The organism is Bradyrhizobium sp. USDA3010 (assembly GCF_056429065.1).
This window is the reverse complement of sequence record NZ_JBWJZD010000015.1, coordinates 54,988-170,330: the sequence shown is the minus strand read 5'-3', so window position 1 is coordinate 170,330 and position 115,343 is coordinate 54,988. Positions and strand designations below refer to the sequence as shown.

The 115,343-nt window shown below is 65.1% G+C and carries 93 protein-coding genes and 1 pseudogene (1 of these 94 running past the window's edge); 56 read left to right on the top strand and 38 right to left on the bottom strand.

The annotated features are described in order from the left end of the window. From AC066Y_RS23210 to AC066Y_RS23180, 7 genes are all read left to right on the top strand, one after another. Window positions 1-263, top strand: partial view of an ABC transporter ATP-binding protein gene (locus AC066Y_RS23210; protein WP_478275891.1) — the end only. Its footprint begins 469 nt before the window's first position; 263 of the gene's 732 nt are visible here — the last part of the coding sequence; its start codon lies beyond the left edge, outside the window; it ends in the stop codon at window positions 261-263. Further along, window positions 253-972 (top strand): ABC transporter ATP-binding protein, encoded by a 720-nt coding sequence (locus AC066Y_RS23205; RefSeq protein ID WP_478275890.1) that lies wholly within the window; start codon window positions 253-255, stop codon window positions 970-972. Before AC066Y_RS23210 ends, AC066Y_RS23205 begins: the two co-directional genes overlap by 11 nt. 110 nt (window positions 973-1,082) lie before the next feature. Beyond that, window positions 1,083-2,432: an amidase gene (locus AC066Y_RS23200; protein WP_478275889.1), complete on the top strand. Its 1,350-nt coding sequence runs from the start codon at window positions 1,083-1,085 to the stop codon at window positions 2,430-2,432. Beyond that, window positions 2,425-3,111: a DUF2848 domain-containing protein gene (locus AC066Y_RS23195; protein ID WP_478275888.1), complete on the top strand. Its 687-nt coding sequence runs from the start codon at window positions 2,425-2,427 to the stop codon at window positions 3,109-3,111. The genes AC066Y_RS23200 and AC066Y_RS23195 overlap by 8 nt, the downstream gene beginning before the upstream one ends. A gap of 251 nt (window positions 3,112-3,362) precedes the next feature. After that, window positions 3,363-4,106, top strand: a complete 744-nt coding sequence (locus tag AC066Y_RS23190) for a 2OG-Fe(II) oxygenase (protein WP_478275887.1) — start codon at window positions 3,363-3,365, stop codon at window positions 4,104-4,106. Between the two features lie 12 nt (window positions 4,107-4,118). Beyond that, a complete protein-coding gene (alkB, locus tag AC066Y_RS23185) occupies window positions 4,119-4,772 on the top strand; it encodes a DNA oxidative demethylase AlkB (RefSeq protein ID WP_478275886.1) in 654 nt (217 codons plus the stop codon). 43 nt (window positions 4,773-4,815) lie between these two features. Continuing rightward, window positions 4,816-6,030 carry an MFS transporter gene (locus AC066Y_RS23180; RefSeq protein WP_478275885.1) on the top strand — a complete coding sequence of 405 codons (1,215 nt, stop codon included), beginning with the start codon at window positions 4,816-4,818 and terminating at the stop codon, window positions 6,028-6,030. Between the two features lie 96 nt (window positions 6,031-6,126). Here the strand turns inward: AC066Y_RS23180 and AC066Y_RS23175 are convergent, their stop codons facing one another. From AC066Y_RS23175 to hpaH, 6 genes are all read right to left on the bottom strand, one after another. Next, window positions 6,127-7,755, bottom strand: coding sequence for a thiamine pyrophosphate-dependent enzyme (locus AC066Y_RS23175; protein WP_478275884.1), 1,629 nt, complete (start codon window positions 7,753-7,755; stop codon window positions 6,127-6,129). A gap of 24 nt (window positions 7,756-7,779) precedes the next feature. Next, complete coding sequence (locus tag AC066Y_RS23170; RefSeq protein ID WP_478275883.1) at window positions 7,780-8,652, bottom strand: fumarylacetoacetate hydrolase family protein; 873 nt, start codon at window positions 8,650-8,652, stop codon at window positions 7,780-7,782. Between the two features lie 162 nt (window positions 8,653-8,814). Then, a complete protein-coding gene (hpaD, locus tag AC066Y_RS23165; RefSeq protein ID WP_478275882.1) occupies window positions 8,815-9,798 on the bottom strand; it encodes a 3,4-dihydroxyphenylacetate 2,3-dioxygenase in 984 nt (327 codons plus the stop codon). A gap of 100 nt (window positions 9,799-9,898) precedes the next feature. Further along, complete coding sequence (gene hpaE, locus AC066Y_RS23160) at window positions 9,899-11,443, bottom strand: 5-carboxymethyl-2-hydroxymuconate semialdehyde dehydrogenase (protein ID WP_478275881.1); 1,545 nt, start codon at window positions 11,441-11,443, stop codon at window positions 9,899-9,901. Beyond that, window positions 11,436-11,834 carry a 5-carboxymethyl-2-hydroxymuconate isomerase gene (locus AC066Y_RS23155; protein ID WP_478275880.1) on the bottom strand — a complete coding sequence of 133 codons (399 nt, stop codon included), beginning with the start codon at window positions 11,832-11,834 and terminating at the stop codon, window positions 11,436-11,438. The genes hpaE and AC066Y_RS23155 overlap by 8 nt, the downstream gene beginning before the upstream one ends. 21 nt (window positions 11,835-11,855) lie before the next feature. Further along, entirely contained in the window at window positions 11,856-12,662 is an 807-nt protein-coding gene (gene hpaH / locus AC066Y_RS23150) for a 2-oxo-hept-4-ene-1,7-dioate hydratase (RefSeq protein WP_478275879.1), read from the bottom strand. Between the two features lie 110 nt (window positions 12,663-12,772). Between hpaH and hpaR the strand changes: the two genes are divergently transcribed. After that, window positions 12,773-13,306: a homoprotocatechuate degradation operon regulator HpaR gene (gene hpaR, locus AC066Y_RS23145; protein ID WP_478275878.1), complete on the top strand. Its 534-nt coding sequence runs from the start codon at window positions 12,773-12,775 to the stop codon at window positions 13,304-13,306. A gap of 15 nt (window positions 13,307-13,321) precedes the next feature. Here hpaR and AC066Y_RS23140 read toward each other — a convergent pair whose 3' ends face one another. Further along, complete coding sequence (locus AC066Y_RS23140) at window positions 13,322-14,317, bottom strand: GntR family transcriptional regulator (protein WP_478275877.1); 996 nt, start codon at window positions 14,315-14,317, stop codon at window positions 13,322-13,324. Window positions 14,318-14,605: 288 nt separating this feature from the next. Here AC066Y_RS23140 and AC066Y_RS23135 point away from each other — a divergent pair, with 288 nt between their 5' ends. From AC066Y_RS23135 to AC066Y_RS23085, 11 genes are all read left to right on the top strand, one after another. Then, window positions 14,606-15,751 carry an ABC transporter substrate-binding protein gene (locus tag AC066Y_RS23135; protein ID WP_478275876.1) on the top strand — a complete coding sequence of 382 codons (1,146 nt, stop codon included), beginning with the start codon at window positions 14,606-14,608 and terminating at the stop codon, window positions 15,749-15,751. Between the two features lie 72 nt (window positions 15,752-15,823). Then, window positions 15,824-16,699, top strand: a complete 876-nt coding sequence (locus tag AC066Y_RS23130; RefSeq protein ID WP_029082157.1) for a branched-chain amino acid ABC transporter permease — start codon at window positions 15,824-15,826, stop codon at window positions 16,697-16,699. Beyond that, a complete protein-coding gene (locus tag AC066Y_RS23125; RefSeq protein WP_478275875.1) occupies window positions 16,696-18,468 on the top strand; it encodes a branched-chain amino acid ABC transporter ATP-binding protein/permease in 1,773 nt (590 codons plus the stop codon). The genes AC066Y_RS23130 and AC066Y_RS23125 overlap by 4 nt, the downstream gene beginning before the upstream one ends. Beyond that, the gene (locus AC066Y_RS23120) at window positions 18,468-19,196 is read left to right on the top strand and encodes an ABC transporter ATP-binding protein (protein ID WP_478275874.1); all 729 of its coding nucleotides are present in this window, start codon (window positions 18,468-18,470) and stop codon (window positions 19,194-19,196) included. The genes AC066Y_RS23125 and AC066Y_RS23120 overlap by 1 nt, the downstream gene beginning before the upstream one ends. Before the next feature lie 36 nt (window positions 19,197-19,232). Further along, window positions 19,233-20,318, top strand: a complete 1,086-nt coding sequence (locus AC066Y_RS23115; RefSeq protein ID WP_456757789.1) for a malate/lactate/ureidoglycolate dehydrogenase — start codon at window positions 19,233-19,235, stop codon at window positions 20,316-20,318. Window positions 20,319-20,357: 39 nt separating this feature from the next. Further along, complete coding sequence (locus AC066Y_RS23110) at window positions 20,358-21,134, top strand: HpcH/HpaI aldolase family protein (protein ID WP_092125098.1); 777 nt, start codon at window positions 20,358-20,360, stop codon at window positions 21,132-21,134. Between the two features lie 202 nt (window positions 21,135-21,336). Continuing rightward, window positions 21,337-22,860 carry a UxaA family hydrolase gene (locus AC066Y_RS23105; protein WP_342710480.1) on the top strand — a complete coding sequence of 508 codons (1,524 nt, stop codon included), beginning with the start codon at window positions 21,337-21,339 and terminating at the stop codon, window positions 22,858-22,860. Window positions 22,861-23,197: 337 nt separating this feature from the next. Next, window positions 23,198-23,701: a GDSL-type esterase/lipase family protein gene (locus AC066Y_RS23100; protein WP_478275873.1), complete on the top strand. Its 504-nt coding sequence runs from the start codon at window positions 23,198-23,200 to the stop codon at window positions 23,699-23,701. 224 nt (window positions 23,702-23,925) lie between these two features. Beyond that, a complete protein-coding gene (locus tag AC066Y_RS23095; RefSeq protein ID WP_478275872.1) occupies window positions 23,926-27,192 on the top strand; it encodes a transglutaminase family protein in 3,267 nt (1,088 codons plus the stop codon). Window positions 27,193-27,212: 20 nt separating this feature from the next. Next, a complete protein-coding gene (locus tag AC066Y_RS23090; RefSeq protein WP_478275871.1) occupies window positions 27,213-29,744 on the top strand; it encodes a circularly permuted type 2 ATP-grasp protein in 2,532 nt (843 codons plus the stop codon). After that, window positions 29,741-30,619 carry a transglutaminase family protein gene (locus tag AC066Y_RS23085; protein ID WP_478275870.1) on the top strand — a complete coding sequence of 293 codons (879 nt, stop codon included), beginning with the start codon at window positions 29,741-29,743 and terminating at the stop codon, window positions 30,617-30,619. Before AC066Y_RS23090 ends, AC066Y_RS23085 begins: the two co-directional genes overlap by 4 nt. Window positions 30,620-30,664: 45 nt before the next feature. Here the strand turns inward: AC066Y_RS23085 and AC066Y_RS23080 are convergent, their stop codons facing one another. Both AC066Y_RS23080 and AC066Y_RS23075 read right to left on the bottom strand, forming a co-directional pair. Next, window positions 30,665-32,167: a sensor domain-containing diguanylate cyclase gene (locus AC066Y_RS23080; RefSeq protein WP_478275869.1), complete on the bottom strand. Its 1,503-nt coding sequence runs from the start codon at window positions 32,165-32,167 to the stop codon at window positions 30,665-30,667. 171 nt (window positions 32,168-32,338) lie between these two features. After that, on the bottom strand, window positions 32,339-34,045 hold the full coding sequence (locus AC066Y_RS23075) for a methyl-accepting chemotaxis protein (RefSeq protein ID WP_478275868.1): 1,707 nt from the start codon (window positions 34,043-34,045) through the stop codon (window positions 32,339-32,341). Window positions 34,046-34,392: 347 nt separating this feature from the next. Here AC066Y_RS23075 and AC066Y_RS23070 point away from each other — a divergent pair, with 347 nt between their 5' ends. The 4 genes from AC066Y_RS23070 (at window position 34,393) to AC066Y_RS23055 (ending at window position 40,871) form a co-directional block, all read left to right on the top strand. Beyond that, window positions 34,393-35,775, top strand: coding sequence for an ethanolamine ammonia-lyase subunit EutB (locus AC066Y_RS23070; RefSeq protein ID WP_478275867.1), 1,383 nt, complete (start codon window positions 34,393-34,395; stop codon window positions 35,773-35,775). Window positions 35,776-35,903: 128 nt separating this feature from the next. Next, a complete protein-coding gene (locus AC066Y_RS23065; protein WP_478275866.1) occupies window positions 35,904-37,490 on the top strand; it encodes a B12-binding domain-containing radical SAM protein in 1,587 nt (528 codons plus the stop codon). Between the two features lie 4 nt (window positions 37,491-37,494). Further along, entirely contained in the window at window positions 37,495-38,289 is a 795-nt protein-coding gene (eutC, locus tag AC066Y_RS23060; protein ID WP_478275865.1) for an ethanolamine ammonia-lyase subunit EutC, read from the top strand. A gap of 197 nt (window positions 38,290-38,486) precedes the next feature. Next, a complete protein-coding gene (locus tag AC066Y_RS23055; RefSeq protein WP_478275864.1) occupies window positions 38,487-40,871 on the top strand; it encodes an efflux RND transporter permease subunit in 2,385 nt (794 codons plus the stop codon). A gap of 93 nt (window positions 40,872-40,964) precedes the next feature. Here AC066Y_RS23055 and AC066Y_RS23050 read toward each other — a convergent pair whose 3' ends face one another. Further along, entirely contained in the window at window positions 40,965-41,465 is a 501-nt protein-coding gene (locus AC066Y_RS23050; protein WP_478275863.1) for a hypothetical protein, read from the bottom strand. A gap of 406 nt (window positions 41,466-41,871) precedes the next feature. On the opposite strand from AC066Y_RS23050, the gene AC066Y_RS23045 reads away from it, so the two are divergent. The 10 genes from AC066Y_RS23045 to AC066Y_RS23000 all read left to right on the top strand — a co-directional run bounded on the left by AC066Y_RS23045 (window position 41,872) and on the right by AC066Y_RS23000 (window position 52,500). After that, a complete protein-coding gene (locus AC066Y_RS23045) occupies window positions 41,872-42,108 on the top strand; it encodes a hypothetical protein (RefSeq protein WP_097670565.1) in 237 nt (78 codons plus the stop codon). Between the two features lie 196 nt (window positions 42,109-42,304). Next, window positions 42,305-43,183: a squalene synthase HpnC gene (gene hpnC / locus AC066Y_RS23040; protein WP_478275862.1), complete on the top strand. Its 879-nt coding sequence runs from the start codon at window positions 42,305-42,307 to the stop codon at window positions 43,181-43,183. Continuing rightward, window positions 43,180-44,016, top strand: a complete 837-nt coding sequence (gene hpnD / locus AC066Y_RS23035; protein WP_478275861.1) for a presqualene diphosphate synthase HpnD — start codon at window positions 43,180-43,182, stop codon at window positions 44,014-44,016. The genes hpnC and hpnD overlap by 4 nt, the downstream gene beginning before the upstream one ends. After that, window positions 44,016-45,266 (top strand): hydroxysqualene dehydroxylase HpnE, encoded by a 1,251-nt coding sequence (gene hpnE / locus AC066Y_RS23030; protein WP_478275860.1) that lies wholly within the window; start codon window positions 44,016-44,018, stop codon window positions 45,264-45,266. Before hpnD ends, hpnE begins: the two co-directional genes overlap by 1 nt. Window positions 45,267-45,332: 66 nt before the next feature. After that, a complete protein-coding gene (gene shc, locus AC066Y_RS23025) occupies window positions 45,333-47,294 on the top strand; it encodes a squalene--hopene cyclase (protein ID WP_478275859.1) in 1,962 nt (653 codons plus the stop codon). Beyond that, window positions 47,291-48,046 carry a phosphorylase gene (locus AC066Y_RS23020; protein WP_409334636.1) on the top strand — a complete coding sequence of 252 codons (756 nt, stop codon included), beginning with the start codon at window positions 47,291-47,293 and terminating at the stop codon, window positions 48,044-48,046. Before shc ends, AC066Y_RS23020 begins: the two co-directional genes overlap by 4 nt. A gap of 372 nt (window positions 48,047-48,418) precedes the next feature. After that, window positions 48,419-49,063: a TetR/AcrR family transcriptional regulator gene (locus tag AC066Y_RS23015; protein WP_478275858.1), complete on the top strand. Its 645-nt coding sequence runs from the start codon at window positions 48,419-48,421 to the stop codon at window positions 49,061-49,063. Beyond that, window positions 49,060-50,748, top strand: coding sequence for an acyl-CoA dehydrogenase family protein (locus tag AC066Y_RS23010; RefSeq protein WP_478275857.1), 1,689 nt, complete (start codon window positions 49,060-49,062; stop codon window positions 50,746-50,748). The genes AC066Y_RS23015 and AC066Y_RS23010 overlap by 4 nt, the downstream gene beginning before the upstream one ends. Before the next feature lie 13 nt (window positions 50,749-50,761). After that, a complete protein-coding gene (locus AC066Y_RS23005; protein WP_478275856.1) occupies window positions 50,762-51,604 on the top strand; it encodes a class II aldolase/adducin family protein in 843 nt (280 codons plus the stop codon). Further along, window positions 51,601-52,500 carry a Rossmann-like and DUF2520 domain-containing protein gene (locus tag AC066Y_RS23000; RefSeq protein ID WP_478275855.1) on the top strand — a complete coding sequence of 300 codons (900 nt, stop codon included), beginning with the start codon at window positions 51,601-51,603 and terminating at the stop codon, window positions 52,498-52,500. The genes AC066Y_RS23005 and AC066Y_RS23000 overlap by 4 nt, the downstream gene beginning before the upstream one ends. Before the next feature lie 66 nt (window positions 52,501-52,566). On the opposite strand, the gene hpnH is transcribed toward AC066Y_RS23000, so the two are convergent. Both hpnH and ispH read right to left on the bottom strand, forming a co-directional pair. Further along, a complete protein-coding gene (gene hpnH, locus AC066Y_RS22995) occupies window positions 52,567-53,727 on the bottom strand; it encodes an adenosyl-hopene transferase HpnH (protein ID WP_478275854.1) in 1,161 nt (386 codons plus the stop codon). Between the two features lie 45 nt (window positions 53,728-53,772). Then, on the bottom strand, window positions 53,773-54,699 hold the full coding sequence (gene ispH, locus AC066Y_RS22990; RefSeq protein ID WP_092125121.1) for a 4-hydroxy-3-methylbut-2-enyl diphosphate reductase: 927 nt from the start codon (window positions 54,697-54,699) through the stop codon (window positions 53,773-53,775). Between the two features lie 453 nt (window positions 54,700-55,152). Between ispH and hpnN the strand changes: the two genes are divergently transcribed. Next, a complete protein-coding gene (hpnN, locus tag AC066Y_RS22985; protein WP_478275853.1) occupies window positions 55,153-57,768 on the top strand; it encodes a hopanoid transporter HpnN in 2,616 nt (871 codons plus the stop codon). Window positions 57,769-57,879: 111 nt separating this feature from the next. On the opposite strand, the gene AC066Y_RS22980 is transcribed toward hpnN, so the two are convergent. After that, complete coding sequence (locus AC066Y_RS22980) at window positions 57,880-58,536, bottom strand: DUF2147 domain-containing protein (RefSeq protein ID WP_478275852.1); 657 nt, start codon at window positions 58,534-58,536, stop codon at window positions 57,880-57,882. Between the two features lie 102 nt (window positions 58,537-58,638). On the opposite strand from AC066Y_RS22980, the gene hpnO reads away from it, so the two are divergent. Continuing rightward, the gene (hpnO, locus tag AC066Y_RS22975) at window positions 58,639-60,030 is read left to right on the top strand and encodes an aminobacteriohopanetriol synthase HpnO (protein ID WP_478275851.1); all 1,392 of its coding nucleotides are present in this window, start codon (window positions 58,639-58,641) and stop codon (window positions 60,028-60,030) included. Between the two features lie 212 nt (window positions 60,031-60,242). On the opposite strand, the gene AC066Y_RS22970 is transcribed toward hpnO, so the two are convergent. From AC066Y_RS22970 to AC066Y_RS22925, 10 genes are all read right to left on the bottom strand, one after another. After that, a complete protein-coding gene (locus AC066Y_RS22970) occupies window positions 60,243-61,007 on the bottom strand; it encodes an anti-sigma factor family protein (RefSeq protein WP_092125125.1) in 765 nt (254 codons plus the stop codon). Then, window positions 61,004-61,561 (bottom strand): sigma-70 family RNA polymerase sigma factor, encoded by a 558-nt coding sequence (locus AC066Y_RS22965; protein WP_173641736.1) that lies wholly within the window; start codon window positions 61,559-61,561, stop codon window positions 61,004-61,006. Before AC066Y_RS22965 ends, AC066Y_RS22970 begins: the two co-directional genes overlap by 4 nt. Window positions 61,562-61,655: 94 nt before the next feature. After that, entirely contained in the window at window positions 61,656-61,979 is a 324-nt protein-coding gene (locus AC066Y_RS22960; protein WP_176532575.1) for a cupredoxin domain-containing protein, read from the bottom strand. A gap of 12 nt (window positions 61,980-61,991) precedes the next feature. Further along, window positions 61,992-62,945 (bottom strand): metallophosphoesterase family protein, encoded by a 954-nt coding sequence (locus AC066Y_RS22955; RefSeq protein ID WP_478275850.1) that lies wholly within the window; start codon window positions 62,943-62,945, stop codon window positions 61,992-61,994. 565 nt (window positions 62,946-63,510) lie between these two features. After that, window positions 63,511-63,777 carry a hypothetical protein gene (locus AC066Y_RS22950; protein ID WP_478275849.1) on the bottom strand — a complete coding sequence of 89 codons (267 nt, stop codon included), beginning with the start codon at window positions 63,775-63,777 and terminating at the stop codon, window positions 63,511-63,513. Window positions 63,778-63,864: 87 nt separating this feature from the next. After that, window positions 63,865-64,767: an alpha/beta fold hydrolase gene (locus AC066Y_RS22945; protein WP_478275848.1), complete on the bottom strand. Its 903-nt coding sequence runs from the start codon at window positions 64,765-64,767 to the stop codon at window positions 63,865-63,867. A 7-nt stretch (window positions 64,768-64,774) separates the two neighbouring features. Further along, entirely contained in the window at window positions 64,775-66,394 is a 1,620-nt protein-coding gene (locus AC066Y_RS22940; RefSeq protein WP_478275847.1) for a GMC family oxidoreductase, read from the bottom strand. Between the two features lie 99 nt (window positions 66,395-66,493). After that, entirely contained in the window at window positions 66,494-67,801 is a 1,308-nt protein-coding gene (locus tag AC066Y_RS22935) for an MFS transporter (protein WP_478275846.1), read from the bottom strand. Window positions 67,802-68,026: 225 nt separating this feature from the next. Beyond that, window positions 68,027-68,476, bottom strand: a complete 450-nt coding sequence (locus AC066Y_RS22930) for a MaoC family dehydratase (protein ID WP_478275845.1) — start codon at window positions 68,474-68,476, stop codon at window positions 68,027-68,029. Window positions 68,477-68,487: 11 nt separating this feature from the next. Then, on the bottom strand, window positions 68,488-68,979 hold the full coding sequence (locus AC066Y_RS22925; RefSeq protein WP_478275844.1) for a MaoC family dehydratase: 492 nt from the start codon (window positions 68,977-68,979) through the stop codon (window positions 68,488-68,490). Between the two features lie 168 nt (window positions 68,980-69,147). Between AC066Y_RS22925 and AC066Y_RS22920 the strand changes: the two genes are divergently transcribed. From AC066Y_RS22920 to AC066Y_RS22910, 3 genes are all read left to right on the top strand, one after another. Then, the gene (locus AC066Y_RS22920) at window positions 69,148-69,918 is read left to right on the top strand and encodes an IclR family transcriptional regulator domain-containing protein (protein WP_456757755.1); all 771 of its coding nucleotides are present in this window, start codon (window positions 69,148-69,150) and stop codon (window positions 69,916-69,918) included. A gap of 118 nt (window positions 69,919-70,036) precedes the next feature. Next, entirely contained in the window at window positions 70,037-71,374 is a 1,338-nt protein-coding gene (locus tag AC066Y_RS22915; protein WP_478275843.1) for an amidohydrolase, read from the top strand. 105 nt (window positions 71,375-71,479) lie between these two features. Further along, entirely contained in the window at window positions 71,480-72,106 is a 627-nt protein-coding gene (locus AC066Y_RS22910) for a pyridoxamine 5'-phosphate oxidase family protein (protein WP_478275842.1), read from the top strand. Between the two features lie 111 nt (window positions 72,107-72,217). Here AC066Y_RS22910 and AC066Y_RS22905 read toward each other — a convergent pair whose 3' ends face one another. Then, the gene (locus AC066Y_RS22905) at window positions 72,218-72,643 is read right to left on the bottom strand and encodes a hypothetical protein (RefSeq protein ID WP_478275841.1); all 426 of its coding nucleotides are present in this window, start codon (window positions 72,641-72,643) and stop codon (window positions 72,218-72,220) included. Between the two features lie 278 nt (window positions 72,644-72,921). Here AC066Y_RS22905 and AC066Y_RS22900 point away from each other — a divergent pair, with 278 nt between their 5' ends. Then, on the top strand, window positions 72,922-74,094 hold the full coding sequence (locus AC066Y_RS22900) for a M20 aminoacylase family protein (protein WP_478275840.1): 1,173 nt from the start codon (window positions 72,922-72,924) through the stop codon (window positions 74,092-74,094). 299 nt (window positions 74,095-74,393) lie between these two features. Here AC066Y_RS22900 and dapD read toward each other — a convergent pair whose 3' ends face one another. Together dapD and AC066Y_RS22890 are read right to left on the bottom strand one after the other, a co-directional pair. Further along, a complete protein-coding gene (gene dapD, locus AC066Y_RS22895; RefSeq protein ID WP_478275839.1) occupies window positions 74,394-75,365 on the bottom strand; it encodes a 2,3,4,5-tetrahydropyridine-2,6-dicarboxylate N-succinyltransferase in 972 nt (323 codons plus the stop codon). Between the two features lie 213 nt (window positions 75,366-75,578). Further along, window positions 75,579-76,760, bottom strand: coding sequence for a cytochrome P450 (locus AC066Y_RS22890; protein WP_478275838.1), 1,182 nt, complete (start codon window positions 76,758-76,760; stop codon window positions 75,579-75,581). 137 nt (window positions 76,761-76,897) lie between these two features. Between AC066Y_RS22890 and AC066Y_RS22885 the strand changes: the two genes are divergently transcribed. Continuing rightward, window positions 76,898-77,806: a LysR family transcriptional regulator gene (locus tag AC066Y_RS22885; protein ID WP_478275837.1), complete on the top strand. Its 909-nt coding sequence runs from the start codon at window positions 76,898-76,900 to the stop codon at window positions 77,804-77,806. A gap of 87 nt (window positions 77,807-77,893) precedes the next feature. On the opposite strand, the gene AC066Y_RS22880 is transcribed toward AC066Y_RS22885, so the two are convergent. Both AC066Y_RS22880 and AC066Y_RS22875 read right to left on the bottom strand, forming a co-directional pair. Then, a complete protein-coding gene (locus tag AC066Y_RS22880) occupies window positions 77,894-79,516 on the bottom strand; it encodes an inorganic phosphate transporter (RefSeq protein WP_478275836.1) in 1,623 nt (540 codons plus the stop codon). Window positions 79,517-80,110: 594 nt separating this feature from the next. Then, entirely contained in the window at window positions 80,111-81,544 is a 1,434-nt protein-coding gene (locus tag AC066Y_RS22875; protein ID WP_478275835.1) for a UdgX family uracil-DNA binding protein, read from the bottom strand. A gap of 255 nt (window positions 81,545-81,799) precedes the next feature. On the opposite strand from AC066Y_RS22875, the gene AC066Y_RS22870 reads away from it, so the two are divergent. The 5 genes and pseudogenes from AC066Y_RS22870 to AC066Y_RS22850 all read left to right on the top strand — a co-directional run bounded on the left by AC066Y_RS22870 (window position 81,800) and on the right by AC066Y_RS22850 (window position 88,682). Continuing rightward, window positions 81,800-82,594, top strand: coding sequence for an ImuA family protein (locus AC066Y_RS22870; RefSeq protein ID WP_478275834.1), 795 nt, complete (start codon window positions 81,800-81,802; stop codon window positions 82,592-82,594). Next, entirely contained in the window at window positions 82,485-84,266 is a 1,782-nt protein-coding gene (locus AC066Y_RS22865) for a Y-family DNA polymerase (RefSeq protein WP_478275833.1), read from the top strand. Before AC066Y_RS22870 ends, AC066Y_RS22865 begins: the two co-directional genes overlap by 110 nt. A 70-nt stretch (window positions 84,267-84,336) precedes the next feature. Then, the gene (locus AC066Y_RS22860) at window positions 84,337-87,822 is read left to right on the top strand and encodes an error-prone DNA polymerase (protein WP_478275900.1); all 3,486 of its coding nucleotides are present in this window, start codon (window positions 84,337-84,339) and stop codon (window positions 87,820-87,822) included. An 82-nt stretch (window positions 87,823-87,904) separates the two neighbouring features. Beyond that, a pseudogene (locus AC066Y_RS22855) lies at window positions 87,905-88,440 on the top strand (REP-associated tyrosine transposase). A 68-nt stretch (window positions 88,441-88,508) separates the two neighbouring features. Continuing rightward, window positions 88,509-88,682, top strand: coding sequence for a heme-binding protein (locus AC066Y_RS22850; protein ID WP_478275832.1), 174 nt, complete (start codon window positions 88,509-88,511; stop codon window positions 88,680-88,682). 639 nt (window positions 88,683-89,321) lie between these two features. Here the strand turns inward: AC066Y_RS22850 and AC066Y_RS22845 are convergent. Continuing rightward, window positions 89,322-89,609 (bottom strand): hypothetical protein, encoded by a 288-nt coding sequence (locus AC066Y_RS22845; protein ID WP_050626238.1) that lies wholly within the window; start codon window positions 89,607-89,609, stop codon window positions 89,322-89,324. 199 nt (window positions 89,610-89,808) lie between these two features. Between AC066Y_RS22845 and AC066Y_RS22840 the strand changes: the two genes are divergently transcribed. From AC066Y_RS22840 to AC066Y_RS22830, 3 genes are all read left to right on the top strand, one after another. After that, window positions 89,809-91,230, top strand: a complete 1,422-nt coding sequence (locus AC066Y_RS22840; RefSeq protein WP_478275831.1) for a CoA transferase — start codon at window positions 89,809-89,811, stop codon at window positions 91,228-91,230. A 151-nt stretch (window positions 91,231-91,381) separates the two neighbouring features. Then, the gene (locus AC066Y_RS22835) at window positions 91,382-92,629 is read left to right on the top strand and encodes an efflux RND transporter periplasmic adaptor subunit (protein ID WP_478275830.1); all 1,248 of its coding nucleotides are present in this window, start codon (window positions 91,382-91,384) and stop codon (window positions 92,627-92,629) included. An 88-nt stretch (window positions 92,630-92,717) separates the two neighbouring features. After that, window positions 92,718-95,846: an efflux RND transporter permease subunit gene (locus AC066Y_RS22830; RefSeq protein WP_478275829.1), complete on the top strand. Its 3,129-nt coding sequence runs from the start codon at window positions 92,718-92,720 to the stop codon at window positions 95,844-95,846. A 59-nt stretch (window positions 95,847-95,905) separates the two neighbouring features. Here the strand turns inward: AC066Y_RS22830 and AC066Y_RS22825 are convergent, their stop codons facing one another. Continuing rightward, a complete protein-coding gene (locus AC066Y_RS22825; RefSeq protein WP_478275828.1) occupies window positions 95,906-96,874 on the bottom strand; it encodes an amidohydrolase family protein in 969 nt (322 codons plus the stop codon). 138 nt (window positions 96,875-97,012) lie between these two features. Then, window positions 97,013-98,431 carry a TolC family outer membrane protein gene (locus AC066Y_RS22820; protein WP_478275827.1) on the bottom strand — a complete coding sequence of 473 codons (1,419 nt, stop codon included), beginning with the start codon at window positions 98,429-98,431 and terminating at the stop codon, window positions 97,013-97,015. Between the two features lie 241 nt (window positions 98,432-98,672). On the opposite strand from AC066Y_RS22820, the gene AC066Y_RS22815 reads away from it, so the two are divergent. Then, the gene (locus AC066Y_RS22815) at window positions 98,673-100,535 is read left to right on the top strand and encodes an acetyl-CoA hydrolase/transferase C-terminal domain-containing protein (RefSeq protein WP_478275826.1); all 1,863 of its coding nucleotides are present in this window, start codon (window positions 98,673-98,675) and stop codon (window positions 100,533-100,535) included. Here AC066Y_RS22815 and AC066Y_RS22810 read toward each other — a convergent pair. Both AC066Y_RS22810 and AC066Y_RS22805 read right to left on the bottom strand, forming a co-directional pair. Further along, on the bottom strand, window positions 100,532-101,311 hold the full coding sequence (locus AC066Y_RS22810) for an enoyl-CoA hydratase (protein WP_478275825.1): 780 nt from the start codon (window positions 101,309-101,311) through the stop codon (window positions 100,532-100,534). The genes AC066Y_RS22815 and AC066Y_RS22810 overlap by 4 nt on opposite strands. 130 nt (window positions 101,312-101,441) lie before the next feature. Continuing rightward, entirely contained in the window at window positions 101,442-102,125 is a 684-nt protein-coding gene (locus AC066Y_RS22805; protein WP_478275824.1) for a hypothetical protein, read from the bottom strand. A 327-nt stretch (window positions 102,126-102,452) separates the two neighbouring features. On the opposite strand from AC066Y_RS22805, the gene AC066Y_RS22800 reads away from it, so the two are divergent. Further along, entirely contained in the window at window positions 102,453-102,998 is a 546-nt protein-coding gene (locus tag AC066Y_RS22800) for a sigma-70 family RNA polymerase sigma factor (protein WP_212311080.1), read from the top strand. A 2-nt stretch (window positions 102,999-103,000) separates the two neighbouring features. Next, complete coding sequence (locus AC066Y_RS22795; protein WP_478275823.1) at window positions 103,001-103,639, top strand: NrsF family protein; 639 nt, start codon at window positions 103,001-103,003, stop codon at window positions 103,637-103,639. On the opposite strand, the gene AC066Y_RS22790 is transcribed toward AC066Y_RS22795, so the two are convergent. Both AC066Y_RS22790 and AC066Y_RS22785 read right to left on the bottom strand, forming a co-directional pair. Beyond that, window positions 103,636-104,742 carry a DUF2336 domain-containing protein gene (locus AC066Y_RS22790; protein WP_092125155.1) on the bottom strand — a complete coding sequence of 369 codons (1,107 nt, stop codon included), beginning with the start codon at window positions 104,740-104,742 and terminating at the stop codon, window positions 103,636-103,638. The genes AC066Y_RS22795 and AC066Y_RS22790 overlap by 4 nt on opposite strands. A 61-nt stretch (window positions 104,743-104,803) precedes the next feature. Beyond that, on the bottom strand, window positions 104,804-105,952 hold the full coding sequence (locus tag AC066Y_RS22785; RefSeq protein WP_478275822.1) for a GGDEF domain-containing protein: 1,149 nt from the start codon (window positions 105,950-105,952) through the stop codon (window positions 104,804-104,806). A 417-nt stretch (window positions 105,953-106,369) separates the two neighbouring features. Here AC066Y_RS22785 and AC066Y_RS22780 point away from each other — a divergent pair, with 417 nt between their 5' ends. From AC066Y_RS22780 to AC066Y_RS22765, 4 genes are all read left to right on the top strand, one after another. Beyond that, the gene (locus tag AC066Y_RS22780; protein ID WP_050403323.1) at window positions 106,370-106,939 is read left to right on the top strand and encodes a sigma-70 family RNA polymerase sigma factor; all 570 of its coding nucleotides are present in this window, start codon (window positions 106,370-106,372) and stop codon (window positions 106,937-106,939) included. Beyond that, window positions 106,939-107,685, top strand: a complete 747-nt coding sequence (locus tag AC066Y_RS22775; RefSeq protein WP_478275899.1) for a hypothetical protein — start codon at window positions 106,939-106,941, stop codon at window positions 107,683-107,685. The genes AC066Y_RS22780 and AC066Y_RS22775 overlap by 1 nt, the downstream gene beginning before the upstream one ends. Before the next feature lie 37 nt (window positions 107,686-107,722). Further along, on the top strand, window positions 107,723-109,387 hold the full coding sequence (locus AC066Y_RS22770) for a S8 family serine peptidase (RefSeq protein ID WP_478275821.1): 1,665 nt from the start codon (window positions 107,723-107,725) through the stop codon (window positions 109,385-109,387). 529 nt (window positions 109,388-109,916) lie between these two features. Next, window positions 109,917-110,414 carry a TIGR03809 family protein gene (locus AC066Y_RS22765; RefSeq protein ID WP_478275820.1) on the top strand — a complete coding sequence of 166 codons (498 nt, stop codon included), beginning with the start codon at window positions 109,917-109,919 and terminating at the stop codon, window positions 110,412-110,414. A gap of 8 nt (window positions 110,415-110,422) precedes the next feature. Here the strand turns inward: AC066Y_RS22765 and AC066Y_RS22760 are convergent, their stop codons facing one another. After that, the gene (locus AC066Y_RS22760; RefSeq protein WP_478275819.1) at window positions 110,423-111,784 is read right to left on the bottom strand and encodes a TIGR03808 family TAT-translocated repetitive protein; all 1,362 of its coding nucleotides are present in this window, start codon (window positions 111,782-111,784) and stop codon (window positions 110,423-110,425) included. Between the two features lie 346 nt (window positions 111,785-112,130). On the opposite strand from AC066Y_RS22760, the gene AC066Y_RS22755 reads away from it, so the two are divergent. Then, on the top strand, window positions 112,131-113,459 hold the full coding sequence (locus AC066Y_RS22755) for an adenylate/guanylate cyclase domain-containing protein (RefSeq protein ID WP_478275818.1): 1,329 nt from the start codon (window positions 112,131-112,133) through the stop codon (window positions 113,457-113,459). A 142-nt stretch (window positions 113,460-113,601) separates the two neighbouring features. Here the strand turns inward: AC066Y_RS22755 and AC066Y_RS22750 are convergent, their stop codons facing one another. Further along, window positions 113,602-114,249: a pyroglutamyl-peptidase I gene (locus AC066Y_RS22750; RefSeq protein ID WP_478275817.1), complete on the bottom strand. Its 648-nt coding sequence runs from the start codon at window positions 114,247-114,249 to the stop codon at window positions 113,602-113,604. After that, entirely contained in the window at window positions 114,246-115,238 is a 993-nt protein-coding gene (meaB, locus tag AC066Y_RS22745) for a methylmalonyl Co-A mutase-associated GTPase MeaB (protein WP_478275816.1), read from the bottom strand. Before meaB ends, AC066Y_RS22750 begins: the two co-directional genes overlap by 4 nt. Between the last annotated feature and the right edge of the window lie 105 nt (window positions 115,239-115,343).

Below are 115,343 nucleotides of genomic sequence, written 5' to 3'. Positions count from 1 at the left end.
GGCCGCGGCTGTTGCTGCTCGACGAGCTCGCCGCCGGTCTCAATCCGGCGGAGCTCGACTGGATCGCCGGCCGCATCAAGGCGCTGGCCGCGACCGGCATGGCGATCATCGTGGTGGAGCATCTGATGGGTTTCATCGAGCAGGTCACCGACCGCGTCATCGTGCTCAATGCGGGCAAGGAAATCTTCGAAGGCACGCTCGCGACCGCGGTGCGCGAGCCGCAGGTGATCGAGGTGTTCCTGGGAGGCGAGCATGCCCACTGATGCAGCGTCGCTTCTGGACGCCAGCGGCGTCGATGCCGGCTACGGCACCATGCAGGTGTTGTGGGGCGTCGATCTCGACGTCCGCCCCGGCGAGACCGTGTTGCTGCTCGGCGCCAATGGCGCGGGCAAGACCACCTTCCTGAAGTCGCTGGTCGGCCTGATCGAAGCCCGCAGCGGCCACATCAAGCTCGGCGGCGAAGACATCACCCAGATGCGATCTTCGGATCGCATGAAGCGCGGCATGACCTACATGTCGGAGCTCGCGGTATTCCCCGATCTGTCGATCGAGGAGAACATCCGCGTCGGCGCGCAGGCGCTCGGCCATGCCAATCCGGGCGCACGGGTCGACGAACTGTACGGCCTGTTTCCGGTGCTGCGCGACAAGCGCCGCGATCCGGCCTCCAGCCTGTCCGGCGGCCAGCGCAAGATGCTCGGCATTGCCAAGGCGCTATCGGCCGAGCCGAAGCTGCTGGTCATGGACGAGCCTTCAGCCGGGCTGTCGCCGCTGTTCGTCAAGGAGGTGCTGCGCGCCTTGTCGAGCCTGCAGGGCCGCGGCTTGGCGCTCTTGATCGCCGAGCAAAATATCGGTTTCCTGGAGATTGCCACCCGCGTATTCGTGCTGGAAGGCGGGCGGATCCGCTTCTCCGGCACGGTTGCCGAGATGAGCGGCAATGAAGAGCTGCACCGGGCCTATTTCGGGCTGAAGTGATGCCGGCGCACCGGTCTGGAAATCGGCGCCGGTTCGCGCGACAATCAGCTGCAAGATCTTTTGAATTGCCGGCCAGCAAGCCGTGAAGTGCAAGCCGTAAAGTGAAAGCCATGCCCAAAAATCCGACACTCGCCTCCCTTGCCGCCGACCTCGCCGGCGGCGCGACCTCCGCCCGCAAGCTCGTCGAGCAATGCATCGCCAGGATCGCCGATCCGTCAGGCGAGGGCCAGCGCACCTTCATCCATGTCGACCGCGACGCCGCGCTGGAAGCCGCCGACGCGATGGACCGGCTGCGCAAGGCTAACGCCGCGCCGTCGCCCTTCGCCGGCATCCCGGTCTCGATCAAGGACCTGTTCGACATCAAGGGGCAGGTGACGCGCGCAGGCTCCCGGGCGCTGGAGGATTCCGCGCCGGCGGATGCCGATGCGCCCGCCGTGGCGCGGCTCAAGCGCGCCGGCTTCATCGTGATCGGCCGCACCAACATGACCGAGTTCGCCTATTCCGGCATCGGCATCAATCCGCATTACGGCACGCCGAAGAGCGCCTGGAACCGGAGCGTCGGCCATGTGCCCGGCGGCTCGTCCTCGGGCGCAGCGGTCTCGATCGCCGACGGCATGGCGTTCGGCGCGCTCGGCACCGACACCGGCGGCTCTTGCCGGATTCCGGCCGCCTTCAACGGCATCGTCGGCTACAAGCCCACGCAGCGCCGGATTCCGCTCGATGGCGGCGTGCCGCTGTCGTTCACGCTCGACAGCTACGGCCCGCTGGCGAATTCAGTCGCCTGCTGCGCCGTGCTCGACGCCGTGCTGGCCGACGAGCCGGTGACGCCGGTCACCCCACGGCCGGTGAAGGGCATGCGGCTCGCGGTGCCGACCACGGTCGTGCTCGATGACCTCGACGATGCCGTCGCAAAGACCTTCGAGCGCGCGCTGGCGTCGCTGTCGCGCGCGGGCGCCTTGATCGAGCGGATCGAGGTGCCGGAATTGCTCGATGTCGGCGTGATGAACACCAAGGGCGGGTTTTCCGCGGCCGAGAGCTATGCCTGGCACCGCTTCCTGCTGGCCAGCAAGGGCGACATCTACGATCCCCGCGTCGCGGTGCGGATCCAGCGCGGCGAGGGTTTTCTTGCCGCCGACTATATCGACATTATCAACGCGCGGCGGTCGTTCATCGCCCGGACCGAGGCGCGCATCGCGCCCTATGACGCAATGGTGCTGCCGACCACGGCCAACCTGCCGCCGACCATTGCGAGCCTCGCCGATGACAAGGCATTCGCCACGGAGAATTTGCGCGCGCTGCGCAATCCCTCGCTGATCAACGTGCTCGACGGCTGCGCCATCTCGCTGCCCGCGCATCGCGAGGGCGAGGCGCCGGTCGGCCTGATGCTCGCCGCCGCGGGCGGTTCGGATCGCCGTATCTTCGAGCTTGCCGCCGGAATGGAGACCGTCATCCGTGTTTGATCTCACCTTCAATGTCGATGACAAGGGCGTCGCGACGCCACTCGCGCTCGAAATCAAACAGGCCGTGATCGCCGGCTGGACCGGCCGCGATCCGGTGGCGCGCGACAAGCATATCGCCGAGCTCGAAGCGCTCGGCATCGCGCGGCCCGCGACGACGCCGATCTATTACCGCTGCTCGGCGCGCCGGCTCACCTTCGCCGACACGATCGAGGTCTGCGGCGAGGACTCCAGCGGCGAGGTCGAGTTCGTGCTGATCGGCTGGCAGGGCCGCACCTTCGTCGGCTGCGGCTCCGATCATACCGACCGCAAGGTCGAGAGCTACAGCGTCACGGTGTCGAAGCAGATGTGCGACAAGCCTGTCGCCTCCGAGCTGTGGGAACTCGAGGACGTCATCGATCATTGGGACCAGCTCATCCTGCGGTCCTGGGCCACAATCGGCGGCCAGCGCGTGCTCTACCAGGAAGGCACGCTCGATCACATGCTGCCGGTGAAGGACCTGATCGCCCGCGGCTTCGACCAGGGCGCGCTGCCCGATGGCTGCGCGATGTTCGGCGGCACCTTCGCGGCCAAGGGCGGCATCCGCCCTGCCAGCCGCTTCGAGTTCGAGCTGGATGATCCGGTGCTGAAGCGGAAGATCAGCCACGGCTACGACGTGATCACGCTGCCGGTCAGGGGCTGATTTCCTTCCGCGCGTGATGCTGTCGAAAGCTAGTCGGCACTTTCTCCGCACGTCGTCCCTGCGAAAGCAAGGGACCCATACGCCGCTACTTTCGTAAGGGCACGCGGCCAGACGGCCTTCTTACAACCAGCACCTGTGGTTATGGGTCCCTGCTTTCGCAGGGACGACGCCGTTATTGTGGCGGCGTTCTCGACATATCTGGATCGGAAATCGGGTGGCGCCAGCCGCGCTCAAGGGCCAGATTCCGCCTCATGACAGCAACAGCCAAAACCATCACTCGCCCAGCCACCGACATCCCCGCCCGCGTTGATGCGCTCGACTGGGACCAGATCACGACCGACCTCGACGGGCAGGGCTGCGCCGTCCTTGGCGGCCTGCTGAAGCCAGCGGAATGCGACGCCATCGCCGCGCTCTATCCCGATGACAGCCGGTTCCGCAGCCGGGTCGTGATGGGCCGCCACGGCTTCGGCCGCGGCGAGTACAAGTATTTCTCCTATCCGCTGCCGGACCTGATCGCGGAGCTGCGGCCGGCGCTGTATGCACGGCTGACCGCGACCGCCAATCGCTGGAACGAGACGATGGGGATCGAGATCAGCTATCCGCCGTCGCACGCCGCGTTCCTGAAACGCTGCCATGATGCCGGGCAGACGCGGCCGACGCCGCTGCTGCTGCAATATGGCGAGGACGACTATAATTGCCTGCACCAGGATCTCTATGGCGAGCACGTGTTCCCGATCCAGGTCGCGATCCTGCTGTCGCAGCCGGGGCGCGATTTCACCGGCGGCGAGTTCGTGCTGACCGAGCAGCGGCCGCGGATGCAGTCGCGGCCCGAGGTGGTGCCGCTGACCAAGGGCGATGCGGTGGCCTTTGCCGTACACCATCGTCCGGTGCAGGGGACGCGCGGGCCTTATCGTGTCAATCTGCGCCATGGTGTCAGCCGGATCAGGTCCGGCCATCGCCACACCGTTGGCGTGATCTTCCACGATGCAAAGTGAGTGTGCAGAGGCGTGGCTGCTGATCTGTTCGAGACGATTGGTGATACCCGGCCGCCGCGCGAGACGATCGCCGACGGCGCGGTGCTGTTGCGCGGCTTCGTCCGGCCGTTCGAGGCCGAACTGATCCCGGCGTTGCGCATTATCGTCAAGCAGGCGCCGTTCCGGCATCTGATCACGCCGGGCGGCCACCGGATGTCAGTCGCGATGACCAATTGCGGCAGCGTCGGCTGGGTCTCCGATCCCAGCGGCTATCGTTATGATCCAATCGATCCTGACTCGGGACAGCCCTGGCCTGAAATGCCGGAGGTGTTGCGCAGGCTCGCCGCCGGCGCCGCCGCCGAGGCCGGCTTCAACGGCTTCGCGCCAGAGGCCTGCCTGATCAATCGCTATGTCCCCGGCGCAAAATTGTCGCTGCATCAGGACAAGGACGAGCTCGACTACGGCGCACCGATCGTTTCGATCTCGCTTGGGCTGCCGGCGATCTTTCTGTTCGGCGGCCTGAAGCGCAGCGATACGCCGCGCCGCTATCGGCTCGAACACGGCGACGTTGCGGTGTGGGGCGGACCGTCACGGCTATTTTATCACGGCGTCGCGGCGCTCGCTGATGGTGAGCACAGCGTGCTCGGCCGCCAGCGCATCAATCTGACCTTCCGCAAGGTGCGTTGATGCCCCCCTCCCGCAAATGAGGGAGGTGGTCTAAACTCGGATCATGACCACCAAGGCCGATCACGCGGTCAACCGCACCGGCGTCTATCTCGCCGTGCTGCAGCTCGTGTTCACGCTGGGCTGGACCACCTACCTGATCTATCTGCCCAAGCTGTGCGCCGATGTCGGCATCGCGCCGTCGACCGTCATCCTGATCCTGATGATGGACCAAGGCATTTTCACCGTCACCGACACCGCGATGGGCATGGCCGCCGACAGGATTGCAAGCCTGGTCGGCCGGCTCGGCGTGTTCGTCGGCGTTCTCGCCGCGATCTCCTGCGCCGCCTTCGTCGCGCTGCCCTATGTGGCCGGCATCGGACCGGGCGCGAAATTCTGGCTGATCGTGTTGATCGTGATCTGGTCGGTCACATCGTCTGCCTTGCGCGCGCCGCCACTGACGCTGCTCGGCAAGTATCGCGCGCAACCCTCGGTCCCGTTCCTCGCCGCGCTGGCGATGCTGGGCTACGGCATTGCCGGTGCGGTCTCGCCCTATCTCGGGGTCGTGCTGCGCGATCATGACGCGCGGCTGCCATTCGTGCTGTCTGGCGTCGTGCTGCTGCTGACTGCGCTCGCGTTCTCAGGGATCGAGCGCCGCATCGCCGAGGAGGTGCAGCCCGAGCGGCTTGCGGCACCGGCCAAGCGGCTCGGGGCGGTGCCGATGTTCCTGATCGGATCGATGGTGTTGCTCTCGCTCGGCTATCAACTGCACTTCAACATCAACAGCGTCCCGTTCTATTTGCGTTTTGCCAGGCCGGACAATCTGCAATGGCTGATGCCGGTGTTCTGGATCGGCTTCAACATCGCGATGTTTCCGGCGAGCATTGTCGTCAAGCATCGCGGCGGGCTGATCGTGATGGGTGCGGCGGGATTGCTCGGCGCATTCGCCATCGTGGCCGCGGAGATTGCGGGCAGCCTCAACGTCCTGATCGTGGCGCAATTCATGGCGGGGGCAGCCTGGGGCTGCATGCTGATGAGCGCGGTGTCCGCAGCGCTTGCGATCGGGGAGACCGGCGCCGAAGGCAAGGTCACGGGCCTCGTGTTCTCGGCGCTGGCGCTCGCGACCTTTGCGCGGATGGCGGCGGTCGCGGGCGGCCTGCAGAAGATACCGGACTATGCGCCGCTGGTGCATTGGGCGCCGGTCGCCTGCTGGTCGGTCGCCGGCGCCGGCCTGCTCGTGATCGCCGCGTCGCGGCTGCAACGCGGCGTGAAGAACAGCTAGAGCTTTGGTTCTGACTGAATCAGAACCAAAGCTCTAGATTCTTGTTTTGACGCGGTTTCTTCACGCGAACCGGTGTCCACTTCGCTCGAAAACGCTCTAGTTGTTCCTCGCCGGATGGATGAACGCCCAGGGCGAGACTTCCGAATCCGTCGGCACTTCCACCGAGATCACGTAAGGCCCGCCATCGGCCAGCGCCTTCTCCAGCACGGGGCGGAAATGATCGGGCGAGGTGACGCGCGCGGCACCGACGCCGAAGGACTCCGCGAGCTTGACGAAATCGGGGTTGACCAAATCGGAGGCAACGACGCGGCCGTCGAAGCGCTCGCGCTGGTCGCGGCGGACATTGCCATAGGCATTGTTGTTGAACACCAGGGTCACCACGCCGATCTTGAACTGCACGGCAGTGGCGAGCTCCTGCACGCCGAACATGAAGCCGCCGTCGCCGGTGATCGCGACCACCGGTCTGTTGGGGTTGGCGACCTTGGCGCCGAGCGCGGTCGGGAAGCCCGAGCCGAGCGTGCCCTGATAGCCCGAAGTGACGAAAGTGCGCGGTTCGTAGATCGGAAAGCCGTACCAGGAGGCGAAGCCGACCTGCGACAGTTCGTCGGTGACGATGGCGTTCGCCGGCAACACCTCGCGCAGGATCTTCAGATAGGCCATCTGTGGCTGGATGCGCTGGATCTCCTGCTCGGCGGCGGCGGTCGCCTCGCGGATCGCGGCGCGGCGGCCCGTGATCTTGCTGTAGCCGGCCTTGCGCACGGCCGCGATGAGGTCGGCGGTGCCGGCCTTGGCGTCCGCGATCACGCCGGCGTCGGCCGGCCAGCGGCGCAGCTCGACCGGGTCGATGTCGATCCGCACGCATTTCAGTCCGGCCGGCTGATAAGGCCAGCGCGACATCGTCGGCAGCTCCATGCGGGTGCCGATGCCGATCATCAGGTCGGTCTTTGGCCACAGCTTGTAGGCCGCGGCCATGGTGAGCCCGAGTTCATGCGCGTTGGAGACGATGCCGCGGCCGCTGCGGAATGCGACCACCGGCGCGTCGATCATCTCGGCCAGTTCGAGGATCTCCTCGCGGGCCTCGATGGCGCCGCTGCCGACGAAGATCATCGGCGCCTTGCTGCCGGCGATTAGATCGGCGGCGGCCTTGATGCGGTCCGGATCGGGCTGCGGCGCCGGCAACGGGTCGAACGGCTTGACGGGGGTAACCTGGGTGCCCTGGGTGAACACATCCCACGGCATCTCAAGCGACGCGGGACCGCGGCGGCCCGACAGCATCTCCTGGAATGCACGCGACACCATCGCGGGCGCGTTGTCGGGATATTCGATTCGGTCGGCCCATTTCACGAAGGTGCGCAGCGTCGCAAGCTGGTCCGGCATCTCGTGCAGATGGCCACGGCCCTTGCCGAGAAATTGCGTCGGCACCTGACCGGTCAGGCACAGCACCGGCTCGTTGCAGCCGAATGCGGTGAGCAGCGCCGCCGAAGCGTTGAGCACGCCGGGACCGGGCACCACGCTGAACACGCCGGGCTTGCCAGAGGAGCGGGCATAGCCGAACGCCATATAGCCGCAGGCCTGCTCATGCCGGGCGCCGATCACCTTGAGCTGCGCCTGGTGGAAGGCATCGAACAGGCCGTAGATCTGCGCGCCGGGCAGGCCGAACACGGTGTCGACGCCGTGGGCGACGAGGCCGTTGACGATCGCTTCGCCGCCGGATGTTGAGGTCATGGCACTGTCCACTTGCTTGTGAGGTTAGGTGGCTTCGTCGACGACGCCGTTGCGCAAGATACCGACGCCTTCGGCCTCGACTTCGACGTCATCGCAGGGCTTCAGATAGCGCGGCGGATCGAACCGCGCACCTGCGCCGGTCGGCGTCCCCGTGACGATGATGTCGCCGGGAACCAGCGTCGTGAAGGTCGAGATGTAGTTGATGAGGTAGCGGAAGCCGAAGATCAAGCGCGAGGTGCGGTCGTCCTGCCTGACTTCGCCATTGACCCGCGTGATCAGCCGGATGTCGGCGATCTGCGCCTCGTCGGTGTAAGGCACGATCCACGGGCCGAGACTGCCGGTGGAATCGAAGTTCTTACCCTGGGTGACGTTGAACTTGGCGTGGCGCACCCAGTCACGGATAGTGCCTTCGTTGCAGAGCGTGATCGCGGCGATGTGATCGAGTGCGGCGCTCTCGGCAATGTGCCGGCCGGCCTTGCCGATCACCAGCACCAGCTCGCCTTCATAGTCGAGCTGCGGCGAGATGCGCGGCCGCACGACGGGCGTGTTGTGGCCGACGAAGGAACGCGGCACCCGCAGGAACATGCTGGGATATTTCGGCGCGTCCGAGCCGTCCTTGTACTCGGCATTGCGGTCGGGATAGTTGACGCCGATGCAGATGATCTTGTCCGGCGCCGGGATCGGCGGCTGCCAGGTCACTGCGTCCAGCGCGTGGTCGGGCCCGCGCTTGGCGGCGTCCTCCACGAGCCCGTTCAGTGCGCCGGCAGCGATCGCCTCACGCAGCGTCGGATAGTCCCTGGCGAAGCGCGACGAGAGGTCGACGATGCCGGTGTCGGTAACGGCGCCATATTGCGTGGTGCCGTTGACGGAATAGGTGGCGAGGCGAGGGGCTGACATTAGCAATCCATTCATTGGTGTCGTCCCGGCGAAGGCCGGGACCCATACGCCGCGGCCACCGGAATGGGTACGCGGCTAGACATTCATTCGGCAACCCTATTCGGTGGTTATGGGTCCCGGCCTTCGCCGGGACGACGAGGATGGTGTTCGTTGCATGCGTGCTTAGTCTGCAACCAGCACGTCGGCGACGAAGCGGGGCTCGCGCACCGTCTGGCCGGCGAAGGTCGAGCCTTCCTCGAACCAGGACCGCGGCGCCGGTGCGCCCCACAGCGTCTGGCGCCGCGGATCGCGCAGCGACCAGCGCAGCGGCTCGTGGTCGTGATCGCCGGTGAAATAGTCGCTGGTGTAGAGCTCGATGCGGTGGCCGTCGGGATCGCGGATGTAGAGGAAGAAGGCGTTGGAGATGCCGTGCCGGCCCGGGCCGCGCTCGATGTTCGCGAGGAAGCCGGAGGAGGCCATCACGTCGCAGAGATGCACGATGTTCATCGCGGTCGGCACCCAATAGGCGATGTGGTGCAGGCGCGGGCCACGGCCGTTGGTGATGGCGAAGTCGTGGACATTGCCCTTGCGGTGCATCCAGGCGGCTGCGATGCGGCCGTTGTCGCCGTCCTCTTCGGCATATTCGGTGAGGCGGAAACCGAGCCGGGCGTAGAAATCGACGGTGTCCTGCACTTCGGCGGCGAACACGTTGAAATGGTCGAGCCGCTGCGGATGGCAGCCCTTGTAGAGATCGTAGCGCCGCAGCAGATGCGGACGCTTCTCCATCGTGGCGTAGAGCTCGATCTGGAACCCGAACGGATCGGTGAATTGCAGCGTGCGGCCCTGGAACGGCTGGTCGACGAAGGCGTAGGTAATGCCGTTCTCGGAGCAGAAGGACGCCGCCTTGTCGAGGTCGCCGTCGTTGCCGACCTTGAAGCCGAGGCGGTTACAGGCAGCCTTCGCTGCCTTGCGCAGCACCACCGAGTGATGCTGGTGCTCCTCGCTGGCGCGCAGATAGACCGATTTGTCGTCGCGGTCCTCGATATGGAGGCCGACGGTCTTTTCGTAGAAGGTGGCGCTCTTCTCCAAATCCGTGACGTCGAGCACGGCATGGCTGCAGCGGATGATGTTGAACGGCGGATCGAAGACGTGGGTCGGAACGGGCATCGCGGTTTCCTCAATTTGGCTCGTCATTCCGGGATGGTCCGAAGGACCAGACCCGGAATCTCGAGGTTCCGGGTTCGCTGCGCGCCCCGGAACGACGGGTTCAGATTCCCAGTTTCTGAATCTTGTGCGTCCCGCGCGCGAGCGAGACGTGCTTGGTTTCCATGTAGAAGTCGAACGAGTAGTCGCCGCCGTCGCGGCCGATGCCGGAGGCTTTCATGCCGCCGAACGGGGTCGGCAGGTGGCGGACGTTTTCCGAGTTGAGCCAGATCATGCCGGCTTCGAGCGCGTCCGCGACGCGCAGCGCGCGGCCGACGTCGCCGGTCCAGACATAGCCGGCAAGGCCGTACTGCACGCCGTTGGCGATCTCGATGGCGTCAGCCTCGTCACGGAACGGGATCGCGGTCAGGAACGGACCGAACACCTCCTGCTGGGCCACGCGCATTGTCGCGTTGGCGCCGGTGACGAGGGTTGGTTGCACATAGTGCCCGCCCCCCGGACCGTCATGCGGCTTGCCGCCGACCGCAATCGTCGCGCCGTCCTGCCTGGCGACGTCGAAGTAGCTGCAGACCTTTGCGAAGTGCCGTTCGTGGATCAGCGGCCCGATCTCGGTCGCCGGATCGAGGGGGTGACCGACCTTGAGTGCCTTCACGCGCGCGGCGAGCTTTGCAATGAAGGCGTCGGCGATGCTCTCCTGGACCAGGAGGCGGCTCGACGAGGTGCAGCGCTCGCCGTTGAGCGAGTAGATCATGAACACGACGGCATCGAGCGCACGGTCGAGATCGGCATCGTCGAACACGATCACCGGATTCTTGCCGCCGAGCTCGAAATGCACCCGCTTCAGGGTCGGCGCACCCTGCGCCATGATCGCGGATCCCGTCGTACTCTCGCCGACGAAGCCGATCGCCTTGATCGCGGGGTGCTCGGTCAGCGCCTTGCCGGCGTCCTCGCCGAAACCATGCACGGTGTTGAACACGCCGTCGGGCAGACCGGCCTGCTTGGCCAGCTTGACCAGGAGGTCGGCGGTCACCGGCGACCATTCCGCCGGCTTGTGCACGACCGTGCAACCCGCGGCCAGCGCCGGCGCGATCTTCCAGGTCGAGAGCATGAACGGCGTGTTCCACGGCGTGATCACGCCGACCGGGCCGATCGGCACGCGGGTCGAGATGTTCCAGTGCTCGTCCGAGGGCGTGTTGAGGCCATCGCGGGCTTCGCCGCATTTGTCGGCGAAGAAGCGGAAATTCTCCGCGGCACGGATCGCGGCCTTGGCCATGAAGCGGTGCGCCTGGCCGGTGTCGATGCATTCGAGCACGGCGATGTCGTCGGCGCGCTCCTCGATCGCGTCCGCCACGCGATGCAGCAGCTTGCGCCGCTGCGCCGCCGGCATGTCGCGCCAGGCCTTGAAGGCTTTCGACGCGGCGGTTGCGGCACGGTTGATATCCTCGGCGTTGCCGCGCGCGACCGTCGCCAGCACGGTGCCGTCGATCGGCGATTTCGTCTCGAAGGTCTGGCCGGAGGCTGCCGGCACGACCTTGCCGTCGATCACATGGCCGATGCCTTCGGCTTTTAATTTCGCAAGCAACGGACTGGCGCGATCGCGATTGGCCTGGAACACGTCGGCGGTGGATGTCGGGGTGGCTTTATCCATTGACCGTCTCCACCTTCAGTGCGTCGTGGACGTTGTTGCGTTTCCAGCTCGTTTCCTTGTCGCTGATCTGCATGTCGAACGACAGAGCGAACTTGCTGTTGGCGAATACCGGATCGAGGTGGGCCGACAGCGCCTCGAAGATGTGCTCGCCGGCCTTCTTGCGCGCGGCGAGGTCGCGGCCTTCGCCGAGACGGAGCACCATGTCGAGGAAGCCGTAATTCTTGCGGCCGTCGGCGATCGCGTAGTGCTCGCATCTGATGGCGCGCACGCGGATGCCGCCGAGCGGGAAGATACCGGTCTCGACCGCGGCTTTGCGGACCAGTTCGACGGTCGCGCCCATGTCGACGAGGCCGTCGAGATTGGCGGAGTATTCAATCGTGAAATGCGGCATGCAGCTCTCCTGCTGAGTGCGTCAGGCGAAGTAGCAGCTCACGGAACCGTAAGGTCCGTAGTCGGCCTGGATGGTGTCGCCCTTGCGGGTCTCGGTCGGGCGGATGAAGGAGCCTGCAAGCACGATCTGTCCGGCCTCCAGCGCCAGCCCGTTCGGGGCGATCTTGTTGGCGAGCCATGCCACCGCGATCGCCGGATGATTCAACACGCCGGCGGCCAGACCGGTTTCCTCGAGCTGGCCGTTTCGGAAGCAGAGCGCGCCGATCCAGCGCAGATCGGCTTCGAGCGGGCGGATCGGGCGGCCGCCGAGCACAATACCGGCATTGGCGGCGTTGTCGGCGATGGTGTCGAAGATCTTGCGCGTCGCCTTGGTCTCGGGGTCGACGCGCTCGACCCTGGTATCCAGGATCTCCAGCGCCGGCACCACGAAGTCGGTGGCGTTGAGCACGTCGAACAGCGTGCAATTCGGCCCCGCCAGGCGATGCTTCATCACGAAGGCCAGCTCGGCCTCGACGCGGGTTGCGATGAAGCGGTCGGTCGGCACCAGGCCGCCATCGGCAAAGAACATGTCGTCGAGCAGGATGCCTGAATCCGGCTCGTCGATATTGAGCGCGCTCTGCATCGCCTTCGAGGTCAGGCCGATCTTGTGGCCCTTGACGACGCGCCCCTGCGCCACCTTCATCTCGACCCAGGCCTTCTGAATCGCGTAGGCGTCTTCGAGGGTAATGCGGGGGTATTCCAGCGAGAGCTGGCGGATTTGCTTGCGGGTCTTTTCCGCATTGTCGAGCCGTTCGGCGGCAGCGCGGATATCGTCCTTGGAGAGGGCCATGCGTGATACACAAAAGTGGATGCCGGGAGATGATTAACATGTTAAGTGAATTCCCGCAAACTGAATCAGGACATGCTGCAGCGCAAAATTTTGTTGCGGTGGATTAGGCGATGGCGCGCAAGAAATTAGATGAGATCCGGCCAGGGCAGGGCGACGACGCATCGTCGCGGCGGACCCCAATGCGCGAGTTCTCTCGCTCGCTGCCGATGTCGCTGCTCCGTGCGCGCGAGGCGGTGATGCGGCAGTTCCGTCCGTCGCTTCGCAATCACGGGCTGACCGAGCAGCAGTGGCGGATTTTGCGCGCGCTCACCGCGGTCGATGAGATCGAGGTCACCGAGCTCGCCCGCGTGGCGTTTCTGCTCGGCCCGAGCCTGTCGCGAATCCTGCGTGATCTCGAGGCGCGCGCGTTGATCGAGCGCAAGGCGGCGGAGAACGACGGGCGGCGCGCGGTGGTCTCGATCTCCGCCAAGGGGTTGAAGCTGATCGAGGCGGTGGCGCCGACGTCGGAGGCGATCTACGCCGAGATCACGCGGCGATATGGCGCGCGCAAGCTTGCCGAGTTGCACGAAATGCTGGGCGCGCTGGAGGCAAGCCTCGCCGGAATGGGCTCGGCCGATGACGCCGAAGTCGAGGCCGACGAGTAATCGCGGCGATGCCGCTCACGCCATGTAGGGCACGCGCGAGATCACGTTGATGGCGCGGAATTCGGCAATCCAGCCGGCGACCTTGGAGTGCGACCATTCGATATGGCGGCGCAAGGTCGCGGCGGCTGTGTCGCCGTCGCGGGCGCGCAAGGCTTCGATGATCACCAGATGCTCGTCCATGAAGGAATCGATCTGCGGCGCGGTCAGGGCGACCTGGATGTGCTTGCCGATCACGAAAGCGCAGTGGGTGCGCTTGAGCGCTTCGACCATCTCGCGATTGATGCCGTAACCCAGGCAACGGATATGGAGGTCGCCCTCGATCTCGTCGAGTTCGCCGACGCCGACGCGGCTGCGGAATTGGATGCCCTCGCGCAGCCGCTCCGCCATCCGGTCAAGCAGTGCGGTCGGAATCCTCGCCGTAGCGGATTTGAGGAGCAGCGGCTCGAGGGTTGCGCGCACCTCGAAGATGTCGCGCAGGCGATCCTCGTCCAGCGGCACCACATACCAATGCGCCTTCGCGCCTTTCTCCAGGATTCCGATCGCCTGCGCACGTAGCAGCAAATTGCGCGCAACCGTGCGCCCGACCCGGAAGTGCCGCGCCAATGCGAGTTCGCTGACGCGGAAGCGTCCGAACAGCGACCGGTAGATGATCTCGCGTTCGAGCTTGTAGTAGAGCGTATCCCAGGCGTCGCTGCGCACCGCCTCGACGGGGCCGTCGGTCAGCCCAAACATCTCCGGCGTGATCGGGACGCGCCGCGGGTCGACCTTGCGCTTGCCGGCGATGACGCCGCGGCCATCGAAGCGGCGCACCAGGCCGATGTGCTCGAGCTGTTCGAAGGCCTGCCGTACCGGCGAGCGGCTGGAGCCGAACAAGGTCGCGATCGCCGATTCGGAGAGAACCGTGCCGGGTGGCACGTCGCCAGTCCGGATGTGCTTCGCCAATGCGCTCTTAATCAGCGCATAGGCCGGCTGTTTTCGTCTGGTCTGCGATTTCGCTCTTGGAATCGACATCGATGACTGCCCGCCGGTCACACTATCATGTGATCCCGTCATGGTCGCTGGTAGCAGGCATTTACACACCGTTGCCAGCGACTTTTGACTATTGCGTGCAATGTGCAATCATGTTTAGCTATGTCAAACGCCAGATTGATGGCCGCCGTTGCGCGTCTTGTGCGCTGCAAGCGACGCTCACGTTTGTTCGTCGTGCCGATTGATGGCTGCGGATAGGGCAATCGATCGACGCGTCAGCTCGTTTCAATGCAGCCGATATGCAAGTCGGCGCACCAAAGGGAGGATTGAATGAAACTGACGAGACGTGAGTTTTCCGCCGGCTTGGCGGCAGGTCTCGCTGCTCCCACGCTGCTGCGCAGCGCCTGGGCACAGGGAGCGACCATCAAGATCGGCATGTGCGTGCCGGTGACCGGACCGGCGGCTGAGCAGGGCCTGTGGGCCCAGAACGGCGCCAAGCTGGCGCTGGCCGCGGTCAACAAGGCCGGCGGCGTGCTCGGCAAGCAGGTCGAGCTCGTCATCGAGGACGACCAGACCACCAATCCGGGCATCGTGCTGGCGTTCTCCAAGCTTGCCGCGCAATCCGACATCGTTGCCTTCCTCGGCTCGATCCGCTCGACCCAGGTGCAGGCGATGGCGCCCGATGTGATCAAGGTCGGCAAGCCGGTGATGATCGGCGGCACCAATCCCGATCTCACCCATTCCGGCAATCCATGGCTGTTCCGCTTCCGCCCGAACGACAATTATTCCGGCCGCGTGATCGCCGATTTCGGCGTCACCACGCTCGGCAAGAAGAAATGGGCGATCGTCCATTCCACCGACGCCTTCGGCACCGCCGGCGGCAAGGCGCTCACCGAGGCGCTGACCAAGCTCGGCGCGCCGCCGGTGCTTGACCAGGGCTACGCCAACCAGAGCCAGGACTTTACCCCGGTCGTGCTGGCCGTGAAGCAGTCCGGCGCCGACGTGCTCGGCACCTACTTCACCTTCGAGAACGATCTCGGCATCTTTGCCCGGCAGTTGCGCCAGCTCGGCGTCAACATCCCCTGGGTCGGCTCACCCTCGGTGGTCGCGGTCTCCTCGACCAAGCTCGCCGGTCCCGCGCTGTTCGGCACCTACGGCGTCGCCGACTTCGCCGAAGACTCGAGCGATACCGCGAAGGCGTTCGGCAAGTCCTATCGCGATGCCTACAAGACCGCGCCCGACAACCAGAGCGCCTGGCCGTACGACGCGATCACCATCCTGTCGGCGGCGATCAACAAGGCCGGCTCGACCGATCCGAACAAGATCCGCGACGCCATCCTGGCGACGCAGAAATTCGCCGGCGCCGAAGGCGAGTATAATTTCGACAAGAACGGCGACGGTCTGCACGGCTACAACGTCGTGAAGAACGACAAGGGCAAGATCGTCTACGACAAGCACATCGACTTCAACGATTGATCGCGGCTCGGCCTCGCCGGAGGAACCGGCGAGGCCGATCTTCTGCGCACACTGTTCTGATCGAGCGCTGTCATGGATCTGGTTTTACAACTGCTGTTCACCGGCATCGGCATCGGCGCGGTCTACGCGCTGGTCGCGCTCGGTTTCGTACTGATCTTCCGCGCCACCAACGTGGTGAACTTCGCGCAAGGCGAGTTCTCGATGGTGGCCGCCTATCTGATGGTGGTGTTCTCGGTCGATCTCGGCTGGCCTTACTGGCTGTCGTTCCTGATCGCGCTCGCCGGCATGGCGCTGTTCGGCGTCATCTTCAATCTCGGCGTCTATTATCCGCTGCGCCACCGCACCTATCTGCCTGTCATCATCGCCACCATCGGCGCCTCGATCCTGCTGTCGAACTCGGTGCTTGCGATCTACGGCCCGCAACCGCAGGTGCTGCAGGGCTGGTTCGATACGCCCGGCATCCAGCTCGGCCCGGTCTATCTCGACAGCCAGTATCTGTTGATCATCGGCGTCACGATCCTCCTGGTGCTGTTCAATTTCTGGTTCTTCGAGAAGACGCTGCTCGGCAAGAAGCTGCAGGCGACCTCGCAGGACAAGGAGATGGCCTCGCTGCTCGGTATCTCCGTCTCCACCATGATCATGATCACCTTCATCTATTCGGCCGTGCTCGGCGGTCTCGCCGGCATCCTGGTGGCGCCCGTGCTGTTCGTCTCGATCCAGATGGGCTCGACCATCGCGCTGAAGGCGTTTGCCGCGACCATCATCGGCGGCTTCGGCGATGTCGCCGGCGCCATCGTCGGCGGTCTGGCGCTCGGCGTCATCGAAACGTTCGGTGCCGCCTACATCTCGGTGCCGTACAAGGACGGCTTTGCCTTCCTGGTGCTGATCGCTTTCCTGGTGTTCCGGCCGCAGGGCATCTTCGGCGAACGTGTCGCGGAGAAAGCATGAGCGCCAGCGACAACATGATTCCGGCGCCGGCCGTGCGCTCGAAGCCGCTGATCATCCGCCATCTGCCGTATTTCATCGGCGCGGCCGCGCTGGTCGCGCTCGCCGCCGGCATGCAGTTCGACGGCTACATCCTCAACATCCTGCTGCAGGCGACGACCTTCTCGATCGCGGTGTTCGGGCTTTCGGTCGTGCTCGGCCTGTGCGGCCAGATCAACCTGGCGCAGGCCGCATTCTTCGGCTTCGGCGCCTATGCGGTCGGCCTCGGCACCGCCGACCTGCATCTGAACTTCTGGCTTTGCCTGGTCGGCGCCTGCGCGATCACGCTGGTCGCCGGCGCGTTCCTCGGCATGTCGACGCTGAGGCTCGGCGGGCACTACCTTGCGATGGTGACGATCTCGTTCCAGCAGATCGTGACGCTGGTGATGATCAACGCCATCGGGGTGACTCACGGGCCGGACGGCGTCGCCAACATTCGCCGGCCCGAGCTGTTCCAGTCCTCGCAAAGCTATCTCGCTTTCTGCGTCGCGATGCTTGCGATCGTCGGCTATCTGGTCTGGCATTTGCCTGACACCAAGCTGGGCCGCGCCATGCGCGCGGTGCGCGACAACGAGCTCGCGGCCGGCGTCAACGGCATCGACGTGTTCCGCACCAAGATCTACGCCTTCGCGGTGTGCGCGGTGCTCGGCGGCCTCGCGGGCGGCCTGTTTGCCGGCGGCTTTGCCTATGTCAGCCCGGACCAGTTCTCGTTCGCGGAATCGATCGTATTCCTGACCATGTCGCTGCTCGGCGGCGTGGCCTCACCGATCGGCTCGGCGATCGGCACCGGGCTCTTGATCCTGATCCCGGAATGGCTGCGCTTCCTGAAGAGCGTGCCGGGCCTCTACCTGGCAATCTACGGCCTGTCGGTGATCCTGATCATCCGCTTCATGCCGGACGGCATCTGGGGCTTCGTGTCCGACGCATTCACACGCTGGCGCGCGCACACCAAGGCGCCGCCGGTTGCCGGAGCGCTCCAGCTCAAGCCCGCGACCACAGGCGGCGACATCGTGCTCGAAGTCACCGGGCTCTCGAAGCACTTCGGCGGCCTCAAGGCGGTCGATGGCGTCGACATCGCGGTGAAGCGCGGCGGCGTGCATGCGCTGATCGGACCCAACGGCTCCGGCAAGACCACGACGCTGAACGTGCTGTCCGGTCTCTACAAGGCAACCGCCGGCAGGATCGTGCTCGACGGCACCGACATCACCAGCATGGCGCCACATCAGCGCACCGCGGCGGGGCTTGGACGCACCTTCCAGAACATCCGCCTGTTTCGCTCGATGACGGCGCTGGAGAATGTCGAGATCGGCGCCGAGCGGCCCGGCAACACCATGATCGGGAAGGGCGACGACGCACTGACCGAGCGCGCGATGGAGGCTTTGACCTTCGTCGGTCTCGGCAACCGCGCCAACGAATTGATATCGAGCTTCTCCTACGGCCATCAGCGGCTGATCGAGATCGCGCGGGCGCTGGCCTCGAACCCGACGCTGCTGCTGCTCGACGAACCGGCCGCCGGCCTCAACTCGACCGAGAAGCTCGAGCTGCATGAGCTGCTGAAGCGCATCGCAGCGCAAGGCCTCACCATCCTGATCATCGATCACGACATGACGCTGGTCTCGGAGGCAGCCCAGCACATCACCGTGCTCAACTTCGGACGCCGCATCGCCGACGGCGAGTCCATGGCGGTGCTGCGTCATCCCGACGTCGTCTCCGCCTATCTCGGGAGCGAATGATGCCGCTGCTCGAAATCCGCAATCTCGTGGTCCGCTACGGCGAGATCGAGGCGCTGCGCGGTGTCACCATCGCCGTGGAGCAGGGCCAGGTGGTCACGCTGCTGGGCGCCAACGGCGCCGGCAAGTCGACCACGCTGCGCGCGATCTCAGGCCTCGCCAAGCCTGCCTCCGGCGACATCCTGTTCGACGGTCACTCGATCGCAGGCCTCGGGCCGGAAGCGATCGTGCGGCTCGGCATTTCGCATGTGCCGGAAGGCCGCCGCGTATTTCCGGGTCTCACCGTGAAAGAGAACATCATGCTCGGCGCGTCGAACCGGAAGGTGTCGGCGTCGCAGATCTCGCGCGAGGCCGACGCGATGTTCGACCTGTTCCCGGACATCCGCGCCTTCTCCAACGCGCTCGGCTGGACGCTGTCCGGCGGCCAGCTGCAGATGGTCGCGGTGGCGCGCGGCCTGATGGCCAAGCCGCGGCTGTTGCTGCTGGATGAGCCCTCGCTCGGGCTGGCGCCTGTCATCGTGCAGGCGGTATTCCGCATCATTTCGCAGATCAGGAAGGACACCACGGTCTTGCTCGTCGAGCAAAATGCGCGCATGGGACTTTCAGTCGCCGATCACGGCTTCGTCCTCGAAACCGGGCGGATCGTGCTGGGCGGCAAGCCCGACGAATTGTGGGGCAACGAAGCCATCGCCGCGGCCTATCTCGGCGGCCACGCCAAAACCAACGCCTGACAACGCACTGTGCTTCATCGAGCGAGCTAGTCTTTCATGGTCACCATCAAGGTCGATAATCTCATCAACTTCGTGTCCGAGGTGTTTTCCCATTCGGAGTCTTCTCCGGAAGAGGCGAAGCGCATCGCGACCTATTTGACGACCGCGAATCTGACAGGCCATGACAGCCACGGCGTGATCCGCGTGCCGGTCTATGTCAGGTGGAAGAAGATGGGCTCGATCGTGCCGAACCAGACCCCCGAGGTCGTGGTCGACACGGCCTCGCTCGCGGTGGTCGACGGCAAGTTCGGCTATGGCCAGACTGTCACGCCTGTCGCGGTCAGGCTTGGCATCGAGAAGTGCAAGAAGGCAGGGCTTGCCGCCGTCGCGCTGCGCAACTCCGGCCATCTCGGCCGCGTCGGCGACTGGGCCGAGATGGCTGCCGCCGAAGGCCTCGTCTCGATCCATTTCGTGACTGCCGCAGGCTCGCTGCTGGTCGCGCCTTACGGCGGTGTCGAGAAGCGCCTGTCGACCGCGCCGTATTGCGTCGGCATTCCGCGGCAGGGCCAGGATCCGATCGTGCTTGATTTCGCGACCTCCGTCGTCGCCGAGGGCAAGTGCCTGGTGGCAAGCCGTGGCGGCAAGAAGCTGCCGCCGGGCGCGCTGGTCGATGCCGACGGCACGCTGAGCGAGGATCCGCATGTGCTGTATGGCCCGTACACGCCGGACGGACCGCGCGACCATACCAAGGGAACCGGCGCGATCCGTGCTTTCGGCGACCACAAGGGCTCGGGCCTCGCCTTCATTTGCGAACTGCTCGGCGGCGCGCTGACCGGCACCGGCGCGACGTCGTCGGACCGGCGCTTCGCTAACGGCATGATGGCGTTCTACATCGATCCCAAGGTGATCGACACCAGCAATTTCTTCGACGGCGAAATCACCCGCTACACCGATTTCATCCGCGCCACCAAGCCGATCGCGGGCACGGAGTCCGTGCTGGTTCCGGGCGATCCCGAGCGGAAAACCCGAGCCGATCGCACCAGGAATGGCATCCCCTTGCCTGACGACACCTGGGCGGCGATAGTGAATACCGCGCGCGAAGTCGGCGTCAGCGAAGTTTCGATCCAGCGGGCGACCAGCTGAGGCTCGTCCCCCAATAAACCGCAAAGGGAAACGCGATCAATGGCAAACAAGGTCAAGCAAGTCTGGGCGTCGGGCAAGGCGGTGGTGAACGCGTGGCTCGCGATCCCCTCCGGGTTCTCGGCCGAAGTGATCGCGCAATGCGGCTTCGACAGCGTCACCGTCGACATGCAGCATGGCGTGCAGGATTATCAGTCGATGGTGCAGTGCTTCCAGTCGATGCATGCCCATCCGGTCACGCCGATGGTTCGCGTGCCGTGGAATGAGCCGGGCATCATCGGCAAGGTGCTCGACGGCGGCGCCTATGGCGTGATCTGCCCGATGGTCAACACGCCGCAGGAAGCCAAGAACCTGGTTTCCTACGCCAAGTATCCGCCGAAGGGCGTGCGCTCCAACGGCCCGATCCGCGCCGGCATGTACGGCTCGGCCGGCACCTATCAGCAGACTGCCAACGACGAGATCGTGCTGCTGCCGATGATGGAGACCAAGACCGCGGTCGAGAACATGGAAGCGATCCTCGATGTCGAGGGCATCGACGGCGTCTATATCGGACCGTCCGATCTCGGCTTCTCCTACGGCCTGGTGCCGAAGCTCGATCGCGACGAGCCCGAGATCCTCAAGATCTACGAGAAGATCATCAAGGAGTGCGGCAAGCGCGGCCTCAACCCGGGCATCCACTGCTCCGGCGCCGAGGGCGCGGTGCGCGCGATCAACATGGGCTTCAAGCTCGTTACGCTGTCGAACGAGGTCGGCTTGATGCAGGTCTATGCCAGGATGCAGGTCAACCAGACCCGCGAGAAGTCCGGCGGCAAGGCGTAAGGACTGTCCGCAATGTTAGCTCTGCTCCCTCGCCCCGCTCTTGCGGGCAGAGGGTTGGGGTGAGGGGCCTCCATCCGGCGAGCACTTTGTTTGCGATTGCGCGTGTGCCTTGCCCCTCACCCGAATTCTCGCTGTGCGAGAATTCGACCTTTCCCCGTAAAGGACGGGGAGAGGTGAAGATAAGGACAAAGGAGAAACTCCCATGGCCTCGGCACAAGTGATCCGTCTGCACGCCGACGACAGCGTCCTGATCGCGCGCGCGAGCCTGCCGCCGGGGCTCGAGGTCACCGAAGGCGTCACCACGGTCGATCGCATTCCGGCCGGCCACAAGGTTGCGATCAAGCCGATCGCGACAGGTGAGCCGATCCGGCGCTACGGCCAGATCATCGGCTTCGCGACCCAGCCGATTGCGCCTGGCCAGCACGTGCATACGCAGAACTGCGGCATGGGCGATTTCGCCAAGGACTATGCCTATGGCGTCGACGTCAAGCCGGTGCCGAATTTCGATCTGCCGGCGACCTTCGAGGGCATCCGCCGCGCCGACGGCCGCGTCGCGACCCGCAATTATATCGGCATCCTCACCTCGGTGAATTGCAGCGCCCACGTTGCTGGAATCGTCGCCGACATGTTCAAGAAGAATCCGTTCACCGGCGACAACCCGCTCGCCGATTTCCCGAATGTCGACGGCGTCGTCGCGCTGACCCACAAGACCGGCTGCGGCATGACCCAGGACGAGCCTTTGGCACTGCTTCGCCGCACGCTCGGCGGCTACGCGCGCCATGTCAATTTCTCCAACGTCATCGTGCTCGGCCTCGGCTGTGAGGTGAACCAGATCGGCGGCCTGATGGCCGAGCAGAAGCTCGCCGGCCGTCTGCGCGCGATGGACATCCAGGAGGTCGGCGGCACGCGCAAGACCGTGGAAGCCGGCGTGGCCTTCGTGAAGGAAGCGCTCACTGACGCCAACAAGGTCAAGCGCGAGGCGGTGCCGGCAAGCGAGCTCACCGTGGCGCTGCAATGCGGCGGCTCTGATGGCTACTCAGGCGTGTCGGCCAATCCGGCGCTCGGGGCCGCGAGCGATCTGCTGGTCCGCCACGGCGGCACGGTGATCCTCTCGGAGACGCCGGAGACCTACGGCGCCGAGCATCTCTTGACCCGTCGCGCCGTCAGCCGCGAGGTCGGCGAGAAGCTGGTCGGCCTGATGCGCTGGTGGGAGGAATACACCCAGCGTGAAGGCGCCGAGATGAACGCCAATCCGAGCCCCGGCAACAAGGCCGGCGGTCTCACCACGATCCTAGAGAAGTCGCTCGGCGCAATGGCCAAGGCCGGCAGCACCAATCTCGTCGACGTCCTGCATTATGCCGAGCCCGTCACCAAGAAGGGCTTTGTGTTCATGGACACGCCCGGCTACGACCCGGTTGCAGCCACGGGGCAGGTCGCCGGCGGCGCCAACCTCGTCTGCTTCACCACCGGCCGCGGCAGCGTGTTCGGCTGCAAGCCCGCACCCTCGATCAAGCTCGCGACCAATACGCCGATGTACAAGCGGATGGAAGACGACATGGACGTCAATTGCGGCACCATCCTCGACGGCGAGGAGAGCGTGCAGGAATGCGGCCAGCGCATCTTCGACCTGATCCTCAAGACCGCCTCGGGCCAGCCGACCAAGAGCGAGAGCTTTGATTTCGGTGGTGCGGAGTTCGCGCCGTGGGTCTTGGGCGCAACGATGTAGCATCGCGTAGCCCGGATGAAGCGCAGCGAAATCCGGGACGCTCTCACCGTGGATAGAGATCCCGGATTGCGCTTCGCTTCATCCGGGCTACAGGTTTAGGAGCTACAATCCGGGCCGTATCCTCTGTCGTCCCGGCCTGGTGCGCAATTGCGCACGGGGCCGGGACCCATACCGCTTGATCTATCGATTGGGGGCGGTGGCAGACACCGTCCGCATCACCACGGCCGGTGGTTATGGGTCCCTGCTTTCGCAGGGACGACAAGGAAGTGCGTTGGCGAATGAAGCTTCCCGGATTACGCTTCGCTCCATCCGGGCTACGGACTGAATGGGGGGCAAGATGCGCGCGAGTCGACCGGGAATCATTGGATGCCTCGCGTTCCTGGCAGCCTTGGGTCTTGGCGTCGGTTCGGCTGACGCCGCGACCATCGTGGCGCTTGGCGCGAGCAACACCTACGGCAAGGGCGTGGCGCGCAACCAGGCCTATCCCGCGCAGCTTGAAGCAATCTTGCGGGCGAAGGGATTGAACGTCCGTGTGGTGAACGCCGGCATCAATGGCGACACCACCGAAGGGATGCTGCAACGCCTGGACCGCGCCGTCCCGAACGGGACCCGTGCGGTGATTCTACAGCCGGGCGGCAATGACCGGCGCAAGGGCAGCCCGGACCGGACCGCGGATATCCAAAGTCGACTGAGCGCCCGTGGCATCGCGGTGATCATGCTTCCTAACGGGATACTGGGCGGGCTCCCGCATCAGCCCGATGGCCAGCATTTGACTCCCGAGGGCTATCATATGCTTGCCGAGCAGCTTGCGTCGCAGGTATCCGGCGCGATCGGCCGCTAGCTATCGCGTAGCCCGGATGAAGCGCAGCGCAATCCGGGACTCTTGCTGCGGATGAAGACCCCGGATTTCGCGGAGCCTGTCATCGGGCGCGCATTCGCGCGACCCGTTGGCTCCATCAAGGCTACGGCTGCGCCCTTGCCTTGGGCAGTCGCTGCCCGTTGTTAGTGCTTGATGTCGACCGGAACCAGTGTTCTGCTCAAAAAAGCTGCTGGAGTCCTCGGTCCGTGTCGATCTTCGTCGCACTGCATCACGTCACGCACTACAAATACGACCGGCCGATCGATCTCGGGCCCCAGACCATTCGGCTCCGGCCCGCGCCGCATACCCGCACGCCGATCCTGAGCTACTCGCTCAAGGTCACGCCATCAAACCACTTCGTGAACTGGCAGCAGGACCCGCAGGGTAACTGGCTGGCGCGCTACGTGTTTCCGGAGAAGGCGACCGAGCTCAAGGTCGAGGTCGACTTCACCGCGCAGATGACAGTGGTCAATCCGTTCGACTTCTTCGTCGAGCCCTATGCCGGCAGCTTTCCGTTCGAATACCCCGGCGATCTCAAGACCGAGCTCGCGCCTTATCTTGAGACCGAGGTGCCGGGGCCGTTGCTCGCGGCTTATTTGAAGGACATTCCGCACAAGGCCGACTCGACCGTCAATTTCCTGGTCGAGCTGAACGCGCAGCTGCAGAAGAAGATCGGCTACGTGATCCGCATGGAGGCCGGCATCCAGACGCCGGAGGAGACGCTGGCCGCCGGCTCCGGCTCCTGCCGCGACTCGGCGTGGCTCTTGATCCAGGCGCTGCGCCATCTCGGGCTCGCCGCGCGCTTCGTCTCCGGATATCTCATCCAGCTGCGGCCCGACATCGATCCGCTCGAGGGGCCGCGCGAGGTCGAGAGCGATTTCACCGACTTGCACGCCTGGGCCGAGGTCTATCTGCCGGGTGCGGGCTGGATCGGGTTCGACGTCACCTCCGGCATGCTGACGGGCGAGGGACATATCCCGGTCTGCGCCACGCCACACTACCGCTCGGCCGCGCCGGTGACCGGCACCGCGGGCTTTGCCAATGTCGAGTTCGGCTTCGAGATGAGCGTCAAGCGGATCCGCGAGGCGCCGCGGATCACCAAACCGTTTTCGGATGAATCCTGGGCGCGGCTCGACCGGCTCGGCGAGCAGGTCGATGCCGATCTGCAGAAGGACGATGTGCGGCTGACCATGGGCGGCGAGCCGACCTTCGTCTCGGTCGACGATCTGGAATCGCCGGAGTGGAACGTCGCCGCGGTCGGTCCGACCAAGCGCGCGCTCGCCGACGAGTTGATCCGCAAGCTGCGCACGCGGTTCGCGCCCGGCGGCCTGCTGCATTACGGCCAGGGCAAATGGTATCCCGGCGAGAGCCTGCCGCGCTGGGCGTTCGGCCTCTACTGGCGCAAGGACGGCAAGCCGATCTGGAAGGATGCCGGCCTGATCGCTTCAGTCGAAAATCCGCGCAAGGCTGAGATCGCCGATGCGGAGCGCCTCGCAATCGGCATCGCCGCGCGGCTCGGCCTGAAGGCTGACTACGTCATGCCGGCCTTTGAGGACACTGCGTTCTGGCTCGAGCGCGAGGCTGGTTTGCCGGCCAATGTCAGCCCTGCGAATTCCAAATTGACCGATCCGGAAGAGCGCGCGCGGATGGCGCGGGTGTTCGACGAGGGGCTGACGACGCCGAAGGGTTACGTGCTGCCGATCCAGCGCTGGAGCCCGCTGGGCGATCGCGTGCCGGCGCGCTGGCGCAGCGAGCGCTGGAAGATCCGGCGCAGCCATCTGTTCCTCTTTCCGGGCGATTCCCCGCTGGGCTTGCGGCTTCCGATCGCTTCGCTCGAACACGTCCCGCCCGAGGATTTTCCCTATGTCATCGAGCAGGATCCGATGGCGCCGCGCGATGCGCTGGGGGAGATCGATCCGGAGCTGACGCGGGCGCTCAAGGACATTGAAGAGCCGCTGCCGGTGCGTACCGCGATGTCGATCGAGGTGCGCGATGGCGTGCTGTGCGCCTTCATGCCGCCGGTGGAGAAGGTCGACGACTATCTCGAGCTGATCGCCGCGATCGAAGCCGCCGCCGAACAGCTGCAGCTGCAAGTCCATGTCGAAGGCTACGCGCCGCCGTTCGATCCGCGGATCGAGGTGATCAAGGTGACGCCGGACCCCGGCGTGATCGAGATCAACGTGCAGCCGGCACAAAGCTGGCGCGAAGCCGTCGACATCACCCTCGGTCTCTATGAGGACTCCGCGAAGACGCGGCTCGGGGCCAACCGCTTCCTGATTGATGGCCGCCACACCGGCACCGGCGGCGGCAACCACATCGTGGTCGGCGGCAGCAAGCCGGAGGATTCGCCGTTCCTGCGCCGGCCCGATCTGCTGAAGAGCCTCGTGCTGTACTGGCAGCGGCATCCGTCGCTGTCCTATCTGTTCTCCGGCATGTTCATCGGCCCGACCAGCCAGGCGCCGCGCATCGACGAGGCCCGGCATGATGGACTCTATGAGCTCGAGATCGCGCTGTCGCACGTGCCGCCGCCGGGGATGGACGCGCCGCTGTGGCTGGTCGATCGCCTGTTCCGGCACATCCTGGTCGACATCACCGGCAACACCCATCGGGCCGAGATCTGCATCGACAAGCTCTATTCGCCCGATGGCCCGACCGGCCGACTCGGCCTGGTCGAATTCCGCGCGCTCGAAATGCCGCCCGACCCGCGGATGTCGCTGGCGCAGCAGCTCTTGATCCGGGCGCTGATCGCAAAGCTGTGGCGCGAGCCGCAGCAGGGCAAGTTCGTGCGCTGGGGCACCGCGCTGCATGACCGCTTCATGCTGCCGCATTTCCTCTGGGAGGATTTTGTGGGCGTGCTCGCCGAACTCAAGCAATCCGGTTATGACGTCGAGCCGGATTGGTATCAGGCCCAGCTCGAATTCCGCTTCCCCGCCTTCGGGCGGGTCCACCATGGTGGCGTCGGCCTCGAGCTGCGGCAGGCGCTCGAGCCTTGGCACGTGCTGGGCGAGGAGGGCACCGCTGGCGGCACCGTGCGCTACGTCGATTCCTCGGTCGAGCGGTTGCAGGTGAAGGCGACGGGTTTCGTGGAGGGCCGCCACGTCATCACCTGCAATGGCAGGCGGATGCCGATGACCGAGACCGGCCGCGCCGGCGAGGCGGTCGCGGGTGTGCGCTTCAAGGCCTGGCAGCCGGCTTCCGGCCTGCATCCGACCATCCCCGTGCACGCGCCGCTGACGTTTGACCTGATCGATACCTGGAACGGCCGCTCGCTCGGCGGCTGCGTCTACCACGTCGCTCATCCCGGCGGCCGCAACTACGAGACCAAGCCGGTCAATTCCTACGAGGCCGAGGCGCGGCGGCTGGCGCGCTTCCAGGAGCACGGTCATACCCCCGGCAGGATAGAACCACCACCGGAGGAACGCACAATTGAGTTTCCCTTGACCCTCGACTTGCGGACGCCGCTCCTGCAGTAATTGGGTGCAGGGGAAGTGCAATGTCAGTGTCGGGTGGTCAAGGCAGCAGTCAGGAGAGCAGGGCCCGTCCCGGTCAGCGCCGGATGGCGCAGTGGACCCGCGACTATGTCCGGCTGCCCGGCATTCCCGATGAATATATTGCCGAGAACGGCGCGCCGCGGCCGGTCTGGGCGCGCTTCTTCGACGCCTTTGCCGGGCTGTCGCCCGCCGATATCGAGCGCCGCTTCGCCTCCGCCGATCGCCATCTGCGCGAGGCCGGCGTTACCTATCGCGCGCCCGGAGATACCTCGGACCGGATCTGGCCGCTCAGCCACCTGCCGCTGATCATCGACGCAGCCGACTGGCGCCAGCTCGCCGCGGGCGTCGCGCAGCGCGCGCAGCTTTTGGAAATGGTGCTGGCCGATCTCTACGGCGAGGGCCGTCTCGTTGCTGACGGTGCCATCCCCGCGGCGGCAATCGCTGGTAGCAGCGAGTATCTGCGCGCGGTCAGCGGCATCAAGCCGCCGGGCGGCCGCTATCTGCATCTCTACGCTGCCGACATCGGCCGTGGGCCTGACGGCCGCTGGTGGGTGCTCGGCGATCGCACGCAGGCGCCGTCGGGCGCAGGCTATGCGCTCGAAAACCGTCTGGTGCTGTCGCGCGCCTTCTCCAACCTCTACAAGTCGATGAATGTCGAGCGTGTTGCGCCGTTCTTCGAAGCGTTCCGCGATTCGCTGCGCGCCAGCGCCGACCGCGACGAGCCGCGGATCGGCCTGCTGACGCCAGGGGCGTTCAGCGAGACCTATTTCGAGCATGCCACGCTCGCGCGCTATCTCGGCTTCCTGCTGGTCGAAGGCGACGACCTCGCGGTCTCCGGCGACCGCATCCACATCCGCACCGTTGCCGGATTGAAGCGGCTCGACGTGCTGCTGCGCCGGGTCGATTCCAACATGCTCGATCCGCTCGAGCTCGACGCCTCCTCCTATCTCGGCGTGCCCGGGCTCGTCGAGGTGCTGCGCAAGAGCGGCGTCGTGGTTGCCAACATGCCGGGCTCGGGCGTGATGGAGGCGAGGGCGCTGCTTGGCTTCCTGCCCAGCCTGTGCCGGCGTCTGCTCTCTGAAGACCTGATGATGCCGCACATCGCGACCTGGTGGTGCGGCCAGAAGTCCGCTCGCGAGCAAGTGCTGTCGCGGCTCGACGAATTCGCGATCGAAGGCGCTTATGGCCGCGGCGTTGCGGATTTTCCAGGCCACGGGCCGGTGCTCCCGGGCGAACTGTCGGCCGCAGACCGCGACCGCCTGAAGGATGCGATCAGCCATCGCGGCATCGACTATGTCGGACAGGAGCTGGTGCGGCTGTCGACCACGCCGGTATGGGAGAACGGCCGCATTGCGCCGCGTCCGTTCGTGCTGCGGGTGTTCGCGGCGGCGACGCCGAACGGCTGGACCGTGCTGCCCGGCGGCTTCTGCCGGATTGCCGATCGGGCGGATGCGCGCGCGGTGTCGATGGGCGATGGGGCGGTGTCCGCCGACGTCTGGGTGGTCTCCGACAAGGCGGTTGCGACCTCGACCCTGCTGCCGGCGGTCGACACCGTCCGCATCCGTCGCATCGCCGGCGTGCTGCCGAGCCGCGCCGCGGACAATCTGTTCTGGCTCGGCCGCTATCTCGAGCGCGCCGAGGCCACCATTCGCTTGATCCGCGCGCTGTGCACGCCGCTGCGCGATCCGGCGCGGGCGAATGCGACCGGCTCGACGCCGGCGATGCATTCGGCCGAGCGCATCCAGCGCATGCTGGTTGCCTGGGGTGCGGCCTCGCAGACCGCGCGCGCCAATCCCGCCAAGGTCGCCCTCGAAGCGCTGCAGAACGAGGAGAAGTTCGGCTCGGCGCTGTCGCTGGTGCGATCGGCGCAGCGCACCGCGACCTCGCTGCGCGAGCGGTTGTCGCCGGACGCCTGGCAGGTCATCACCGAGATGGCGGATCGGCTCGCGATCGAGGTTCACGACGATGACGGCGTCGTCAGCGCCGCCGAGCTGACCTTGCAGGAGCTCGCAAGCTTCGCAGGCCTCGCGCAGGAGAACATGAACCGCGCGGCCGGCTGGCGCTTCCTCGAGATGGGCCGCCGTGCCGAGCGCGCCATCAACACCACACGCTTTGCCCGTCAGTTCGCCTATGACGAAGCCGGTGACGAAGACCTCGACGTTCTGCTCACGCTGGTCGACTGCCAGATCACCTACCGCTCGCGCTATCTGGTGCAGCCGCTGCTGACGCCGGTGCGCGATCTTGCCGTGCTCGATCCCTACAACCCGCGCTCGGTCGCATTTCAGGTCGCGGCGCTGAACGAGCATATCGCCGCGCTGCCGAGCCTGAAGGAGCATGGCCTGATCGAGCGGCCGCAGCGGCTCGCGGTTGCGGTCGAGGCGATGTTGACGACGGCCGAAGCCGGCAGCCTCGACGTCAAGACGCTGTTTGCGCTGGAGCAGGATCTGCTCAACCTCGCCGACTCGGTCGGGCTGCATTATTTCCCGCACGGACCGAACGCCAGCCGGCCGGAGAAGCTCACGGGGCTGGCGTGATCTACGACATCCGTCACGTCACGACCTACAGCTACGAGACCCAGGTCAGCTTCGCGCGCTGCTCGCTGCGGCTGGAGCCGATCACCGGCGACGGGCAGGAGCTGGTTTCCCATTCGGTCGAGATTCGTCCGAAGCCTGCGGAGCGCACCGCGCGGCGCGACTTCTTCGGCACGCTGACCGAAAGCGTCCTGATCGAGTCCGCGCATCGCAGCCTTCGCATCGATTCCCGCTCGCGGGTCTCGGTGGCGCGGCAGTCGCCGCTCCGTGACGCAGCGAGCCCGTCCTGGGAGTGCGTGCGCGACAACGCGTTCGAGGCATTGAGCCTCGATGCGGGCTCGCCGGTCGGCTACGTCTTCGCCAGCGCGCTGGTGCCGGTGCTGCGGCCGGTGACGGCCTACGCTTCGGCGAGCTTTTCGCCCGGCGGCGGCATCCTTGCCGGTGCGGCCGACCTGATGCGTCGCATCCGCGGCGACTTCAAATACGATCCGAAGGCGACCGTGATCTCGACGCCGCTTCGCGACGTGTTCGAGAAACGCCACGGCGTCTGCCAGGATTTTGCCCATGTGATGATCGCAGGCCTGCGCGGCCTCGGTCTGCCGGCGGCCTATGTCAGCGGCTATCTGCGCACCATTCCGCCGCCGGGCCAGCCGCGGCTGCAGGGCGCGGACGCAACCCACGCCTGGGTGTCGGTCTGGTGCGGCAGCGAGCTCGGCTGGGTCGGGTTCGATCCGACCAACGATCTCATGGTCGCCAACGACCACATCATTCTCGCCATCGGCCGCGACTTCGCCGACGTCTCGCCGGTCGACGGCGTCATCGTCGGCGCGCGCAAGCAGAAGCTCAGCGTCGCCGTCGACGTGTTGCCGGTGGAGTGAGTCGAGGGGGCAGGCGCGCGTTCGGCCGCGCCGCCGCGGTCTCGATCAGGCGACCTGCCGCTTGCCCGATTTGTCCCACCCGATCGGGCTGATGATGACGCGGTCGCGGCCTTCATGCTTGGCTTGATAGAGCGCGAGGTCCGCGGCCTTGAGCAGATCGCGCGATGTGCGCTCGTGATCCGGGACGAGGCAGGACAGTCCGATGCTGACGGTAGGCAACTCATGCTCGGATTCGCGCGCAGCGGTCAGCTTCGCGCGAATCTGCTCGGCAACCTCCAATGCACCGGCTTTGCCAATGCCGGGCAGCAGCACCGAAAACTCCTCGCCTCCATAGCGCGCGCCGAGATCGGTTGCGCGCTTGGTGCTGGTTGCGATGCACCGTCCCACGGTGGCGAGCACGGCGTCGCCGGCCTGATGGCCGTAGGTGTCGTTGAAGGCCTTGAAATGATCGACGTCGATCATCAGAAGCGACACCGGCGCCTTTGCGCGCATGCCACGCCGCCATTCCACGTCAAGCGTATCGTCGAGGCGGCGGCGGTTGGCGAGGCCCGTCAGCGCATCGGTGTTCGCGAGGTGCGCGAGCCGGCCTTCCGCGACGGCCCGCCGTTTGAGAGCGGCCAGCAGGTAGAACATCAGGACGATCGAGAAGCCGCAGAGCGCCGCCACCACGCTTCCGATCAGCCAGAGCTGCTGCCACCAGTCGGCATAGATGCCGTCGAGCGCGAGGCCCTCGGCGATCAGTAGGGGATGGTGTCCGACCGCCTGAAAGACATAGAGCCGGTTGACATGATCGACGAGCGATTTCGTCATGTAGAAGCCGGATTGCCGTGCCGGGAACTGCCTGAAGACCTGTGAGTCCCTGATGCTCTGCCCGATCTTGCCGATATCGAACGGTGCTCGCATCAGCATGACGCCATCGGTGTTGAACAGTGCCATGCTGTCGTCGAGGCCGAAGCTCAGCTTGCGAAACAGATTGTGGAAATAGCTTAGCCGCATGCTGCCCGCGACGACGCCGGCAAAGGACCCGTCGTCATTGCTGATGCGGCGGCTCAGGCTGATCAGATATTCGCCGTCTGAAGTCACCCAGGGAGCGCTGATGAACAGTCCGCTGTCGGCTCGCGCCTGATGCACCCGGAAGAAGTCCCGATCGGCGAAGTTTGCGGTCCGCGGCGTCAATGTCCGGGAATCGAGCGTGACGTCTCCCGCCGTATTCAGCACGAGGATCGAGCCGAGATCCTTGGCGGTGGCGGCACGGTCGAACAGCACGACCTGGCGAAGCTCCGGGCTGATCTTGCCGAGCTCCGGCAGCGTGACGCCGTCGGCGACCGCCTGCAGCGACAGGTCATAGAGCTCGATGTTGCGGTCGATCTCGCTGGCGATGGAGGCGACGAGGTTGGTCGCGCCTTGCTTCGCATGCTGATAGTCCTTGCCCGCCATCTCCCAGAGAACGGACGCGCAGATCGCCGAAAAGCACAGGACGAGACCGATCCCGAGCGCAAGCAGCCGTTTGGTCGGCACCGCCCTCGGCTTTGGCAACAGTCCGTTCATTGCTCGCTTCCACTTCCCCGCGCCCCCGCGCTCTGTCCGTTTCTATAGGGGCATCAAATTGAGAAAGGCGACCGCAAGCACCGGCAATTTGCGCCCGCGCGTTGCGATCGTCTTAACCATTCCAGGTTGGTCGGAACCTGGCGCAGGGCCCAGACGGATCGCCTGATCCGTTCAGGTTCCGGTGCGTCGCAGGTCCTCGGCGGCATCGCTGCGCAAGTTGCGGAAGAACTGCTCGACCTCGCGCGACAGCGTCTCGGCGGTTGCGGTCAGATCGTTCGATGCCGCGAGCACCGATTCCGCCGCCTTGCTGGTCTGTTCCATGTCGTCGCGGAGCGAGCCGACATTCGTCACCAGGGTTTCGTTGCCCTGGGCGGCCATCTGCGCATTGGCGGAGATTTCGCGCGTGGCTGCGTCCTGCTGGCCGATCGCGCTGGCGATGTTGGCGGTGACGTTGCTGATCTCACGCACCGCCTGGCCGATCTCGCGCACGGCGGCCACCGAGTTGCGGGTCGAGGCCTGGATCAGGCCGACATTCTCACTGATCTCTGCGGTTGCCTTGGCGGTCTGCCCGGCCAGCGCCTTGACCTCGTGCGCAACGACCGCGAAGCCGCGGCCGGCGTCACCGGCGCGGGCGGCTTCGATGGTGGCGTTGAGCGCGAGCAGGTTGGTCTGCTCGGCGATTGCCTGGATCAGGCTCAGCACACCGTCGATGCGCTGCGTGGTGGCGGCAAGGCTCTCGATCTCGGTGATCGACCGGTCGGTGCGCGCACCTGCCTGATCGACCGCCCCCGACGACTGCTTGACCTGGCGGCCGATCTCCTCGACCGAGGCGGAGAGCTCTTCGGCGGCGCTTGCCACCGCAGACACGTTGCTCGCGGCCTGTTCGGTCGCGCCTGCCGCCGCAACCGTCCGGCCGCTGGCGTCCGCCGCGACGGTCGCGATGGTCTGCGCGGTTTGACGCATCGTCGCAGCGTTGTCGTGCACCGCGCGGAGCACCTCACCGATCGTGCCCCGGAACGTCTCGACGAAGCTTTCGATATGCCGGCCGCGGGCATCGCGAGCCTCGGAGTCCTGCACGACTTGCGCGTTCAGGCTGCGATTGCGGTCCATCGCCTCCTGGAAGACCTTGATGGCGCGCGCGAGTGCGCCGATTTCATCGCTGCGCCCGACGTGCGGCACGTCGACATGGTCGGCGCCCTCGGCGACGTGCTTGATGGTCGTGGTGATCTGCGACAGTGGCCGCGCCACCGAGCGGGCGATGATCAGCACGCCGAGCACCACCACGATCAGGGCCGCCGCGCCGAGCCCGGTCAGCAGCAGCGCCAACTCGCGGTTGGTGTCGGTCTGCTGTGCCAGCTTCTTGCTGCGCTCGGCGTAGACCTTGGACAGCGCCTCGAGATCCTTGTTCAGCGCGGTGCGCACGTCGCGGTTGGCGTCGTTGTCGCCCCACTCGCGCCCGGCAGCGGCGCCGGTTTCGATGCCGCGGCGGACCAGCTCTTTGCGGAATTCGATGAATTGCTCGATGCGCTTCTTGAACACCGCGAACTGCGCGGCGTCGTCGGCCTGCACCAGGGTCTCCCAGTTCCTCACCACGCCGAGGATGCGGTCGTTGAACGCCAGCAGCCCGTCGCCGTATTTCTTCACCGCCGTAGGTTCGGTCGACATGTAGATGCCGCGGGATTCCATCACCACCGCGTAAACCAGCGAGTTGACCCGCTCGACATTGAGCGCGGCGCGGCTTGCGAGGTCGACGGCCGTGGTCAGCTCGGCATTGCGCCGCGCGTTGTAGTCGGACAGGACGGTGATGGCTGCGGTCAGCGCCGCAATCAGCGCAAACGTCGAGTACAGCCTGGCAGCAAGCGAGAATCGGGATGCCATTGGAGGTCGGGATGTGGAGATGGGGGATGTGACGGGGGACGGCATTGCGGGCACTCCAAGAGGCCGGGGAGTACCTTCGGCCAATTAAAGCTTATGCAAAATCTTCATGGATAATTTCTTAACGCGTGCGTTCTGCGCCGCCGCAACCGTTAAAATCTCTAAATAATACCAATGTCTTATGAGATGCTCCGAGGCGACCGGGTGGCGGCGCCTTGCCGCCGTGTTGAATGACGGGCTGCCATCATCATCATTCGTCAACATCCCCCGGCGCACCGGGCGAAGCTGATGGCACGACTTTCGCAAAGAGGTGCTAGGTTACGCCGTCCCCAGCCTCGACGCGAATCCCCATGCTCTATCGTCACACCATCGACGCCACCAATTATGCATTCGACGATCTGCGCATCCTGCTTGCCAAGGCCTCGCCGCTGCGGTCCGGCGACCGCTTGGCCGGCATCGCGGCAGACAGCGCCGCGGAGATGATCGCCGCGCGGCTCGCGCTTGCCAACGTTCCGCTCAAGCAATTCCTCGATGAGCCCGTCATCCCCTATGAGGACGACGAAGTCACCCGCCTGATCCTCGACAGCCACGACGTTGCTGGCTTCCTGCCGGTGTCGTCGCTCACCGTCGGCGGCTTCCGCGACTGGCTGCTGTCGGATGCCGCCACTGGAGACGCGATCAACCGGATCTCGCGCGGCATCACGCCGGAGATGGTGGCGGCGGTGTCGAAGCTGATGCGCAACCAGGATCTGATCCTGGTCGCGAAGAAATGCGAGGTGACAACCCGCTTCCGCAACACCATCGGCTTGCGCGGGCGAATGAGCACGCGGCTGCAGCCGAACCATCCGTTCGACGATGCCAAGGGCATCACCGCCTCGATCCTCGACGGGCTGCTGCTCGGATCGGGCGACGCCTGCATCGGCATCAATCCGGCGAGCGACGATCCGAACGTCATCGGCACCCTGCTGCGGCTGCTGGACGACGTCATCACCCGGCTCGGGATTCCGACGCAGGGCTGCGTGCTGACCCATGTCACGACCACGCTCGGCCTGATCGGGCAGGGGCTGCCGGTCGATCTCGTGTTCCAGTCGATCGCTGGCACCGAGGCGGCCAACCGCAGTTTCGGCGTCGACCTCTCGTTGCTCCGGGAGGCACGGGAAGCCGGGCTGTCGCTCCGCCGCGGCACGGTCGGCGACAACGTCATGTATTTCGAGACCGGGCAGGGCTCGGCACTGTCGGCCAACGGCCATCACCAGGTCGACCAGCAGACCTGCGAGGCGCGGGCCTATGCGGTCGCGCGGGCGTTCGATCCGCTGCTGGTCAACAGCGTGGTCGGCTTCATCGGTCCCGAATACCTCTATGACGGCAAGGAAATCATCCGCGCCGGGCTCGAGGACCATTTTTGCGGCAAGCTGCTCGGCCTCCCGCTCGGGATCGACGTCTGCTACACCAACCACGCCGAGGCCGATCAGGACGACATGGACAATCTCCTGACGCTGCTTGCGGCCGCCGGCGTGAACTTCATCATGGGCGTGCCGGGCGCCGATGACGTGATGCTGAACTATCAGTCGACATCGTTTCACGATGCGCTCTACGTCCGCGACCTGTTCGGCCTGAAGCGGGCGCCCGAATTCGACGACTGGCTGGCGCGCGTCGGCCTTGCCGGGCAGGATTTCCGCCTCGTTGCCGATGCGGGGCAGCTGCCCGACCTCGCCGCCAGGCTGTTGACCTGACGGGATAGCGAAATTCTGCAGAGCAACTATCTCACCGTTGTGACGTTGGTAAGCGCCACAATGTTGAAGAATTTCTGGCCCAGCGTTCCACGCTATGGTTAGATTTGCGGGTGCTTCGGGGTCGATTGATGAGAGCTGAGGGCATAAAGACAGCACGGCGTATCCTCTGCGTCTTTCCGCGCTATACGTCGTCCTTTGGGACCTTCGAGCACTCCTATCCTCTGACCGACGGCGTCAAGGCGTTCATGCCGCCGCAGGGCCTGCTGTTGATCGCCGCATACCTCCCCGAGAACTGGCCGGTCCGCTTCGTCGACGAGAATCTGCGCCCGGCCACAGCGGAGGATTTCGAGTGGGCGGAAGCCGTGTTCGTCAGCGGTATGCACATCCAGCGCCAGCAGATGAACGATATCTGCCGCCGCGCGCATGACCACGACCTGGTGGTCGCGATCGGCGGCCCATCGGTCAGTGCCTGTCCGGACTACTATCCCTTATTCGACTACCTTCATGTCGGCGAGCTCGGCGATGCGACCAATGAGCTGATCAAGCGTCTGGAGCAGGACACCAGGCGTCCGGACGAGCAGGTGGTGCTGAAGACCATCGACCGCTTGCCGATGACGGATTTCCCGCTGCCGGCCTATGAGCTCGCCGAAACCAAGAAGTACTTCCTCGGCAGCATCCAGTTCTCGTCGGGCTGCCCCTATCAGTGCGAGTTCTGCGACATCCCCGGGCTCTATGGCCGCAATCCGCGGCTGAAGTCGCCGCAGCAGATCATCGCCGAGCTCGACAAGCTGCGCGCCTGCGGCGCAACCGACACCGTCTATTTCGTCGACGACAACTTCATCGGCAACCGCAAGGCCGCGAGCGAGCTGCTGCCGCATCTGATCGAGTGGCAGAAGCGGACCGGGTATGTCACGCGGCTCGCCTGCGAGGCGACGCTCAATATCGCCAAGCGGCCCGAGATCCTGGAGAAGATGCGCGAGGCCTTCTTCGTGACGATCTTCGTCGGCATCGAGACGCCCGATCCCGACGCATTGAAGGCCATGCACAAGGATCAGAACATGATGGTTCCGATCCTGGAGGGCGTGCGCACCATCAACTCCTTCGGCATGGAGGTCGTCTCCGGCATCATCATGGGGCTCGATACCGACAAGCCCCAGACCGCTGACGCGCTGCTCTCCTTCGTCGAGGAGTCCCGGATTCCGCTCCTCACCATCAACCTGCTGCAGGCGCTGCCGAAGACGCCGCTGTGGGATCGGCTCGAAAAGGCAGGAAGGCTGGTCCATGACGACGGCCGCGACTCCAATGTCGAGTTCCTGCTGCCCTACGAGGACGTGGTGAGTTCCTGGCGCAAATGCATGGAGATCGCCTACCAGCCCGAGAAGCTGTTCGAGCGCTATTTGCACCAATGCAACTACACCTATGCCAACCGCATCAAGGTGCCGGTCAGCCCGGAGATGAAGAGCTGGGCCAACATCCGGCGCGGCCTGATTATGCTTCGCAACATCTTCTGGAAGGTCGGCGTGCTCGGCGACTACAAGCGCGTGTTCTGGAAGTTTGCGCTCGGCCGGCTCAAGCGCGGCGACATCGAGGGGCTGATCTCGGCGACGCTGGTTGCGCATCATCTGATCACGTTTGCGCGCGCAGCCTCCAGCGGCCGGCAGAACGCCTCGAACTACTCGATCCGGCTGCGCGAGGCTTCCGTTCCCGCCGAATGACAGCATGACCACACCGCCGGCGCCATCGCCCCCGTCGCTTTCCGATCTGCGCGACCTCACGCCGGCGCGCATCGGTCTCGGCCGGTTCGGGGCCAGCCTGCCGACCGATGCGCTGCTCTCGTTCACGCTCGACCACGCGCGCGCCCGCGACGCCGTTCACGCGGCCTTCGATGTCAGCGGCATTACAGCCGGTCTTGCCGGCCTTGGCATCACGCCGCGCGAGGTGTCGAGCCAGGCGCCCGGCCGGCGCGACTATCTGCGCCGGCCCGATCTCGGACGCATGCTGGATTCCGCATCGCGACGGTCGCTGGAAGGGGGCGGCATCACCGCATGCTCCTGCGCGATCGTGATCGGCGACGGCCTGTCGCCGACAGCGGTCAATGTGCACGCCGTCGAATTGATCCGGCACCTCGTGCCGCGGCTTGCGGCCGATGGGATCGACACCGGTGCGGTGATCGTCGCGTCAGGCGCGCGCGTCGCCCTCGGTGACGAGATCGGCGCCGTCATCGGCGCGCGCATGCTGGTGATGCTGATCGGCGAGCGGCCCGGCCTTTCCGCGCCCGACAGCCTTGGTGCCTATCTCACCTTCGCGCCGCGGATCGGCCTCACCGATGCCGACCGCAACTGCGTCTCCAACATCCACCGTGCCGGGCTGAGTTATGCGGAAGCCGCATTCAGGATCTCGTGGCTTGTGCGCGAGGGGCTGGCACGCCAGATCACCGGGGTCGCGTTGAAAGATGAAAGCGGCGGTGGATCGTCACAGAATGCGCTTCCGGGGTGTGACAAATCAGATACTTAATAGTGGGGATCAACGGTTCCCCGCCGATTTGGTTCTACCCTCGCGCTTGCGAGCAAAGGTGCAGACAGGTAAAACACGCGCCGGTCAATATTCGCGTGTTTTCAAGGACTAGCGCCGATAAGTCGCGCTCACCCGCCTCATTCGCGCCCCTCGACCCAAGCTAGACAGATTGAGCCGTTTTCAGAACTGGACAGGGCATGCTCGAAAAGAACTCCGAAAGTCAGGTCCACGTCGAGAAGGTCGAAGAGCCGCGGTCGGGCCCCAGCATCGCGTTCGGGATCGAGCGTCTCGGCCTGATCCCGATGCGGGCGCCGATCCTGTCCTGCATCGTGCTCGTCCTGTTGTTGATCGGCGCGGTGTTCGGCGTGCATCGGATCAAGATCGACGACTCGCTGTCGCAGCTGTTCCGTTCCGAATCCAAGGACTACAAGCAATATGAGGCGGTGACCAAGCGCTTCCCGGCGACCGAGTTCGACGTCCTCGTCGTGGTCGAAGGCAAGACGCTGCTCGAACGCGACAATCTCGGCAAGCTCCGTGACATGGTCACAGACCTGCAGCTCGTCGAGGGCGTGCGCGGCCTGGTGTCGCTGTTCTCGGCGCGCCAGGCGCCAGAGCCCGGCAAGCTGCCGGCGGCGCTGTTCCCCAATGAACTCCCCGAGGGCGCGGCCTACAACAAGTTCGTCGAGACCGTCAAAAGCAACGAGATCATCCGCGGCAAGCTGTTGTCGGAGGACGGCACGCTCGCGCTGGTCGTGCTGTCGCTCGAGCCGGAGGTGGTCGGCAGCAACAAGCTCAGCAAGGTGGTCGGCGACATCAGGAAGATCATGGCCGACGATCTCGGCGGCAGCGGGCTCAATGCCCAGCTGTCCGGCGTGCCGGTCATGCAGCTCGAGATCCGCAATGCGGTCGAGCGCGACGGCCTGACCTACAACATCCTCGGCATCCTCGCCGGCTGCGTCATCGCCATCATCTTCTTCCGCAAGATATCCTTCATGGTGGCGGCGGCGTTCCCGCCGATGATCGCGATCCTGCTCGCGCTCGGCGGCCTCGGCTGGGCCAATTTCAATCTCAACATGTTCCTCAACGTGATGACGCCGCTCATCATGGTGATCAGCTTCTCCGACTCCATGCAGCTGACATTCGCGGCGCGCGACCGGCTGATCGCGGGCCAGGACAAGTTCACCGCATTCAAGAACGCGGTGCTGGTGGTCGGCCCGGCCTGCGTGCTGACGCACGGCACGGCGGGGATTTCCTTCATCGCGCTGCAATTCTCGGATTCCGACCTGATCCGCAAGTTCGGCGAGGCCGGGCTTGCGGCGACCATCATCGCGCTGGTCGCGGTGCTGTCACTGGTGCCGGTGTTCGGCATCCTGCTGGTACGCAACGAGAAGGTCTTCGCGGTCAAGTTCCAGAGCGCTGACGCCGGCGTGCAGGCGCTGCGCAATTTCTGCTACTGGATCGCGGTGCGGATGGTCGGCCGTCCCGGGCTGTTCAGCCTGCTCGCGCTGATCGTCGTCGGCGGCCTCGGCATCATCTACGCCAATCTCGAGCCGCGCTACCGGCTCGCCGACCAGGTGCCGGACAAGCGGCAGGCGGTGGAGGCGTCGAGCCGGCTCGACGCCAAGCTGACCGGCGCCAATCCGGTCGATGTGCTGATCGAATTCCCCAAAGGCCAATCGCTCTACTCGCCGGAGACGCTGAAGACGATCGCCGACGTTCATGCGATGGTCGAGGACAGCGCCGGCGTCGGCAACGTCTGGTCGCTGGAAACCCTGCGGCGCTGGCTCGCCGAGAAGGCCGGCAGCAACGATGTCGCGACTCTGAAGGAATATGTCAGCGTGATTCCCGAGCATCTCGTGCGCCGCTTCATCTCGAAGGATCAGGATGCGGTCGTGGTGTCGGGCCGCGTCCCGGATCTCGATTCGAGCCAGCTGCTTCCGGTGGTGAACAAGCTCGATCATTCGCTCGACAAGGTGCGCGCCGAGCATCCCGGCTATGAGATCGCGGTCACCGGCCTGTCGGTGATTGCCGCGCGCAACAGCGCCAACATGATCGAGAAGCTCAACCGCGGCCTCACCGTCGAGTTCGCGCTGGTCGCGATCTTCATCGGGCTCGCATTCCGTTCGGTCGTGGTGATGTTCTCCTGCATCCTGCCCGGCATCTTCCCGGTGGTGCTGTCAGGCACGGTGCTGTGGCTGCTCGGGGAGGGGCTGCAATTCGCCAGCGTCGTGGCGTTGACCGTGTCGTTCGGCCTCGGCCTCAGCGCCACCATCCACTTCCTCAATCGGTTGCGGCTCGAGACCAAGCCCGGTGTCACGCCGGAGCTTGCGGTGGAGCGGGCCACCGTGCTGGTCGGCCCCGCGCTGATCCTGACCACGGTGGTGCTGGCCTGCGGCCTCGTCGTCACCGTGTTCTCCGACCTGCCGTCGCTGCGGCTGTTCGGCTGGCTCAGCGCGTTCTCGATGGTCGCAGCCCTGGTCGCGGACCTCTTCATCCTGCGGCCGACCTCGATGTTCCTGATCAACCTGTCGCAGAAGCTCCGCGGCAAGGGCGGGCAACCGGCGCCGATCGAAAAGGCCTGATTGACGGGCAACAAAGACCCGCAACAAAAAAGCTCGGTTCCGAAGCGCTCGGAACCGGGCTTTTTTGTTTGCCTGCCAAATCGGCCGAAGGGGTCAGGTCTTCGTCATCGTGATCGTGACGCCGCGGATCTCGCCCTTGGAGTCGATCTGCACGACCTGCTTGGAGCCGTTGGTTTGCAGGTTCAGGTTGGCGGCAAAGCCGGACGCCTCGACGAACACGTCGATCCGCCCGCCGCCTGCGGTGCCCTGCAAATTGCCGAAGATGTTGCGGCTCGCCTCGCTCCAGTTGCCGGAGATCCGGTCGCCCTGGCTGGTGACGTCGCTGGAGAGGTCGAACTTGTAGCTGTCGCTGGCACAATGCAGCGACTGCTTCAGATTCATGCCCGACGGCGCGACCTTGTAGTCCGCCTTGCAACGAATCCGTTCGGTCGTGCCGTTGGACAACGCCACCGTGCCCGATCCGGTCCACGAGCCGGCAAAACCGGCAAACGGACCGCTGGCCTGGGCATGGACTGCGGAGACAGACAGCATCAATGCGGCGCCGACGCCCACAGCTCTGAGGGCCTGACCAAGGCTGGAACCAAACAGTTTCATTGTGAATTTTCCCATCAAAATCAACGCTTCTTTCGCAAGAAAGCGTCTCGCCGCATCGAAGGTTTAGTGTCACCCAAGAATGTTAGGTTCAAACGACAGAAGCGGCGCGCGCGCGAGCCCTGTTGTCATCGAACAGAATCAGAAACCATTGGCCTCGTTTGGCATGTAGCTTTGCGCGAGTGTGATCCGCAATACCCAAACGCGACAAAGTGATAGCATGAATCGTTGTGCTAAATCAATGACTTAAGCAGGGGTTTACAGCGCCGCAAATTTAGCCGCATTTAGCAGTGCTTGTCGTCAATCCGTTGCCGCGTTACGTGGCGTCTGCAATCCCCAAAATCCGTCCCGGCCATGCCGAAACGCGTTTCGGGAACAGATTTTCTGCTGTCGGAAATGAAGGAATACGATGCGTAAATTTCTCCTGGCTGTTGCCGTGTTGTCGATCCCGCTCTCGTCCAGCGCCTTCGCCCAGCAGCAAGGGCGTGGTACGCCCGATGAGCAGAAGGCCTGCACGCGCGACGTGCAGCGTCACTGCCGTTCCGTGATCGATCAGGGCGACTTCACCATCCTCGCCTGTCTGCAGCAGAACCGCAGCAAGATCAGCGCCGCCTGCGACCAGGTGCTGAAGACCCACGGCCAATAAGACCGAATTCGGGTCTCAAGGGACCGCTATCAACGCCGCGGCTGGCAGCCATGCCGGCCGCGGTCACATATGCTGGCGGTCACAGATAGCATTGGTTTTGGTGGCGTATTCCCCTATATGGGGCTCGCAAATCCCCCGCATGCGCCTGACCGTCCGCGCCTGCGTCGTGCCATGACCAGTGTAGCCCAAATTTCCCATGACCACCGCGAGCGACCTGCGATCCGGAAAGACCCACCGCGACGAGAATTTTCCGGTCGCGTCGTGGATCATTCATCCGCGGCATCGTGCCTTGATCCTGGCCTTCTATAATTTCGTCCGGACCGCCGACGATATCGCCGATCACGCCACGCTGCAGCCTGCGGAGAAGCTGCGGTATCTCGACCTCATGGAGGCCGAGCTGCTCGGCAATGGCGATAGCCAGAAGGAAGCGGTCAGCCTGCGCCGTGCTTTCGCCGAGCGCGGCATGCCGCCGCGGCATGCGCTCGACGTGCTGGTGGCGTTCCGCCTCGACGTCACCAAGCTGCGCTACGAGAACTGGGACGACGTGATCGACTATTGCCGGTACTCGGCGATGCCGGTCGGGCGCTTCATGCTCGACGTGCATGGCGAGGATATTTCGACCTGGGCGGCGTCGGACGCGCTTTGCGCCGGATTGCAGATCAACAACCATCTGCAGGACTGCGGCAAGGACTACCGCAACCTGAACCGCGTCTACCTGCCGCGCGATGCGCTGGCTGCAACGGGTGCAACCGTCGAGATGCTCGGCGAGGCGAAATCATCGCCGGCCCTGCTGAAATGCCTGCAGGCGCTTGCGGTGCGCACCGAGGCGCTGCTCGACCAGAGCAAGTCGCTCGCCGCCGAAGTGAAGGATTTCCGGCTCGGGCTCGAGATCTCGGTGATCCAGGCGTTTGCCGACAAGATCGTCAACCTGCTGAAAGTGCGCGATCCGCTCAGCGAGCGCGTGCATCTGAGCCCGGTCGAATTGCTGCTGCAGAGCCTTGGCGGCGTCGCCGGCGAGACCGCGCGGCGGGCGATCGGACGGCGTGCGGTCTCCAAGACGGCGGCAGGGGCATGAGTGCTGAGGCGGCGGCCAACGCAAGCTACGGAAGCACCGCGTCGGGCAGCTCGTTCTATGCCGCGATGCGCATCCTGCCGCACGCGCAGCGCGAGGCGATGTTCCAGATCTACAGCTTCTGCCGGCAGGTCGATGACATCGCCGATTCCGATGGTCCGCGGCCGGAGCGCCTGGCCGCCTTGCAGCAGTGGCGCGAGGATATCGATGCGCTCTATGCGGGGCATCCGCCGGAGCGGCTGAGGGACTATGTCGCGTCGGTGAAGGCCTTCGGCCTGAAGCGCGAGGATTTCGTCGCGATCGTCGACGGCATGGAGATGGATGTGCCGCAGGACATCCGCGCGCCCGATCTTGCGACGCTCGACCTGTATTGCGATCGCGTCGCGAGCGCGGTCGGCAGGTTGTCGGTGCGCGTGTTCGGCCTGCCCGAGGAAGACGGCATCCAGCTCGCCTACCATCTCGGCCGCGCGCTGCAACTCACCAACATCCTGCGCGACATCGACGAGGATGCCGGTCTCGGCCGGCTCTATCTGCCGCGCGAATGGCTCTGGCATGCCGGCATCACCAACAACGACCCGGCCCGCGTCACCGCCGACCGCGCGCTGCCGAAAGTCTGCGCGCCGCTTGCCGAGCGCGCCAAGATGCACTTCCAGAAGTCCGATGAGATCATGAAGCGCAATTCGCGCCGCGCCGTGCGCGCGCCGCGGATCATGTCGAAATATTACCGCGCAATCCTCGATCTCCTGATCGCGCGCGGCTTCGCCGCTCCGCGTGAGCCGGTGCGTGTGTCCAAGGCAGCCAAGATCGGCATTCTTCTTCGTTACGCGATCATCTGATGCAAAAGACCGTTCATATCATCGGTGCCGGTATTTCCGGCCTCTCCGCGGCCGTGCGGCTCGCCAATGGCGGCTACAAGGTTGCCGTCCACGAGGCGACGCAGCAGGCCGGTGGCCGCTGCCGCTCCTATTTCGACGCCGCCACCAATCTCACCATCGACAACGGCAACCATCTGCTGCTGTCGGGCAACCGCCATGCGCTGAGCTACGCGCGTTCGATCGGCACCGAAGCCGGCCTCGTGGGACCGGCGCGCGCGCAGTTTCCGTTCGTCGATCTGGCCTCCGGCCAGCGCTGGCAGCTCGACCTCGGCGATTCCCGTCTGCCGCTGTGGGTGTTCGACGAGGCGCGCCGTGTCCCGGACACCGGCCTGCGCGATTATCTCGCATTGGCGCCGCTGGCCTGGGCCGGTACCGAGGCGCTGGTTGGCAACACCATTCCCTGCAAGGGCACGCTGTATGACCGCCTGGTGCAGCCACTGCTGCTCGCCGCATTGAACGTCGATCCGCCGGAGGGCTCGGCCGGGCTTGCCGGCGCCATCGTGCGCGAGACGCTGCTCGCCGGCGGGCAGGCCTGCCGTCCGCTGATCGCACGCGACGGCCTGAGCTCGGTGCTGATCGAGCCGGCCGTGAAGTTGCTGCAGGAGCGGGGCCACAGCGTCCAGTTCAGTCACGAATTGCGTGCGCTTGGCATGTCGGGTGATCGCATCAGCGAGCTCGACTTCGGCGGTGGCGACAAGATCACGCTGGCGGCCGACGATGCCGTGGTGCTCGCGGTGCCGCCGCGCGCCGCGGCAACGCTGCTGCCTGGCCTGAAAACCCCGACCAAATTCCGCGCCATCGTGAACGCGCATTTCCGCGTCGATCCGCCGCGCGACGCGGCGCCCATTCTCGGCGTGGTCGGCGGTCTGGTGGAGTGGCTGTTCGCGTTCCCGCAGCGGCTGTCGGTGACGATCAGCAACGGCGACCGCCTAGTCGACATGCCGCGCGAGGAGCTCGCGCAGGCGATCTGGCGGGACATCTGCAAGGCATCCGGCGTTTCCGGCGACCTGCCGCCGTGGCAGATCGTGCGCGAGCGCCGCGCCACATTTGAGGCGACGCCGGAGCAGAATGCCCTGCGTCCGGGGCCCACGACGGCGCAAAAAAACCTGTTTCTTGCCGGCGACTGGACTGCTACCGGGTTGCCGGCAACCATCGAGGGGTCGGTGCGGTCGGGTGATCGCGCCGCAGATCTGGTTCTGGCCAGGCGTTAAATTCGACCTGTTAAGCGGCCGCGGCTTTCGATCAGCCGGTCCGCAATGAAGAGGATATCGAGCGAAATGCTTTCGAGAGATCACGGCGTCGCAGTCGATCCGGTCGCGCTGGAGAAGAGCATCTCCAAGGCAACCGAAGCGCTGCTCGGCTACCGTCAGTCCGACGGGCATTGGGTGTTCGAGCTCGAGGCCGACAGCACCATTCCGGCCGAGTACATCCTGCTGCGTCACTACCTGGCCGAGCCCGTCGACGCCGCGCTCGAGGCCAAGCTCGGCAACTATCTGCGCCGCGTCCAGGGCGCGCATGGCGGCTGGCCGCTGGTGCATGACGGCCCGTTCGACATGAGCGCCAGCGTGAAGTCGTACTTCGCGCTGAAGATGATCGGCGATTCCGTCGACGCGCCGCACATGGTACGGGCGCGCGAGGCGATCCGTTCGCGCGGCGGGGCTTCGGGCAGCAACGTGTTCACGCGCTTCCTGCTTGCGCTCTATGGCGTCGTGACCTGGCGCGCGACGCCGGTGCTGCCGATCGAGATCATGCTGCTGCCGATGTGGTCGCCGTTCCATATCAACAAGATCTCCTACTGGGCGCGCACCACCATGGTGCCGCTGATGGTGCTCGCCGCGCTGAAGCCGCGTGCAAAGAATCCGAAGGGCGTCGGCATCGACGAATTGTTCCTGGAGGATCCGAAATCGGTTCGCATGGCGTCGAAGGCGCCGCATCAGAGCGCGAGCTGGTTCTATCTGTTCCGCTCGCTCGACGCCGTGCTGCGCGTGATCGAGCCGATGTTTCCGAAGCGCCTGCGCCAGCGCGCGATCGACGCCGCGCTCGCCTTCACCGAAGAGCGGTTGAACGGCGAAGACGGCATGGGCGCGATCTATCCGCCGATGGCCAACATCGTCATGATGTATGAGGCGCTCGGCAAGGACGAGAATTTCCCACCGCGGGCCGTCACCCGCCGCGGCATCGACAAGCTGCTCGTGATCCGCGACGACGAGGCCTATTGCCAGCCCTGCGTCTCGCCGGTGTGGGACACCGCGCTGACCTGTCATGCGCTGCAGGAAGCGGGCGGCGAGGATACGCTCGCCAAGGCCAAGCAGGGCCTCGACTGGCTGAAGCCGCGCCAGGTGCTGGAGCTGAAGGGCGATTGGGCGGTCAAGGCGCCGGACGTCCGTCCCGGTGGCTGGGCGTTCCAGTATAACAACGATCACTATCCCGATCTCGACGACACCGCGGTGGTCGTGATGGCGATGGACCGCGTGCGGCGCCATAGCGGAACCAGGGAATATGACGAGGCGATCGCGCGCGGCCGCGAGTGGATCGAGGGGCTACAGAGCCGCGACGGCGGCTGGGCGGCGTTCGACGCCAACAATCTCGAATATTACCTCAACAACATCCCGTTCTCCGATCACGGCGCCTTGCTCGATCCGCCGACCGAGGATGTCACGGCGCGCTGCATCTCGATGCTGGGCCAGCTCGGCGAGACTGCCGAGAGCAGCAACGCGATGGCCGACGGTATCGCCTATCTGCGCCGCACCCAGCTGGCCGAGGGCTCCTGGTACGGCCGCTGGGGCCTGAATTACGTCTACGGCACCTGGTCGGTGCTCTCCGCGCTAAATGTCGCAGGGGTCGATCGCAACGACCCGATGATTCGGAAAGCGGTCGATTGGCTGGCGTCAGTCCAGAATCAGGACGGCGGCTGGGGCGAGGACGCCGTCAGTTACCGGCTGGATTACAAGGGTTATGAAGTCGCGCCGTCGACCTCCTCGCAAACGGCATGGGCCTTGCTTGGATTGATGGCGGCCGGAGAGGTCGAAAATCCCGCCGTTGCGCGGGGGGTGGAGTACCTAAAGGCAACACAGACGGAAAAAGGGCTGTGGGACGAGCAGCGATACACAGCTACGGGGTTTCCGCGGGTATTTTACTTGCGATATCATGGCTACTCGAAGTTCTTTCCGCTCTGGGCGCTGGCGCGGTATCGAAATTTGAGAAGCACCAATAGCAGGGTGGTAGGGGTCGGGATGTGATTGTTGAGGCGGGGGCCGCCGAGACCGTGGGCAGCAGAATTGATCCTCGGCCGGTATTGATTGTGACTGGATTGGTGCAGGAGGCCCGCATCGCAGCCGGTCCCGGCATGATCGTGATCTGCAGCTCGAGCGATCCGCAGCAACTGCGTGAATTGCTGGCGACGCTGGATCCGACTAGCTTCCGTGGCGTGATTTCGTTCGGCGTGGCCGGCGGGCTCGATCCGTCGCTGAAGTCGGGCGACGTCGTGGTCGCGACCGAAGTGATGTCCGGCGATACCCGTTTCCTGGCCGCATCCGCCCTGAACGAAGAGATGATCGCCAGCGCCGCGCTGAAGCGCCGCCGGATCGTCCGCGGCGGGCTTGCCGGCGTCGAACAGGTGATCGCGGCGAAGGCCTGCAAGGCCGCCTTGCGCTCGATGACGGGCGCAGCCGCAGTCGACATGGAAAGCCATATCGCGGCAGCCTATGCCGCCAAGGCGGGCGTTCCGTTCGCCGCGCTGCGCGTGATCAGCGATCCGGCGCACCGGGCGCTGCCCGAGCTTGCGAAATCCGCGGTGAAGCCGAATGGCGACATCGACCTGCGCAAGGTGCTGCGCGGCATCGTGCGCAATCCGCGGACGCTGCGAGCGCTGGTGTCGACCGGAATCGATTTCAATCGCGCGCTCCGCTCGCTGCGCAGCTGCCGCGGCTTCCTGCTTGGCAGCGACGTGTTGATGCCGGTGGACGACGTCCTAGTGGCGAAGGCGGCCTGATCCAGCTGTCCCGGGCCGGGACGGCGTTGCTCGCCGCACCAAGCTCAAAACAATCAAGCTCAAAAGCAGAGGCCCGATCGCATCGCGATCGGGCCTTTTGCTTTGGTGCCTGACGGTTTGGCTCGATGTCACGCCGGTCCAAGTTCCGGTGTGGATCTGCCGGTTTGCGGGCGGGTGACCCTCCAGGCCTGTTCCTGCCTGCGCGTGGCACGGCAAGTCTCCGACGATCATTGGTCCTTGCAGGCCCAGCCACAGCGTCCGCGGGCGGTGTACGCCGTCCTGCGACCTCGAACCGCCCCGTGGATGCTTGACAGATACCGCCATGCGAGCGAGTATGAACTATGGTCCTGTATTCATGAATTAAGGTTCACGATGGCAATCGCGGCGGTTCGCCTCAACCAACTCGTCGAGACCAAGGCCCGCATTCTGGATGCCGCCAGGGACGCCGTGGCGCTGAGTGGGTGGAAGGACGCCCAGATCGCCCTGATCGCCTCACGGGCCGGCGTGGCGACCGGCAGCGTGTATCGCTACTTCGACTCGAAGGCGGACCTTTACGCGCAGGTGCTCGCCCTGGTTTCCGAGCGCGAGGTGGCCGTTGTCGCCGCGATCGTCGAGGCGGAGGGATCCGCGTCCCAGTGTCTGGTGGACGCGATCTACACCTTCTCGGTCCGGGCGATGCGCGGCCGCCGTCTGGCCTATGCGTTGATCGCCGAACCCTGTGAGCCCGGGATCGATGCGGCGCGCCTGAAATACCGGGCGGCCCTGGCCGACCAGATCGCAAGGCTGGTCCGGCGCGGCATCGCCAACGGCGAGTTCGTCGATATCGATGCGAATGTCGCGGCATCCTGCGTGGCCGGCGCTTTCATGGAGGCGCTGGTTGGTCCGCTGGCGCCCGAAGCAGCCCCGGACTCCGACGCGGCAAAGGCGATCGCTCAGACGATCGCGGGGCTTTCCGCGCGCATGCTGTTTCGCCATCCCGCGCCTGAATTGACCCCTGTATCGAGGGTTTCCGCATGAATGCGCGTGTCCATCCGGTTACCGTCGCGGAAGCGAAAACCAGTGCGTTCGCGACCCATGAAGTCCGCAATCAGGCGCGGCCAGCCACAGGCTTCAACGCGTTCGATGACGACCGCGCGTTGAGCGGTCTGATCGCAACGATGGTGCCATGGGCGAAGGACAGGCTTTCCGCGCTCGGAGCCCATGCCGGCAGCGAAGCTGTGCAGGAGGTCGCGCGGCTTGCCAACGAGCACGAGCCGAAGCTCCTGACCCACGACCGGTATGGCAACCGCAATGATTGGGTCGAGTTTCATCCGGCTTGGCATCAATTGATGGCGCTGGCGTTCCAGAGCGAGGTCCATAGCCTCGCCTGGTCCGCGCGCGAGCCACATGGGCATCTGGCGCGCGCAGCGCTGAGCTATCTCTGGAATCAGATCGAGAACGGCGTCGGTTGTCCGACCGGGATGGCGTACGCCGCGATCGCCGGGTTTTCCGGCAAGCCGCAATTCAGTCTGTGGCGGGAGCGAACGCTGGCGGCGGACTACGATCCACGCCGGCTTCCGATCGAGGCCAAGCGCGCGGCGGTGATCGGCTATGCGATGACCGAGAAGCAGGGTGGCTCCGACCTGCGTGAGACCCAAACGACCGCGCGCTTCGTCGAGCGCGGCGCGCACGGCGAGATCTATGCGATCACCGGCCACAAATGGTTTTTCTCGGTGCCGGTCGCCGATGGATTCTACACGCTGGCGCGCACCCAATCCGGCGTCAGTTGCCTGTTCGTGCCGCGCCTGCTGCCGGACGGCAGCGCCAACCGCATCCACATTCAGCGCCTGAAGGACAAGTGCGGCAACCGTTCGAACGCGTCGAGCGAGATCGAGTATCACGATACGTGGTCGATCCTGGTCGGTGAGGAAGGCCGTGGCATCGCGGAGATCCTTTCGCATGCTCATTTGACGCGGCTGGATTTCGCGGTCGGCTCCGCCGGGCTGATGCGGCAGGCGCTGAGCCTGGCACTGAACCACGCGCAAACGCGAACCGCGTTCGGCAAGCCGATGGCCGAGCTTCCGATGCAGCGCAACGTGCTTGCCGATCTCGCACTCGAGAGCGAGGCGGCGATGCTGGGCGCATTTCGCGTCGCGCGTGCGACCGACGGCCTGCAGACGAGCGAGCACGAGCGGCTGCTGGCGCGGGTCGCCACTCCCGTGGTGAAGTTCTGGAATTGCCAGCGCGCGCCGGCTTTCACCTATGAGTGTCTGCAGGTGCATGGCGGCAACGGCTTCATCATGGAGAATGCGATGGCGCGGCTCTACCGCGAGGCGCCGCTGAATTCGATCTGGGAAGGCACCTCCAACATGATGTGCATGGACGTGCTGCGCGCCATGCAACGGGATGCAAATTGCCGGGACGCGTTCGTCGACGAACTGCGTGCGAGCAGGGGCCTCAATGCGGTCTATGACCGCTGCACGGACGATCTCGCGGATCGCTTGCTGGCACGATATCCGGACGATGGGCATGCGCGGGCGCTGGTCACCCGCATGGCGCATGCGTTGCAGGCGGCCGAGATGTTGCGGCATGGCGATGCCACCGCTGCCGATCTCTTCGTGCAATCCAGACTTGGCGCGGACGGGATGCATGTATTCGGTGCGCTTCCGTCGTCGGAAGGCCTTGGCAAGGTCGTCGAACGCGCCTCCGTCATCCGTCACTAAGGGTCCCAGTTATATGCGTCAGACCGAAGTTTGTGCCGTCAGCGACGTCAGGGCGATCGTCGGAGAAGAGGAGTGGGCGATGCGGGTCGATCTCGCGGCGTGCTACCGCCTGGTCGCGCTCTATGGAATGACCGACCTGATCTACAACCACATCAGCGCGCAGGTCCCGGGGCATGACGATCGGTATCTGATCAATCCGTACGGCATGCTCTATGAGGAGATCACGGCGTCGAGCCTCGTCAAGATCGACATCGAGGGCCGGACCTTGCTGCAGCCCGACCACGGCTACAACGTCAACGTGGCCGGCTTCTATCTGCATGCCCCGATCCATCGCGCACGGCCCGACGTGAAATGCGTTCTGCATACCCACACCCGGGCAGGGACCGCGGTAAGCACGCTTGCCGAAGGGCTGCTTCCGCTGTCGCAGACGGCGATGCGGTTTCACGGGCGGATCGGCTATCACGACTTCGAGGGGCCGGCGATCGACCGCGACGAATGCGACCGGGTCGTCGCCGATCTCGGCCGCAACAACGTGCTGGTGTTGCGCAATCATGGCCTCCTGGTCTGCGGCAACACGATTCCGCAGGCGTTCAATGCGATCTACTGGCTGGAGCAGGCCTGCCGGATCCAGGTCGATGCGCTCGGCTGCGGCCGGCCGCTGCACGCGCCGAGCGAGCTGGCGATCGGCAACACGGTGACCTGCTTTGCCGGCACCGAGATCACGCTGGACAATGAGCGCGACACCAATCCGGTGCTGAATGAAGCGGCACAAAATCTGCAGGCCGGTTACGGGCTGCTGGAGTGGCCGGCGCTGCGGCGCAAGCTCGACCGCATCGACGGGAGCTACGCGCAATGAGCACGTCGCTGGCGGCGTTGCGGATCGGCTTCATCGGCGCCGGCCGCGTGGCGCAGACGCTGGCGCCGGCGTTCGCTCGCGCGGATTTGAACGTCGCAGCCTTCTATAATCGCGGTCCCGATGCCGCGCAGCGCCTCGGATCCCGCATCCCGTCGGCACGGCCGATGATCGACGCGCAGCAGGTCGTGGACTTCTGCGACATGGTTTTCCTCACGGTGAGCGACGACGCGATCCTGCCGGTCTGCCGCGGCCTGCGCTGGGAGCCGCGTCACCGCGTGGTCCATTGCAGCGGCGCGACCGAACTCGCGGCGCTCGATCATGCGCGATCCGCGGGCGCCGCAACCGGCGGGTTTCATCCAATGCAGATGTTTGCAAATCCCGACGTCGCGCTTGAGGGGCTGCGCGGATGCACCGTCGGGATCGAGGCAGAAGGCGACTTCCGGCACGACCTTGAACGGCTCGCCACCAGCATCGCCTGCGAGCCGTTGGCGCTGCCGGCCGGCGTGCGGGCGCTCTATCATGCCTCGGCCTACTATGTCGGTCCGTTCCTGATCTCGCTGCTCAAGGAAGGCGTCGAGCTCTGGAAGAGCTTTGGCGCCAGCGAGGCCGACGCGCTGCGTGCCATGATGCCGCTGCTGCGGGGCACCGTCGCGGCCGTTCTCGACGGTGGCCTCGCCAACGGCATGGGTGGCTGCGTGGCGCGCGGCGATGTTGGAACGATCGTCAAGCACCTGCGGGCCCTGGACGAGCGCTTTCCCGCTTCGGGCGCGTTGTATCGCGAACTGGCTCTGCGCAATGTCCCGCTCGGGATCGAGCGTGGCACACTCAGCGCTCCGCGCGCCGCAGAGATCGAGCAGCTGCTGTTGCGAACCCGGCAAGCGCAGGCGGCATCCTGATCCAAGAAAAAGGGCCCCGGTTCGCTGAACCGAGGCCCTTCAATTTTGCCTCGCTCACATGGAGCATCAGGCGGCGCTGGAAGCCTTCTGTTGCTGCTTGGCAGCGGCGGCCGCCGCCTCGTCGCGGCGGATCTCCGAGAGCTTCTTCTGGACCTGCTCGGCGAAGATGTACTGCGCCGGACGCTGCTTCGACATGTCGATCTCCGGCGCCATCGGGCCAGTGGTCCTGATGCCGCGCAGCGCGACCCACATCGCCTTCAGCGGATTGTTGATCGCAGCGGTCGCCGCGGTCGGCTCGTAACCGCAATGGGCCATACAGTCGGCGCACTTCTCGTACTTGCCGGTGCCGTAGGTCTCCCAATCGGTGGTGTCCATCAGCTCCTTGAAGGTCTTGGCGTAGCCTTCACCGAGCAGATAGCAGGGCTTCTGCCAGCCGAAGATGTTGCGCGCCGGCATGCCCCAGGGCGTGCACTCGTATTCCTGGTTGCCGGCGAGGAAGTCGAGGAACAGGCCGGAATGCATGAAATTCCACTTCTTGCCCTTGCCGAGCGCAAAGACGTCGCGGAACAACTTCTTGGTCTTGGTGCGGTTGAGGAAGTGCTCCTGGTCGGGCGCACGCTCATAGGCGTAGCCCGGCGACATCGAGACGCCGACGCCGAGCTCGGTGGTGAAGTCGAGGAATTTGGCGATCTCCTCGGCCGGATGGCCGTCGAAGATCGTGGCGTTGACGTTGACCGTGAAGCCGCGCGCCTTCGCCGCCTTGATCGCGGAGACGGCGCGATCGAACACGCCCTTCTGCGACACCGCCTTGTCGTGATGGTCCTTCAGGCCGTCGAGATGCACCGAGAAGAACAGATAGGGCGACGGCTCGAACAGATCGAGCTTCTTCTCGAGCAGCAGCGCATTGGTGCACAGCGAGACGAACTTCTTGCGCGCCACGAGGCCGCGCACGATCTCGCCGATCTCCTTGTGGATCAGCGGCTCGCCGCCCGGGATCGCCACCATCGGTGCGCCGCATTCATCGGCCGCGTCCCAGCATTCCTGCGCGGTCATGCGGCGATTGAGGATCGCATCGGGATAATCGATCTTGCCGCAGCCAACGCATGCGAGGTTGCAGCGGAACAGCGGTTCCAGCATCAGCACGAGCGGATAGCGTTTGCGGCCAAGCAGCTTCTGCTTGATCAGATAACCGCCGATACGCATTTCCTTGAAGAACGGTATAGCCATTAGAGGATTTTCTTTCTGCACTTATCAAAGGGAAGTGGGTTCAGATCAGCCCGCAGTCAGTTCGGCCGGCAGCCGGAATTCGATATTCTCTTCGCGGCCCGGAACGACCGAGACCGACACCGGTCCGATACGCCGCAGGGCCTCGATGACATCGTCGACCAAAACCTCAGGTGCCGATGCACCCGCCGTAATGCCGACGGCCTTCGCATCCTTCAGCCAATCCGGGTTGAGCTCGCTCCCATCGGCAATGAGATAACTCGCGACACCAACCTCGGTGCCGATCTCACGAAGCCTGTTCGAGTTGGAACTATTGGCGGCCCCCACCACCAAAATGACATCCACCAGCTTACTCAGGTCCCTTACCGCAGATTGGCGGTTCTGTGTCGCATAGCAGATATCCCTGATGTCCGGGCCTTGAATATCTGTAAATTTTGCCTGAAGGGCCGCGATGATGTCCCTGGTGTCGTCCACCGACAGGGTGGTCTGGGTGATGTAGGCGACCGGGGCGTCGGTCGGCAGCCGCAATTCCGCCACATCCTGAACGCTCTGGACCAGCAGGACCGGCCCCGGAACCTGCCCCATGGTTCCCTCGACCTCGGGATGGCCGGCATGCCCGATCAGGATCAGGGCGCGGCCCCTCGAGATATAGCGCTTGCCCTGGTTGTGGACCTTGGTGACGAGCGGGCAGGTGGCATTGAGCACGGGCAGGTCGCGGGCCTCCGCCTCCTCCTCGACGCTCCTGGCGACGCCATGGGCGCTGAAGACGGTCACCGCCTTGGCCGGCACTTCCGACAGGTCCTCGACGAAGATCGCGCCCTTCTTCTTCAGGCTTTCGACCACGTATTTGTTGTGAACGATCTCGTGGCGGACGTAGACCGGCGGGCCATACTTCTGCAGCGCGCGTTCGACGATTTCGATCGCGCGCACAACGCCCGCGCAAAAGCCGCGCGGCTGGGCAAGAAACACTTCCATAGGTCGTCCGTTACGCAAATTGCACCAATCTCATTCCATGCCCTGCTGCCATTTCGGCAACGCACTCCGCCCGGGCGGACGCCGCAACTTCAGTTGCAATGCCCGCACCATCTCAGATCCTGCACGTGATCCGCGCCCTCAAGGGCATGGAAATACAGGGATTTGTGGCAAAAAGGTAGCGCTTCGAGCGGATGAGTAGCCAGTCAAGTGAGGGGAGTGAGGTAATATGGTGTGGATTTCAGGTCCTGCGACCGTCCGTCTCCCTCACTTGTTCGTCACTTTATCGCCCACTCCTGCGGTCTATACCGGCGGCTCGTGGCCGTTCCTGTGCTTTGGAACCTCCTTGCCATCTCGTCGAGGAAGGTAACCAAAACAACATTAGATCGGTCCCCGGAACTCCGCTACAGAGCGGGCGTTTTCGGCCATGCTTCCCAGAGATTAGAAAGAAACGAAGTGCTGACAAATATTGTCGTCTCCGTTGTTAGGACCTGTACGCGTTTTGCCCTTCCGGTTGTCATTCTCTCGGTGCTGCTGTCGATCGGCGCCGGCTTCTATACGGCTCGCAACTTCTCGATCAACACCGACATCAACAAGCTGATCTCGCCGGATCTGGATTGGCGCAAGCGCGACAACCAGTTCGAGGAAGCCTTTGATCGCGAGCGGCTGATCCTGGCCGTCGTCGAGGCGGCGACGCCCGAGCTGACCAGCTCGGCCGCGAAGGCGCTCACCGCGAAGCTGCAAGCCGACAAGAAGAACTTCGAGGCGATCACCGCGCTCGGCTCCGGCGAATTCTTCGAGAAGAACGGCTTGCTGTTCCTGCCGACCGAAGAGGTCGGCAAGGTCACGGGCCAGCTCGAATCGGCAGCGCCGCTGATCGAGATCATGGCTGGCGACCCTTCAATTCGCGGACTGACCGGTGCGCTCGAAACCGGCCTTGCCGGCGTCAAGCGCGGACAGGTCAAGCTCGACAACGCCGCTCCGCCCTTCAACCTGATCTCCGAGACCGTTGAGACCGTCCTCGCCAAGGGCAATGCGACCTTCTCCTGGCGTGAGCTCACCAGCGACAAGCCGCTGACCGATTCGGACAAGCGTGCCTTCATCGAGATCAAGCCGATCATCGACTATTCGGCGCTGGAGCCGGGCAAGGACGCAACCGATGCGATCCGGCAGGCGGCGGCCGACCTGAAATTCCCGACCGAGTATCACGCGCGCGTCCGCCTGACCGGACCCGTGCCGATCGCCAACGAGGAATACGCCACCGTGCAGGACGGCGCGATCCGCAACGGCATCGGCACCGTGGTGATCGTGCTGATCATCCTCTGGCTGGCGCTGCATTCCGGCAAGATCATCTTCGCGGTGTTCGTGAACCTGTTCATCGGTCTTGCCCTCACCACGGCGGTCGGCCTGATGATGGTCGGATCGCTGAACCTGCTTTCGATCGCCTTCGCGGTGCTGTTCGTTGGCCTCGGTGTCGACTTCGGCATCCAGTTCAGCGTCCGCTACCGCTCCGAGCGTTACAAGAACGACAATCTGACGCTGGCGCTGGAAAACGCGGCGCGTCGCTCGGCGGTGCCGCTGTCGCTCGCGGCGATGGCGACCGCGGCCGGCTTCCTGTGCTTCCTGCCGACCGACTACAAGGGCATCTCCGAACTCGGCAAGATCGCCGGCGCCGGCATGCTGGTGGCCTTCATCACCAGCATCACGGTGCTGCCGGCGCTGCTCGACCTGCTCAATCCGCCTGGAGAGAAGGAGCCGGTCGGCTACGCCTTCCTGGCGCCGCTCGATCACTTCCTGGAAAAGCATCGCGTCCCGATCATCGTCGGCACGATCCTGGTCACGGTCGCGGGCCTGCCGCTGCTGCACTACATGAAGTTCGACTTCAACCCGATCAATCTGCGCAACAAGCACGCGGAATCGATCGCGACCTTCCTCGACCTGAGAAACGATCCGAATACCGGCGCCAACGCCATCAACGTGATGACGCGCTCGGAGGCCGACGCCAAGAAGATCGAGGCCAAGCTCGAGAAGCTGCCGGAAGTGTCGCGCGTGATGTCGCTCGACAGCTTCGTGCCTGATGATCAGCCGGCCAAGCTGAAGCTGATCGCGCAGGCGGCCAAGATGCTCGGTCCCGCGCTCAACCCCGACTCGGTCGATCCGGCGCCGTCGGATCAGGAGAATGTCGAGTCGCTGAAGAGCTCGGTCGACAACCTGCGCAGGACCGCGGGCGACGGCAAGGGGGCGGGCGCGGTTGCCGCGCGCCGGCTCGCCGATGCCCTGCAGAAGCTGGCCGATTCGAACCAGTCCATCCGTGACAAGGCCCAGGACGTCTTCGTCGCGCCGATGAAGATCGTGTTCGATCAGCTCCGCAACACGCTGCAGGCCCAGACCGTCACGCTGCAGAACCTGCCGCCGGAACTGGTCGAGAGCTGGAGGACCAAGGACGGCCTGATGCGTGTCGAGGTCGAGCCGAAGGGCGATCCGAACGACAACGACAATCTGCGCCGCTTTGCCGATGCCGTGCTCGCCGCCGAGCCGACCGCGATCGGCGGGCCGGTCTCGATCCTGAAGTCGGGCGATGTCATCGTGAATGCGTTCATCCACGCCGGCATCCTGGCGCTGGTCACGATCGGCCTGCTACTGTGGCTGACGCTGCGCCGCGTCGTCGACGTGCTGATGACGCTGGTGCCGCTCCTGGTCGCCGGCATCGTCACGCTGGAGATTTGCGTGCTGATCGGGCTGCCGCTCAACTTCGCCAACATCGTCGCGCTGCCGCTGCTGCTCGGCGTCGGCGTCGCGTTCAAGATCTACTATGTCACGGCATGGCGGCAGGGCAGGACAAACCTGCTGCAGTCGAGCCTGACGCGTGCGATCTTTTTCAGCGCGCTGACCACGGCGACCGCGTTCGGCAGCCTGTGGCTGTCCAGCCATCCCGGCACCGCGAGCATGGGCAAGCTGCTCGCGCTCTCGCTCGTCACCACGCTCGCGGCAGTGTTGCTGTTCCAGCCGGCGCTGATGGGCAAGCCGCGCGAGGCCCTCAAGGAGGAGGATATCGCCAACGACGTCACCTGACGCGCAGGCGATCGGGCTTGGCGGCAAGGTGCCGCCGAGCCTTAAATTCAGGCACGCGTCAACGTCACGAACCAGCCGGCATGCGCGCGCGACGCCGCCAGCTGGCCTTGGTCAATGCGTTGGTCGCGCGATGTCCGGCAGCAGGCAGATATCACCCACGACGTCAGCAGACGCATTGGCGTTGCCTGGGGCAGTGGTTGCCTGCTTTTGCCCCGGCTTGGTGGCAGGCGCCACGGCGCCGGTGGTCTTCTGCGGCGCGGCCGGTTTGGGCAGGGCACCCTTCGCCGCCGGGCTGCCCGCGGCAGGCGGGTTGCCGGTGGCGCTGACAGGGATCGGCGGACCGACGCGGGTCCAGGTCTCGCCGCCACAGAGGAAGCCGAGCACGCAGCCCTGGATCTCGAGCTGATCGGTGCCGACGGGCTTGATGGTCGAGCTGTAGAGCTGGCCGTCCTTCGCGTTGTAGACTTGGCCTTCCCACGCGTCGGCGCCGGCCTTCTTCTTCATGTCGATCAGGATCGGCATGCCGAGCGTAGGCCTGCCTTGCTTCGCCGGATCAGGATTGTTCTTATCCTTGCCGCCGGGGGTTTTTTCCCAGGACACCGCACCCCACATGCTGCCATTACACTGGGCGACGCGGATGGTGGCGACACCGTCGGCGACCTTCCAGTCGCCGGTCGGGTCCGCTGCAAGCGCCGGTGATAATACGGTGGCCAAAAATAAACCTGAAAAGGCTATTGTACGCGCGAAAGTTCTTGGGCAGTGCAACATGGTCCAAACCTGTGCTTAACTAGACGATCCGAGCGGGGGTCAAAACGCCGCTAGCGAGCGTTTTAAGTTGACGAGATGGCCATCAACCGACGTATGTAACGAATGGTAAGTTCCAATTTAGACGTTTCCGAGATTTTTGTGGAGCGCGAGGGGCAGCGCGGTGCCATGCACACGCGTCACCTCAACGAGCAGCTCGTTCGCGTCCTCAAGACCATCGGCTATGACGTCGGCTTCCAGAAGGGGCAAGGCCAATACCTCTTCGATCGTCAGGGGGCTCGTTACCTCGATCTATTGAGCGGATTTGGCGTTTTTGCGATTGGCCGCAATCATCCGGACCTGCGCAAGGCGCTGAAGAGCGTGCTCGACGCCGATCTGCCGAATCTGGTGCAGCTCGACGTCTCGACGCTCGCCGGCGTGCTCGCGGAACGGCTTCTGGAATATGTTCCATATCTGGACAAGGTGTTTTTCGCCAATTCCGGTGCCGAAACCGTCGAAGCGGCGATCAAGTTCGCGCGTGGCGCCACGGGCCGTCCGGGCATCGTCTATTGCGGGCATTCCTTCCACGGGTTGTCCTACGGCGCGCTGTCGCTGACCGATGATTCGAATTTCCGCAGTGGCTTCGAGCCGCTGCTGCCGGGTTGCACCCCGATCCCCTACAACGATCTCGAGGCGCTGGAGAAGGCGCTGTCGTCGCGCCAGGTCGGTGCGTTTATCGTCGAGCCGATCCAGGGCAAGGGCGTCAACATGCCCACCGACGAGTTCCTGCCCGGCGCGCTGGCGCTGTGCCGCAAATACGGCACGCTGTTCATCGCCGACGAGATCCAGACCGGCATCGGCCGCACCGGCAAGTTCCTCGCGATCGAGCACTGGGGCATCGAGCCCGACATGGTGCTGCTGGCGAAGGCGCTCTCCGGCGGTCACGTGCCGATCGGCGCGCTGCTGACGCGCAAGAGCATCTTCGACAAGATCTTCAACCAGATGGACCGCGCGGTCGTGCATGGCTCGACCTTCGCCAAGAACGATCTCGCGATGGCCGCCGGCATCGCCACGCTCGATGTCATCAAGGCCGAAAAGCTCGTCGAGAACGCCGCCAAACGCGGCGCCGAGCTGCGCCTTGCGCTGACCCGCATGGTGCCGGGCTACGAGTTGATGAAGGAAGTCCGCGGCAAGGGCCTGATGATCGGGGTCGAGTTCGGCCCGCCGAAATCGCTGCGGCTGAAGGCGTCGTGGAATCTGCTGGAGACCGCCAACAAGGGCCTGTTCTGCCAGCTGATCACGGTGCCGCTGTTCAAGGATCACAAGATCCTGACCCAGGTCGCCGGCCACGGCCTCCACACCATCAAGCTGCTGCCGCCGCTCATGATCACCGAAGACGACTGCAGCTGGATCGAGAAGTCGTTCGACGAGGTGATCGCCGGCAGCCACAAGGTGCCCGGCGCGATCTGGTCGCTCGGCAAGACGCTGGTCGACAACGCGGTGCGCAAGTCGGCGTAGGCTTGAACCCGTAGCCCGGATGCAGCGAAGCGAAATCCGGGGTTCTCGATCCTTGCGAGACTGTTCCCGGATTGCGCTGCGCTCCATCCGGGCTACGAAGCAGCCTCATCCGTCATTGCGAGCGAAGCGAAGCAATCCATCGCGAAAGACGGAGATATGGATTGCTTCGTCGCTGTCGCTCCTCGCAATGACGGTCGGCCAAGGGAGGCATCTCACCCCTCCTTGTTCGCGCGCATCGCGCCCTCGAACTTGTCGCCGAACTCCGTCAATTCGTCGGCACCGAGATCGCTGACGGCCCAGTAGTTCAGGCCGCGGTCGCTCCAGCGGCGAATGTTGAAACCTTGCAGCGTCGAGATCTTCGCGGACTTCCGTTCGGTGCTCGCGGTCTGCGCCACGAACAGGTTGATGACGTGCTGGCGCCGCTTGTAGACCACGGCGCCGATCTCGCGGGCGTTGACGTAGTCGAGCCGGCCGCCGATCAGGGTAAAGCCCTGCGCGGTGAGATCGATCACCGGCGGCGAGACGTCGAGCTTGCCGTTGAACCAGGGCTTGACCGTATGCTGATCGGTCGAGACCACGTCGATCAGGTGGCCGGCCTGCAGCGAGCGCAGATGCGCCGACACCACCTCGTTCTCGATGCGCTGCTCGTCGTCATTGCGCAGCACGATCGCGACGAGGCCGGTCGCGGCCATCGCCGACACGGCGGAGCCCATCGCGAAGCCGCGCAGCACCGAGCGCCGGGTCGGCGCCGCCTGCGGTTGCGGCAACGCCTTCTCGATCTTGCGGCGCAGCTCGAGCGGCGCCTTGTAGCGCACATCGCTCTCGGCGATCGCCTGACGGATCTCCTGATATTCCTTCATCAGGGCGGCGCAATGCGCGCAACCCTCGATATGGGCTTCCACTTCGCGCGCATGGCCGGCATCGAGTTCGCCGTCGATCAGCGCGTGGACCAGCACTTCGGCTTCCTCGCAGTTCATTTCACTTGCTCCTGTTCCGCGAGCCAGGCCGATCGCAGCATGGCGCGGGCGCGTGCGAGGCGGGACATCACGGTGCCGACAGGCACGGCGGCGACATCGGCGATCTCGCGGTAAGAAAGATTCTGGATTTCCCTGAGCACAAAGGTCTCGCGGAACGGCTCGGCGAGCGCCGCGACGAGCTTGCGCACGGTGTCGCCGTCGAAGCGACGCAGCAGCTGCTTTTCCGGGGTCTCCGGCGCCTCATTCCACAGCGGGGTCTGATCGCCACCCTCGGGCAGCTCCTCGACCGCGGTGGGGGCGGTCTTGCGGCGGGCATATTCGGCGCGGCAGACATTGCGCAGGATCGCAAACAGCCACGGCTTCATCGCAGGTCCACGGTAGCTGTCGAAATGCTTGTAGGCGCGCAGATAGCATTCCTGCACCGCATCCTCGGCGTCGGCGGCATCGCGCAACAAATAGCGTGCCAGGGTATAGGCGTCGTCAAGGTACGGCAGCGCGGCTTCGCGGAAGCGCCGCGCCTTTTCGGGATCGTCTTGCGACGCTTTGACAACCATCGTGTCCTGCCCGGCATGTCGAGAGACGGCTTGTGCCCGGCCGGGGGCGGAGGGCCACCGGCCGGGCATGGCTGTGATTGTATGGGTGGTCACGTTACCCAACCTTGATACTGCCTGTCATGTGCGGATGCAGCGAGCAGAAATACTTGTACTCGCCGGGCTCCGTGAAGGTGAACGAGAAGGTGCCGTCGGTATCCATGGTCTTGGAGCGGAATTTTCCCGCACACACCACGGTGTGCGGGATGTCGTCGCGGTTGGTCCAGGTCACGGTGGTGCCGACCTTCACCTCGAGCGGGTTCGGCGCGAACGAGAAGTTGTCGATGTGGACCGCGACGTCTTCGGCGCGGGCCGCCGTGACAGGAAGCAGCATGGTCGCGACCACGGCTATACCGAAATCGCGTCGATTGATCGAACTCATCGGTCTCGTCCCTCAGCCCTGCAACGGCGTGTCGATGATCGCCAGCGGCTGGCTGTTCTGCTTGAAGTTGATGCTGGCGACGCCGAGCATGCTGCGCAGCTTGGCATCCTCGACCTTCATCGGGCCGGGCGAGGGGGCCGCACCCGGCGCCGGCTGCGGGAAGGCCGTCGAGCGCGCGGTGTGGAAGGTGACGTTGCCCTCGACCTTCTGCATCACCTGGTGGATGTGGCCGTTGAGCACGGTGACCGAGCCGAAGCCCTTGACATACTCCAGCGCGCGGGCGCCGTCCTCGGTACCCCAGCCCCATTGCGGATAGACCGTCCACAGCGGGATGTGGGCGAACAGCACGATCGGGGTCGACTTCGAGCGGCTCTTGAGGTCGTTCTCGAGCCATTCCAGCTGCTCGTTGCCGAGATTGCCGAGGCCGCCGCCCTTGAGGTCGACGACGTTGACGAGGCCGACGAAATGCACGCCGCCGGCGTCGAAGGAGTAGTAGCCCGGACCCTTGGTGCCCTTGCCGTAGCGTTCCTTGTAGAGCTTGACCTCCTCGTCGATGAAGTCGTGCTCGCCCGGCACGTAATGCACGTCGAGCTTGGCCTGCGAGATGATGCGATCGGCGTCATCGAATTCGGACGCCTTCGACAGATGCGTGATATCGCCGGTGTGGATCATGAACGACGGCTTGACCTGCATCGCCCGGACCTTGTTGATGGCCTCTTCAAGCGTGCCGATGGCATTCGGGTTGGCCGGCTTGTCGAAGCCGACATGGCTGTCGCTGATCTGCATGAAGGTCATGCCGGTGGTCGCTTCGGCTGCGGCCGCCGAGCCGACGATGCCGAGGGAATGCGGCACGCCGCCGGTAACCGTCCAGAGGACGCCGGTGCCGGCCCAGGTCATGCATTCCAGCACCTTGCGTCGGCTGACGCCTTTCTCTTCATCGTGGTGGTCGTGATCGTGTCCGCTCATAGCAAGTCTCCCGTTGGGCCCAGGGATTGGGTTTCCGGGAAGGTGATCGGCGAGCCCAGGGGTTTATTCCCGCGGCTTTGGACGGGGTTGAGGGCCGGGATGACGATTTCGTGAGGGCCGGAAAGCCGGCCGCGACATGAGTAGACATACCGCCGGCGCGACAGGTGGACGCAAGGGCAAGATCCGCCATTGAAAGTATGGGGCCTGCAACGCTATCGACCCGGCAAACCACTGATCGGTCGGAGGAAAACATGGCCGAGGTCACCGGCGGCGGTCACTACGGCGAAGTTCGTTACGAGGTGACCGGGGAACCGGTCGTCCATGCGACATTCAGAGCGGCACCTATGACGATCCCGATGCGGTGCCGGCCACGATGCATATCCAGGTCGCGGAGCGGCTGCGCTGGATAGAAACGGCGCATGAGCTGCCGACCGTCGAGCGCTTTCCGTCGCCGGAATGAGCGCTGGCCGACGGGTGCAGCGCTGATGCGCGGCGCAACATGGCGATGCCCCGCAACATAGATGAACAACCGCAACAAAGCTGTCTTGCAGCCGTCAGCATAATGTCAGCGCTCCTGCATAAGAATGGCGGACTTCACTCGCCACACCGGGAGATCTTCATGAGCGACCACGCAGGCGTTGAGCATCACCACAAGGCAGCTGAGCATCACGAGCACGCGGCGCGTCATCACCGCGAAGCCGCCAAGCACCACGAAGCCGGCGATCACCACAAGGCGGCGCATCACGCGCACAGCGCCCATGGTCACGCCAGCCATGCCCAGCATCACCACACCGAGGCGAGCCGGCATCACGCCGAGCACCACGGCAATCACTAAGAACCGTTCCAGTACTGCGTGAGTGGCTTCCGCCGTCCTCGCAAGGGGACGGCGTTTTCTTTTGGCGGGCGTTCCGTGCCGACGCTAGCCGGTTCGCGCGTCAAACGTCCTGAGCGCCGCAACCATGAGCTCCGGCGCTTCCTGCGCGACGCAGTGCCCGACGTTCTCGAATGTCCAGCGGCTGGCGTGCGGGATCAGGGCGGCGGCGCGATCGGCCATCTCCTTGTAGACCGGCCATGACTGCTCAGCCGTGGCGATGCAGACCGGGCAGGCGATGTCGGAGAACCACGGGAACGGATTGCCGCGCGCATCGCCGGTGTAGATCTGCTCCATGGCCTGGAAGATCGGCCCAAGCAGCGCCGACTCGATTTCAGGCGTGCAGCGTAGCTGCATGCGGCCGTCGTCGAGCTGTGCAAAACCGTGATGGACATAGGCCCACAGCGACGGCTCGGTCCACGGCGCGAACGCCGGTGCTTCGCGCAATCGCCGGAACAGATCGTCGGCGTTGTCGAATTCGGCGCGGCGGCGCAGCACGCCCTGCACCGATGCGTTCGCGATCTCGCTCAAGCCGCCGGTCCGCGGCGCGCGCGGATCCATCGCGGTCGGCTCCGTCACGAACAGCCGCGCGAAGCGGTCCGGCACCAGCTTCGTGGCGAGCATCAGGTCGGTCGCGCCGGCGCTGTGACCGATGCCGTAAATGTTCTGAAGGTCGAGGCGCTCGACCACCATGCGGACATCGTCGGCGAAGTCCTGGAACTGATAGCGGTCGGCCGGCGGCTTGTGGCTCAGGCCGTGGCCGCGGCGGTCGAGCGCATAGACGGTGTAGTCGGCGGCCAGCGCTTCGGCGACCTCGGTCCACACTTCGGCGACAAAGCCGGTGCCGTGCAGCAGCAGCGCCGGCGGCTTGCCGGAGGCCGGCTCGCCCCACCGTGCCAGCGCGATCTGCGCGCCGGCATCGCCAACGAGAATGCGCTTCCGGGAGTTCATCGTCGCTCTATCGTGCATCCTGCAGGATCATCGCCGCGGCCTTCTCGGCGATCATCGCGGTCGGCGTATTGGTGTTGCCGGAGGTGATGGTCGGCATCACGGAGGCATCCGCGATGCGCAGGCCGTTGAGGCCATAGAAGCGCAGGCGCTCGTCGACCACGGCCATCGGATCGTTAGCCGTTCCCATCTTCGCGGTGCCGACCGGGTGGAAGATCGTGGTGCCGATGTCGCCGGCGGCCTTGGCGAGCGAGGCGTCGTCATCGCCGACCGAGGGGCCGGGCAGGAATTCCTCGGGGTGATATTTCTCCAGCGCCTTCTGCTTCATCAGTCTGCGCGTGGTGCGGATCGCGTCGGCTGCGACCTGGCGGTCGTCCTCGGTCGAGAGGTAGTTCGGCGCGATCGACGGCTTGTCGTCGGGCGCGGTCGAGCGGATCCGCACCGTGCCGCGCGAGGTCGGCTGCAGATTGCAGGCGCTCACCGTGATCGCGGGGAAGCGATGCAGCGGGTCGCCGAACTTGTCGAGCGACAGCGGCTGCACGTGGAACTGAATGTTGGCGCGCGAGCGCGTCGCATCCGAGCGCGTGAAGATGCCGAGCTGCGACGGCGCCATGGTCAGCGGCCCGCGGCGACGGAATGCGTAGTCGAGGCCCATCAGGCCGCGGCGCACGAGGTTGTAATAGGTCTCGTTCAGCGTGCGCACGCCCGACACCTTGTAGATCGCGCGCTGCTGCAGATGGTCCTGCAGATTGTGGCCGATGCCCTGCACATCAGCCACGATGTCGATGCCGAGCGGCGACAGCCATTCGGCCGGGCCGATGCCGGAACGATGCAGCACCTGCGTGGTGCCGATCGAGCCGGCGCAGAGGATCACCTCGCCTTTAGCACGCGCTTCGACCGTCTCGTTGCCCTGACGGAACAGCACGCCGGCGGCGCGGCCGCTCTCGATGATCAGGCGGTCGACCAGCACGTCGATCTCTAGCCGCAGGTTGCTCCGGTTCAGCACCGGCTTGAGGAAACCGCGCGCCGACGACCAGCGCCGCCCGCGCTTCTGGTTGACGTGGAAGTAGCTGGTGCCCTCATTGTCGCCGGTGTTGAAGTCCGGAATGCGCTTGATGCCCATCTCCTCGGCGGCATCGCCGACCGCATCGAGGATCTGCCACGACAGCCGCGGCGCCTCGATGCGCCAGCCGCCGCCTGTGCCATGATGCTCGCTCTCGCCGAGGAAGTGATCCTCCAGCCGCTTGAATGCTGGCAGCACGTCGCTGTAGCTCCAGCCGGTGAGGCCGAGCTGCCGCCAGTGATCGTAATCCGCGGCCTGGCCGCGCATCGAGATCATGGCGTTGATCGCCGACGAGCCCCCGATCACCTTGCCGCGCGGATAGGCGAGCGCGCGGCCGTTGAGGCCGGGCTCAGGCTCGGTCTTGAACATCCAGTCCGAGCGCGGATTGCCGATCGCGAAGAGATAGCCGACCGGGATGTGAAACCAGATCCAGTTGTCCTTGCCGCCGGCTTCGAGCAGCAGCACGCGCTTCTTCGGATCGGCCGACAGGCGGTTGGCCATGATGCAGCCCGCCGTGCCTGCGCCGACGATAATGTAGTCGAAATCACCCTCGAGCCTTCGCGGCATGTCCTCGTTCCCGGCAAGCGTCTTTTGTTGAACTCCTATTAGTCAGACGCAGCCGGTCGAGACAAGCCCGGCCGACGACGCCGGGCGTGCGCTGGATGATCAGGGACGGCTCGGTTCGGCCAATGTGACCTCATGTCTCGCTCGGGGAACGCAGAGGATCAGCGTCAGCATACCGATCGCGAGCAGCGCGCCGACGAGGGCGAGCGGTGTGTAGATGCTCCCGGTCGCGACATTCATCCAGCCGATCAGGGCAGGGCAGACCGCGCCGCCGAACGAGCCGATCGCGCTGATCAACGCGATGCCGCCTGCCGCGGCGCTGCCTTCCAGCATCGCGTTGGGAATGGTCCAGAACAGGGAGAGAATCGCGAAGATGCCGATCGAGGCGATGGCGAGCAGCGTTACGGTCAGGAGGATGCTGCCTTGTGCGGCCTGCAAGGCGATGAAGCACGCCGCCGCGACGAGGCCGCAAGCGACCACGTGCCAGCGCCGTTCCCGTGTGCGATCGGAGCTGTAGCCGATCGCGACCATGCCGATCGCCGACGCGACCGAGATCGCGCCGCTCAGCCAGCCGATCTCGGTAGTGGTCGCCACGCCGACGCGCTTGAGCAGCGTCGGCGTCCACAGCAGGATGGTGTTGAGCGAGCAGAAGAACGCGAAATAGATGAAGGACAGGAGATAGACGCGCGGCTCGCGCAGCGCTGCTGCGAAGCTGCTTGTCGTGCCAGGGGCGGCGGCGCGATCGCGGGCGAGTTCGCTTGCGACCTGCCGTCGCTCGTCGGTGCTGAGCCAGTTCGCGGCCTGCGGCCCGTCGGCGAGATAAAGATACGCGGCGATGCCGAGCAGCACGGCGGGAACGCCTTCGAGGATGAACAGCCACTGCCAGCCATGCAGGCCATGGACGCCCTGCATGTGATCCATGATCAGGCCCGACAGCGGCCCCGCGATGACGCCGCCGAGCGGCACCGCCATCACGAACAGGCTGGTCATGCGGCCGCGCACGCGATCCGGAAACCACAGCGTCAGGTAGTACAGGATGCCGGGGAAGAAGCCGCCCTCGGCGGCGCCGAGCAGGAAGCGCAGCAGATAGAGGTGATACTGGTTCTGCACCAGCGCGAGCAGCACGGTCACGGTGCCCCACAGCACCATGATCCGCAGCAGGGTCTTGCGGACGCCGATCCTGACCAGCAGCAGATTGCTCGGCACTTCGAGCGCGACGTAGCCGACCGAGAAGATGCCGGCGGCAAGCCCGAACACCGCGTCATCGATGTCGAGGTCGTGCAGGAATTGCAGCTTGGCAAAGCCGATGTTGAAACGATCGATGATCGCCACCGTGTAGCACGCCAGCAGGAACGGGATCAGGCGCCGGGCGATCCGTCCATAGAGCCGCGATTGGGCCGCATCCTGCATCGAAACCTCCAGATGATTGTTTTGATTGTTGTTGAGTTGGTAGCGCCGCGAACGAGCCATGCTCCCTCGCCCCGTTCTTACGGGGGCGAGACGAGCGAAGCTCGCTCTGAGAGGGTCGGGGTGATAACGCGGCGATCGCTGAGCCCGCGGAGAATCCCCCTCACCCGGAACGCATCTGCGATGCGTTCCGGCCTCTCCCCGCACGCGGGGCGAGGCTAAGGTCTGTTAGCCCGCCTTCACGTTCGGAAACTCCAGCATCGCTTCGCCGGCCGCGACCGTCTCGCCGCGCTGGTTCTGCACGGCGACGTCGACCAGCACCCAGCGCGATTTGGCGGTGGTCTGCCTGGCCTTGATGGTGCCGGCGGGACGGATGGTGTCGCCGGGCTTCACCGGCTTCAGCCAGCGCGTCTCGAGCCTGCGATGGATCGCGCCGGCAGGCGTTGCCCAGTCGGTCAGCATGCGCGAGATCAGGCCGAAATTGTTCATGCCATGCATGATGATGCCGCCGAAATTGGTCTTGCCGAAATCGCCCTTCATGTAGTTGTCGTCGAGATGCAGCGGGTTGTAGTCGAGCGATGCATCGCAGAACAGGCGGATCGATTCGCGCGAGACCGCGAAGGCGGGGCCGTCGATGGTGTCGCCGGCCTTGAGAGCATCGAAATTCGCTGTGGTCATCGTGATCCTCCTTACATCGGACGGATGGTCTGGCCGCGACCCGAGCAGATCACGTCGCCATGCTGGTTGAAGAAGACGTTGTCGTGCACCACGAACAGCCGCTCGCGCTTGATGAACTTGTCGAGCGCGCGGGCCTGCAGGGTGATGGTGTCGCCGGGACGGGCAGGGATGTTGTAGCTCCACGACTGCCCGGCATTGACGGTGCCCGGCGAGCGCATCCAGTCGTCGGCCGGCGTGCAGGCGAACATCAAGAGGATGTGGATCGCGGGCGGGGCGATGAGCCCGCCATAGGGCCCGGCCTTCGCGGCGGTCTCGTCGAGATAGAGCGGGTTGGTCTCGCCGACCGCCCGGCAGTACAGCGCGATCGCGTCCTGCGTGAGCAGGTAGGGCAGCGTCTTGCGCGGCTCGCCGGGGACGATGTCGTCCCACACCTTGCGCAGCTTCGCGTCCTTCCAGAAATCGGTTTCGAACGGGGTGGCCGCAGAACTTTCTGCTTGCGCCATCGAGGATCCTCCTGCTATTCAGTTCGCCAGGCGAACAGTTAATTCGCTGTGTGAATTGACGCTAGCGCGGTCGGGAGCCCCTGACAAGCGGGCAGCGCCGCGTCACGTGCAGGCAGCCATGCGGGCTGCGATGTGAAGAGCAGAACGACGCCCCCACCAGATGATGCCATGAGCAAAGAGAGTGACGGCTTCGTGCGTGCGATCGCGCGCGGTTTCTCGATCATCGAGGCGCTCGGCAAGCCGCCGGGCCGGCACACGCTGGCGGAGGCCGCCGACACCGCCGGTCTCAACCGCGCCACCGCACGCCGCATCCTCGCGACCCTGGTGGCGCTGAAATATTGCGCCTCGGACGGACGCTATTTCAGCTTGCGGCCGCGCGCGCTCGGGCTCGGCCTGTCCTATCTCAACGCGCTGCCCTATTGGGCGCATGCGCAGCGCGCGCTGGAGAATTTGCGCAACGAGATCGGCGAGTCCTGCGCGATGGCGGTGCTCGATGAGGATGAGATCGTCTATGCGCTGCGTCTGCCTGCGCGGCGGATCCTGTCGGCCAATCTGGGCGTCGGCAGCCGGCTGCCCGCGCATCTGGTGTCGCTCGGCCGCGTGATGCTCGCGGCGCTCCCGCCTGGCACCCGCGAGGCTTATCTTGCGAGCGGCGGCTTCAAGCAGGTCACGCCGCGTACCGTGACCGATCCGGAGCGTCTCGGCGAGTTGCTCGCGCGGGTCGAGAGCGACGGCTACGCCTGGGTCGATGGCGAGCTCGATCCCGCGATCTGCGGCATCGCCGTGCCGCTGCGCGACCCGGCCGGCGCGGTGGTCGCGGCGCTCAGCGTCAACACGATTTCCGGCACGGTCAGCGAGGCCGGCGCGCGCAAGAAATTTCTGCTGCCGCTGCGCCGCACCGCACAGGAGATCCGCAGCCAGATGCTCACCTCAGGCTAGGTGCGCACACGCTCTGGATCAGTCATTGTTTCCGATCACCTTGCCTGCTTAGATCGCGGAGCCGAGCCCAGCCTGGCGCTCGGGGTGCAGTATCCGGGTTTCGGTTGGAGCGATTGCAATGAACAAGATTGTTCTCACGCTGCTTGCGTCCGCCGCGCTCTGCGCTTCATTGCCGCTGCGAGCCAATGCTGAACTCGATGTCGCCGCGCTGAAGGGCGCAATCGAGAAATCGGTCGAGGCCGACTATCCGAAGCTCGACGCGCTCTACAAGGATCTTCACGCCCATCCCGAGATCGCGTTTCAGGAGGAGAAGACCGCGGCCAAGCTGGCTGCCGAGATGCGGGCGCTGGGCTTCGAGGTGACGGAGCACGTCGGCAAGACCGGGCTGGTTGCGATCTACAGGAACGGCGAGGGCCCCACCGTCATGGTGCGCACCGAGCTCGATGCGCTGCCGATGGAAGAGAAGACCGGCCTTCCCTATGCCAGCCACGACAAGACCACATGGCAGGGACGTGAAACCTTCGTGGCCCACAGCTGCGGCCACGACATCCACATGGCGAGCTGGGTCGGCGCGGCCAAGACGCTGGTCGGCCTGAAAGACCAATGGCACGGCACGCTGATGTTCATCGCCCAGCCGGCTGAAGAGATCGTGGCGGGCGCCAAGGCCATGCTGGCGGATGGTCTGTTCACGAAATTTCCAAAGCCGAATTTCGGCTTCGCCCTGCACGATGGCCCGTTCGCCTACGGAACGGTGCGCTATCGCGTCGGGATCGGCTCGTCCGCCGCCGATGGTCTCTACATCAAATTCCGTGGCCGCGGCGGGCACGGTGCGGTACCGCAGGCGACCATCGATCCCGTGATGATGGCCGCGCGCTTTGTCGTCGATGTTCAGAGCGTGATCAGCCGCGAAAAGGACCCGACCGAATTCGGTGTGGTCAGCATCGGCGCAATTCACGGCGGCACCGCGTCAAACATCATTCCTGACGATGTGGTGCTGCTCGGCACCATTCGCACCTTCAAGCCCGAGGTGCGCGCCAAAATGCTTGCAGGCATCGAGCGGACGGCGAAGGCGGCAGCCGCCATGTCGAATGCGCCTGAGCCTGAGATCAACCTCGCCGAAGGGACCAAGGCCGTGATCAACGATCCCGACGTGGTCGGCACGGCGGAAAAGGTGCTGAAGGCGGCGTTTGGCGACAAGTTCGCAACCTCGCCGCCCGGCACGCCCAGCGAGGATTATTCGGAATTCGTCAGCGCTGGGGTGCCATCGATGTTCTTCAACATCGGTGTCTACGAGCCGGAGCGCGTCGCCGCGGCCCGGGCGGGCAACGGCCCGCCATTGCCGACCAACCACTCGCCGCTGTTCGCGCCGGTGCCGGAGCCGACCATCAAGACCGGTGTCGAGGCCATGACGCTTGCCGTGTTGAGCGCGTTCGACCGGCAGGCGCGAGGAAATTAGCCTTCTGCGGCCGGGCGCGCCCAGGAGATTCTGCTGCCGTTGCACAGCATATTCTGGCCGTGCCAAAACGTGTAGACCGGTTGCTCAACTTGCTGGAGGAGTCCTGTGGCAGATCCCGTTCGCGCCCCTTTCTACCACGACGGAATGCGTGAGTTGCAGGACCGCTTCGACGGCCGTCGTGTCGCCGACGGCCTCGAGAAGCATCGCCTCCACTTCGAATTCTGGGAACAGGAGCGCAAGCTCATCGAGGAGACGCGGTTCTTTTTCATCGCGACGAGCTATCAGGATAACGTCGATTGTTCGATGCGTTGTGGCGATCCCGGCTTCGTGAAGATCACCGGACCCGACACGCTTGAATACCCCGAGTATGACGGCAACAACATGTACCGCACACTCGGCAATATTCACCGCAACCCGAACGTCGGGTTGCTGTTTGTGCGCCTCGACGGCAAGACGTTTCGCGCGCGCATCCGGGGCAAGGCAACGATCGACGACAGCGTGGAAACGCTTGCCCGGCACCATGGCGCGAAGCTTGTCGTGCGCGTCAAATGCGAAATCTTTCCGAACTGCCCGCGCTACATTCCGGACCTGATGGGCGCGTCAGCGGATGCGCCGGCGAATCCGTTCGTTCCTCGGCCCGGGTACGAGCCGCCCGCACCGGAATGGAAGAGCCGGGATTACCTTAAAGACGTACTTTCGAAATACGATCCGCATCGGAAACGCGACGCATAGCGAGCAGGCGAGAACGGATATTGCTCTGCGCCGCACTTCGAGGGCAAAGCGGACGTAGCGTATGATCGTCCGCACCGTAAGTGGATATGGGAGAGGCGGAGCAAAATTCGATCAAGGCAGCGGCGCCATGTAGGGAATGCTGCCGACCAATACGAACACCTGAACCGCATTGCACAGCATGCCGCCCCAATGCAGCCGGCGCAGCCGCCGCACCGCGGTGGGATCACCTGAGTCGCGCGCGTCCGCCTCGGCATCGAGCCGCCGCAGAAACCATCGGCGCGCCAGCACCGCGAAGGCCGCGATCAAGGCGATGCCAAGCGCGACGGCCGGCCGGCCCGCCGCCGCAAAGGCGAGCGTCCCGATTGCACCCGAGACGGTCAGCACCAGGAAGTAGGCATTGAACATGCCGCGCAGCAGTCGTGTGACGGGCGGGACGTCGAGCTTTACGAGCAGGAACGCGGGAGCCGCGAGCAGGAAGTAGCCCATCGGCACCAGCAGGATGATGGTGGAGAACAAGACCGCTTGATCCGGCGTCATGCAGCCGCGCCCTTCTTGAAGGCTGGGGGATTTCGGTGCGGAGAACCTCCGATAGTATCCGCACGGGATATCCCCGGCACTATTAGGCTTTGGTCGGATGCGATCCCGTCGGACCAGACATCGGCGAACGGACGCACGGCCGCTCGGCCCCTAGGGGAACACTCGGCATCCCATTTGCGAATGCAGGGCCCAAGCCGGAGGCATGCCACATCTGTTGGGTGGACCGGCTCTTGCATGCTAGACAGAACTTACGTCCAACCTCTGAGGCCAGAACTCTCATGCCCATCGTCAACCGCGTCGCCGATCTGCAACCCGATATCCAGGCTTGGCGCCGCAACATCCATGAAAACCCCGAACTGCTGTATGACGTGCACCGCACTGCATCATTCGTGGCCGACCGGCTGCGGGAATTCGGCTGCGACGAGGTCGTGACCGGGCTCGGCAAGACCGGCGTGGTCGGGGTCATCAAGGGCAAGAAGGGGGCGGCCAAAGGCGACGTCAAGGTGATCGGCCTGCGCGCCGACATGGACGCGCTGCCGATCCACGAGGAAACCAACCTGCCTTACGCCTCGAAGACGCCGGGCAAGATGCACGCCTGCGGCCACGACGGCCACACCGCGATGCTGCTCGGCGCGGCACGCTATCTCGCCGAGACGCGCAATTTCGCCGGCGATGCGGTCGTGATCTTCCAGCCGGCCGAGGAGGGTGGGGCCGGCGCGGCCGCCATGATCAAGGACGGCCTGATGGACCGCTTCGGCGTCCAGCAGGTTTACGGCATGCACAACGGTCCGGGGATTCCGATCGGCTCGTTCGCGATCCGCTCTGGCCCGATCATGGCGTCCACCGACGAGGTCAATATCAACATCGAGGGGCTCGGCGGCCACGCCGCTCGGCCGCATAAGTGCATCGATTCGGTGATGGTCGGCGCGCAGCTGATCACCGCGCTGCAGTCGATCGTGTCGCGCAGCGTCGATCCGCTCGATTCCGCCGTGATCTCGATCTGCGAATTCCACGCCGGCCATGCCCGCAACGTGATTCCGCAGACTGCGATCTTGCGCGGCACCGTCCGCACGTTGACCCCCGAGGTCCGGCAATTGATCGAGAAGCGCATCGGCGAAGTGGTCAAGGGCGTCGCCCAACTGACCGGCGCGCGGATCGATCTCGACTACAAGCGCGGCTATCCCGTCACTGTCAATCACGCCTCGCAGACCGAATTCGCGACCCGCATCGCCAAGGAAGTCGCCGGCGACGGCAACGTACATCCGATGCCGCCGCTGATGGGCGGCGAGGATTTTTCATACATGCTGGAAGCGCGGCCTGGCGCCTTCATCTTCTGCGGCAACGGCGACAGCGCCGGCCTGCATCACCCCGCCTATAATTTCAACGACGAGGCGATCGTCTACGGCACCTCGTATTTCGTGAAGATCGTGGAGGACGCGCTGGCGGCGTGATCCTTGCCGTTGGTCGCTGCGCTACCCCTCAATCGTCATTGCCCGCGACAAACGCGAAGCATCTGCGCAAGGGAGACGAAGCGATCCATGCTTCAGCGAGCGAAGAGATGGATCGCTTCGCGGAGCCGGTCACCGGGCGCGCGTTCGCGCGACCCGTCGGCTGGCAATGACGAACCAGTGCGCGTACTCGCAAGTTTCTCATGATGTCCGCTTCAGCAGTAGCAAATGACGCGAGGCGCCAGAAGGCGACGTCCGCTGACGCGCCACATGTCGCTGACGACTTCTTTCGAGTGAGCTGCCTAGCCGTGAAGTTGCGAGTTGAGGCCGTCCCAATTTGGTGTGCGTCTGGTTGCCTCAAGAGCGCCGCTCTGGGAATTACGACGAAAAAGAAGGCCCGTCTGGCCTGAGAGTTCTTTGGCTTTCAGGACTCGGCCATCTTCCAAAAGGATGCGCGCGCCTGCCGTGACATAACAGCCCGCCTCGACGATACAATCGTCACCCAACGAAATACCGATACCGGCATTGGCTCCGATCAGGCAGCGCTCACCAACTGTGATCCGCTCTTTCCCGCCTCCGGACAGAGTGCCCATGATCGACGCTCCGCCACCAACGTCGCTGCCACTTCCCACAACCACACCGGCGCTTATCCGGCCTTCGACCATGCAGGGACCGAGCGTACCTGCATTAAAATTGCAAAAGCCTTCATGCATGACGGTCGTGCCCGGCGCCAAGTAGGCTCCGAGCCTTACGCGATCCGCATCTGCAATTCTCACGTCCGCAGGCGTCACATAGTCAGTCATGCGCGGAAACTTATCGACGCCTGTCACCTCAAACGCGAGGGCGCGCGTTCGTGCAATGAGTCGTGCGTCCGGTACACGAGAGCATTCACAGGGACCGAGGGTCGTCCAGGCAACCTTGGGTAACTGACTGAAAATTCCATCAAGGTTCAGGCAATTCGGCTGAACGAGCCGGTGGCTCAGTAGATGGAGTCGAAGATATGCGTCGTGCACATCAGTTGGCGCAGATGCAAGGGAGCCAATTTCCGTACGGATTGGAACGATGTCCACACTGCGGACGTCGTCGTGTCGCGCATATCCGTCTGCCGACCCACCCAACGATCTGTTGATCTCGTCCTTCGTCAGCCGTACCGTTGCCGCCTTGCCGGCCTCCGCGACCAGGCGCAGCTGAAGAAACCAGGAATCCAACACGCGACCGTCAGCGGCAATCGTCGCAAATCCCTCGCCGCTCGCGCCCCTCGGCTCTATCGCCATTTGCGTTGCTCTCACCACGACCCTGCACATAGTGCATACGCGAGTTCTCCTGGAATTGGCAACTTCTGCACGCTCAAACAGTCCGCTTTGGGCCATTTTCGACGGATTGAGCGGGGAGTCGACGGGTGATGTCCGCTTCTGCCCGTAGGCCGGGGTCGGGCCGAGGGGCGTTGCGTCTGGCTGCGGCCTAATGAGTCCGCGTCCTGGACGACCTCACGCATCCCATCGGACCGGCAGCGTCACCGGGCCGCGGAACACCCAGCCGCGGACGAGAGGCGGCGCCTCGGCGCGGAGGCGCAAATTATGCAAGCGCGCGAACAGCATCGGCACCACGATCTTGCCGACCGTGAGCCGCGACACCCAGGTGCCGGCGCAGAAATGCGGTCCGGCGCCGAACGCCAGATGCGATTGCCTCGGTCGCGTCACGTCAAAACGATCGGGCTCGGCGAAGCGATTGCCGTCGCGGTTCGCCGCGCCGACGCAGAGCCCGATCTGAAGGCCCTCAGGCAGCGCGGTGCCGGAAAGATCGACATCGCGGGTGACGCGGCGCGGATACATGCCGATCGGCGAGATCCAGCGCACCGCTTCCTCGAGCGCAGCGGGCCATAGTTCCGGCTGCGCCAGCACGCTGTCCTTCTGCGCCGGGTTTTGCAAGAGACCGAGCACGAGGGTCAGGATCGCATCGCGCGGCTCGTTCAGTCCGCCGCCGATGATCACCTTGATGTTGGCGCGGATGCCCTCGATCGGCATCGGCGGATCGGCGTTGACCATCGAGGACAGGATCGAGGGGTTGGGGTGGCTGCGGTGATCATCGAGCACCGCGTCGATCGCGGCGTCGACATCGGCGCTCGCCTGCATCGCCTTGCGCTCGATCCCGGCATCGGCAGCGTAATTGCCCGCGCCGTCGATCAGCGCCTGCGACCAGTCGGCCAGGGTCTGCCATGGCATCTCACGAAAACCGATCATCGCCATCAGGCTGCGCGAAGCCATCGGCGCGGCGAGCGCTGAGAACAGATCGGCCTCATCGGCAGCGGACAGGTCATCGATCAGCGTTTCCGCGATCGCGGTGAATTTCGGTGCCCAATACTCCTTGATTGTGGCCGGACGGAACGAGGGCTCGATCGCCTTGCGGCCGATCGCGTGCTCGGCGCCGTCCTTGCGCATGAAGGTCGGCCCCATCACCTTGTTGACCAGCGAGGTCGGATTGTCGGCCGAGTAGGTCGCGGGATCGCGCTCGATCCGCACGATGTCGTCGAAGCGCGTCACCAGCGTCAGGCTCGCGGGCTCGACGAACACCGCCGGCGCCAGCTCGCGCAGGCGGCGGAAGATCGGATAGGGGTCGTCGAGCAGATCCTGATAGGCGATGTCGGTGACGACGGGCACAGTGCTGGTCATTGGTCCTCCCGGGGCGCTTTTTGCGAAGGCTAGCGCCAGCGCCGGCAATCACTCAATTCGATGGGGTTGATATAGGCCATCGAAATATTACATGACCTCATGCTAGGCTGGGCCGCCAGCAAGGCGGGAGGTGCAGCGTGGCGGCCAATTCCTCGATCGATCCGATCGACATCGGGACCTTGCGGACGCTTGTGCTGGTCTACGACCTGCAGTCGTTCTCGGCGGCTGCCAGGCGGCTCGACGTCAACCAGTCCACCATCAGCTACGCGGTCGAGCGGTTGCGCGGCGCGCTCGGTGATCCCTTGTTCGTCCGCAACGGCAATGGCGTGACCGCCACCGAACGCTGCACAGCGCTGGTCAGCTGGGCGAGGGACATGATCGGCGAGATCGACGGGCTTGCCTCACCGGCTGAATTCGATCCGGCGACGGCGCAGGGCAGCGTGACGATCTCCTGCAACTATCACGAACGCCAGACCCTGATGCCGCAGTTCAGTGCGCGGCTGCGTGCCGGCGCACCACGGGTCCGTCTCGTGCTGCTCGATGCCGCGGGCCATGGCGACATCCATCTCAAGCAGAACCAGTGCGACATCGTGCTCGGTCCGGTCGGGGTGGTCGGCGAAAGCTTCTTTCGGCGCCATATCCTCACCGATCACTATGTCTGCGTGATGGATCCGGCCAATCCGCTGGCGCGCAGCCGGATCGCACTGTCGGCCTACGCCAAGGCCGAGCACGTCTTCATCACCCATAGCGGCGAGTGGCAGCCGCTCTATCTCGAGGCGCTCAAGGCGAGGGAGATCGAGATCGAGCCTTTGGTCAGCCTTCCGAACCACGACAGTCTGGAGCGCATCGTCGCCGGCACAAGGCTGGTTGCAACGATCCCGCACCACCTGGCGCAGGCGATGCCCGGCGGCCTGCACGTCGCGTCGCTGCCGTTCCGGGTGCCGATCTCGATCGACATGTACTGGAGCGCCCGGACGGCCAAATCAGGCCTGCACAAATGGGCGCGCGGTCTGCTGGCGGAGGTCGCGAAAGTGTACGCCGCCTGAGCGCGCCGCGACTGTCAAAAAGCAAAAGGCCCGCACCTGACGTGCGGGCCTTCCTCCGGCGCGTTGCTGCGCCGAGAGCATTGGGCATCAGAACACGTGGTAGAACACGTAGTACAGACAGCCCGAGAGGATCATCGCGGCCGGCAGGGTCAGCACCCAGGCCATCGCGATGTTGCGGATCGTCGCCCATTGCAGACCGGAGCCGTTGGCGGCCATGGTGCCGGCAATGCCTGACGACAGCACATGCGTGGTCGAGACCGGCAGGCCGTAGCCGTCGGCCGCCGCGATCGTCGCGGCTGCCGTGATCTCGGCGCAGGCGCCCTGCGCGTAGGTCAGGTGGGTCTTGCCGATCTTCTCGCCGACGGTGACGACGATGCGCTTCCAGCCGACCATGGTGCCGAGGCCGAGTGCGATGGCGACGGCGAACTTCACCCAGCTCGGGATGAACTTGGTCGCGGCATCGAGCGAGCCCTTGTACTCGTTCAGCGTGGCGACATCGGCGGCGGTCAGGTCGGCTTCCTTGTCCTTCATCAGGAAGCGGATCGCCTCGGACGCCAGATACATGTCGTTACGGGTGTTGCCGACCGCGTCGGCCGGGAACTTGGCCAGCGAGCCATACTGGGCGACCTGCTGTCCAATGTCGCGCACCAGCACCGCCAGCGACGGATAGGTGCCCTCGTTGATCTGGTGCTGCGCGACATAGTTGGTTACGGCCGGGCGCGGATTGCCGATCACGTTGTAACCGGCGGCCTTGCCTTCGATGACCTTGCTGGCCGAGGTGGAGTGCGCGGCGAACTGCTCGATCTGGCTCGCGGGCAGCGCGCGGTTCAGCGCATAGGCGGTCGGCACGGTGCCGATCAGGATCAGCATGATCAGGCCCATGCCCTTCTGACCGTCGTTCGAGCCGTGGAAGAAGCTGACCAGCGTGCAGGTCAGGATCAGGATGCCGCGGATCCACCACGGAGGCGGCTGGTCGCCGACCGGCTCGCCGAACAGCGCGGGCGTCGCGCGCGCCAGCACGATCTTGAGGATGTAGAGCAGGCCGGCGGCGAGCGCGAAGCCGAACAGCGGCGACAGCAGCAGCGCCTTGGCGATGTTGGTCGCCTGCGACCAGTCAACACCGGAGGTGCCGTCGCGGCCGCGCAGCAGCGCGTTGGTGATGCCGACGCCCATGATCGAACCGATCAGGGTGTGCGAGCTCGAGGCCGGCAGGCCGAGCCACCAGGTGCCGAGATTCCAGATGATGGCGGCGATCAAGAGCGCGAACACCATCGCAAAGCCGGCGCTGGAGCCGACCTGCAGGATCAGTTCGACCGGCAGCAGCGACACGATGCCGAACGCGACGGCGCCGCTCGAGAGCAGCACACCGAACAGGTTGAACATGCCCGACCAGACCACGGCGATATGCGCCGGCAGCGAGCGGGTGTAGATCACGGTGGCGACCGCGTTGGCGGTGTCGTGGAAGCCGTTGACGAATTCGAAGCCGAGCGCGATCAGCAGCGCGACGAACAGCATGATGTAGGGCAGGAACGACGTGATGCGCGTGCCGGTGGCGTCGACGTCGGCATAGATGCTGTAGGCAACGAACAGCAGCGCGGCTGCGACCACGCCCAAATAAATGATCCCCGTCATGGGGTGGAAGCCCTTGTCGAGGTCCGGACCCTTTTTCAGGGCGGGCTCGATCGAGCCGGGTAACGCCATATCGCTCATGGTAAACTCCTGTCCCAATGCCTCCGATTTTGATCGATGCATATGACAGGCAATTGAAATCCGCCCCGTGAAATGAACCGGCCCCCCATGACGGTGGACATCCTGCGGAATTGTTGTGCAACGTATTGAAGGTCCACGAGCCTTCGCGGCCTCGTGGCAATCTTCAGCAACAGACGATCACCGATTGCGCAATGATCGTGACTGAAGTCACTCGTCCGGATTTCGCGGAGCGAGACATGCGGAAGGCGAGGATGCCGGCAGCGAGAGGTCGGGCCCGCGAAGCCACGCCACCGGGAATCGAGGTCACCGGAAATCCTGGCAACCAGGAATTCAAATAACCAGAAATCCGGCGCGTGCTGCGAGCAGGTGACTGAGGAGGGGAGGATTGCGAGATGAGGTGGCGCGCCGCACGATCGGGGCTAGCAAACCGCGCAGCGCGCCCGCCTCAGGTACGTCATGGCGTGAACATGACGCCCGATACCTTTGGAACACGTCACAGTACCACGGATCAATTAAAGGTTGTAGGCATTTGTCAGCGTCCAGAAACAATTTCACGTTGAAGTGTTGTCCCTGGTTCCGCCGGTTTGGCGCAACTCAGGCCGCGCGAGCCGCATTGCGCAGCTGATCTGCGGCAATTTTCAGGTCGTCAATAAAGCGCTGATATTCCAGCGCTTTGGCTTTCTCGTCGGGCAGCCGCAACAGGTAGGACGGATGTACGGTGACGAGCACCTTGGTTCCGTCGTGATCGATCAGGCGGCCGCGGTTCTTGTTGATCGGGGTGATCTTGCCGAGCACGCTCTGCGCTGCGGTGGCGCCGAGCGCCACCACGAGTTCCGGCCTGATGGCGTCAAGCTCGCGCGTGTACCACTGGCGGCAGGCGCGGATCTCCTGTGTGCCCGGCTTCTGGTGCAGCCGGATCTTGCCGCGCGGCACGAATTTGAAATGCTTGACCGCGTTGGTGATGTAGACCTTGGCGCGCGCGATGCCGGCGTCCTCAAGCGCGCGATCGAGCATCTGCCCGGCCGGTCCGACAAAGGGATGGCCTGCGAGATCTTCCTTGTCGCCGGGCTGCTCGCCGACCAGCATCAGCGTCGCGTCTTGCGGGCCTTCGCCGAACACGGTCTGGGTTGCGTCCTTCCATAGCGGGCAGGCGCGGCAATCGGCGGCCTCTTCGCGCAAGGCAGCGATCGTGTCGCGCGCTTGCATGTCGTGAGTTTGCTTGCGGGCCATCGGCTCATCCTGCAGCTTCAGCGGCGCGGCCGCCTTGCGTGCAATGAAGGGGCCGCTGGTCATGCGCATGGCGTCTTCGATCAGCGGCTTAATGATCGAGTCCTCGGGCAGGTTCCTCCAATAGGCCTGCGGCATCTCCATCACTTTCAGCCGCGCGGGATTGAAGAGGCCGTTGTCATGACGCCGCCAGACCTCCTCGAGCCGGTCTTCGCTCGGCACCTCGGATTTGGCGACGCCGGGCGAGATCGAGATCGCGTGCCCGTCCCAATGCGCGCAGACGTCGGGGGTCAGGATCGACCACGGCATGTCGGCGAAGCGGCCGGCGAAGAAAGGTGCGGTGAACTCGACGATGCGATGCTCCGGCTCGAACCAGGCGAGGTAATGTGCCGTCCGCTCGCGGCCGATCTCGCGGAAGCGGAGCTGCGCGTGCATCCTGTCGATATCGCGATAGACCGCGCGCGCCATCGCGTGGACCTCGGCGACGTCAGGATCATCAGTCACGCTGAGCAGATCGTGGTGGCTGCGCAGCCGCCACAGCAGGCGATAGAGCAGGGCGAAGCGCTCGTCATTGCGATGCAGGATCGCGGTCTTTGCGAGCTCGACGAAAATGGCTGTCACGTTGAACCGCGCCTGCGGCGCATCGGGCAAGTCATTCAGGCAGGATGCTGATGACAGCTCGTCGTCCTTGCGTACGGTCCACGTGACCTCCGCAGGCTTCACGTCATTCAGCGCCAATCGCCGCGCGGCCTTGCGCCAGCCCTCGAAATCGGTGTCGTTGTCGAGCACGATGATACGCATGCGATTGCTCCGTTTCCGTCACGCCGCCATTTTCGGGGCCTGCGCGCCTGACTTGCGGAAGAGCAGAGCCCGTCCGCTTCGGCGGCTGCTGAATCTCATTGATTCCATTCATGAATCGATGGGCTCACCAATCCGATTGACTCCGCGGGCCCTGTTAGCTTTATATTAGAACATATCATGAACAAATGAGCCAGTCCCTGGTTCTCTGTTCTGGTCAGTGACGGCCTCAAATTTTCAGGTGGAAGGAGCGGCGCAATGAATGGCGCACGCACGGGTACGCTTGCGTCTCTGCGCGGCAGCATCGCGCGCATCGAGGCGCCCTCGGAGGCGGCGATGCCGAACCGCATCGCGCTTGGCCACACGAGCGCGGACGCGATGCTGCGCGGCGGGCTTGCACCGGCCGCGCTGCACGAGGTGTTCGCGGCCGGCCATCAAGGCGGCGCGGCGACCGGCTTCATCGCCGGGCTCGCCGGACGGGTGTCAGCGCGCAAGCCGCTGGTCTGGGTGCGGCAGGATTTTTCCGACCGCGAAAACGGCGCGCTGTCGATGCGCGGGCTGGCCGAGCTCGGCCTCGATCCGCGCCTCCTGGTCACCGTGCGTGCCGCCGATGTCGACAGCGGCCTGCGCACCGCGGCCGACGCGCTCGCCTGCGATGCGCTCGGCGCGGTCGTGCTCGAGATCTGGGGCCATGCGCGCCAGCTCGATCTCGTCGCCAGCCGCAAATTGACCTTGGCCGCGCAAGCCTCCGGCGTCACCGCGCTGATGCTGCGGATCGCGGCCACGCCGATGCCCTCGACCGCGGAGACGCGCTGGATCGTGCGCGCGGCGCATTCGCCGCCAGGCAATGCCGCAAGCGCCTGGGGCGCGCCGCGCTTCGAGGCCGAACTCGTGCGCAATCGTCATGGCCCGGTCGGGCGATGGATCATGGAATGGAAATGTGATGAGTGCCAATTCAGTGAACCGTCGGCGTATCCTCAGCCTATGGCTGCCACGCCTGCCCATCGACCGCATCAAGCGCAAGCTCGCGCGGGACATCGCCTCGCAAGCTGATGGGCATGCCGTTGTGCCAACCGACACACGGGCGGTGGTAGGGCTCTCTCCCCCCTTGCGGGGGAGAGTTGGAGAGAGGGGTATCACGGACACCGGCGTATGCGGCTTACCCCTCTCCCTGGCCCTCCCCCGCAAGGGGGGAGGGAACCCGTCCGCTCATGCGTCCCTCACGAATGGGTTAAGTGGCGATCTCCCCAGCGTCGTGGTCGCAAAGGACCGCAACGCGATCCTGCTGCACGCGATCGACGAGGCGGCGGTGCGGGCCGGGCTGTCGATCGGGCTGCCGCTTGCCAATGCGCGGGCGATCTGCCCGGAGCTTACGGTCTACGATGCAGACCCCGCCGCCGATCTGAAGACGCTGAACGACATCGCCGACTGGTGCGACCGCTTCACGCCGCTGGTCGCGCTCGATCCGCCTTACGGGCTGTTCCTCGACATCACCGGCTGCGCGCATCTGTTCGGCGGCGAGCGCGCGCTGCTGCAGATCGTCATCAATGCGCTGAGCCGGCGCGGCTTTGCCGTCAGTGCGGCGATCGCCGGCACCTCGATCGCGGCGCGCACGTTGACGCGCACCGCCTCGGGGCAGATCATCGCCGATGGCGCGGAGGCGGAGGCGGTCGGCCCGCTGCCGGTGTCGGCGCTCGGCGCCGATCCTGCCGTCACCACCGGCCTGCGCCGCGCCGGCCTGAAGACCATCGGCGATGTCGCCTCGCGCGCGCCGCATGAGATCTCGGCGCGGTTCGGTGCCGATTTCACCACCCTGCTCGGCCACGCGCTCGGGCAGGGCGATGCCCCGATCAGCCCGCGCAAGCCGCTGCCCGATTACATCGTCGAGAAGCGTTTCCCCGAGCCCATCGCGACCGACACCGTGATCGCGCTGACGCTCTCAAGCCTCGCCAAGACGCTGGTCGCGGCGATGGAGAAGCAGGGCAAGGGCGCGCGGCAGCTGGAAGCGAGCTTCTTCCGCACCGACGGCGCAGTGCGCGCGATCATGGTCGAGACCGGGCGTCCGGTGACACGGCCGGAGATGATCGACCGCCTGTTCCGCGAGCGGCTCGATGCGCTCAACGATCCGCTCGATCCCGGCTTCGGCTTCGATCTCATCCGTCTTGCCGCGGGGCGTACCGAGATCGTGGTGCAGCAGCAGCGCGATCTCGACACGTCAGTGCACGACAATGACGAGATCTCGGCGCTGATCGACCGCATCGCCGCCCGCATCGGGGGCAAACGCGTCGTCGTGCACCTGCCGCTCGAGAGCCATATCCCCGAACGATCAGCGCTCGCGCTGCCGGCGCAACATCATCTGGCCGCGGCGAGCGCGGCCGCCTGGCCGGACCGCGTCGCCGGCGAGCCGCCGCTGCGACCGCTCAGGCTGTTCGAGCGGCCCGAGCCCATCAAAGTGCCGTTCGCGAGTGTGCCGGACGGTCCGCCGCACCAGTTCACCTGGCGGCGCGCCTTGCATGCGGTGGTGCGGGTCGAGGGCCCCGAGCGCATCGCGATGGAATGGTGGAAGCAGGACGGCGCGGCGCTGACGCGCGATTACTTCCGCGTCGAGGATGCCGAGGGCCAGCGCTTCTGGATCTTTCGCGACGGCCTCTACGAGAGCGAGTTGCGCGACGAGGCGGGCGAGCCGGTCCCGGCCAACTGGTATGTGCACGGGCTGTTCGCATGAATATGCAGAGCGTTTTCGAGCGAAGTGGGAGCCGGTTCGCGTGAAGAAAACGCGTCAAAACAAGAATCTGATGCCCGACTATGCCGAGATCGGCATCACCAGCAATTTCTCCTTCCTGCGCGGCGGCTCCGATCCGCGCGCCTATGTGCATCAGGCGAGCGAACTTGGGATTCCCGTGATCGGGCTCGCCGATCACAACACGCTGGCCGGCGTGGTGCGCGCCTGGAAGGAGCTCGACAGCGACAAGGTCGCCCATCCGCCCAAGCTTCTGATCGGCGCCCGCATCGTCTTCATCGACGGCACGCCCGATATCCTGGTCTATCCGCGCGACCGCGCCGCCTACGGCCGGCTGTGTCAATTGCTCACCCGCGGCAAGCGCGGCGGCGGCATCGAGCGCATCGAGAAGGGTGACTGCCGGCTCACTCTGTCCGATCTCGTCGATTTCGCCGAAGGCCAGCTCCTGGTGCTGGCGCTGGCGCATCGTTTCGAAGAGGAGAAAGCGCTTGGTCTGCTCGCGCAGCTCAAGGCCAGTGCCGCCGACGGCGTCTGGCTCGCCGCAAGCCTGCTCTATCGCGGCGACGACAGGCGTCGTCTCGCGCGGCTCCATGGTCTCGCCACTGACGCCGGCGTGCCGCTGCTCGCCACCAATGAGGTGCTCTATCACCATCCCGCCCGCCGCCCGCTGCAGGACGTGCTGACCTGCATCCGCGAAAAGACCACGATCGAGGCGGTCGGCCGCAGGCTCGAGGCCAATGCCGAGCGGCATCTCAAGCCGGCGCTTGAAATGATCAGGCTGTTTCGCGACTGGCCTGACGCGATCGCGGAGACCATGCGCTTCGCGAAACGCATCTCGTTCTCGCTCGACCAGCTCAAATACCAGTATCCCGACGAGCCGGTACCGCCGGGCAAGACCGCGCAGCAGCATCTGGAAGACCTGACCTGGGCCGGCGTCGACAAATATTTCGGCGGCGAGATCGACGAAAAACTTCGCGCCACCCTGAACAAGGAGCTCGCGCTGATCGCCGAGCTGAAATACGCGCATTACTTCCTCACCGTGCACGACATCGTGCACTATGCGCGCAGCCAGAACATCCTGTGCCAGGGGCGGGGCTCGGCGGCCAATTCGGCGGTGTGTTACGTGCTCGGCGTCACCTCGGTCGATCCGACCAAGGTCGATCTGCTGTTCGAGCGCTTCATCTCCAAGGAGCGGCTGGAGCCGCCCGACATCGACGTCGATTTCGAGCATTCGCGGCGCGAGGAGGTGATGCAATATGTCTATCGCCGCTATGGCCGGCACCGCGCCGCGATCATCGCGACCGTGATCCATTATCGCCCGCGCAGCGCGATCCGCGACGTCGGCAAGGCGCTTGGGCTGACCGAGGACGTCACCGCCGCGCTCGCCGACACCGTGTGGGGCAGCTGGGGCAAGGGCCTCAACGACATGCAGGTGCGGCAGGCCGGGCTCGACCCGAAGAATGCGATGATCAACCTCGCGGTCGAGCTCGCCACCGAGCTGATCGAGTTTCCGCGCCATCTCTCGCAGCATGTCGGCGGCTATGTGCTGACCCAGGACCGGCTCGACACCTATGTGCCGATCGGTAACGCCGCGATGGACGACCGCACCTTCATCGAATGGGACAAGGACGATGTCGACGCGCTTCATATGATGAAGGTCGACGTGCTGGCGCTGGGCATGCTGACCTGCATCCGCAAATGTTTCGACCTGATCGATGACCACAAGGGCGAGCGCTGGGAGCTCGCCTCGGTCCCGCAGGACGAAAAAGAAGTCTACGACATGCTGTGCCGCGGCGAGTCGCTCGGCGTGTTCCAGGTCGAGAGCCGTGCCCAGATGAACATGCTGCCGCGCTTGAGGCCGCGCACCTTCTACGACCTCGTCATCGAGGTTGCGATCGTGCGCCCCGGGCCGATCCAGGGCGACATGGTGCATCCTTATCTCAGGCGGCGGAACGGCCAGGAAAAGGTCAGCTATCCATCGCCGGCGCCAGACCAGGGCGACAAGGACGAACTCTACAACGTGCTGCACAAGACGCTCGGCGTGCCGCTGTTCCAGGAGCAGGCGATGCGGATCGCGATCGAGGCGGCAAAGTTCACCTCGGAGGAGGCCAACGGCCTGCGCCGCTCGATGGCGACCTTCCGCAACCTCGGCACCATCGGCAGCTACGAGGAGAAGCTGGTCGGCAACATGGTGGCGCGCGGCTACGATCCGGACTTCGCCCGCAGCTGCTTCGACCAGATCAAAGGCTTTGGCAGTTACGGCTTCCCGGAGAGCCATGCCGCGAGCTTCGCGCAGCTCGTCTACATCTCCTCATGGCTGAAGCACCATCATCCCGATGCGTTCTGCTGCGGCCTGCTCAACTCGCAGCCGATGGGTTTCTATGCCCCCGCGCAGATCGTCGGCGACGCCCGCAAGAACGGCGTCACGGTGCGCGAGGTCGATGTCTCCTTCAGCTTTGCGCAGAACACGCTGGAGGAGAAGATCGGCGATCATTGCGCGGTGCGGCTTGGCTTCCGCCAGATCGACGGGTTTCACTGGCTGGACGAGGACGAGGAGCGGTTGAAGCGGATGCAGGCCAGCCACAAAGAGGCTGTGCTCCCTCTCCCGCTTGCGGGGGAGGGGTGGGGTGGGGGTCTCTCCACGAGTCACGCTGAGGAGAGAGCCCCCACCCGCAGCGCATTCGCGCTGCGGCCTCCCCCGCAAGCGGGAGAGGCGAAGCAAGAGAAAGACTGGGCCGACCGCATCGTCGTCGCGCGCAACCGCCGGCCCTTCACGTCGCTGGAGGACTTCGCCCGTGACACTGGCCTGCCCAAGCGCGCGCTGATCCTGCTCGCCGACGCCGATGCGTTCCGCTCGCTCGGGCTCGACCGCCGCGAGGCGCTGTGGGCGGTGCGGCGGCTGCCCGACGACGTGCCGCTGCCGCTGTTCGAGGCCGCCACCGCGCGCGAGCAACCGGATGAGGGCGCAAAACCGCTGCCGGAGATGCCGCGTCCCGAGCAGGTGGTCGCCGACTATCAGACCATCCGCCTGTCGCTGAAGGGCCATCCGATGGAATTCTTGCGCGAGATGTTCACCAGAGAGCGCGTCGTCGCCTGCCACACCATCAACCGCAGCAACGACCGCCGCCGCGTCAGCTGCGCCGGCGTCGTGCTGGTGCGGCAGCGGCCGGGCAGCGCCAAGGGCGTCGTGTTCATGACGCTGGAGGACGAGACCGGCATCGCCAACATCGTGGTGTGGCCGAAGGTGATGGAGCAGTACCGCAAGGAGGTGATGGGTGCGCGCCTGATCCTGGTCGAGGGCTATATCCAGAGCAGCCCCGAGGGCGTGACGCATCTGGTGGCGCAGCGCATGACCGACCGTTCCCACGATCTGATCGGCCTCGCCAACGAATCCCTCAGTCGCAAGCATCCAGTGCCGCCGGGACCGGCGCTGATCGAGCCGCTCAACGACGACCGCCGCGATCACGGCGACAACTCGCCGCAAAGGATCCGCCACCCCCGCAACGTCCGCATCCTGCCGCCGTCACGGGATTTTCATTAATCGTCGCGCGATGACGGCAGGATCGTAGGGCGGATTAGCCGAAGGCGTAATCCGCCGCTCATTTCAACCCACGTGAAAGCTCATGCCGAACTACCGTCGTGCGTTCATCCCCGGTGGCTGTTGGTTCTTCACGGTCAATCTGCTGGACCGGCGACAAACCTTGCTCGTGGATCACATTGCGGAATTGCGCAACGCCATTGCTGCAACGCGCCAGGACTATTCCTTCATGATCGACGCATTCGTTGTGCTGCCCGACCACCTGCACGCGGTCTGGACCTTGCCGCCCGGCGACACCGATTTTTCGACACGCTGGCGACTCATTAAGAACTCGCTTCGCGAGAGCTCTTCCAAAGCATGAGAAGCGCAGCGATGTTCGCATCGCTCGCAATGAACGCGGAATTTGGCAACGTCGGTTCTGGGAACATCTGATCCGCGATGAGCCCGATTACGAGCGTCACATCGAGTATTGCTACATCAATCCCTAAAGCATCGCCATGTCGCGCGAGTACGCGATTGGCCCCACTCTTCGTTTCATCGCGACGTCCGAGCTGGATTATTTCCGGAAGACTGGGGGGTGGTGATGTCGCGACGAGCGGCGACTTCGGTGAACGGCAATGATCCCCGAGGGAATGGCGGATTACGCCTTCGGCTAATCCGCCCTACGATTTCTGACGTTCGAAAACCTGATGGGCAAGGGAGCCTACTTCTCCTATCTCGCGACGCTTGACGACGTGATCGCCTCGCGCGGCGGCAACCTCCTGATCGTCGACGGCAAGGTCGTCGGCGCCATCGGCGTCAGCGGCGGTTCGGGCTCGCAGGACAATGTGATCTCGCTCGCCGGCCAGGCCGCGCTGAAGTGAGAGCAGCGACGTAATGCTTCTGCCGGGCTTCGGCCAGGCAGAAGTTTTCTGATGAGGATCCTACGAACGGTCAATAATTTGTTCGGCTTTTCAGAATTTAACTTGACGCCGCACCCAACTCAGATGTTCAATGCGCCCGTCTCACCCGACACGAGGGGCGCTTCGCGGTCGTCACGAACGTGGGTCGAGATGCGGTGGACGCCGATTGCGCAACTGACGAGTGCGGATGAAGCGGACGGTGAAGTCGTGTGGTCCTGACGCCCTAGCGGCAGGTGTCCTCTCTCAAGATGCGCAAGCGTTTTGCGAAGGCGGTGACAAGCAAGCCCAGTCTCGCCGGGGAGAGCACGAAGTAAGCCGTAACCCATCGCGCAGGGAAAGCCGGATTGCTCCGGTTACACCTGTGGTCCTACCCCCGAGCTTTCTACCTTTTGCTCGGGGCCCATGGGTGCGATCGGCACCCGGCTTTCCCTGCGCCCTCCGTTCGAGAGAGGGCAACACACGAAGCAAACCTCGGGCGGATCACGCCGCGAGAGTGCTCATCCGCGACTTACGTGCAAATGCTTACACGAAGCTTACAACCCCGCTGCCATCAGATCGGTCTTGCGTTCGCAAGCGGATGAATTCCTCGGCAGCTGCATGCTATTCCACCGCGGCCCCGACCGGCGGCCCGCCCGGCGGGCGGTGCAGGAAGGTGATCGACGCATAGGCGCCAACCCACGAGCCGGCCGCTGCGAAGGCGACGTAGAGCCAGTTCTCGGTGTAGCTGATCACCGCATAGGATGAGAGCACGTACCAGACGCTGCTCCAGGTCGCAGCCGGCACGCGCTTGCGCGCGACGACCGCCGAGGTGAACATGACGTAGACCGCGTCGGTCGCCGCGGTCGCGAGGAAGACGCCGCCGGCGGTAAGGGGATCGATGGCAGCCATTGCAACTCCTGTTCGGGTCGGGCAGAGCTAAGGCATGGTCCGGAAAAGTGTGAAACGGTTTTCCGAAAAGATCATGCCCAAACAAGGCATGGTCCGGGAAGGTGTGATCTTGCCCAAATAAGGTAATGACGATCGGGGATCGGGCATTGCCATTTTGTCATCATGCTCGGGCATAGAATAATCGCAAACAGGAATGCGCATGCAGGACATCCGTGAAATCCTTTCCGATGTCTGGACCGGCACCGGTGGCGCGCCGTCCGCGCTCGACGCGGTCGCCCTGACCGGCAGCGAGCCGCAATTGCCGTCGTCGTTTCGGGTCGCAGCGGCGGCGCAGGTACCGATTGCCGCGGCGGGCCTTGCGGCGGCCGAGATCTGGAAAGCCCGCAGCGGCGAGCCGCAGGATGTCGCGGTCGACATGCGCCATGCCGTCGTCGAATGCCGCAGCGAGCGTTATCTGCGGGTCGACGACAAGCCGCCGCCGCCGGCCTGGGACAAGATCGCCGGCGTCTACCGTGTCCGCGACAACCGCTTCGTCCGCCTGCACACCAATTTCCCGCATCACCGCGACGCCGTCTGCAAGGTGCTGGGCTGCAACGCCGAGCGCGACGAGGTCCAGGCCGCGCTGCTGCAATGGGACGGCGAGGCGTTCGAGACCGCGGCCTATGCCGCCGGCGGCGTCGTCGCATTGATGCGCTCATATGACGAGTGGTCTGCGACGCCGCATGCAGGAGAACTTGCAAGACTGCCGCTGATCTCGATCGAGAAGATCGGCGAAGCCGCGCCAAAGCCGTGGCCCGCGGGGAAGCGGCCGCTGGCCGGCATCCGGGTGCTCGATCTGTCGCGCGTGATCGCCGGTCCCGTCGCCGGCCGCACGCTCGCCGCGCATGGCGCCGACGTGCTGCTGATCTCCGGTCCCGATCTGCCTGATATCCCCTGGCTCACCATCGACACCGGCCGCGGCAAGCTGACGAGCTTTCTCGAACTGCGCAGCGAGGAGGGGCGGGCCGTGATGCGCGGTCTCGTGGCGCAGGCCGATATTCTCTCGCAGGGCTATCGTCCGCAGGCGATTGCGCGGCTCGGCTTCTCGCCGGAGGAGGCGGCCCGCATCAATCCCGGGATCGTCTATGTGACGCTCTCGGCCTATGGCCATGCCGGTCCGTGGGCGGAGCGCCGCGGTTTTGACTCGCTCGTGCAGACCACGACCGGCTTCAATCATGCCGAGGGGCAGGCCGCCGGCGTCGACGGACCGAAGGAATTGCCGGCCCAGATGCTCGACCACGCTACGGGATACTTCATGGCGTTCGGCGCCATGATGGCCAGGGCACGCCAGGCGCGCGAGGGCGGCAGCTGGCACGTCGGGGTGTCGCTGGCGCAGACCGGGCGCTGGCTGTGGGATCTCGGCCGGCTCGAAGAGGGCCTTGCCACCGAGGACCTGAAGGCGGATGCGGTGCAGCCCTACATCGAGCGGCTTCCGTCCGGCTTTGGCACGCTGAGTTCGGTCCGGCACGCCGCCATCCTGTCGCGCACCCCGGCCCATTGGTCACGTCCGGCGATGCCGCTCGGCAGTCACCTGCCGGAATTTCCTGCCCCAGGGTTTCCTGCCCCGGAGTTTCCCGGATGAGACATTCAGTCGCCGTTCAGGCTATCCGAACTTTAACGACGCGCACCGCCGAAGTGCGATTTTTAGGTTGTTCGAAACGCCAATTCGGCACTATTAGCGCACCGCTGGGGTTGTCCCGCCGGAAGCTGCAACGATCGACCCCGCGGACCGCATGCTGAAAGAGTTTATCAAGCGAATGCAGAGCTTTAGCCGCCCGCGCCTGCTCGTGGCCACGGCGGTGCTGGTGGTCGCCTGCGCGGGCGCCTATGGCTACAACCGTTTCGGCTCGGACAAGCAGACGCCGTCGGAAGTCTCCAGCCAGTCCCGCAAGGGGGGCACGCGCTATGCGCCATCGCCCGCCGAGTGGGCCAGCCTGACCTTCCAGACCGTGGCCGAGCACACCTTCCGCTCCGAACTGGTGACCGAGGGCAAGATCGGGATCGACGAGGACCGCTCCACCCCGGTCTACTCGCCCTATACCGGGCGGGTCACCCGCCTCCTGGTGCGGCCGGGCGATACGGTGGTGAAGGGGCAGCCGCTGTTCGTGATCGAAGCGGCCGACACCGTGCAGGCGCAGAACGACTACGTCGCCGCGATGACCGGCCTCAACAAGGCCCAGTCGGCGCTCGACCTGGCTCAGATCCAGGAGAAGCGCGCCAAGGACCTGTCCGAGGGCAAGGCAATCCCGCTGAAGGATTATCAGACTGCGCAAGCGGCGCTGGTGCAGGCGCAGAACGATGCGCGCTCGGCGCAGACGCTGCTGGAGGCCGCGCAGAACAAGCTGCACATCCTCGGTTTCGGCGACGAAGCCATCGCGACCTTGCAGCAGAAGGGCCGCCTCAATCCGGAGACGACGGTGTTCGCGCCGATCGGCGGCACCGTGGTCCAGCGCAAGGCCGGTCCCGGCCAGTATGTCTCGACCGGTGCCAGCGACCCGGTCTATGTGATCGGCGATCTCTCGACGGTCTGGCTGATCGCCTTTGTCCGCGAATCCGACGCCGACAATGTCGCGGTCGGGCAGGACCTCAGCTTCAGCGTGATGGCGCTGCCGGGCAAGGTGCTGAACGCCCGGGTCAACTATGTCGCCGCCGCGATCGACGCGACCTCGCGCCGGCTCCTGGTCCGCGCCACCATCGACAACGCCGACAATCGGCTGAAGCCCGAGATGTTCGCCAATGTGACGCTGTATTCGAAGGGCGATCACCCGGCGGTCGGCGTGCCGAAACAGGCGCTGATCTACGAGGGCGACCAGGTTCGCGTCTGGGTCGCGAAGGCCGACGACAAGACCATCGAACTGCGCCAGATCAAGCCCGGCCTCATCAATGGCGACCTCGTCGAGGTCGCCGGCAATCTCAAGTCGGGCGAGCAGATCGTGACGAAGGGAAGCCTCTTCATCGACCGCGCCGCATCCGGCACTTGAGACGCATGATCCGGAAAAGGGGGAACCGGCTTTCCGGATCGACCATGCTCACCAAGAAAAATCCTCTCCGTTGAAAGTGCCGATCTGAATGGATCGCCTCGTCGCCCTTGCCGTCAATCGCCGCTACTTGATGGTGGCCATGTTCGTGGTCGTCTTCATCGGCGGCCTGCTTGCGTTCAAGCAGCTCAACATCGAGGCCTATCCCGATCCGACCCCGCCGATGGTCGACATCGTGACGCAGAGCCCGGGCCTCTCGGCCGAGGAGATCGAGCGCTACATCACGATCCCGATCGAGACCCAGGTCGCCGGCATCAAGAACCTCAAGACCATCCGCACCATCTCGCTGTACGGCCTCTCCGACGTCAAGCTGCAGTTCTCCTTCGACTACACCTATGACGAGGCGCTGCAGCAGGTGCTGAACCGGCTGTCGCAGCTCGCGCCGCTGCCCGGCAACGTGCTGCCCGGCATCTCCCCGACCAGCCCGATCGGCGAAATCTTCCGCTACCGGCTGAAGGGGCCGCCGAACTACAGCGTGCTCGACCTCAAGACGTTGCAGGACTGGGTGTTGCAACGCCGCTTCCGCGCGGTGCCCGGCGTGATCGACGTCACCGGCTGGGGCGGCAAGACCAAGACCTACGAGATCCAGGTCGACTTCAACAAGCTGGTCGCCAACGGCCTGACGTTGCCGCAGGTGCTGCAGGCGGTTTCCAACGCCAACATCAATGTCGGCGGCAACACCGTGAACATCGGCTCGCAATCGGCCGTGGTGCGCGGCGTCGGTCTGATCCGCTCGATCGACGATCTCGCCAACACCATGATCTCGCAATCAGGCGGCAATCCGGTGCTGGTCAGGGACATCGGCGCCGTCACGATCGGCGAGAAGCCGCGGCTCGGCATCGCCGGCATCGACAGTGACGACGACATCGTGCAGGGCATCGTGCTGATGCGCCGCGGCGAGCAGAGCTCGCCGACCATTTCCCGCGTCGAGCAACTGGTCAACCAGATCAACAATTCCTCGATCCTGCCGCCGGGCGTCAAGATCGAGCGCATCTACGACCGCAAGGATCTGATCGAGCTCACCACCCACACCGTGCTGCACAACATGGTGGTCGGCATCCTGCTGATCGTGCTGTTGCAGTGGATCTTCCTCGGCGATCTCCGCAGCGCGCTGATCGTCGGCGCCACGATCCCGTTCGCGTTGTTCTTCGCCGTGATCATCCTGGTGCTGCGCGGCGAATCCGCCAATCTGCTCTCGGTCGGCGCGATCGATTTCGGCCTGATCGTCGATGCCACCGTGATCATGGTGGAGGCGATCTTCCGCCGGTTGTCGCAGACCACGGCACTGTCGGAAGCCGAGCGCGAGCACATCTCCGACGACACGGTGATGGGCATGAAGAGCCATGCGATCCTGTCGGCGGCGGCCGACGTATCGCGCTCGATCTTCTTCGCCGCGACCATCATCGTCGCCGCGTTCCTGCCGCTGTTCACGCTGGGCGGCGTCGAGGGCAACATCTTCGGGCCGATGGCGCGAACCTATGCCTATGCGTTGGCGGGCGGATTGCTGGCGACGTTCACGATCACGCCGGCGCTGAGCGCGCTCATCCTGCCGGCGCATATTCACGAGACCGAAACCTGGATCGTCAAGAGGCTCGATGCGATCTACGTTCCGGCGCTGAACTGGGCGATCGCCAACCGCAAGATCGTGATGGCCGGTGCCGCCGGCCTCGTGGTCATGACGATCATCTTCGTGCGGTTCCTCGGCCTCGAATTCCTGCCCAAGCTGGAAGAGGGCAATCTCTGGATCCGCGCCACGCTGCCGCCGACGATCTCGCTGCAGGAAGGCAACGCCTATGTCAACGAGATGCGGAAGCTGATCAGCAGCCGTCCCGAGGTGGTGTCGGTGGTGTCGCAGCACGGCCGCCCCGACGACGGCACCGACGCCGCCGGATTCTTCAATGCCGAATTCTTCGCGCCGCTGAAGCCCGCCGGCGAATGGCCGGGCACGCATGACAAGGACGTCCTCACCGCGCAACTGCTCGGGCAGTTGCAAGACAAGTTCCCCGGCGTCGAATTCAACTTCTCGCAATACCTGCAGGACAACGTGTCGGAGGCGGTATCCGGCGTGAAGGGCGAGAACTCGATCAAGCTCTATGGCAACGATTTGCAGGCGCTGACCGACACCGCCAACAAGATCAAATCGGTGCTGTCGACCGTGCAGGGTGTCACCGACCTCGCGGTGTTCACCTCGCTCGGCCAGCCGACCGTCCAGATCGACGTCGACCGGGCGCGGGCGGCGCGCTACGGCCTGTCGCCTGGCGACATCAACGCCACGATCAAGGTCGCCGTCGGCGGCGACACCGCGGGCGATCTCTATGAACCCGGCAGCGACCGGCACTTCCCGATCATCGTCCGCCTTGCGCCGGAATACCGCAAGAGCGCGGAGGCGATCCAGAACCTGCGGATCGGGGCAACGAATCCGAATGGCGGGGTCACGCAGATCCCCCTGAGCGAGGTCGCCTCGATCAAGCTGATTTCGGGCGCGGCCTACATCTATCGCGAGCAGCAGGAGCGCTATCTGCCGATCAAGTTCTCGGTGCGCGACCGCGACCTCGGCAGCGCGATCCTGGAAGCGCAGCAGAAGGTTAACGAGCAGGTCCAGTTGCCGCCCGGCTCGCGTATCGAATGGGTGGGCGAGTTCGGCAATCTGCAGGACGCGATCAAGCGGCTGTCGATCGTGGTGCCGATCAGCCTCATGCTGATCGCGGTGCTGCTGTTCTTCAATTTCGGCTCGATGGTCGACACCATGCTCGCGATGAGCGTGATCCCGATGGCGATCTTCGGTGGCGTGCTCGGGCTGCTGATCTCGGGCATTCCGTTCAGCGTGTCGGCGGCGATCGGCTTCATCGCGCTGTTCGGCATCGCCGTGATGGACGGCATCATCATCCTGTCGCAGTTCAACCAGCTGATCGACGAGGGCTATGACCGGATGCGCGCGGTGATCCGCACCGGGGAATTGCAGCTTCGTCCGGTGTTGATGACCTGCGTCGTCGCCGGCATTGGCCTGTTGCCGGCGGCGGTGTCGGAGGGCATCGGCTCGCAGGTGCAGAAGCCGCTCGCCATCGTCGTCGTCACCGGCATGATGCTGGCGCCGCTGGTGATCCTGATCACGCTGCCGGTGCTGATCTCCTACTTCTCGCGCCGGCCGAAGGACAACTAGAGCATGATCCGGAAAAGTGTGAAGCGGTTTTCCGAAGAGATCATGCTCAAACAAGACAATCAGGTAAAGCCGTAGAGCCGCGCCGGATTGTCGACCAGGATCGCCTTGCGCACGGCGGCATCCGGCGCCCACACCGGAAGCTGGTTGAGGAGGCGGCCGTCGTCGATCTGGTACAGCGGCGTGACGTCGGTGACCTTCTTGCCTTGCGGTGTCACCGAATCCGGGTGCGGCCAGTCGGTGCCCCAGACGATGCGCTCGGCATTGGCCGCGATCAGCGCCTGGGCCAGCGGCGCGGCGTCGGCATAGTCGGGCGCGAGCTTGGAGGCGCGGTAGGCGCCGGAGATCTTGACATACGCCTTGCCGGATTTGACCAGCGCGAGCAGGTCGTCAAATCCCGGCTGGCCCGTGCCGAGCGCGGCCTCGGCGCCGCCGAAATGGTCGAACACCACGGGCACCGGCGCTGCCGCGACCAGGTCCTTGATCGCCGAGATCATGGCGAGGCTGGTGAACAGCTGCACGTGCCAGCCGCGCGCCTTCATCCGCTCGATCGCGGCCGAGAAGCGCTGCCGGCCGACATTGGGATCATTGACGCCGCCGGTCGCGAGGTTGAGACGGATGCCGCGGAAGCCGGCCTTCTGCATCGTGTCGAGATCGCTCTCGCTGGTCTTGTCGTCGATCACGGCGACGCTGCGCGCCGTGGGGCCGCGCGCCGTCATGCCGAACAGCGTCGACGAATTGTCGGAGCCATAGACGCTCGGCGTCACGATCACCACGCGCTCGATATGCAGCGCCTTGTGCAACGCGCTCATCTCCTCCGGCGAGGCCGGCTCCGGCGTGTAGACGCGGCCGGCGAAGAACGGGAATTTCGCGGGGTCGCCATGGATGTGGGTGTGGCAGTCGCAGGCACCGGCAGGCACGTCGAAGTTCACCGGGGTCGATGGTTGCGATGCCTTGGAAAATGCGTTGCTGCTGGTCATGGTCACTCCCGCTGCGATGGAAGCCAGCATCATACTGCGTCGCGTCAGCATTGGACGTCTCCCTGCGTGCTCGGCTGTTATGCGCGCACTCCGCGCACCGGCATCGTTGATGGCCGGCGGGGGCTGAGGTTATCGGCGGAGAGAGCGGGCGGAAAGGGCCGGTTCGCGGTGCGAACGGTTCCGCAAAGGCTATTGTCCCGACGGCGTGCGCAGGCCATGCCAGGCGTCGCGCACCTGATGGTAGTGCACCTCGGGCAGATAGTCGGGCGTCTTGAGATTGAGCGTCTTGACGTCGAGGCGCCCGGTCGCGCTGAGCAGCGTGTAGGAGGCGATGACGCGGTCGCGCTGCGCGCCGATCAGCCGGGCGCGCGCCGTGATCAGATCCTGCTGGGCGTTGAGCACGTCGACCGTGGTGCGCTGGCCGCCGGCGGCTTCCTTCTGCACGCCGGCGAGCGCGACCTCCGCGGCCTTCACCTCGGACTCGGAGGCCGACACCGCGATCTTGGCGCCCTCATTGGCGACCCATGCGCTGACCACGGCGGTCTTGGCCTGGTTGCGGACCTGGTCCAGCACGAGGCGGCTCTGCGCCGCCACTTCCTTGGCCTGCCGGGTCTGCGAGGCCGCGGTGCCGCCGTCATAGATCGGCTGCGTGACCTGGCCGATCACCGAGGCCTGGTCGGTCCCGAAAGTGCCGAGCGTGGGGTCGCTGTCGCGGCTGCGGCTGACGCTGCCTTGCAGGGTGACGTTCGGCATCAGGCTGCTCTCGGCGACACGGATCGAGGTCGAGGCGACGTCGACGTCGTAGCCCGCCGCCATCACGGCCGGATGCTCGCGCACCGCTAGCGCGATCGAATCCTCGCGGCTGCGCGGCAGCAGCCGGTCGATGGTCTCGGCCGGACGCAATTGCGACGGCGCGCCGCCGACCACCTGCGCATAGGTCGCCTGGCTGATCGCGAAGTTGACCTCGGCAGCGTTGAGATCGGACAGGCCGCGGTTGAGCCGGGCCTCGGCCTGCGCGGTATCGGTCGGCGTGACGTCGCCGGCATTGAGGCGGCGCTGGGTGATCGCCTGGGTCTCCTTCAGAAAGGCGACGTTGGCGCGTTGCGCCTCGACCAGGGTCTGGTTGGCCAGCACGTTGGTATAGGCGGTGACGGCGTCGAGCAGCACGCCCTGGCCGACATTGCGCAGGGCCTCGCGGCCGGACTGCACCTGCAACTCGGCGACGCGGACGCTGTTGGCGGTCTTGAAGCCGTTGAACAGGGTCTGGGTCACGGTGACCCCGATCTGCCAGGGCTTCAGCGTCGCGCCCTGGATCACGTTGCCGGGCAACTGGTCGCGCACGGCCTGGAGGCCGAGCGAGAGGCCAGCGGTGACCTGGGGGCGGTAGCCGGCCAGTGCCTGCGGCACGTTCTCGTCGGTCGCGCGCTGGCGTGCCCGCTCGGCATTGAGCTGCGGATTGGTCTGATACGCCTTGGCCATGGCTTCGGGCAGGCTCTCGGCGCGGGCTGCGGTGTCCGTCAGCAGCGCGCAGGCCAGCGCGCCAAGGCCGATGCCCCACAAAAGCACGCGCCTCGCTACGTCGCCAATATCAGCGGCACGCCCAACCATGTGATCCCGCAAACCAAAACCCCGGCAGTCCGCTTTCGCCGATGCCGTCGACACATCTACCTGTTTAGGGGGCGGTGCCGCCACAGGCAAACCGCCACGCGACATCTGCACATCATTTCGGTTGTTGTCTGTTGCCGGTTCGTCACAGGCGAACGCAGCTGTCATATGAAGTATAAGTTTGAACCGCCGGCCGCCGATTCAGCGATGCCGGTCATCCCCTGACTGCCCGGGTTGATCGCAGATGCCGAAACTCTTCTCTGATCCCGAGGCGATCGCGGAGCACATCGTTCGTGACGTCGGAACCGAACTTGTGGTGGGGCTGCCGCTCGGCCTCGGCAAGGCCAACCATATCGTCAACGCGCTGTACGCGCGGGCGGTCGCCGACCGCTCGATCAATCTGACGCTGTTCTCGGCGCTGACTTTAGAGAAGCCGAAACCGAAGAGCCTGCTCGAGCAGCGCTTCATCGGCCCGGTGATCGATCGCCTGTTCGGCGGTTATCCGGATCTCGCCTATGCGGAGGCGCTGCATCGCGGCGCGCTTCCGCCCAACATCAAGGTGATCGAGTTCTTCTTCCTCGCCGGGCAATGGCTGCATCAGCCCTTTGCCCAGCAGCACTACATTTCCGCCAATTACACCCACGCGGCGTCATATCTGCTGTCGCGTGGACTGAATGTCGTGCCGCAGCTGGTCGCCAAGCGCGTGGTCGACGGCGTGCCGCGCTACAGCCTGAGCTGCAACACCGACACGACGCTCGATGTGCTCCGCGCCCGCGCGCAGGGCCGGGCGTCGTTCAAGCTGATCGGCCAGGTCAATTCCGAACTGCCGTTCATGCCGGGGCCCGGCGATCTGCCGGCGGGTGAATTCGCCGCGGTGCTCGACAGTCCCGACACCGACTTCCCGCTGTTCGCGCCGCCGTCGGAGCCGATCAGCGATACCAAATATGCGATCGGATTGCACGCCGCGGGTCTGGTCCGCGACGGCGGCACGCTGCAGATCGGGATCGGGCAGGTCGGCGATGCGCTGGCGCAGGGGCTCGTGGTGCGTCACCGCGACAACGCCCGATTCCACGGCATCATGCAGCGGCTTGCGCCCGGTACCGCACAACTCGCGGCGGCCGAGATCGGGCCGTTCGAGAAGGGGCTCTATGGCGTCAGCGAGATGCTGTTCGAGGCGTTCCTCGGGCTGATCGACGCCGGCATTCTCAAGCGCGACATTGGCGGCGTGATCCTGCACGGTGCATTCTTTCTGGGTCCGCAGTCCTTCTATCGCGCCCTGCGCGAGATGACGCCCGAGCAGCTGGCGCGAATCCAGATGATGCCGGTGTCCTTCACCAACGAGATCTTCGGCGACGAGGACGGCAAGCGCCGCGCCCGCGTCGATGCGCGCTTCGTCAACAATGCGATGATGGCGACGCTGCTCGGGGCTGCCGTCTCGGATGGCCTGGAGAACGGCCAGGTCGTGAGCGGCGTCGGCGGCCAGTACAATTTCGTGGCGCAGGCGTTTGCGCTCGAGGGCGCGCGCTCGTTGCTGGCGCTTGAGGCAACCCATCAGTCCGGCAGGCAAACGCAGTCGAACATCCGCTGGTCCTACGGTCACGAGACCATTCCGCGCCACCTGCGCGATGTCTTCGTCACCGAATACGGCGTCGCCGATGTCAGGGGGAAATCCGATGCCGACGTGATCGCCGCGATGTTGCAGGTGGCGGACTCGCGCTTCCAGGGCGAGTTGATGCGGCAGGCCAAGGATGCCGGCAAGCTGCCGCGTGATCACCAAATCCCCGCGGCTCACCGCGAAAATTATCCCGAGCGCATCAGAACGGCGCTGAAGCCCGCGCGTGACGCAGGCCTGCTGCCGTCATTCCCGTTCGGCAGTGACTTCACCGACGTCGAGCAGCGGCTGATCCCGGCGCTGCAGATTTTGCAGCGGGCGCAGCAAACCCCGCTGCAACTCGCCGGTCTGCTGTGGCAGGGGATGCGGCATCCGCCTGACGCCGCCGACCGCGAATGCCTGGCGCGGCTCGGTCTCGACAAGCCGGCGCATTTCGCCGAGCGCGCCTATCGCGCGCTTGTCACCGCGGCATTGCAGCGCAGCCGCATGAACTAGCGGTTCTTGTTGACCGGCTTGCGCTTCTCGATGAAGGCCGCCATGCCCTCGGAGCGATCCTCCAGCGCGAAGGTCGCGTGGAACAGGTTGCGCTCGACATTCATGCCTTCCGAAAGCGGCGTCTCGAACGCGCGGTTGATGGCTTCCTTGGCCATCGCGGCGGTCGGACGCGACATCGAGGCGATCTTCTCGGCTGCGGCAAGCGCCTCTTCCAGCAGCTTGTCGGCCGGAACGATCCGCGACACGAGGCCCGAGCGCTCGGCTTCCGCCGCATCCATCATCCGTCCGGTGAGGCAGAGATCCATCGCCTTCGACTTGCCGATCGCGCGGGTCAGCCGCTGCGTGCCGCCGATGCCCGGGATGGTGCCGAGGGTGATTTCCGGCTGGCCGAACTTGGCGGTGTCGGCGGCGATGATGATGTCGCACATCATCGCGAGCTCGCAGCCGCCGCCGAGCGCGTAGCCCGCGACCGCGGCAATGGTCGGCTTGCGGCAACGGGCAACGCGGTCGCCGCCGATCGCGGTGAAGTCGCTGTTGAACATGTCGATGAAGCCCTTCGGCTGCATCTCCTTGATGTCGGCGCCCGCCGCGAACGCCTTCTCGCTGCCGGTGATCAGGATGCAGCCGATCTTGTCGTCGGCCTCGAGATCGTCCACCGCCGCGGCGATCTCGCGGAACACGCCGAACGACAGCGCATTCAGCATTTTGGGCCGATGCAGCGTGATGACGCCGACCGGGCCCTTGCTTTCGACGATGATGAATTCGAACGTAGCCATGACGCAAACCCCGTGCCTGATTTGCCGGGCAATGTGCCCGCTGGCGGGATGCGCTTCAAGTGGCTGAAGCGGCTTTGGGCCGCGGTGCGGCGCTACCCCACGCCGCAAGCCGCAAGCCGCAACGCCGCGGCTAGGCCATGAACATGCGTGCGGCCGAGGCCACCGTGAGCAGGGCGCCGAAGCCGATGAAGATCTTCCCGATCAGCGAGGTCTGGTCCCAGTTCGCACTGTCGCTGCTCGCCAGAACCGGGGCCGGCTTGGGTGCCGCTACGGTGGCGGCCGGCGGCTGCGCCACGGGAGCCTCCTGCTGGGCCGTCTGCGGTTGAACCGGTTGCGGTTGTTCCGCCGGCTGCTCCTGCTGCAGGGCCCGGTCGAGGTCGTTGAGCTGGTCGGATGCGACCACGCTGCCGTCGGGTTGCCCGTCGCCGGGCTTGTCGGAGGCGGCCATCACCGGATTGACGTTAGCGGGCGCGGTGCTCGCATTGCCGTCGCCGGACGTCAGCTCCGCATTGGCATTGGCGACGGTGGCGGGCATGCCCGCCGACGTCACGCTGCCGGCATCGCTCGCGGCCTTCTTGCTCTCGGATTTGTCGGCCGTCTTGTCAGTCGTCTTGGAAGACTGGTGGCGCGCTTGGCGCCGGCCATGCCGCGAACTCTGGTCCGCGGACCTGTCGGTCGAAGCATTGTCGGACTTCGTCGCGCCGGGTTCCGAACCGGCCGCATGCGCCGGCAACGGTCCGGCGAGACACACAAAGAACCCTGTCAGGCCTGTCGCAACCATCAAGGCCAAGCGCCCGCTGGCTTTGATCTTCATTCTGATGATCTCCCCATTTCGCCTGTCCCGAACGCGAAATGAGCCCCCGCTGCGTGTCTACACCGGGGCAAAAAAAGGGAATCTTCGGGCCTCAGAGGGCAAAAGCTGGGCAATTTCGTCCCGGTGGATCGTCGGCAGCAGCAGCACCGATGCGTGTCGGACCGATCGGTGTTATGAGGCCTTCCGTCTGCAAACCCGCCGGAGCGATTCTTTGAGGCTGATCCTCGGCGCGGCGTTGCCTGAGGGTGATTATCACGAATTCGTGATGCCCTTGGCGTGCCGCGTAACAAACTGAAAGATCGGCCGAATTGCAATTCAGGAGCCTGCGTGCGCGAACGTGAGGATGAATGGACCGACCTGATGCGGTCGGCCATTTCAGGCGATGACGCGGCGTATCATCGCCTGCTCAAGGCCATCACGCCGGTACTCCGTGCCGCGGCGCGGCGTGGCTTGGCGCGCGCGGGACAACCGGTCGATCAGTCCGAGGACATCGTGCAGGACATCTTGTTGGCGGTGCATTTGAAGCGGCAGACCTGGGACACGAGCGCGCCGTTCGCGCCGTGGCTGTTCGCGATCGCGCGCAACAAGCTGATCGACGCCCTGCGCCGCCGCGGCAGGCGCATCTTCGTCAATATCGATGACTTCGCCGAGACGCTGCCGGGGGAAACACCGGAGCCGACGGCCTCGCCCGGCGAGGTGACCGCCCAGTTGCAGGCGTTGCCCGCGCGGCAGCGCGACGTGCTGCAATCGATCGCGGTCGACAGCACCTCGATCAAGGACACCGCCGCGAAATTCGCGATGACCGAGGGCGCGGTGCGGGTCGCACTGCATCGTGGCCTTGCGAGCCTGACCGCGAAATTACGGGACCGATGAGCATGGATACCGATCAACTCATTCGAACCCTGACCGCCGACAATGCCTATCGGCCTCGTCCGATCGGTCTTGCGCTGATGATGGCGCTGCTGGCGGCGGCGCCGGTCTCGCTGCTGATCTTCTTCGCCGAGCTCGGCGTGCGGCCCGACGTGATGACCGCGATGCATAATCCGTTCTTCGACCTGAAATTCGCGGTGACGCTGGCGCTCGCCGCCTCGGCGATCGCGGTCAGCCTGCATCTGACGCGCCCGGAAGCCTCGCTGCGCAGCTTCGGCTGGTGGCTGCTGATTCCCGCCGGCATCCTCGTTGCCGCGATCAGCGGCGAGATGATGATGCCGCAGCGCACGCCGATGATGACGCGCCTGATCGGCAAGAACTCGGTGGCGTGCATGACCGCGATCCCCGCGATGTCGCTGCCGCTCTTGGTCGGCGCGCTGTACGGGCTGCGGCAGGGCGCGCCGGCGCGGCCTGCGATCGCGGGCGCAGTCGCAGGCCTGCTCTCGGCAGGGCTCGCGGCCACCGTCTATGCGTCGCACTGCACTGATGACTCGCCGCTGTTCGTTGCCACCTGGTACACGCTGGCGACCGCGATCGTCGCAAGCGTCGGCGCGCTGATGGGAGCGAGGGCGCTACGATATTAGGCCGCGGGCGCGGACTGCTGCATGCGATGGAAGCGCAGTACCTGCTGCGCGGTCGATGGCCGCAGCCGCTCATAGGTGTCCTTACAAGCCTGCAAATCGGTCGGTTCACCGCCCGAGATGTCGTCGCGCAGATTGATGATCGACCGCACCGTCGACCATGACAGGCCCGAGACCTTGGCTAGGATCATCACGCCCTCGGCACGGGTTTCGATCATCATGTTCTCGGCGATGCTGACCGAGACGTTGGCGAGCGCGGCAAGCGAGGCATTGGTCTCGTCGAACTTGCCGGCCTCGGCGAAGGCTGCGAGCTGGAATTCGTCGAGCCGGCCGTCCTGGTAGAGCGACTTGACCAGCGCATGCGCGATCGTGGTGTCCGGCGTCACGGCGGCGGGCGCCGAGCGCGCGCGTCGCGTCGCCTCCTTTACCGCGATCGGAATCTCCTTGGCCTGCTGCGGATTGGCAGCCTCGAGCCGCTGCCTGACCGTGTCCGAGGCCTTGGCGACCAGCTTGAGGTAGAGATGCCGCGGGATGCTTGGGCGGAGCCCGACGCAGGTCGACAGATTGTCGTCGCCCTCCGCGCGGCTGACCAGCCGGGTGAAGCCGCGCTCGGTAAATTCCGCGCCGGGATTGTTGACCGCGCTCTGGATCACCTCGTCGTTGCCGCGCAGCACCAGCACGTCGGTGACGGCGCCGCTCAGCGTCTTCCGGTTGGAGATCGCAAGCAGATGCGCCTGGCTCTTGCTGCGCGCCGTTTCGATCAGGGTGTCGTCGTCGAGCCGCGGCGACAGCGTCAGCACAGGGCCTGCGACCTCGATCAGGTCGTCGAATGCAAGGGTACGGATGGTCTGCGGCGGCGCGGTCTCGATCGGGGCGAGGCGGTTGGCGAGCAGCGCCTTGGCCGAATTTTCGATGTGCTCGAGCAGGCATTGGAAAACGTCGTCGAACAGCACGATCTGCTGGTCCGAATAGTTGACCGAGCCGTTGATGAAGAGGTCGGTCACGCGGCGCAGCGTCTCGACCCGGCGTGCGACGGTGCCGTGCGCGAGCGTCGTCTGCAGCTCGTCGAGCAGACTTTCGGGGGCGGTCTCGGGCTTCGAACTCATGACTCTGTCCTGGAGCGGTGGCGACGGATTCTCCGGCGCCGAATAGGGAAATGAAAGGATGTCAGGCACTGGCGATGCGGTTGCGTCCCCTCGCCTTGGCTGCGTAAAGCGCGCCATCGGCGCGGGCGAGTAACGTGTCGGAGTTTTCGTGCGGCTTGAGCGTCGTGACGCCCGCGGAGATCGTCACCTGCATGCCGGGCGAGAATGCGCTCCAGTCGAGACCGGCGATGATCGCGCGCAGCCGCTCGAGCGCGCGCATCGCCTGATCCTGCGACAGGTCGGGCAGCACCAGCAGGAATTCCTCGCCGCCGTAACGGCCGAAGCGATCGATGCTGCGGAGATTGGCGAACATACCGATGGCGAAGGTGCGCAGCGCTTCGTCGCCGATCGGATGGCCGTAGACGTCGTTGATGCGCTTGAAATGGTCGAGGTCGATCAGCGCCACCGCGCAGGAGCTGCCGTTGCGGGCGCAGCGTGCGATCTCCTCCTCGAGCGCGCGCATGATGCTGCGGCGATTGGAGGTGCCGGTCAGCTCGTCGAGCTCGGCGAGCTCCTCGATGCGCCGGTAGGCCTCCTTCAGCTTGACGCCGCTCTGGTACAGCGATTGCTGCATCGAGCTCGAGAAGATGCCGAGATACATGCAGCGCCCGATCGTCAGCGCGAACACCAGCATGGTGGCGAGGCGGTCGATCCTGGTGCCGGCCGGCATCCCGATCGCCTTGTCGGTGCCGAGGAACAGCGCGGCGAGGCCCAGCACCATGATGGTCCAGACGACCGCGGTCTGCCGCGCCGAGGTCCGCAGCGCACCGAAGCCGAACACCACGAACAGGTTGCAGAGGAACAGCACGCCGACTTCCGGCGCGATGTAGGTGAACACCAGCAGGTTCACCATGTTGACGGCCGATTGCGGCGCGACCAGGTAGTGGTCGCGGAAGCGCTCGTGAAAGCCGCGCTCCGAAAGCAGCACATAGATGGCGACGAGGGAGAGGCCGGTCAGGGCATAGCCCGCCGCCACCAGGACCGAGGTGGTGCCGGCATGCGCGTAGATCAGCAGCACCACGGCATCAAGGACGAAGCAGGCGGCGATCATCGATTGGATCTGGCGGCGCTGCCGGGCCCGGCGCGTCAGGCGCTCGCGCGTCAGTCTGGGACGGCCGCTTTCCGATGTACCCGCGATCGGGCTGGGAAGTGACGACGCAGCGCTGCCCATGGTCTCGCCATTGCTGAAATCCGACGAAAATCTAAGTGGGAAAGCCTTTAGGTTTGGTATCTTTTGGAACCGAATCTGCTCCGGTGAAAACCCGGTCACCACCCTTGTTTCGTAAGGGGAATCCGTTCACGGAGGCGGGTCGGAGGCGGTCGGGACGGGGCTTGCGGCGGCGCCCGCTTCGCGACAGCGCTGGCTTGCCGGCAAAGCCTTGGTATGGTCGCGCCGGATGGTGCGAGTCCGCGAGAGTTTCACTATTATGATACCGCTTACCGAGTCTCCGGCGATTTTTGCTCATTGGGATCGTCGACTGTGTCATAGATCACACATGCGGTCAGGACATTGCCGTATTGTGAAGAATCTTGCCTCTCGCGTCGAACCACGCACCATCCCCCTTAGACCAACTTTGCGAGACGGCCATTGAGCGCGACACAGGCGGCTTCAGACGAGGTTCTGATCGCTCGGATCGCTCAAGGCGACCGGCTCGCCATGCAGGTGCTGTACGGACGGCATCATGTCAGGGTGTACCGCTTCGGGCTTCGGCTCGTGCGGGACGAACAGGTGGCGGAGGACCTCATTAGCGAGGTCTTTCTGGACGTGTGGCGTCAGGCGGGCAAATTCGAGGGACGGTCCGCCGTTTCAACCTGGCTTCTGGCGATTACCCGGTTCAAGGCATTGTCTTCGCTGCGGCGAAGGAAAGACGCCGAACTGGACGATGAGGCCGCGAACGCGATCGAGGACACGTCCGACGATCCGGAAACGGCGGTGCAGAAGAAGGACACGGGTGACACGCTGCGCAAGTGCCTGACGGGACTATCGGCGGAACACCGGGAAATTGTCGATCTTGTCTACTATCACGAGAAATCCGTGGAAGACGTCGCAGAGATCGTCGGGATTCCGGAGAACACCGTGAAGACGCGCCTGTTCTATGCGCGCAAGAAACTTGCCGAGTTGCTGAAGGCAGCCGGTGTCGAGCGAGGTTGGCCATGATGGCTGCGAGCAACAAGAAGGTGCAGGGTCAAGATCCTGACGATATCGAGATGCTGCTTCCCTGGCATGCGGCCGGCACGCTGAACGCGCGTGACGCGCGCCGCGTCGAGGACGCACTCGCTTCCGATCCGGAGCTGGCCAGGCAGTATGCCGTCATCCGCGAGGAATATGCCGAGACGATCGGCCTCAACGAGAGCCTCGGTGCGCCGTCTGCGCGTGCTATGCAGAAGCTGTTTGCCGCGATCGATGCCGAGCCGGAGCGCAAGCCGTCGGCGGGCGCGCGCATGTCGGCCTCCGTCTCGGAGTTCTTTTCGAAATTGTCGCCGCGGACGCTGGCCTGGTCGTCCAGCCTCGGTGCGGTCGTGGTGTTGCTGCAGGCCGGCGTAATCGGCGCGGTGCTGATGCGCAGCGAGCCGGCCTCGTTCCAGACCGCATCGCTTGATGCCGCCGAACAACGCAGCGCCCCCAGCGCGCCGAGCGCGGCCGTTGCACCCAGTGCGCCGATCACCCGCGACCTCGGCGCCAGCGTGGCGGCGGCGCCGACGCGGCTGTTGGTGCGCTTCACGCCGGACGCCAGGATCGCCGACATCACGTCGCTGCTCGACAATTACCAGGGCGCGATCCTCGACGGGAAGGGCGGCATGTTCCGCTTGCAGTTCCGCGCGATGGACAAGGACAGCGTCGCGGCGCTGATTGCCCGTTTGCAGAAAGAGAAGATCGTCAGCCTCGCGGTCGAGACGCCGTAAACGGCGGCTGACGGTCCTGCGCCGAGTTGAGGTCACCATGACCGCCAACCGCCGGACCAGATCGACGAACCGAGCGGCCATTGCTGCCGCCGTGTTGTTGCTGGTGTCTGTTGCCGGCTCGGCCGACGCCCAGAATTTCATGCGATCACCGATCGGCGGCAGGCCGCAGCTCTCCATCGGGCCGCGGGTCAATCCCGGTATCGGCAGGGCTGGCGGCGGGCTGGACGGCACGGCTGACCGCACGCCGCTCCACGGTCCGGCGACGTCGTGGACCGGCGATGGACCGCGATCGAGCATGCCGCCGCCCCATGCGCGTGACGCCCCCCGTTTCTCTGCCGATTGCGGCGACGGCGCGCGCCAATGCTCCGGCCGGCCGGTCGCCGTCAACGGTGGCGGCAAGGGCGCTGCGAGGAAGGGCAGGGCTGGCGGTGGCGGCAGCAGCCGCGCGCAGGACGTGGCGGGCGCGCGAACCGTGCCGAACGAACTCGTGGCGGAGATCGACGGCGCATTGACCGAGACCCAGACCGACGCGCTGGCGCGCCGCCATGGCCTGAGGCGGATCGCCTCGCAGAACATCCCGCTGCTGGGCGCTGCGATCGGCCTGTTCCGCACGGCCGGCAATCGCTCCGCCGACGCGGTGGCGCGCGACCTCGCGAGCGACAGCAGCGTCCGCTCGGTGCAGCCGAACTACCGTTACGCGCTGCAGGACCAGAAGCCGGCCGCCGGCGGCAGTGATCCGGCGCAATACGCGCAGACGCAGCTGCATCTGCCCGAGGCGCACAGGCTGGCGCGCGGGATGAACGTCACCATTGCCGTCATCGACTCCGGCATCGATGCCGCCCATCCGGAACTTGCCAACACGGTTGCGGATACGTTCGATGCGCTCGGCAGCAACGACGGTCCGCACGCCCACGGCACCGCCGTCGCCGGCGTGATCGCGGCGCGCGTCAGGCTGAAGGGGAGCGCGCCGGAAGTCCGGATCCTGGCGATCCGCGCCTTCGGCGCGGCCGCCGGCGGCGCCGCGAGCACCTCCTACGTGATCCTCAGGAGCCTCGATTACGCCGTGGCACACGGCGCGCAGATCGTGAACATGAGCTTTGCCGGACCGAACGACGCACTTGTCGCGCGCGCCGTGGCCGCCGCCGCGGCGAGGAACGTCGTGCTGGTTGCCGCGGCCGGCAATGCCGGCCCGAAATCGCCGCCGCTGTATCCAGCGGCCCATCCCGACGTGATTGCGGTGAGCGGCATCGATGCCGGCGAGCGGCTGATGGCGGTCTCGAACCGCGGCAGCTACGTCGCGTTGGCGGCGCCGGGTGCCGATATCCTCATGCCGGTGCCGGACGGCAAGTACCAGCTGATGTCGGGCACCTCCTTTTCCGCCGCGTTCGTCAGCGGCATCACAGCGTTGGTGCTGGAACGCAATCCGGCATTGAAGCCCGCCGAGGTACGCAAGATCCTGACCGGCACGGCCCGCGATCTCGGGGCACCCGGACGTGACGATCTGTTCGGGGCAGGCGAGGCGGACGCGCTTGCTGCGGTGATGGCGGCGACCAGCGCGCCCGTCGCGGCCACCGTGGACAAACCGTCGCAGCCTGCACAGGCAGCGGGCGGCAATAACACTTCTGTGAGCCGCGCGTTGAATGAACCCGCGCCGTCGATCGCATCGGACGATTCCGCGGCAAATCACCGTGCTGCGCAGTGATTTCGGCGCCGGGGCGCCTGCAACGGTGCGATGGAACCGGGCGGCGAAAAGGTTAAAAAAATCGCCGGCGATTTGAACGTCCGCCGTCCTCTCACGACTTATGTGTGTGGGAGCGGTTTATCCCTCCCCGGCTGTATCAGGCGCGAGCGCCCATCCACCCCAAGCGCCCATATGGCTTTGACCCGTCCGGTTGTCCCCCCGGACGGGTCTTTCATTTTGGGGGCTACCTCGTATGACGGACTGGCCGGACGTGATCGCGGCGGGATGCGCGCGACGGCCGCGGCTGTTTGCTGTGGATCGTTCGGCTGCGCAGCGATCGGGAGCGATGCACATCGCCACCACGCAAGTCGATGACTTGACGATGGTTCGGGCAACAAACTCCGTAGTCGAGCGGACTTCCTTCATCGCCCGTCCGCGATTAAGAATTTAGTTAGACTTTATTTACCTTTTCCACAGAATATCAGCGTCGCGTCCAGTTGATTCGGTTCGGTTGCGTCTGCGTCCGTTTCTTTCCCTGCGGGCAAGTTGAATGACACATCGGACCGACGTGGCCAGAGGCCAGGAGATCGTTGCACGCTGGTGCAACCTTGCCGAGCAAAGGCTGGAGCACCTCAACGAGCTGTTCGAAACCGGGCGCTGGCGTCGCTATCACAGCGAGCAGGCCTTTCTCGAGAACATCAGGGAAGCACGGGCCGCAGTCGACATCTGGCGCGAATTGCTGACCCGCGAAGCTTCCCTCGACAATTCGCCGGTCGATCTGTCCTGGCTCGGACGCGGCAAGTCGAAGCTGCCGCCGCCGCGCGATCTTTCGTCGGCGCAGCAGCGCCGCTCGGAGACTGCGACATTGGCGGAGGCCGCGATGACCGCGGTCGCGGCCGCGATGGAAACGGCGGCCGAGGTCCTCGAGCAGCCGCCCGTTGCGGCCGACGCACCGCCGCTGGAGATGCCCCCTCCGGTCATGCCGCCGCCGGTGCTCGATCTCGACACCATCCAGCGGCGCTATCCGCTGCTGCGCAACGCGCTCTAGGCCGAAGGTTAGCGCCGCACCGCGTTGGCGCCGACCACGAGGTGCGCATATTGCTGGGCGCCACCCACTGACAGGTCGGTGGTAACAGGGCGGGCGTGGTCGAGCCCGACCACCGCGCCGCCCGGGGTTTCCGAGATCATGTTGTTGTTGATCAGCGCGGTGCCGGCGCCCGGCACCACCGAGACGCCGATCCCGACGAACGCCTTGCGCACGACATTGCCTGAGATCGCGACGTCGCGCAGATACTTGCCCCAACCGGCGACGATGCCGAAGGTCGGCGCATTCTCGATCACATTGCCGGTGACGGCGCTGTCGGCCTCCACATAGATGCCGATGCCGGCGCCGTCGTTCGGGTCGGTGCCAACAGGGCGCTTCGGCAGCAAATTGCGGATGATGTTGCCCTGGACCACCGCGATGCGGCCGCCTTCGTTGAAATTGCACACGGAGACGCCGATCGCGGCGCCGTCGACGGTATTGTTGGCGATGACCGCGGCCTCGAACGCGAACTCCGAATAGAGCGCGACCTCGCGGACATTGCTGACGCTGTTGTCGGTGATGTGGATGTTGGAGGCCGAATTGCCGCGCACCGCCGAGAAGTCGCAATTGCTGATGCGGTTGCCGCGCACGATCACGTTGCCGGCGCGGAAGGCGTTGATGGCGTTGCCGTACTGCCCGGAGCCGCCGGGACCGGCCTTGATGTCCTCGATGCGGTTGTCGGCGACGATCGAGCCGTCATCGCCGATCGCGGTGCGCAGGATCTCGATGCCGTTGTCGTTGGTGCCCTTGATGGTGTTGCGGGAGACGATGAGGCCGAGCGCGTCGAACGACACCAGCGCCGTTGACGCGATGCCGGTGAAGACGTTGTTGCTGACGTCGCCCGACATCTGCTCGAACCAGATGCCGCAGCCGCCGCTGCCGGTGAACTGGCAATCGGTGATGCGGATGTCGCGGCCGGACAGGCAATGCACGAGGCCGCGCCGCGCCGGCAGCGGAACGTTGCCGCCGTCGAAGGCAAGGCCCATCAGGACGATGCCGCCAGCGCCTTCGCCTTCCAGCAGCGAGGCGCCGCCGTTGAACGCGAGCCGGCTGGCGCCGCGGACGCCAATCAGCTGGCTGCCGGGCGCAAGCCGCAACAGGCCGGTGCGGTAGATGCCGGGCGGGAACGCCAGCGGCACCTGCGCGCGTGCGGCGTCATCGATCGCGCGCTGCAAATTACGGGTCTGGTCGTCGGGGCTGCCGGGACGGACGCCATATTGCGTGACGTCGCGGCCGAGCGAGCCGGCAGACTGCGCGGCGCGCGCCGCATCCGGCGACATCGCAAGCGCGCCGGCGGCGGAGGCTCCGATCAGATGGCGGCGGTTGACGTCCATGGGCACAGCCCTCGCAAATAGTCGCGAGCGGTGACGTTCGCGCCCGAGTGGTAGCGCGAAATGCGGCGCGGCACGGTGAACATGCCGACGCAGTAGGGCGATTGTTGGCGGTAGGGTTAACCTCCGGTGCAGCCGATTCACACTGTCAAACAGCTCGTTCGGTGTCATTACCCGCGCATGCGGGTGATCCAGTATTCCGGAGTCCGCAGTCAAGGTGCGGATTAATAGCATTTTCTCCAAAGCAGACCTGCGTCGTGTGCTAATGTTTCTTATTTCGTATTCGCAATTGCCACGAAAAGCTTTTCGATCGTCTAGGCTTCAACACGTCGCGGTACTGGAGTTGGACATGGCCGATTTCATTATGCCCCAGACGCAATATGCGCGCAGTGGCGATGTCAGTATTGCCTATCAGGTGACCGGGGACGGGCCGATCGACCTTCTGATCGTGCCTGGCTCGATCTCTCACCTTGAGGTTGTGCATGAGTTGCCGTGCATAAGCAACAACACGCAGCGGTTAGGACGCTTCGCCCGGATCATAAGCTTCGACAAACGCGGTCAGGGACTGTCCGATCGTGTGTCTGGCGTGCCGTCGTTGGAAGAGCGAATGGACGACGTTCGCGCCGTGCTCGATGCGGTAGGATCCCGCAAGACGGTCTTGTTGGGCATGTCGGAAGGCTGTCCCATGAGCGTCCTCTTTTCGGCCACGCATCCAGATCGTGTTTCCCACCTGGTTTTGGTCGGGGGCTTCGTGCGCGCCGGTTACTCGATCCCCGCGGCCCAGTTCGAGGCGTTTGCTGACAGGGCTGTTGCAAACTGGGGCTCGGGGCAGATGATGAAACACGTTGTCGGGCTGGCGGACGCTTCCCAAGAGCAGCTCGCAGCGCTCGGCAAGTTCGAGCGGATGAGTTGCAGCCCCGGTGCCTTCAAGGCGATCATGGTGATGAACCGACTGATCGACGTAACGCCGGTGTTGCAAAGCGTGCGCGTCCCAACTCTCGTGCTGCACAGCCAGGCCGATGCCGTGGTGCCCGTGTCGGAGGGACGGAAGCTGGGGGCTGCAATACCTGGCGCGAGATACATCGAATACGAGGGTCTTCCGCACGGTGTCTTCCTTACGGCCGGATGCGAACGAGTGATCGGCGACATCGAGGAGTTTGTCACCGGTCACCGTCCTGAGGCAGGAGAGGATGTCGATCGTGTCCTGGCTACCGTCCTGTTCACGGACATCGTCAACTCCACGACGAAAGCCATCGAGGTTGGTGATCGCCGCTGGCACGAACTGCTTGATTCTCATGACCGCTTGGCAGCACAGGTCGTCGAGAGGCATCGGGGGAAGCTAGTGAAGAATACCGGCGATGGAATCTTGGCGACGTTCGATGGACCTGGACGCGGCGTTCGCTGTGCCCTCGCACTGGGCGAAGCTGCGCGCCAGCTCGGGTTGCCGCTACGCGCCGGACTGCACACCGGCGAGATTGAGGTGCGCGGCCGGGACGTCGGCGGAATAGCGGTCCACGTCGCCGCTCGCGTGATGGGGCGGTCCGATGCAAATGAAGTGCTCGTATCGCGCGTCGTGACCGACCTGGTCGCAGGAGCCGGATTGAAATTTGCGGAGCGCGGCTCGTTCGATCTCAAGGGCATCCCGGGGGCTTGGGATTTGTTCGCTGCTGTCCAGTAGGCCGGGCCTCTCCAACGGCAGGCTCTGTTGGCCAAACCCGGACCTTCGACGATTGCTTGTGCCCGTTGTTAGGGCATCAGCCTTCTACGGTGCCGAGATACGCGGCGCTTCTGTTTGAGAGGACTCGTCCAACCAGCATCGCTCACGCGCGCGCGGCCTGCCGGGTCAGCTTCACCAGCTCCAGCAGCATGGCTTCGCCGGCATCGACCAGCGCTTCCAGCGTGATGGATGATTTGCCTGTTGCGGCCGTGCCGTCATGGGCGAGCGGCGGAACATGGACGAATTGTGCGAGGTGCAGGCCGTTGTCGTCGTTGACGGCCTCGATCGCGCGCCAGCTCAGATAGTTGCAGAGATAGCTGCCGGCATCGCGCGACATCCGTGCATCGATGCCGGTCACCAGCGCGGCACGCCGCAGCTTTTCGCTGTGCCGCCCGAACACCTGCGCATCGGCGCCGCTCTCGATCGATCCCTTGCGCGCATGCTGGCCGCCGGCATCGGGAAAGCGCGTCGTCACCGCATTGCGGGCGCGGCTTTCGATCCGCAGATGTGCGCTGCGGCCGGCGAGGCCGAACATCAGGAGCGCCTGCGGGCGATGTCGTGCGATCAGCTCGGGCAATTCGCGATCGACGGCCGCGTAGGTGACGTCGAAGATGTGGCCCGTCAGCGCGACGTTGTCGACAGCCGGCCGGCGCAGCCCGGTCAGCCGCTTGACCAGCGGCATGGTCGGGTTGAACGGCGCACCCGGGAACGGCCCGAAGCCGGTGACGAGGATGCGCAGTTTGCCGCTCAATGCAGCATCTCCGCGATCTGCTCGGCGGCGACCGCGGGCGAGATGCGGCCGCCGGCGACCTCGGCCTCCATCTTCTTGACCTTGGCGCGGATCGCAGCGTCGCTGCGCAGCCGCGCCATCATCCGGCCTTCCAGCATCGACCACATCCACTTCACCTGCTGCTCGCGGCGGCGGGCTTCGAATTCGCCCGAGGCGTTCATCGCGGTGCGATGGTCGAGGATCTTCTGCCAGAGCCGGTCGAGCCCGGCGCCGGTCAGCGCCGAATAAGTCTCGACCGGCGGATGCCAGTACTCGGAGCGCGGCGCCAGGATGTGCAGCGCGCTGCGATAGTCGGCGGCGGCGAGATTGGCGCGCTTGAGGTTGTCGCCGTCGGCCTTGTTGATCGCGATCATGTCGGCGAGCTCGACGAGGCCCTTCTTGATGCCCTGCAACTCGTCGCCGGCGCCCGGCAGCATCAGCGCCAGGAAGAAGTCGGTCATGTCGCAAACCGCGGTCTCGGACTGCCCGATGCCGACGGTCTCGACCAGCACAACGTCGAAGCCGGCGGCCTCGCACAACAGCATCGCCTCGCGGGTCTTCGCCGCGACGCCGCCGAGCGTGCCCGAGGACGGCGAGGGGCGGATGAAGGCCTGGTCGGAGACGGCGAGCCGCGCCATCCGCGTCTTGTCGCCGAGGATCGAGCCGCCGGTGCGCGCCGAGGACGGATCGACCGCGAGCACCGCGACCTTGTGGCCGCGCTCGATCAGGAGCATGCCGAGCGCATCGATGGTGGTCGACTTGCCGACGCCGGGCGAGCCGGTGATGCCGACCCGCACCGCCTTGCCGGTGTCGGGCAGCAGCGCCTGCACCAGCTCCCGCGCCGCCGCCTGATGATCGCCGCGCCGGCTCTCCACCAGCGTGATTGCCCGCGCCAGCGCGGCGCGGTGGCCGGCGCGGAGCTGCTTGGCGAGGGCGTGGATGTCGGGAGAGGCGGGCTTCGGCGAGGTCATGGCCTTGGTTTACAACGGCTGCCGGTTGCAGGCGAGGGCGGAGTCCGCACTCGTCCCCGATCAATCGCGAGATCGGAAATCGGGTGGGCGCGCCCGCTGCCATGC

Excerpts from the sequence above, each read along its gene's own strand:
- AC066Y_RS23205 (WP_478275890.1), top strand. The coding sequence starts at position 253 with ATGCCCACTGATGCAGCGTCGCTTCTGGACGCCAGCGGCGTCGATGCC.
- AC066Y_RS23200 (WP_478275889.1), top strand. The coding sequence starts at position 1,083 with ATGCCCAAAAATCCGACACTCGCCTCCCTTGCCGCCGACCTCGCCGGC.
- AC066Y_RS23190 (WP_478275887.1), top strand. The coding sequence starts at position 3,363 with ATGACAGCAACAGCCAAAACCATCACTCGCCCAGCCACCGACATCCCC.
- AC066Y_RS23180 (WP_478275885.1), top strand. The coding sequence starts at position 4,816 with ATGACCACCAAGGCCGATCACGCGGTCAACCGCACCGGCGTCTATCTC.
- AC066Y_RS23175 (WP_478275884.1), bottom strand. The coding sequence starts at position 7,755 with ATGACCTCAACATCCGGCGGCGAAGCGATCGTCAACGGCCTCGTCGCC.
- AC066Y_RS23170 (WP_478275883.1), bottom strand. The coding sequence starts at position 8,652 with ATGTCAGCCCCTCGCCTCGCCACCTATTCCGTCAACGGCACCACGCAA.
- hpaD (WP_478275882.1), bottom strand. The coding sequence starts at position 9,798 with ATGCCCGTTCCGACCCACGTCTTCGATCCGCCGTTCAACATCATCCGC.
- hpaE (WP_478275881.1), bottom strand. The coding sequence starts at position 11,443 with ATGGATAAAGCCACCCCGACATCCACCGCCGACGTGTTCCAGGCCAAT.
- AC066Y_RS23155 (WP_478275880.1), bottom strand. The coding sequence starts at position 11,834 with ATGCCGCATTTCACGATTGAATACTCCGCCAATCTCGACGGCCTCGTC.
- hpaH (WP_478275879.1), bottom strand. The coding sequence starts at position 12,662 with ATGGCCCTCTCCAAGGACGATATCCGCGCTGCCGCCGAACGGCTCGAC.
- hpaR (WP_478275878.1), top strand. The coding sequence starts at position 12,773 with ATGGCGCGCAAGAAATTAGATGAGATCCGGCCAGGGCAGGGCGACGAC.
- AC066Y_RS23140 (WP_478275877.1), bottom strand. The coding sequence starts at position 14,317 with ATGTCGATTCCAAGAGCGAAATCGCAGACCAGACGAAAACAGCCGGCC.
- AC066Y_RS23135 (WP_478275876.1), top strand. The coding sequence starts at position 14,606 with ATGAAACTGACGAGACGTGAGTTTTCCGCCGGCTTGGCGGCAGGTCTC.
- AC066Y_RS23130 (WP_029082157.1), top strand. The coding sequence starts at position 15,824 with ATGGATCTGGTTTTACAACTGCTGTTCACCGGCATCGGCATCGGCGCG.
- AC066Y_RS23125 (WP_478275875.1), top strand. The coding sequence starts at position 16,696 with ATGAGCGCCAGCGACAACATGATTCCGGCGCCGGCCGTGCGCTCGAAG.
- AC066Y_RS23120 (WP_478275874.1), top strand. The coding sequence starts at position 18,468 with ATGCCGCTGCTCGAAATCCGCAATCTCGTGGTCCGCTACGGCGAGATC.
- AC066Y_RS23115 (WP_456757789.1), top strand. The coding sequence starts at position 19,233 with ATGGTCACCATCAAGGTCGATAATCTCATCAACTTCGTGTCCGAGGTG.
- AC066Y_RS23110 (WP_092125098.1), top strand. The coding sequence starts at position 20,358 with ATGGCAAACAAGGTCAAGCAAGTCTGGGCGTCGGGCAAGGCGGTGGTG.
- AC066Y_RS23105 (WP_342710480.1), top strand. The coding sequence starts at position 21,337 with ATGGCCTCGGCACAAGTGATCCGTCTGCACGCCGACGACAGCGTCCTG.
- AC066Y_RS23100 (WP_478275873.1), top strand. The coding sequence starts at position 23,198 with ATGCGCGCGAGTCGACCGGGAATCATTGGATGCCTCGCGTTCCTGGCA.
- AC066Y_RS23090 (WP_478275871.1), top strand. The coding sequence starts at position 27,213 with ATGTCAGTGTCGGGTGGTCAAGGCAGCAGTCAGGAGAGCAGGGCCCGT.
- AC066Y_RS23080 (WP_478275869.1), bottom strand. The coding sequence starts at position 32,167 with ATGAACGGACTGTTGCCAAAGCCGAGGGCGGTGCCGACCAAACGGCTG.
- AC066Y_RS23075 (WP_478275868.1), bottom strand. The coding sequence starts at position 34,045 with ATGGCATCCCGATTCTCGCTTGCTGCCAGGCTGTACTCGACGTTTGCG.
- AC066Y_RS23070 (WP_478275867.1), top strand. The coding sequence starts at position 34,393 with ATGCTCTATCGTCACACCATCGACGCCACCAATTATGCATTCGACGAT.
- AC066Y_RS23065 (WP_478275866.1), top strand. The coding sequence starts at position 35,904 with ATGAGAGCTGAGGGCATAAAGACAGCACGGCGTATCCTCTGCGTCTTT.
- eutC (WP_478275865.1), top strand. The coding sequence starts at position 37,495 with ATGACCACACCGCCGGCGCCATCGCCCCCGTCGCTTTCCGATCTGCGC.
- AC066Y_RS23055 (WP_478275864.1), top strand. The coding sequence starts at position 38,487 with ATGCTCGAAAAGAACTCCGAAAGTCAGGTCCACGTCGAGAAGGTCGAA.
- AC066Y_RS23050 (WP_478275863.1), bottom strand. The coding sequence starts at position 41,465 with ATGAAACTGTTTGGTTCCAGCCTTGGTCAGGCCCTCAGAGCTGTGGGC.
- AC066Y_RS23045 (WP_097670565.1), top strand. The coding sequence starts at position 41,872 with ATGCGTAAATTTCTCCTGGCTGTTGCCGTGTTGTCGATCCCGCTCTCG.
- hpnC (WP_478275862.1), top strand. The coding sequence starts at position 42,305 with ATGACCACCGCGAGCGACCTGCGATCCGGAAAGACCCACCGCGACGAG.
- hpnD (WP_478275861.1), top strand. The coding sequence starts at position 43,180 with ATGAGTGCTGAGGCGGCGGCCAACGCAAGCTACGGAAGCACCGCGTCG.
- hpnE (WP_478275860.1), top strand. The coding sequence starts at position 44,016 with ATGCAAAAGACCGTTCATATCATCGGTGCCGGTATTTCCGGCCTCTCC.
- shc (WP_478275859.1), top strand. The coding sequence starts at position 45,333 with ATGCTTTCGAGAGATCACGGCGTCGCAGTCGATCCGGTCGCGCTGGAG.
- AC066Y_RS23015 (WP_478275858.1), top strand. The coding sequence starts at position 48,419 with ATGGCAATCGCGGCGGTTCGCCTCAACCAACTCGTCGAGACCAAGGCC.
- AC066Y_RS23010 (WP_478275857.1), top strand. The coding sequence starts at position 49,060 with ATGAATGCGCGTGTCCATCCGGTTACCGTCGCGGAAGCGAAAACCAGT.
- AC066Y_RS23005 (WP_478275856.1), top strand. The coding sequence starts at position 50,762 with ATGCGTCAGACCGAAGTTTGTGCCGTCAGCGACGTCAGGGCGATCGTC.
- AC066Y_RS23000 (WP_478275855.1), top strand. The coding sequence starts at position 51,601 with ATGAGCACGTCGCTGGCGGCGTTGCGGATCGGCTTCATCGGCGCCGGC.
- hpnH (WP_478275854.1), bottom strand. The coding sequence starts at position 53,727 with ATGGCTATACCGTTCTTCAAGGAAATGCGTATCGGCGGTTATCTGATC.
- ispH (WP_092125121.1), bottom strand. The coding sequence starts at position 54,699 with ATGGAAGTGTTTCTTGCCCAGCCGCGCGGCTTTTGCGCGGGCGTTGTG.
- AC066Y_RS22980 (WP_478275852.1), bottom strand. The coding sequence starts at position 58,536 with ATGTTGCACTGCCCAAGAACTTTCGCGCGTACAATAGCCTTTTCAGGT.
- hpnO (WP_478275851.1), top strand. The coding sequence starts at position 58,639 with ATGGTAAGTTCCAATTTAGACGTTTCCGAGATTTTTGTGGAGCGCGAG.
- AC066Y_RS22970 (WP_092125125.1), bottom strand. The coding sequence starts at position 61,007 with ATGAACTGCGAGGAAGCCGAAGTGCTGGTCCACGCGCTGATCGACGGC.
- AC066Y_RS22965 (WP_173641736.1), bottom strand. The coding sequence starts at position 61,561 with ATGGTTGTCAAAGCGTCGCAAGACGATCCCGAAAAGGCGCGGCGCTTC.
- AC066Y_RS22960 (WP_176532575.1), bottom strand. The coding sequence starts at position 61,979 with ATGAGTTCGATCAATCGACGCGATTTCGGTATAGCCGTGGTCGCGACC.
- AC066Y_RS22955 (WP_478275850.1), bottom strand. The coding sequence starts at position 62,945 with ATGAGCGGACACGATCACGACCACCACGATGAAGAGAAAGGCGTCAGC.
- AC066Y_RS22945 (WP_478275848.1), bottom strand. The coding sequence starts at position 64,767 with ATGAACTCCCGGAAGCGCATTCTCGTTGGCGATGCCGGCGCGCAGATC.
- AC066Y_RS22940 (WP_478275847.1), bottom strand. The coding sequence starts at position 66,394 with ATGCCGCGAAGGCTCGAGGGTGATTTCGACTACATTATCGTCGGCGCA.
- AC066Y_RS22935 (WP_478275846.1), bottom strand. The coding sequence starts at position 67,801 with ATGCAGGATGCGGCCCAATCGCGGCTCTATGGACGGATCGCCCGGCGC.
- AC066Y_RS22930 (WP_478275845.1), bottom strand. The coding sequence starts at position 68,476 with ATGACCACAGCGAATTTCGATGCTCTCAAGGCCGGCGACACCATCGAC.
- AC066Y_RS22925 (WP_478275844.1), bottom strand. The coding sequence starts at position 68,979 with ATGGCGCAAGCAGAAAGTTCTGCGGCCACCCCGTTCGAAACCGATTTC.
- AC066Y_RS22920 (WP_456757755.1), top strand. The coding sequence starts at position 69,148 with ATGAGCAAAGAGAGTGACGGCTTCGTGCGTGCGATCGCGCGCGGTTTC.
- AC066Y_RS22915 (WP_478275843.1), top strand. The coding sequence starts at position 70,037 with ATGAACAAGATTGTTCTCACGCTGCTTGCGTCCGCCGCGCTCTGCGCT.
- AC066Y_RS22905 (WP_478275841.1), bottom strand. The coding sequence starts at position 72,643 with ATGACGCCGGATCAAGCGGTCTTGTTCTCCACCATCATCCTGCTGGTG.
- AC066Y_RS22900 (WP_478275840.1), top strand. The coding sequence starts at position 72,922 with ATGCCCATCGTCAACCGCGTCGCCGATCTGCAACCCGATATCCAGGCT.
- dapD (WP_478275839.1), bottom strand. The coding sequence starts at position 75,365 with ATGGCGATAGAGCCGAGGGGCGCGAGCGGCGAGGGATTTGCGACGATT.
- AC066Y_RS22890 (WP_478275838.1), bottom strand. The coding sequence starts at position 76,760 with ATGACCAGCACTGTGCCCGTCGTCACCGACATCGCCTATCAGGATCTG.
- AC066Y_RS22880 (WP_478275836.1), bottom strand. The coding sequence starts at position 79,516 with ATGAGCGATATGGCGTTACCCGGCTCGATCGAGCCCGCCCTGAAAAAG.
- AC066Y_RS22875 (WP_478275835.1), bottom strand. The coding sequence starts at position 81,544 with ATGCGTATCATCGTGCTCGACAACGACACCGATTTCGAGGGCTGGCGC.
- AC066Y_RS22870 (WP_478275834.1), top strand. The coding sequence starts at position 81,800 with ATGAATGGCGCACGCACGGGTACGCTTGCGTCTCTGCGCGGCAGCATC.
- AC066Y_RS22865 (WP_478275833.1), top strand. The coding sequence starts at position 82,485 with ATGAGTGCCAATTCAGTGAACCGTCGGCGTATCCTCAGCCTATGGCTG.
- AC066Y_RS22860 (WP_478275900.1), top strand. The coding sequence starts at position 84,337 with ATGCCCGACTATGCCGAGATCGGCATCACCAGCAATTTCTCCTTCCTG.
- AC066Y_RS22850 (WP_478275832.1), top strand. The coding sequence starts at position 88,509 with ATGGGCAAGGGAGCCTACTTCTCCTATCTCGCGACGCTTGACGACGTG.
- AC066Y_RS22845 (WP_050626238.1), bottom strand. The coding sequence starts at position 89,609 with ATGGCTGCCATCGATCCCCTTACCGCCGGCGGCGTCTTCCTCGCGACC.
- AC066Y_RS22840 (WP_478275831.1), top strand. The coding sequence starts at position 89,809 with ATGCAGGACATCCGTGAAATCCTTTCCGATGTCTGGACCGGCACCGGT.
- AC066Y_RS22835 (WP_478275830.1), top strand. The coding sequence starts at position 91,382 with ATGCTGAAAGAGTTTATCAAGCGAATGCAGAGCTTTAGCCGCCCGCGC.
- AC066Y_RS22830 (WP_478275829.1), top strand. The coding sequence starts at position 92,718 with ATGGATCGCCTCGTCGCCCTTGCCGTCAATCGCCGCTACTTGATGGTG.
- AC066Y_RS22825 (WP_478275828.1), bottom strand. The coding sequence starts at position 96,874 with ATGCTGACGCGACGCAGTATGATGCTGGCTTCCATCGCAGCGGGAGTG.
- AC066Y_RS22820 (WP_478275827.1), bottom strand. The coding sequence starts at position 98,431 with ATGGTTGGGCGTGCCGCTGATATTGGCGACGTAGCGAGGCGCGTGCTT.
- AC066Y_RS22815 (WP_478275826.1), top strand. The coding sequence starts at position 98,673 with ATGCCGAAACTCTTCTCTGATCCCGAGGCGATCGCGGAGCACATCGTT.
- AC066Y_RS22810 (WP_478275825.1), bottom strand. The coding sequence starts at position 101,311 with ATGGCTACGTTCGAATTCATCATCGTCGAAAGCAAGGGCCCGGTCGGC.
- AC066Y_RS22805 (WP_478275824.1), bottom strand. The coding sequence starts at position 102,125 with ATGAAGATCAAAGCCAGCGGGCGCTTGGCCTTGATGGTTGCGACAGGC.
- AC066Y_RS22795 (WP_478275823.1), top strand. The coding sequence starts at position 103,001 with ATGGATACCGATCAACTCATTCGAACCCTGACCGCCGACAATGCCTAT.
- AC066Y_RS22790 (WP_092125155.1), bottom strand. The coding sequence starts at position 104,742 with ATGAGTTCGAAGCCCGAGACCGCCCCCGAAAGTCTGCTCGACGAGCTG.
- AC066Y_RS22785 (WP_478275822.1), bottom strand. The coding sequence starts at position 105,952 with ATGGGCAGCGCTGCGTCGTCACTTCCCAGCCCGATCGCGGGTACATCG.
- AC066Y_RS22775 (WP_478275899.1), top strand. The coding sequence starts at position 106,939 with ATGGCTGCGAGCAACAAGAAGGTGCAGGGTCAAGATCCTGACGATATC.
- AC066Y_RS22770 (WP_478275821.1), top strand. The coding sequence starts at position 107,723 with ATGACCGCCAACCGCCGGACCAGATCGACGAACCGAGCGGCCATTGCT.
- AC066Y_RS22765 (WP_478275820.1), top strand. The coding sequence starts at position 109,917 with ATGACACATCGGACCGACGTGGCCAGAGGCCAGGAGATCGTTGCACGC.
- AC066Y_RS22760 (WP_478275819.1), bottom strand. The coding sequence starts at position 111,784 with ATGGACGTCAACCGCCGCCATCTGATCGGAGCCTCCGCCGCCGGCGCG.
- AC066Y_RS22755 (WP_478275818.1), top strand. The coding sequence starts at position 112,131 with ATGGCCGATTTCATTATGCCCCAGACGCAATATGCGCGCAGTGGCGAT.
- meaB (WP_478275816.1), bottom strand. The coding sequence starts at position 115,238 with ATGACCTCGCCGAAGCCCGCCTCTCCCGACATCCACGCCCTCGCCAAG.